The sequence below is a fragment of the Microbacterium sp. SORGH_AS_0862 genome, from assembly GCF_030818795.1.
GTDB lineage: Bacteria > Actinomycetota > Actinomycetes > Actinomycetales > Microbacteriaceae > Microbacterium.
Genome location: NZ_JAUTAY010000001.1, coordinates 3,003,950 through 3,113,831, shown reverse-complemented (window position 1 = coordinate 3,113,831; position 109,882 = coordinate 3,003,950). Strand labels below are relative to the sequence as shown.

Genomic DNA, 109,882 nt, shown 5'->3' with positions numbered 1-109,882 from the left:
CGCGGGAGGTACCCGCTCCGCGTCCTCCTCCACGAAAGACATCAGCGCCTGGGTGACATCCACCTGCACCCTCGTCAGCGATGCACCCTCGGGCGCGACGCTCTACTCCTGCACCGCAGGATGAGCGACCGCGTCAGCCGATCTTCTGCACCAGGGCGTCGAGCCGGCGGATGCTCTCGCTCTTGCCCAGCAGCTCCATCGACTCGAACAACGGCGGCGACACCCGGCGACCGCTGACCGCGACCCGGAGCGGACCGTACGCGACGCGCGGCTTCAGGCCGAGCTCTTCGATCAGCGCCTTCTGCAGCGCCTCCTGCACGGATGCGGCGGCGAACTCCGCGTGCGGAACGAGCTCGAGCGCGTTCACCGAGGCGACGAGCACCTCGCCCGCGTTGGCCGGCAGCGATGCAAGGGCGTCGTCGGCGTATTCCACGTCCTCGCGGAACAGGAAGCCAAGGAGGCCCGGCACATCGCCCAGCAGCTGCACACGCTCCTGCACGAGCGGTGCCGCGGCGGCGATGAGCGCCCGCTCGCGATCGTCGAGCGTCTCGCCGATGATCTCGGCGTCGCGCAGGTACGGCAGGATGCGGGTCGCGAAGTCCTCGGGTGCCAGCATCCGGATGTGATCGCCGTTGATGGACTCGGCCTTCTTCTGATCGAAGCGGGCCGGGTTGGGGTTCACGTCCGCGATGTCGAAGGCCTCGACGAGCTCGTCGAGCGAGAACACGTCGCGATCGGGGGCGAGCGACCAGCCGAGAAGCGAGAGGTAGTTGAGCAGACCCTCGTGGATGAAGCCCTTCTCGCGCTGCAGGAACAGATCGGCCTTGGGGTCGCGCTTGGAGAGCTTCTTGTTGCCCTCCTCCCCCAGCACCAGCGGCATGTGACCGAAGCGCGGCACGAAGTCGGTGACGCCGGCCTCGATGAGCGCACGGTAGAGCGAGAGCTGACGCGCGGTCGAGGGCATGAGGTCCTCGCCGCGGATCACGTGCGTGATGCCCATGAGCGCGTCGTCGACGGGGTTCACGAAGGTGTACAGCGGTACACCGCCCGCGCGCACGATGACGAAGTCGGGGAAGGACCCGGCGGGGAACGTCACCTCGCCCCGGATGAGGTCGACGTAGGTGAGGTCTTCATCCGGCACGCGCAGGCGGTAGGCGGGCTCGCGTCCCTCGGCGCGGAACGCGGCCTTCTGCTCCTCGGTGAGCGTGCGGTCGTAGTTGTCGTACCCGAGCTGCTTGGCACGGCCGTTCGCCTCATTGCGTGCGTCGATCTCCTCGGCCGTCGAGTAGCTCTCGTACACGACGCCCGCGGCGAGCAGCTTGTCGAGCACCTCGCGGTAGAGCTCATGCCGCTGCGACTGCCGGTACGGCGCGTGGGGCCCGCCGACCTCGACGCCCTCGTCCCAGTCGATCTCGAGCCAGCGCAGCGCCTCGAGCAGCTGCTGGTAGCTCTCCTCGCTGTCGCGGGCCGCATCCGTGTCTTCGATGCGGAAGACGAGCTTGCCGCCGTTGTGCCGGGCGTAGGCCCAGTTGAAGAGCGCGGTGCGGATGAGGCCGACGTGCGGCAGGCCCGTGGGCGAGGGGCAGAACCGCACCCGGATGTCGGAGCCGGTTGCGGTCGTGGTGCGGGGATCGGGTGCGGAAACCATAGGCTCCCAGCCTACCCGCGTCGTCCCGTCGCGCCGCGGCCCACCCCGGCGGCCTGTGCCGCCTCGCCGACCGCTGCCAGCGCGAGCCGAAGCGCGGGCACGCGGTGGGCGTCGGCCGCCGTCACCACATGCAGCGTGCGCTGCTCCCCCGGCGGCAGCGGCACCGCCTGCACGCCCGGCAGCAACGGGAACGAATCGAGGGCGAGTCCCGGCAGCGTCGCCACGCCCGTGCCCCGAGCGACGAGGTTCTCGACGGCGACGATGTTGTCGGTCTCAAAGGCGATCCGCGGTGTGAAGCCCGCGCGGGCGCAGAGCTCGAGCAGGTGACCGCGGCACCGCGGACAGCCCGCGATCCAGGATGCGTCGGCGAGCTCGCCGAGCTGGACGACGGAGGCGCCGACCAGCTCATGTCCGTCGGGTACGACGACGAACATGCGGTCCGCGCCGAGCGTGCGCACGACGAGGCCGCGCGCGCTCTCGCCGTGCGGATCGTTCTCATCGCCCGGGTAGCTGAAGGTCAGCGCGATGTCGGCGCGGTCTTCGCGCACCGCGGCCATCGCCTCCGGCGGCTCCGCCTCGACGTAGGTCACCGCGAGCCCGGGAGCTTTGTCGGAGAGCGCAGCGAGCACCCGCGGCACGAGCGTGGGCGACGCCGACGGGAACCCGGTCAGACGTACGCGGCCCGAGGCGAGCCCGCGCAGCTGCGCCAGCTCGTCCGCGGCAGCGTCGATGGAGCGTGCGACCGCATCCGCGTGCCGCGCGAGCACGGCGCCTGCCTCGGTGAGACGCACCCGCCGCCCGACGCGCTCGACCACCGGCATGCCGACACGACTCTCGATGCGGCGCACCTGCTGGCTGACGGCGGGCTGGCTGTAGCCGAGCGACGCGGCGGCCGCGGTGATGGATCCGGTCTCGGCGATCGCGCGCATCACGCGGAACGCCTGAACGGCGAGCTCGCCCTCATCCTGATCGGCCATGCGCCGAATATATAACCTCCGCTTATGGACGCGATGCCCCTTCTGTCGTAGACCTCGAGCTCGCGCATCCCGATGCTGGAGAACATGACCGCACCGCTGGATCTCACCGCCGTCCGCGCGGCCTTCGACGGCGGCCGGGACTACCTCGCCGCGTGCACGGGCGGACTGCCGCCGCGCGCGAGTCGCGACGCCCTGATCGCCGACCTCATGCGTTCGGTCACTCACGGCGCGGATGCGGCGGCCTACTCCGTCGTCGTCGAGCAGACGCGCGCGCACGCCGCGGGTCTTCTGCAGGTCGCACCCGAGCGCGTCGCGATCGGGTCGCAGACCTCGGTTCTGGTGAGCCTCATCGCGGCATCTCTGCCGGAAGGCAGCGAGGTGCTCGTGCCGGACGGCGACTTCTCCTCCCTCGTCCTCCCGTTCGTGCACCGCGGCGGCCTCCGTGTGCGCTGCGCACCGCTGACAGAGCTCGCCGACGCGGTCCGTCCCGACACGGCTCTCGTGGCTTTCTCGCTCGTGCAGTCCGCATCCGGCGAGGTCGCCGATCACGCCGCGATCGCCGCCGCCGCCCGCGCGGTCGGAGCCCGCACGCTGTGCGACGGTACGCAGGCCGTCGGCTGGCTCCCGGTCGACGCTTCGGCCTTCGACGCGTTCGTCGTCCATGCGTACAAGTGGCTGTGCGCCCCGCGAGGAGTCGCCTTCCTCGCCCTCAGCGAGGAGTTCGCCGCCACCCTGACACCGTTGCACGCCGGCTGGTACGCAGGCGCGGACCCCTGGCAGTCCTGCTACGGCGACGCGGCCACGCTGGCCTCAGACGCCCGCCGCTTCGACGTCTCCCCCGCCTGGCAGGCCTTCGTGGGGGCCGAACCCTCACTGGGACTCTTCGCGAGCGCCGACATGGCCGCGATCCACCGGCACACGACGGATCTCGCGAAGCGCTTCCTCACCGGAATGGGCCTTCCCTCACCCGCCACGCCGAGCGCGATCGTGACCTGGCCGGATGCGGACGGCTCGGACCTCGCGCGCCTGAGCGCAGCAGGCGTCACGGCCTCCGGCCGCGCGGGTCGCGCGCGTCTCGCGTTCCACGTCTTCAACGACCAGGACGACGTCGACCGCGCGCTGCGCGCCTTGCGCTAAGCCCCTTCGCGTCCCGAGCGCGCGAGCGGAGACGCCGCCACCACGAGCACGACGAGCGCGAGCGTCACGAACGCCAGGCCCCCGAATCCGATCCAGCCGAGGATGATGCCGGCGAGGATCGCGCCCGCAGCTCCCACGAGGTTCATCGCGAGGTCGCTGCGGCCCTGCCGTCGGGTGCGCATCGTCTCGCTGCTGGTCTCCACGAGCAACGCCGCGCCCGCCACGGTCGAGGCGCTCCAGCCGAGCCCCAACAGCACGAGGCCGATGGTGACCGCGGTGTTCGAGCTCTGGCCCAGTCCCGATACCAGCAGCGACGCGGCGAGCAGTCCCTGTCCGACGAGAACCGTCGTCACCCGGCCGATCCGGTCAGCGAGGATGCCGAACACCGGCGAGAGGGCGTACATCCCGGCGATGTGCAGGCTGATGGTGAGGCCGACGATCGTCAGGCTCGCCCCGTGGTGGACGAGGTGCACGGGCGTCATGGCCATGACCGCGACCATCGTGCCGTGCGAGGCGGCGATCGCGAGGATCGCGTACCGCGCGGCCACGGGCCGATCGGCGCGTGCGATCCGAGGGCCCGAACCCGCCGCATCCCGGGCGACGAGGCGCTGCGCCAGCAGCAGCGGATCCGGGCGCAGAGCAGCGATGTACAGGATGACGGCCAGCACTTGGGCGACGATCGTGAACAGATAGGGGCCGGTCAGCGGCGGCATGCCGACGAGGTCGCCGAGCACCTGCCCCGGTCCGACGAGGTTCGGGCCGAGAACCGCTCCGACCGTCGTCGCCCAGACCACGACCGAGATGTCGCGACCGCGCGACGAATCGGTCGCGAGGTCGGCCGCGGCGAAACGCGACTGCAGGTTCGCCGCCTGCCCGGCACCGATCAGTACGACACCCGCCAGCAACAGCGGGAAGGATGCGGCAGCCACCGCGCCGATGACCAGGAGCACGCCCACAAGCGCCACCGAGAGCCCCGCCGCGAGCGCAGGACGGCGCCCGCTTCGACGCGCGAGCGCCGCGAGGGGGATGGCGAAGGCGGCAGCGCCGAGCGTCACCGCCGCCGTCGCCCAGCCCGAGAACGCCTCGTCACCGGACAGCTCGGTGGCGAGGATCGCGCCGAGCGAGATCGTCGCCCCGAAGGCGATGCCGCCGAGGATCTGTCCGGATGAGAGCAGCCACAGCGTGCGACGCCGGATGCGGGCCAGTTCGGCCGCATCCGGTAGCAGACCAGTAGCTTCAGGCATCGCGCACGGTGTTGCGCAGCACGCCGATCCCCTCGACCTCGACCTCGACCTCGTCGCCGGCCACGAGGGGGCCGACACCGGCGGGGGTTCCGGTCATGATGACGTCGCCCGGAAGCAGCGTGAACACCGACGACGCGTACGCGATCAGCTCGGCGATCGGGAACATCAGATCGGTGAGCGGCGCCGACTGGCGCTCGTCGCCGTTGACGCGGGTCACGACGCGCGCGGCGGATGCGGGATCGAACTCCGTCTCGATGACCGGCCCGAGCGGGCAGAAGGTGTCGAAGCCCTTGGCGCGCGACCACTGCCCGTCGCTGCGCTGGAGGTCGCGGGCGGTGACGTCGTTGCCGACCGTGTAGCCGAACACGACGTCGAGGGCCTTCTCGACCGGCACGTTCTTAGCGATCCGGCCGATCACCACGACCAGCTCGCCCTCGAAATCGACGCGCTCGGACTGCGTGGGACGCACGATGACGTCGCCGGGACCGATCACCGCGGTGTTGGGCTTGAGGAACATCAGCGGCTCGGCGGGGACGTCGTTTCCGAGCTCCTCCGCGTGGGCACGGTAGTTGCGTCCGATCGCCACGACCTTGGATCGCGGGATCACCGGCGCCAGCAGCGCCACATCCGCGATCGGAATGCGCTTGCCCGTGGGCTCGAAGCCGGCGAACATCGGGTCCCCGGCGAGCTGCACGAGTTCGTCGTCGTCGACGATTCCGTAAGCGATGGCGTCCTGGTGGCTGAAACGAGCGATCTTCACCCGTTCAGCCTATCCAGGACGCCTCGCTGCGGGATCAGGCGTCGAGTCGGACGAGCCAGTTGTGCGTGTCTTCGCGGCGGCCGTACTGGATGTCGGTCAGCTCCTCGCGCAGCGACAGCGCGAGCGAGCCGGTCGGCTGCTCGTCGAAGAAGTTCTTGCCCTTGAGCTGCCCGATCGGCGTCACCACCGCGGCTGTGCCGCACGCGAAGACCTCGACGATGTCGCCCGAGGCGACGCCGTCGCGCCACTCGGCGAGCGACACGGCGCGCCCCTCGACCTTGTGGCCGCGGTCGATCGCGAGCTGAAGGATCGAGTCGCGCGTGATGCCCTCGAGGATCGAGTCGGACTGCGGGGTCACGAGCGTGCCGTCCTTCTTGACGAACACGATGTTCATGCCGCCGAGCTCCTCGACGTTGCCGTCCTGGTCGAGGAAGACGACCTGGTCGCACTCGTTCTCGTACGCCTCGGACTGAGGCAGCAGGCTCGCGGCATAGTTGCCGCCGGTCTTCGCCGCGCCCGTGCCGCCCTTGCCGGCGCGCGAGTAGTCCTCGCTCAGCCAGATCGAGACCGGCTTCACGCCGCCCTTGAAGTAGGCGCCCGCGGGGCTCGCGATGAGGTAGTACGCGACCTTCTGCGCCGGACGCACGCCGAGGAAAGCCTCCTTGGCGAACATGAAGGGACGCAGGTACAGGCTCTGGTCTGCGCCGGAGGGCACCCAGGCAGCATCCACCTTGATCAGCTCGCGGAGCGACTGCACGAAGTACGACACCGGCAGTTCCGGCAGCGCGAGCCGCCGCGCCGAGCGCTGCAGACGCCGGCCGTTCTGGTCGGGGCGGAAGGTGTGGATCGAGCCGTCGGCGTGACGGTAGGCCTTGATGCCCTCGAAGATCTCTTGGCCGTAGTGCAGGACGGCTGCGGCCGGGTCCAACGAGATCGGGCCGTAGGGCTGCACACGCGGACGGTGCCAGCCGCCGCGCAACGACCAGCAGATGTCGACCATGTGGTCGGTGAACGCGGGTGCCGAAGCCGGGGTTCTCGAGGATCTGCTCGCGCTCCGCGGCGCCGCGGGCGGCGAGGTTGCGGGTGACGGCGAACTCGAGCGGTGCGAGGCCCTGGTCGGGATCGGTGTCGAGGAGTGTCATGAGGATCTCGCTTCATCTGCGCCTGGCGGCGCGGTCACGGGCGACGGCTGCGGGCTCCAGGTTACGCCTAGAGCCGCGCGATGATCGCGTCGCCGATCTGTGCTGTGGTGCGGACCGAATCGGAACGCTCGGCGATGTCGGCCTCGACCGCGCGGGTGAGGCGGTCGGCGTCATCGCGAAGTCCCAGATGATTCAGCAGGAGAGCCACCGAGAGGATCGCGGCCGTGGGGTCGGCCTTCTGCTGGCCCGCGATGTCGGGAGCCGAACCGTGAACGGGCTCGAACATCGACGGGAAGTCGCCGTCGGGATTGATGTTCCCGGATGCGGCGAGGCCGATGCCACCGGTGACGGCACCTGCCAGGTCGGTCAGGATGTCACCGAAGAGGTTGTCGGTGACGATCACGTCGAAGCGGCTGGGGTTCGTGACCAGGAAGATCGTGGCCGCGTCGACGTGCAGATAGTCTACGGCGACGTCGGGGTGCTCCGTCGCCACCTCGTCGACGATCCGCTTCCAGATGCCCCCGGCGTGGACGAGGACGTTCGTCTTGTGCACGAGGGTGAGCTTCTTACGGCGGCGCTCCGCCTCGGCGAAGGCGAAACGTACGACGCGTTCGACACCGAACGCCGTGTTCACCGAGGTCTCGTTGGCCACCTCGTGCGGGGTGCCCACGCGGATCGCGCCCCCGTTGCCGACATACGGACCCTCGGTCCCCTCGCGCACCACGACGAAGTCGATCTCGCCCGGGTCGGCGAGGGGGCCGCTGGCGCCGGGGTACAGCTTGGACGGGCGCAGGTTCACGTAGTGGTCGAGCGCGAAGCGCAGCTTGAGCAGCAGGCCGCGCTCGATGTTCGCGTTCTTCAGGCGAGGGTCGCCGGGCACTCCCCCGACGGCGCCGAGCAGGATGGCGTCGTGCGCGGCGATCGCCGCCAGATCGTCGTCGGTGAGGGTGTCACCGGTCTCGAGAAAGCGCGCGGCACCGAGCGAGAACCAGGTGCGCTCGAACGTCACGTCGGTGCCGGCGGCAACCGCTTCGAGCACCTTGTCGGCTTCGGCGACGACCTCCGGACCGATTCCGTCACCGGGGATGACGGCGAGCTTCACGACGCGCGACATGGGACTCCTGTCTCAGGATGCCGCGGGCATCACCGCCGCGGCGAGTTGCGGGATGCTCCCAGCGTAGTGGCGGCGATGACCGCTGCCACGACGACCAGACCCGCGCCGATGAGCGAGGTGACGCCGACACCGGCGTCGAAGGCGTGCGCGGCCGCATCCCGGAGCGCGGCTCCCGTCTCGGGAGCGAGCCCGTCCGCCGCGCTCACCGCACCCGCCAGCGTCTCGCGCGCCGCATCCGCGACGTCCGCGGGAACACCCTGCGGCACGACGAGGTTCGCGCGGTAGAGCGCGGTGAGCAGCCCTCCGAGCAGCGACGTTCCCAGCACCGCGCCCACCTCGTACGCCGTCTCGGAGACGGCGCTGGCCGCTCCCGCCTTCGCCGGCGGGGCGCTGGCGAGCACGAGCTCGTTCGAGACGGTCTCGGCCGCGCCGATCCCGATACCCAGCACCATGAAGGCGACCACGAGCAGTGCCACCGAGCCCGGATCCGTGGACAGCGCGACCATCACGTATCCCGCGAACGAGAACACCAGCGCCACCGGGATGACCACCCGCGGCGAGACGCGCTTGGCGACCGGGACGATCGCGAGTCCCGCGACGATCATGAGCGCGAGACCGGGCACGAGCGCCAGGCCCGCAGTCATGGGTGAGAGACCGACGATGAGCTGCAGATGCTGCGAGACGAAGTAGATGAAGCCGACCAGCGCGAGCACGCTCAGCAGATTGACGAGCAGCGCGCCGCTGAAGGCGCCGCGCGCGAACAGGCGGACATCCAGCATCGGGGTCTCGGAGCGACGCTGTCGGCGCACGAACAGCACACCGAACCCGACGCCAGCGACGAGCAGCGCGGCGACGAGCGGGCTCGGGCCGTGTGCGGCGGCCTCCTTGATCGCATAGACGATCGGCACCATGGTCGCCATCGAGAGCACGATGCTCACCGGATCCACGCGACCGGGGTTCGGGTCGCGGCTCTCCGGCACCAGGATCGGCGCGAGCACAAGCAGCGGGATGAGCACGGGCACGGCCATCAGGAACACGGATCCCCACGCGAAGTGCTCGAGGAGGAACCCGCCCACGACGGGACCGAGCGCCGCCCCCGCCGAGAACATGGCCGCCCAGACGGCGATCGCGAGCCTGCGCTGATTGCGGTCGGTGAAGATGCTCCGCAGCAGCGACAACGTCGAGGGCATCAGCATCGCGCCGAAGACGCCCATGACGGCACGTGCGGCGATCAACAGCTCGGCGTTGGGGGCGAACGCGCCGAGGGCGGAGACGGCGGCGAAGCCCGTTGCGCCGATCAGCAGCATCCGACGACGTCCGAAACGGTCGCCGAGCGTGCCCATCGTCACGAGGGATCCCGCAAGCACGAGCGGATACACGTCGATGATCCAGAGCTGCTGCGTGCTGGTGGGCTGCAACTGCAGCGCGATCTCCGGGAGCGCGAAGCTCAGCACCGTGTTGTCGACCGCGACCAGCAGCACGGGGAGCATGAGGACGACGAGCGCCGCCCAGCCGCGCCATCCGACGCGGCGGCCCTCGGCCTCGGCGATGGCGATGTCTTGAGTGAGTGTGTTCATGTGTTTCTATACCGTCCGGCTGGTATAGTAACAGAGATGACACGTCCCTCGTCAGTACCATCGAGACCATGAGTCGCCCCCCGCGCGCCCGTGAGCTGGTGCTCGACGCCTTCGAGAGACTTCTCGTCACCGAGGGCGAGCGCGCGGCGACGATGGATGCCACGGCCCGGGCTGCCGGGGTTTCGAAGGGCGGTCTGCTGTACCACTTCGGGTCGAAGGACGCCCTGGAGACCGGTCTGCTCGAACGTCTCCACGTGCTGGTCGAAGAGGACCTGGATCGCATGTCGGCGTCGGCGGAAGGCCCCGTCGCCTACTTCGTGCGCACGTCCGCGATGAGCGATGACGCGCTGGATCGGGCCCTGGTCGCCGTCTCACGGCTCGCCCAGGGCGGGCACGCCCCCGCGGGCGCCGCCCTGCGCACCATCCGCGACCGCTGGGCCGATGCGCTGCGGTCGCACGTGGCGAGCGAGGCGGCCCTGGACCTCGTGATGCTCGTGAGCGACGGCCTGTACTTCAACAACGCCCTCGAGGGCGACGGCGTCGCCGGCCCCACCCCGACCGGCGCGGCGATGGACGCCCTTATCGAGATCGTCACCCGCGCAGCCCGCGGCTGACCCGCGCCAACGCGAACCTCGAACGCGCATCCGTTCATCGAGCGAGCACCCGATCGGATGCTCATTCGGCGAACCGATGCCCGCTCGGCGTCGAGGCCCTGGGAGGCGCCGCGGCGGCGCCGCGAGTCAGGACTCGGTGATCTCGATCTGGCGGAACAGGTCGGCCTCGATGGCGGAGCCGACCTCGGCGAGCAGCTCGTCGGGCACGGGCGAGTCGACCGTCAGTACCGAGAGGGCCTGTCCCCCTGCCGCACGGCGGGCGATCTGCATCCCGGCGATGTTGATGCCGGCCTCCCCGAACCGCTGGCCGTAGACGGCGACGATTCCGGGACGGTCGGTGTACTGCATCACGATGTGGTGCTTCTCGATCGGAAGCTCGAGAGCGTGACCGTTGATGGCGACGATCTTCTCGATCTGCTTCGTACCGGTCAGCGTGCCCGATACGGAGAGCTGGGAACCGTCGGACAGGGCGCCCGCGACGGTGATGACGTTGCGGTACTCCTCGCTCACGCCGTCGACGATCAGCCGCACCTCGATGCCGCGCTGGTCGGCGAGCAGCGGCGCGTTCACGTAGGACACCGACTCGCTGACGATGTTCGTGAACACCCCCTTGAGGGCTGCGAGCTTCAGCACACTGACGTCGTAGTCCTTGAGCTCGCCGTGCACCTCGACGTCGATGCTCGTGACGGGCGAGACGGCGAGGGCGGAGAAGATCTGGCCGAGCTTCTCGACGAGCGCGATGCCCGGGCGGACGTAGGGGTCGATGACGCCACCGGCGACGTTGACCGCATCCGGGACGAGCTCACCCGACAGCGCCAGGCGCACGGACTTGGCGACCGAGACGCCGGCCTTCTCCTGCGCTTCGTCGGTCGATGCGCCGAGGTGCGGGGTGACGACCACGTTCGGCAGCGACAGCAGTCGGGCGGCGTCGCTGTCGGCGGCGGGCGGCTCGCTCGAGAACACGTCGAGACCCGCGCCGGCGATCTCGCCCGAGATCAGGGCGTCGGCGAGAGCTGCCTCGTCGATCAGCCCGCCGCGGGCGACGTTGACCACGAAGGCGGTCGGCTTCATGCGGCGCAGCTGCTCGGTGCTGATCATGCCCGTCGTCTCGGGCGTCTTGGGCATGTGGATGGTGATGAAGTCGCTCTGCTCGAGCAGCTCGTCGAGAGTGAGGAGCTCGACGCCCAGCTGCTGGGCGCGGGCGCTTGTGACGTAGGGGTCGTAGGCGACGACACGCATGTCGAAGGCCTGCAGCCGGGCGGCGATGAGCGCGCCGATGCGGCCGAGGCCGATGATGCCCACGGTCTTCTCGAAGAGCTCGGTGCCGGTGAACGAGCTGCGCTTCCATGCACCGGAAGAGAGGGATGCGTGCGCGGCCGGGATGCGGCGCGCGAGGCTCAGGATGTGGCCGACGGTGAGCTCCGCCGCAGAGATGATGTTCGAGGTCGGGGCGTTGACGACCATGACGCCGGCGGTCGTCGCGGCCTTGATGTCGACGTTGTCGAGTCCGACGCCGGCGCGGGCGATGACCTTGAGCACAGGCGCGGCGGCGATGGCCTCCGCATCCATCCGCGTCGCCGACCGCACGAGCACCGCGTGCGCGTCCGCGAGGGCGGGCAGCAGTGCGGAGCGATCCGCTCCGTCGACGTGGCGCACGTCGAAATCGGGCCCGAGGGCGTCGATCGTGGCGGGAGAGAGCTCTTCAGCGATGAGGACGACGGGCTTGGTCACAGCGGATGTCCTTTGACACATGCGGGACCGCGTGCAGAGCACGACGGCGCGAGGCGGGTGGAAGCGCGTCGCGGACTGGCCGGCCGCGCACTTGTCAGCCTACTGCCCCGGTCGCGGTGTCCCCGACCGTGTGACGGGACGTTGGGCCTTCGGATCTCAGGCGTTGTAGAGCGCGGGGGTGACCGACGCGTAGGCGAAGATGTCGAGCCAGAAGACGGTGACCAGGCACAGGCCGAGCAGGAGCACAAGCGCGAAGGGCCCCGCCTTGCGCCGCCAGCCGAGGGCGAAGCAGCCGGCGAACACGAGGATCGGGAACAGCACGGGCAGCAGCAGCACGAACCAGCCGTACCCGGTCAGGCCGGCGTCTCCCCCGGCCTGCTGGAACAGGAATCCGAGCGCCGTCCAGAGCGCGAACGCGAAGAAGAGGGCGGCGAAGCCGGCGATCGTGACGATCAGCCAGACCGGCAACGCGACGCGGCGCGCGGGCGTCGTGGCGCTCATGCTCCGACTCCCGTCATGAGGAACGGCCAGGGCAGCAGCACCACCGCGCCGACGACCAGCGCCACGATCCGCAGCCACATGGGCCGGGAGCGGGTCAGCACCATCGTGGTCGTGAACCAGACCGCGGGGGCCGCGATCGCCAGGATCCACGCCGCGATGTGAGCTGCGGGATTGATGAACAGCTGCGCGACGAACTGCAGGCGCGACCCGCCGATGAACCACCCGACGGCGAGCAGCAGATAGATCCCGCCGAACACGCCGAGCGTCACGAGCGCGGCATTGCTCATCGGCGCGGACTCGGCGTCGTCGGAGACGGATGCGGGTGCCGCATCCGTCTCCACGCTCGCCCGGCTCGCGGGAGCATCTTTCGGCGCCGTCTCCGGGACGGACGGGGCCCGGCGGGGCGCCACCTGCGGGGCGAGCGTCGGGTCGTCGTCACCGTCCCAGCTGAGAGCGTCGTCGTCGCGCGAAACCATGCCTCGACCCTACCTCCTGGCACGGCGAAGGCCCCGGGATCACGAGGATCCCGGGGCCCGGACGCCGAGAAGGGGATTCAGGCGTCCTGCGTCGGACGGGCGGGCTCAGTCGCCGCATCCGCCGCAGCTTCGGCGTGCGCACGGGCAGCGCGCACTTCGTCGAACGAGGTGCCGTAGTAGGCCGCCTCCATGAGGGTGCGCATGTCCGCGAGCAGCGGCAGACGTGGGTTGGCCGGAGCGCACTGGTCCCCGTAGGCGGCCATGGCCAGCTCGTCGAGGCGGCCGATGAAGTCGCCCTCCGCAACACCCTGCGCCTGGAACGAGCGCTCGATGCCGACGGCGTCGCGCAGCTTCTCGACGGCGCGGGCGTAGCTCTCGACGCCCTGCTCCGGGGTGTCCGCCTTCAGGCCCAGGTGCTTGGCGATCTCCTGGTAGCGCTCCGGCGCGATGTAGCGCTCGTACTTCGGCCAGCTCGTGACCTTGCTGGGAACGCGGCCGTTGTAGCGGATCGCGTGCGGCAGGTAGATCGCGTTGGTGCGGCCGTGCACGAGGTGGAACTTCGAACCGGTCACGTGTGCCATGGCGTGCACGATCCCGAGGAACGCGTTGCCGAACGCCATGCCGGCGATGGATGCGGCATTGTGCATCTTCTCGCGAGCCTGCAGATCGGCGGCGTCCTTGGACCCCGCGGGTGCCTGCGTGGAACGCACGATGTTCTCGAAGATCAGCTTGATCGCGTGCAGCGCGAGTCCGTCGGTGTAGTCGTTCGCGTAGACGGACACGTACGCCTCGGTCGCGTGGGTGAGGGCGTCGAAGCCCGCATCCGCCACGAGGAAGGCCGGCAGCGCCGCGGTCAGCGTCGGGTCGATGATGGCGACCGACGGGGTGAGCGCGTAGTCCGCGAGCGGGTACTTCATGCCCGTGGTCTCGTCGGTGATCACCGCGAACGGCGTCATCTCGCTTCCGGTGCCCGACGTGGTCGGCACGCACACGAGCTTGGCCTTGGCCCCCAGCTCGGGGAACTTGAAGGCGCGCTTGCGCACATCGAAGAACTTCTCCCGCATGTCGGAGAACTGCACGTCGGGGTTCTCGTACAGAAGCCACATGACCTTCGCCGCATCCATGGGCGAACCGCCGCCGAGCGCGATGATCGTGTCGGGCTGGAACTCACGCATCTGCGCGGCTCCGGCCTGAACGCTCGCCACGGTGGGCTCGGGCAGCACCCGGTCGATGATCTGCAGGTGCACGGGCGTCGCCCGGCGGTGCAGGATGTCGACGACCCGGTCGACGAAGCCCATCTTGGTCATCGTGGCGTCGGTGACGATCGTGACCCGGTCGATGTGCTTCATGTCGATCAGGTACCCGCAGCGCGTTCGGCTCGAAGTACGTCTTCGCGGGGATCTTGAACCACTGCAGGTTGTTGTTGCGCCGACCGACGCGCTTGATGTTCAACAGATTCACCGCCGAGACGTTGTTCGAGACCGAGTTGTGACCGTAGGAGCCGCAGCCGAGGGTCAGCGACGGCATGAACGCGTTGTAGATGTCGCCGATGCCGCCGAGGGCCGACGGGGCGTTCTCGATGATGCGCACGGCCTTCACGCGGTCGGCGAAGTCGGCGATGACCGCGGGATCGTTGCTGTGGATCGCGCCGGAGTGGCCGAGCCCGTCGAAGGCGACCATCTGCTCGGCGAGGTCGATGCCCTCCTGGGGGTTGCGGGCGTGCAGCACGGCCAGCACGGGCGCGAGCTTCTCGCGCGTCAGAGGCTCGTGCGGTCCGACGCCGGAGACCTCGGCGAGGATGATCGACGTGTCCGCGGGGACCTCGAAGCCGGCCTGCTGTGCGATCCAGGCCGGCGACTGTCCGACGACGGATGCGTTGAGCTTCGCGTCGGCGCAGTTGGCGCTGTCGGCGGCCACGCCGAAGATGAACTCTTCCAGCAGGCGCTTCTCGGCCGGCGTCGCCATGTAGGCATGCAGGCGAGCGAACTCCGCGAGGGCCTCCTTCGCGATCGGCGCCTCGAGGATGACGGCCTGCTCCGACGCGCAGACCATGCCGTTGTCGAACGACTTCGAGATCACGATGTCGTTGACCGCGCGACCGACCTTCGCCGTGCGCTCGATGAAGGCGGGCACGTTGCCGGCGCCGACGCCGAGGGCGGGCTTGCCGCAGGAGTACGCCGCTCGCACCATGGCGTTGCCGCCGGTGGCGAGGATGAGCGCGACGCCGGGGTGGTTCATGAGCTCGCCCGACGCCTCCATCGACGGCTCCTCGATCCACTGGATGCAGTCGGCGGGGGCGCCGGCAGCCACGGCCGCATCACGCACGACCGTCGCGGCGGCCACGGACGAGCGCTGAGCGGACGGGTGGAACCCGAAGACGATGGGGTTGCGGGTCTTCAGCGCGATGAGCGACTTGAAGATCGTCGTGGATGTCGGGTTCGTGACCGGCGTGAGGGCGCACACGACGCCGACCGGGTCGGCGATCTCGGTGATGCCGGTGAGCTCGTCGGTCGAGATCACGCCGACCGTGCGCTGGTTGATGATCGAGTTCGTGACGTGTTCGCACGCGAACATGTTCTTCACGGCTTTGTCCTCGAAGGTGCCTCGGCGCGTCTCTTCGACGGCGAGCACGGCGAGGTCGGCGTGGTGGCTGAGCGCAGCGACCGACGCCTTGCGGACGATCTGGTCGATCTGCTCCTGGGTGAAGGATGCGTACGCGGCCAGAGCTTCTTGGGCCCGGTCGACGAGGGCATCGATGACGACAGACATCGGAACACTCCCACTCTGCGCGGTCATTCGCCGCGCGTCATGGGACCAGGTTACGAATTGGTCAGACCACTACCCAGGGCCCAAGGTCCCATGGAAAAGACCCGGCCACCGCATCCTGTGTTCGGGATGCGGTGGCCGGGCCAGGTCCGCCGCGTGGTGCACGGCGAGGTGTTCAGGCGCTCAGGCGCGGATCAACGAGCGGCAGAGCCCTCGGTGTAGTCCGAGTCCTGCTGCTGCCACGAGAAGAGCGAACGCAGCTTCTTGCCGGTCGCCTCGATCGGGTGACCCTGCTCCTTCTCGCGCAGCGCGAGGAACTCGGGCGCACCGGCATCCTGGTCGTCGATGAAGCGCTTGGCGAACGCGCCGGACTGGATGTCGGCGAGAACGGCCTGCATGTGCTCCTTGACCGAGGGGTCGATGACGCGCGGGCCGGAAACGTAGTCGCCGTACTCGGCCGTGTCGGAGATCGACCAGCGCTGCTTGGCGATGCCGCCCTCCCACATGAGGTCGACGATGAGCTTCAGCTCGTGCAGCACCTCGAAGTAGGCGATCTCGGGCTGGTAGCCGGCCTCCGTCAGCGTCTCGAAGCCGTACTGCACGAGGTGGCTCATGCCACCGCAGAGAACGGCCTGCTCGCCGAAGAGGTCGGTCTCGGTCTCCTCGGTGAAGGTCGTCTTGATGACGCCGGCACGGGTACCGCCGATGGCCTTCGCGTACGAGAGCGCGGTGGCCCACGCGGTGCCGGTCTCGTCGCGCTCGACGGCGATGATGTCCGGGATGCCGCGACCCGCGACGAACTCGCGGCGCACGGTGTGGCCGGGCGCCTTGGGGGCGACCAGGATCACGTCGACGCCCTCGGGCGTCTCGATGTAGCCGAAGCGGATGTTGAAGCCGTGCGCGAAGGCGAGGGTCTTGCCCGCGGTCAGCTTGTCCTTGATGCTGTCGGCGTAGATGGAGCGCTGGTGCTGGTCGGGCGCGAGGATCATGATCAGATCCGCCCACTCGGCGGCGTCGGCGACCGACTTGACCTCGAAGCCGTCCTCCTGCGCCTTGGCGGCGGACTTGGAGCCGTCCTTGAGCGCGATGACGACCTCGACGCCGGAGTCGCGCAGGTTCTGCGCGTGGGCGTGACCCTGCGAGCCGTAGCCGACGATCGCGACCTTCTTGCTCTGGATGATCGAGAGGTCGGCGTCGGCGTCGTAGAAGATCTCAGCCATGGTGTGTGTTTCTCCTTCGTGTGTCGGTCGTTGCGTTTCGACTCGCTGCGCTCGCTCAACGACCGGTGAACGGCTTGCGAAAAGGGGTTATCCGCGCAGGACGCGCTCGGTGATGCTCTTGCCGCCGCGACCGATCGCGAGCAGCCCGGACTGCGCCATCTCCTTGACACCGAAGGGCTCGAGGGCGCGCAGGAACGCATCCACCTTGCCCTTGTCGCCGGTGATCTCGACCACGAGCGCGTCGGGCGCGTAGTCGACGACGGAACCGCGGAACAGGTTCACGACCTCGAGCACGTTGGAGCGGCTCGCGTTGTCTGCGCGCACCTTCACCAGCACATGCTGGCGCTGTACGGACGCGGCCGCATCCAGTTCGACGATCTTGATGACGTTGATCAGCTTGTTCAGCTGCTTGGTCACCTGCTCGAGCGGGAGCTGGTCGACGTCGACGACGACCGTGATGCGCGAGAGACCCGGCACCTCGGTCACGCCCACGGCGAGCGACTCGATGTTGAAGCCGCGGCGGGCGAAAAGGCCCGCCACGCGGGTCAGCAGACCCGGCTTGTCCTCGACGAGGAGGCTCAGCACGTGTGAAGTCATGTCAGTCCTCCTTGTCGAACTCGGGTGCGTGGTCGCGGGCGTACTGCACGAAGCTGTTGCTCACTCCCTGCGGGACCATGGGCCACACCATCGCGTCGGCGGACACGACGAAGTCGATCACGACGGGGCGATCGTTCGTCTCGAGGGCGAGCTGGATGGCGGCGTCGATCTCGTCTTCGCGCTCCACGCGGATCGCCAGGCAGCCGTACGCGTCGGCGAGCTTCACGAAGTCCGGGATGCGGGCGGTGCCGTGTCCGGTGTTGAGGTCGGTGTTCGAGTGGCGGCCGTCGAAGAACAGCGTCTGCCACTGGCGCACCATGCCCAGCGACGAGTTGTTGATGATCGCGACCTTGATCGGGATCTCGTTGATCACGCAGGTGGCGAGCTCCTGATTGGTCATCTGGAAGCAGCCGTCGCCGTCGATCGCCCACACCACACGGTCGGGCTCTGCAACCTTCGCGCCCATCGCGGCAGGGACCCCGTAGCCCATGGTGCCGGCGCCGCCGGAGTTGAGCCACGAGTTGGGACGCTCGTACTTGATGAACTGGGCGGCCCACATCTGGTGCTGGCCGACACCGGCGGCGTAGATCGCCTCGGGACCGCTCAGCTCGCCGATGCGCGAGATCACCTGCTGCGGCGAGAGCAGACCGTCGGTCGTGGGTGCGTAGCCCAGCGGGAACTCGTCGCGGAGGCCGTCCAGGTAGCTCCACCACTCGGTGATGTCCGGCTGCTGCTCGCCGATGGTCTGGCGGAATGCGGCGTCCAGGTCGACGAGCACCTCCTTCAGATCTCCCACGATCGGCACATCGGCGAAGCGGATCTTCGAGATCTCCGCGGGGTCGATGTCGACGTGCACGACCTTGGCGCCGGGGGCGAACAGCGAGGCCTTGCCCGTGACGCGGTCGTCGAAGCGGGCGCCGAGCGCCACGATGAGGTCGGCCTCCTGCAGCGCGAGCACCGCGGGCACCGTGCCGTGCATGCCGGGCATCCCGAGGTTCTGCGGGTGCGAGTCGGGGAAGGCGCCCCGGGCCATGAGGGTCGTCACGACCGGCGCGCCGGTCGCCTCGGCCAGCACGCGCAGCTCGTCCGAGGAGTGCGAGCGGATCACACCGCCACCGACGTACAAGACCGGCTTGCGGGCCTCGGACAGCAGCTGGGCCGCGGCCTGGATCTGCTTGCCGTGGGCCTTCGTCACCGGGCGGTAGCCGGGCAGCTCGACCTTGGGCGGCCAGATGAACGGCGCCGTGGCCTGCTGGGCGTCCTTCGTGATGTCCACGAGCACGGGCCCGGGGCGGCCGGTGCTGGCGATCTCGAAAGCGGCCGCGATCGCGCCGGGGATCTCTTCGGCTGTCTTCACCAGGAACGAGTGCTTCGTGATCGGCATCGTGATGCCCACGATGTCGGCTTCCTGGAACGCGTCGGTGCCCATCAGCGTCGAGAAGACCTGACCGGTGATGCACACGAGCGGGACGGAGTCCATGTAGGCGTCCGCGATCGCGGTGACGAGGTTCGTCGCACCGGGGCCCGACGTCGCGATGGCGACTCCGGTACGACCGGATGCGGCGGCGTACCCCTCGGCCGCGTGGCCGGCGCCCTGCTCGTGGCGCACGAGGATGTGGCGCACGGCCTCATCGTCCATGAGCGGGTCGTAGACGGGCATGATCGCGCCACCCGGCAGCCCGAACACGTCGGTGACGCCGACGAGTTCGAGCGAGCGGACGACGGCCTCCGCTCCCGTGATCACGGGTGCGGACTGCGCACGGGCGGGCGGCCGGGGAATGGCCGCAGAGATGTCTGAGGACATGGGAACTACCTCGGGTGTGGATGACGGGATGTCGGAGGCGAAGTCACCCGGTGACGGCGCCTTCGGCAGCCGAACGCACGAGCTTCGAGTACTTGGCCAGGACGCCACGGGTATAGCGCGGGGGAAGCGGCTCCCAGCCAGAGCGGCGGGAGCTCAGCTCGGCCTCATCGACGAGTAGGTCGAGAGAGCGAGCCGCGATATCGACCCGTATCAGATCACCATCGCGCACGAAAGCGATAGGACCTGCGTCCACCGCTTCCGGTGCTACGTGGCCGATGCACAGGCCGGTTGTGCCGCCCGAGAATCGTCCGTCCGTCAAGAGTAGTACATCTTTTCCGAGGCCGGCGCCCTTGATGGCGGCGGTCACCGCGAGCATCTCGCGCATGCCCGGGCCGCCCTTGGGCCCCTCGTACCGGATGACGACGACATCGCCGGCGTGGATCTCCCCCGCCTCCAGCGCGTCCATCGCGGCACGCTCGCGCTCGAACACGCGGGCGGGGCCCTCGAACACGGCGGCGTCGAAGCCGGCCGTCTTGACGACCGCCCCTTCCGGCGCCAGCGAGCCGTGCAGGATCGTGATGCCGCCGGTGGCGTGGATCGGGTTGTCGAAGGTGTGGATCACGGTGCCGTCGATGGGGTCCGGATCGAGCTCGCGCAGGTTCTCGGCGAGCGTCTTGCCGGTGACGGTGAGGGCGTCGCCGTGAAGCAGCCCCTCATCCAGCATCGCCTTCATGATGACCGGGATGCCGCCGTGGCGGTCGACGTCGTTCATGACGTACTGACCGAACGGCTTCATGTCGGCGACGTGGGGCACCTTGTCGCCGATGCGGTTGAAGTCGTGGAGCGAGAGCTCGACGTCGGCCTCGCGGGCGATCGCCAGCAGGTGCAGGACGACGTTGGTGGAGCCGCCGAGCGCCATGGCCAGGGCGATCGCGTTCTCGAACGCCTCCTTGGTGAGGATGTCGCGCGTCGTGATACCGAGCTTGAGCAGGTTGACGACGGCCTCGCCCGAGCGGTGCGCGAAGTAGTCGCGGCGGCGGTCGGCGGAGGGCGGCGCCGCGCTGCCGGGAAGGCTGAGCCCGAGCGCCTCTGCGACGGAGGCCATGGTGTTGGCGGTGTACATGCCGCCGCAGGCGCCCTCGCCCGGGGCGATCGCGCACTCGATGCGCTTGAGGTCGGCCTCGCTCATCTTCCCCGCGAGGCATGCGCCTACGGCCTCGAACGAGTCGATGATGGTGACGTCCTTCTCCGTGCCGTCGCTGAGCTTGACCCAGCCGGGCGCGATCGACCCCGCGTAGAGGAAGACGCTCGACAGGTCGAGGCGGGCCGAGGCCATGAGCATGCCGGGGATGGACTTATCGCAGCCGGCCAGCAGCACGCTGCCGTCGAGGCGCTCGGCCATCATCACCGTCTCGACGGAGTCGGCGATGACCTCGCGGCTCACGAGCGAGAAGTGCATGCCCTCGTGTCCCATGGAGATGCCGTCGGAGACGGAGATCGTGCCGAACTGCAGCGGGTAGCCGCCGCCGGCGTGCACGCCCTCTTTGGCACCCTGCGCGAGCCGATCGAGGCTGAGGTTGCAGGGGGTGATCTCGTTCCAGCTGGAGGCGATGCCGATCTGGGGCTTGTCCCAGTCCTCGTCTCCCATGCCGACGGCACGCAGCATGCCTCGGGAGGTGGTGGCTTCAATGCCGTCCGTCACAGCTCGGCTGCGCGGCTTGATGTCGATCGCTTCGTCGGGGTGGCTCACCCGTGCAGTCTATTGCGGCCGGGCACCTGTCTCGGTCGCCGAGCCGTCAACGCTGAGCCCGCAGCCCGGCCAGCCGGTCGAGGAGCGCGGCCAGTGCTGCGGGGTCTTCGACGGACACGGATGCGGCGCTGTCGCCCGTCCCGACGTGCACGCCGAGGTCGCCCTCTCCGAGCGAACGCAGCGCGTCCTCATCGGTCACATCGTCGCCCGCGAACAGCACAGCCGTCGCACCGAGCCGCTCTCGCAGCGCCGCGACCGCTTGGTCCTTGCCCTCGTGCCGGAACGCGAACTCGAGGATGTCGCGGCCGGTGCGCCGCCGCCAGTTCGGTGCCCGCTCGGCGAGGAGGGCGTCGACCTCGCGCTGGGCCTCCTGCGCCGCATCCGGGCGGGCGAGGCGCGTGTGCAGGCCGAGCCCGAAGGCCTTCGGCTCCACCCACGCCCCGTCGACAGACGCGACGATCCGCTCGACCGCCGCCACGAGCTCGGCCAGGAGCTCCCGATCAACGAGATCGTCGGCGTCGTCCTGTCCCGTTCGCGCACCGGGGTCCCAGGTCTCGGCACCGTGGGAGCCCGCAAGGTGGAAGAGCGAGTCGTCGGCGTGCTCGCTGATCACACGGAGATCGGCCAGCGACCGTCCCGACACGAGCGCCACGTCGGTGGCGGGCAGCGCGGCGAGGGCGTCCAGCGCACGCCGCGCCGCAGGGATCATCCGCGCCGACATCGGCTCGTCCACGAGAGGCGAGAGCGTGCCGTCGAAGTCGAGCGCGACGAGAAGGCGCGGGGTGCGCGCGAGGCTCTCCAGGTCGGTCATACCGTGCCGCTCCCCCGGATCCCCGCGAGAGCGGCGAGGAACTCCCGCGACCAGTCCTCGACGTCGTGCTCGCGCACACGCCGGCGAAGCGCCCGCATCCGGCGCCCCTGCTCACCCGGCGTCATCTCGATCGCCCGGACGATCGTGTCCTTGAGGCCCTGGATGTCGTGGGGGTTCACGAGAAGCGAGCTGCCGAGTTCGTCGGCCGCGCCGGCGAACTCGCTCAGCACGAGCGCGCCGCGGTTGTCGATGCGGCTCGCGACGTACTCCTTGGCGACGAGGTTCATGCCGTCGCGCAGCGCCGTGACGAGCATGACGTCGGCGGCCAGGTACAGGGCCACCATCTCTTCCTTGGGGAACGCCTGGTGGAGGTAGCGGATGGCGGTGTGGCCCATGGTGTCGTAGTCGCCGTTGATGCGCCCCACGGTGAGCTCGATCTCGTCGCGCAGCTGCTGGTAGGTCTCCACGCGCTCGCGACTCGGGCTCGCGACCTGCACGAGGGTGACGTCCTCGACGGAGAGCCGCTCGTCCTGCAGCAGCTCTCCGAAGGCCTTCATCCGGTGGCGGATGCCCTTCGTGTAGTCGAGCCGGTCGACGCCGAGCAGGATGTGGCGCGGATTGCCGAGCTCTTCGCGGATCTCGCGGGCGCGCGCCTGGATCTCCGGCCGCTCGGCCAGCTCGACGTAGGAGGCCACGTCGATCGAGATCGGGAACGCCTTGGCGAGCGCCATGCGCACGGAGCCGTCGGCCTGCGGGACCTTGATCCCCGTCGACTTCGTCTCGTAGCGCAGCTGGCGACGCACCGCGCGGGCGAAGTTGCCCGCATCCGCCACCCGCTGGAAGCCGATGACGTCGGCACCGAGCAGCCCTTCAAGCACCTGACGGCGCCACGGCAGCTGCGAGAACAGGCCGTATGCGGGGAACGGAATGTGATGGAAGTAACCGATCGTGAGGTCGGGTCGCTGCTCGCGGAGGAACTGCGGCACGAGCTGCAGCTGGTAGTCCTGCACCCACACCGTGCCGCCCACGGCCGCGACCTCCGCAGCCGCCTCGGCGAACCGGCGGTTGACGGCGACATACGCGTTCCACCACTCGCGGCGGTACCGGGGAGCGGCGATCACGTCGTGGTAGAGCGGCCAGATCGTGTCGTTCGAGAATCCCTCGTAGTACAGCTCGACCTCTTCGGCGCTGAGAGTGATCGGCACGAGGTGGGTGCCCTCGGCGTCGAACGGCTCGAGCTCGAGGTCGGGCTTTCCGGCCCACCCGACCCAGGCGCCGTCGCTCTTGCGCATCACGGGCTCGAGCGCCGTGACCAGCCCGCCGGGGCTGCGACGCCATCCGCCGTCGGCGTCTCGGTCGACGGGAAGGCGATTGGCGACGACGACGAACTCTGCTTGCGGCACGCGAGCACTCCTGGTCTCTCGGGATGCCACTCAGGCTAACAGCGGCGTGCAGGGCCTCCAGGGGTTCGCGCAAGCCCCGAGCGAGGGGGTATCCTCCCGCGATAGCGTGGGCCCATGCGCTCCTACCTCTTCGGTTCCGGTCTGTTCAGCGCCCTGCTCGGGGGCGCGACCCTCTTTCGAGGGCTGCGCAACAACGAGGAGCCCTTCACCTGGCGGACGGCGCTGGCATGGGTCAGCTGGGGCATCACGCTCGCCCTCGCCATCGGCGCGATCGTCGACACCTTCCGCGCCAAGCGCGGGCACGTGGCCGCCGGCGACTCCCCCGTCTCGGGCGAAGAGACGAAGCTGCTCCGCAAGCGTCTGCGCCGCTGACGCCATCGGCCGCGCGGTCGTCAGCGCACGAGGATGAGCGCGTCGCCCTGACCGCCGCCGCCGCACAGCGCGACCGCTGCGGTACCGGATTCACGGCGCACGAGTTCGTGCACGGCGTGGACGACCAGACGATTGCCCGACGCGCCGATCGGGTGCCCCAGGGCGATGCCGCCGCCCTGCGGGTTCACGACCTCGTCGGAGATCCCGAGCTCGCGCTGCGAGCGGACGACGACGGCGGCGAAGGCCTCGTTGATCTCGACGAGATCCAGATCGGAAGCGGCGAGTCCCTGCCGTTCGAGCGCCTGAGCGATGGCGCGGGCCGGCTGCGCGTGCAGCGAGTTGTCGGGCCCGGCGACCTGGCCGCTCGCGCCGAGCGCCGCAAGCACCTTCCACCCCTGCGCATCGGCGTGGCTGCGCGTGGTGAGCACGACGGCTGATGCGCCGTCGGAGATCTGCGACGAATTGCCCGCGGTGATGGTCCCGCCCTCGGCGAAGGCGGGACGCAACTTTGCGAGCACCTCCTCGGAGGTGTCGGCGCGGATGCCCTCGTCGTGAGTGATGACGATGGGCTCACCCCGGCGCTGCGGAACCTCGACGGGCACGATCTCGGCGTCGAAAAGTCCGGCCTCCGCCGCGGCGGCGGCGCGCTGGTGCGACCGGGCGGCGACCGCATCCTGCTCGGCACGCGTGACCTCGTAGTCGGCGTTGCGACGCTCGGTCGACTCGCCCATGCTCACGCGGTCGAACGCGTCGGTGAGGCCGTCGTAGGCCATGTGGTCGAGCACCTCGACGCTGCCGTACGCGTATCCGTCGCGCGAGCCGGTCAGCAGGTGCGGCGCACGGCTCATCGATTCCATCCCCGCGGCGACCACGACCGATGCATCGCCCACGCGGATCATCCGGGCGGCGTCGATGACGGCGGTGAGTCCGGACAGGCAGACCTTGTTGACGCCCGCGGCGTGCACGTCCCAGCCGAGCCCTGCAGCGATCGCTGCCTGCCTGGCCGGGTTCTGCCCCGTACCGGCCGGGAGCACCTGACCGACGAGGACAGCGTCGACGGCGGATGCGGGGATCTGTCCCTGCGCCAGGGCGCCGCGGATGGCGATCCCACCGAGCTGAGGGGCAGGAATCGAAGAGAGCTGCCCCTTCAGTCTCCCCTGCGGCGTGCGGGCGGCAGCAACGATCACGATATCGTCGGAAGTCATCGTCCCAGCGTACGGCGCCCACGGCGGCGCCGCTCCTGCGCACCGCGATGGCCGCATCCGCGTCATGTATATATCTGAGGTATATACTTATAGCATGCGAAAAGCCGAAGCCATCGAAAGGATCGTCGTCGCCGCACACGCGCTTACCCGCGTCGCCGCCGTCACGACACAGAACGATGCGCCCGCCGCCCAGTGGCGCGCGCTCAGCATCCTGCAGAAGGAAGGCCCGCAGCGCGTGGGCGACCTCGCACGGCTGAGCCGCACCACGCAGCCCGGCATGACGCGTCTGGTCGGCCAGCTCGCCGACCTCCACCTCGTGGACCGCGAGCGCGATGCGGAGGACTCGCGCGTGACGCTCGTCTCGATCACGCCCGCAGGGTCGGAGGCGATGGATGCGTGGCGCACGCAGCTCGGCGAGGCGCTCGAGCCGCTGTTCACAGACCTCGACGACGCGGAGTGGTCCGCCCTCGAGCACGCATCCCGCATCCTGATGTCGCGCACGGACGCTTTCGCGGGGGCGGCACGATGAACGGGGCGACCACCTCCGTCTGGCGTCAGCCCGCACAGGTATGGGCCGTCGCGTTCGCGTGCGTCGTGGCATTCATGGGCATCGGCCTCGTCGACCCGATCCTTCCGGCGATCGCCGAATCGCTCGAGGCTACTCCCGTTGAGACCGAACTCCTCTTCACGAGCTACCTGCTCGTGACGGGCCTCGCGATGCTGGTCACGAGCTGGATCTCGAGCCGCATCGGCGCGAAGGCGACCCTGCTGGCGGGCCTCGCCCTCATCGTGGTCTTCTCGCTCTTCAGCGCGCTGTCGGGCAGTGTCGACGCCATCATCGGCTTCCGCGCCGGGTGGGGTCTGGGCAACGCCCTGTTCATCTCCACGGCGCTCGCGACGATCGTGGGGGCCGCCAGCGGCGGCAGTTCCGCGGCGATCGTGTTGTACGAGGCCGCCCTGGGTGTCGGCATCGCGGTCGGCCCACTCCTGGGAGGCCTGCTCGGTGAGGTCAGTTGGCGCGGACCGTTCTTCGGCGTCGTCGTGCTGATGGCGATCGCCTTCATCGCCGTCGCCGTGCTTCTGCGCGGCCCGAAGGAGACGCGCACGCCCGTGCCGCTCTCAGCTCCGTTCCGCGCGCTCGGCAAACCCGCTCTCGCGGTGCTCGCGGTGGCAGCCCTGTTCTACAACATCGGCTTCTTCACCCTGTTGGCGTTCTCGCCCTTCCCGCTCGGATTCGGCGCGATGGGCATCGGCTTCACCTTCTTCGGGTGGGGCGTCGCACTGGCCGTCACGAGCGTGTGGGTCGCCCCGCTGCTGCTGCGCCGATTCACCCGGTCGGGCGTCATGCTGGTCGTCCTGCCGCTGCTTGCCATCGATCTCGTCGTCGGCGGCATCCTCGTGGCGAACTCCGCCGCGCTGGTGACCTGCATCATCGTGGGGGGCCTGCTTCTCGGCGTCATGAACACCGTGCTGACCGAAGCGGTCATGGAGGCCACGGACCTTCCCCGCGCCGTCGCATCGTCGGCCTATTCGGCGGTCCGCTTCCTCGGCGGAGCGGCCGCTCCCCCGCTCGCCGCATGGCTGTGGCACGCCTCGAACGCGACCGTGCCGTACCTCGTGGCCGCCGCATCGATCGTGATCGCGGCGCTGACGATCGCGCTCGGCCGCCGCGCACTGCGTCGCATCGATCAGCGGCCGGCGGATGCGGCCGAAGAGGGCGTCGCCGTCCTCGTCGGCGACGCGACCTGATACGAGCACACGGAAGAAGGGGTGCCCACCAGACGGTGGTCACCCCTTCTTCGGCGTCGCGCAAGGTCAGTGCTGCACGGGGTGAGCGCGTTCGAGCGCCGCGCCCTCGACGTCCACATCGGGCAGGATGCGGTCGAGCCAGCGCGGCAGCCACCACGCCGCGCGCCCGAACAGATGCATGAGCGCCGGGACGATCACCATGCGCACGACGAATGCATCGAAGAGCACACCGATCGCCATCCCGAAGCCGATCGGCCGCACCATCGCCAGGTGGCTGAAGACGAAGCCGCCGAAGACGGAGATCATGATGATCGCCGCGGCTGTGACCACCGCGCGCCCTCCGCGCAGGCCGGCGACGACGGCGGCGCGCGCCGGCGCACCGTGGACGTACGCCTCGCGCATGCCCGAGACGAGGAAGAGCTGATAGTCCATCGCGAGGCCGAAGAGCACGCCCATCAGGATGATCGGTCCGAAGCTCAGCACCGGGCCGGGATCGTGCACGCCGAAGACATCGCTCAGCCAGCCCCACTGGTAGATCGCGGTGACGGCGCCGAGCGCGGCGAACAGGGACAGCACGTAGCCGGCGGTCGCGATGATGGGCACGAGGATCGACCGGAACACCAGGACCATGATGACGAGCGAGAGGCCCACGACCACGGCGAGGTAAACGGGCAGCGCGTCGGCCAGCTTCTGCGACACGTCGATGTTTGCCGAGGCCTGGCCCGCGACACCGAGTTCGATGTCACCGTCCAGCGGCGAGAGGGCGCGAAGGTCGTGCACGAGCGTCTCTGTCGACTCGCTGGCGGGCCCGTCCTGCGGAACCACCTGGAACGCGAAGGTTCGGCCGTCGTCCGAAACGGCGATCGGTGCAACCGCATCCACGTCGTCCTGCGCCATGAGCGTACGGGCGACATCTGCCTGCGTCGTGACACGGTCGGCCTCCGCCACCGGCTGCGGGGTCTCGGCGACGACGAGCAGCGGGCCGTTGACACCGGCGCCGAAAGCCTCGGTCGCCGCCGTGTAGGCGCGGTACTGGGTCGTGTCGGTGGCCTCCGAGGACCCATCGGGCAGCCCGAGGCGCATCGACAGGGCGGGGATCGCGATGACGAGCAGGGCGATGATCGCCGCCGCGCCTGCGGCCACCACACGACCGGTGCGCATGGGCCGCAGCTCGGCCGGCGCATGATCGGGGTGCCCGACCTTCGCGCGCAGCCCGCGGCGCAGCACCCGCAGCTTCATGAGCCCGAGCAGGGCGGGCGTGACCGTGATCGCCACGAGGACGGCGACGAACACGCACGCCGCGCCCACGACGCCCATCACACCCAGGAACGGCACACCGGTGACGAGTAGGGCGATGAGGGCGATGATGACCGTCGTGCCTGCGAAGACGACGGCGTTGCCGGCCGTTCCGTTGGCGAGACCGATCGACTCGCCGATCTCCATGCCCTCGAGCACCTGCTTGCGGTGACGGTTCACGATGAACAGCGAGTAGTCGATGCCGACGGCGAGGCCCAGCATGACACCGAGGATGGGCGTCACGGACGCCATGTCCACGACGTCGGAGAACGCGAGGGATCCGGCGACGCCGACACCGACACCGATGAGCGAGCCGATGAGGGGTGTGATGGCGGGCAGCAGCGCCCGCATCATGAAGGCGAGCACCAGCGCCGCGATGAGCACACCGACGAGCTCGCCGACTCCGATGAGGCCGTCGGTCGACTGGGCGATCGTCGAGGAGTAGTCGATGCTGACGCCGGGGATGTCAGCGCTCTTGAGGCGGTCGGCGACCGCCGTCTTGGTCTCCTGCGGCAACGAGAACATGTCCTTCGTGAAGGACACATTGCCGAGAGCCGTGGCACCGTCGGTCGAGACCGTGCGGATGTCGGATGCGGCGTCGAGCAGCTCCTGACCCGCCTCGAGCTGCGGCTTCTGCGCTTCGAGCTGAGCGCGTGACGCGTCGATCTGCTCCCGACCCGCGGTGATCTGCGCCTGTTGGGCCGCGAACTGCGCTTCGGCCTGGGCGTAGACGCCCGCCGCCTGCGCCTGGGCGATCGCGGCGTCCAACTGCGTCTGGCCCGCGTCGAGCTGCTGCTTCGCCGCATCCAACTGGCTCTCGCCTTGGGCGAGCTGATCAGCGCCGGACGCCAGCTGTGAGGCCTGGTCGGCGCGCTGCGCCTCCGTCTGGAACGGGTCGACCGTGCCTGCGACGCCGTCGATGCCGGCGACGTCTTTCAGCAGCGAGGAGATGTCGGCCTTCTGCTCGTCGGTGAACGGCTGACCGTCGGTCTGGAACACGACGGGGGCGCTGGCCCCGGTGAGGTCGGGCAGAGCGTCGGCGAGCCGGTCGTTGACACGCTCCGTCTCGGTGCCGGGGATGCTGAACGAGGTGGCGAGTGTGCCGCCGAAAGCGACGAACGAGCCGGCCGCGATGCCCAGGGCGATCACCCAGGCGACGAGGACGATCCAGGCGCGGCGCGCCGAGAAGCGCCCCAGCCGGTAGAGGAGTTGGGCCACGACGTGCCTTTCCGAGGGGTGGGTGGGATGCGGCGCACCATCGAGCCTCGTCGAGGATATCCGACACGTGTTGCAAAACCATCACGTGTGGGAGAACTCTCAGCAGCGAGCCGTCGCTCTGACAAGATGGCGGGATGGATCCCCGCGTGGCGCGCACGAGAGCGAGTCTGCAGAACGCACTGCTGGATCTCGCCCGCGAGCGTCCGCTCGACGCGATCACCGTGGCCGACATCGCGGCCGAGGCGGCGGTGAATCGCAGCAGCTTCTACCAGCACTACGCCGACAAGGACCAGCTTCTCGCCGACGCGCTGGAGTCGGCCGTCGACGACGTATCGAGCCGGATCATCCGTTCCGTGGACCCGCGCGACATCAGCCAGCCGCCCGCCGAGCTCACGACGTATCTGCGACACATCGCCGACAACGCCGACCTCTACCGACTCGTGCTCGGCGAGCACGGTTCGCTCGCCGTCGCGGCGCAGTTGCGCGCGCGCGTCCAAGGCATCGTGGGCGACGCGGTGCGCCAGGGAGCGCCGTCGGTGTTCGACGGACTCCCGGTGGACGTCGTCGCGGCGAGCGTGACCGGCAGCGCCCTCGGCGTCATCACCGCCTGGCTCGCTCGCGACCCGCTGCCCTCGATCGAGGTTGCGACGCAGTGGCTCTGGCAGGCACTCTTCGGCCCCCTCGATCGCCCCTCGACGTGAACTCTTTCGGAGCACCCCAGCTAGGCAGCGCCCGCGGATCCTCAGCCGTGGATGACGACGTAAAGGTCCGGGTCGTCCTGTTGGGCGAGCCACTCGTTCACGATGGCGGTCATCTCCTCGCGTGAGCGCCGGACGGCGTCCGGCGCGGGGCCGGCCCCGTTGACCATCCAGAACGTCGTCGGCATCTCGGCCTCCGCAGTCTCGTAGGCGGTCATCTTCAAGATGAGGATGGGGCGCTTGCCCGTGCCCCCCGACGCGTCCGCCATGACCTTCTCCCGGGCCCGCAGCGAGGCCGACGTCGCGGCCGACTGCGCGTCGCTGCCCCATGCCTCGGAGAACGCGACGGCCTTCGCGTCGATGTCCGCCTGCACCGCCTCCGGCAACGGCTCTCCCCGGTCGACGACGACGAAGCTGCCGTCGGCCATGGGATACGCGCGCTGACTGCCAGCCATGCCGATCTCCTGCGCGGTCGCCGCATCGACGACCGCCCCCACAGCGAACGTCGGTTCAGCCGGAGCAGCCGAGCTCGCAATAGGACTTGCCGTGACGTCGGACGAAGGGGCGGAGCAGGCCGTCAGGCCGAACGATGCAATGAGCACCGCGACGGCTAAGACGTGAGAGGAGGAGCGCATCCCCCGACACTATCGGCGCGGCGGTCACGAGCATCGGTCGGTCGTCCTCACCCGCCCGCGAGCCACACCGTCGTCTCGCCCGGCACGAGGTGCCCGTCGATCGCCGCGCTGGACAACACGACGCGTCGAGCCGAGTCCGGAGCGAGCCCGAAGGGCATCGGCCCGAAGACCGTCACGATCTCCCAGCCGTTGGGGCGACGGAAGTGGAGGACGTCGTCCCGGCCGGTCTCGACCCACTCCAGATCCTCGTCCGCGACGAGCTCGTGACGCAGCGCGATCGCGCGACGATAGAGCGAGAGCGTGGATGACGGGTCCTCCTCTTCCGCTTGGACCGAGGAGTCCGCGAACCACGAGGGCTGCGGGAGGTGCGCACCGCCCGCACCGAAGCCGAACGAGGAACCGCTACGCGTCCAGGGCAGCGGCACGCGGCATCCGTCACGTCCGTACTGCGCCTGGTGTGTGCGGAAGAAGGTCGGGTCCTGACGCTGGTTCGCAGGAATCTCTGCGACCTCGTGCAGACCCAGCTCCTCCCCCTGGTAGAGATACGCCGATCCGGGCAGCCCCAGCAGGAACATCGACGCGGCCCGCGCACGGCGTACGCCGCCGGCGCGGTCGATGACGGTCTCGTCGGCACCGGCCTCGAGCCAGCCGCCGCCGTGCCTGTTCGGCACCGATTCGTCGGTCTCCTCGATCAGCGGCAACGCGTAACGGGTCGCGTGACGGAACACATCGTGGTTCGACAGCACCCACGTGCTCGAAGAACCCGATCGGGCTGCCAAGGACATGTTGTCCGTGACAATCTCGCGGAACTGTGCAGCATCGAACCCCGCTCGCAGCAGGTCGAAGTTGAACGACTGCCCCAGGCTCTCGGGGCTCGCGTACTTCGGCACGCGGTCGGTCGCGACCCACGCTTCGGCGACGGCTGTCCGGGGCGGATCGTACGAGTCGAACAGTCGACGCCATTCGGCGTAGATCTCGTGTACGTCGTCGCGGTCGAGCAACGGATGTGTGCCGTCGATCGGCATCGCGGCGAGCTCTGCGGCCGAAGGGAGCGGGTCGCGGAGATCCTTCGTCAGCATGTGGGCGACGTCGATACGGAAGCCGTCGACACCTCGGTCCGACCAGAACCGCAGCGTCCTGAGGAAGTCCTCGCGCACCTCCGGATGGTTCCAGTCGAGGTCGGGCTGTTCGATCGCGAAGCTGTGCAGGTACCACTGTCCGTCGGCGACGCGCTCCCACGCCGACCCCCCGAAGGCGGCCGTCCAGTCCGTGGGCGGCTCAGAGCCGTCGGGTCCCGTGCCCTCGCGGAAGATGTAGCGCTCTCGGGCGGCGGAGCCGCGGCCGGACGCCAAGGCCTCCTGAAACCACTCGTGCTTGTCGGACGTGTGATTGGGCACGATGTCCACGACGATGCGGATGCCGCGCTCGTGCAGCGCAGCGACCAGCTCGTCGAAGTCGGCCAGGGTGCCCAGACGGGGGTCGACGTCACGGTAATCCGCCACGTCGTATCCCCCGTCTGCCAACTCGGAGGGGTAGAAGGGACTCAGCCACACGGCATCCACTCCGAGCGCGGCCAGATAGTCGGCTCTGGACAGGATGCCTCGAAGGTCGCCGATCCCGTCGCCGTCGGCGTCGGCGAAGCTGCGGGGGTAGACCTGATAGACGACGGCCTGGCGCCACCAGTCGCGGTCGTTCGATCGGGTGAGCTCGCCATGGTCGGAGGCGGACAGTACGGCAGACATGCGGGACCTTTCGCGATTCGGTGGTCGAGCGGTGAAGCGGACGATCAGCCCTTGACAGCACCCTGCGTCACGCCCTCCATAACCCATCGCTGGGTGAAGAGGTAGGCGAGGATCGCGGGCGCCATCGCCATGAGGTAAGAGGCGAACGACACGTTGTAGTTGTTGCTGAATTGCGTCTGGAAGAGGTTCTGACGCACCGGCAGGGTCTGCAGCGCGGGGTCGGAGATGATCAACGACGGCATCATGAAGTCGTTCCACGCGTAGAGGAACGCGAAGATGCCGACCGTTGCGCTCATCGGCGCGAGCAGCGGAAAGATCAGCTTCCAGAAGGTCTGCCATGTCGTCGCACCGTCGATACGCGCACTCTCTTCGAGTTCCAGCGGAATCGAGCGCAGGAAAGCGGTGAACAGCAGCACGCTGAAGCTCAGCTGGAACATCGTCGCCAGGATGATCACACCGAACGGATTGTCGAGGCCGACGCGGCCCGTGAGCTGGATCTGCGGCAGAGCGACCACGGGGAACGGGATGAACATCGCGGCCAGCAGGTAGAAGAACGAGTACCGGAACAGCCTGCGATCCCAGTTGCGGACGATCGCGTACGACGCGAACGCGGCGAGCAGGATCGTCGCCACCACGGTGCCTGCCGTCACTAGGAGCGAGATCCCGGCGCCCACCGGGAACTTTGTGAGGTTCCATGCCTGGATGAAGCCTTCGAGGCTGAAGGGCGCGGGAAGCGAGAACGCATCGCCGTCGACGGCCTGGGCGGTCGTCTTCAAAGACATCGAGATGGTGACATAGAGCGGCAGCAGGACGGTGACGGCGCAGAGGACCAGAATGATCGTCGTCGACCAACTGACGCGTTCGCCGCGCACCGGCGCGTTCTTGCGGACACGATCCGGCGCGAAGGCTGCGGCATCCTCGGAGACGAGGGCGGGTTGCGTGGACATCAGAAGGCGTTCCTTCCGCGAGTCAGCGACAGCTGGAGCAGGGAGATGAGGATGGCGACGACGAAGAAGATGGTCGCGTTCGCCATCTGATACGCGTAGTCGCCGCCGTTGAACCCCGCGATGATCGTCATCGCGACGCTGCGGGTGGCGGTGCCGGGTCCGCCGTTGGTCAAGCCCACGATGATGTCGTAGGCGTTCAGGAAGCCCTTGAAGCCGAGAATCACGTTGATCACGACGTAACCGGCCACGAGAGGCAGAGTGATCCGCACGAGCTGCTGACGCTTGGAGGCGCCGTCCAGCGAGGCAGCCTCGTACACGTCACCGGGAACCGCCAGCAGGCCGGCGATGTAGATGAGCAGTGTGCCCGGAATCGCCTGCCAGGCCGTCACGATCACGATCGCGATCCATGCGAGATCGGGATTCGCGAGGAGGCTCGTGGAGAGCGCGGGGATGCCGACCGCTTCGCCGAGCGCAGGCAGAGAGTTGGAGAAGAGGAAGTTGAAGACGTAGGCGATGATGATGCCCGAGATGACCATCGGGATCACGAAGACTGTGCGCAGAGCGGTCTTCAGGCGGATGCGGGCGGTCAGTCCGACGGCGAGCAGGAATGCCGCCACGTTGACGACGATGACCGTGGCGATCGAGAACCCGATCGTGAACACGTAGCTCTGCAGGATCGCCGGATCGCTGAACATCGCGATGTAGTTGGTGAGTCCGGTGAAGCGCCACTCGCCGATGCCGATCGAGTCCGTGAAGCTGAAGAAGATGCCGACGACACCCGGCACGGTGATCGCGAGAGTGAACAGCACCAGGCTGGGGAGGAGGAAGAGGTAGTAGATCGGCTCGACGCGGCGGGTGCTCCGCCGCGCCCTGCGGTCACCGCCGGTGACGATCGTCGATGTGGTCATTGCCCGGACTCCTCCGTCTCGGTCGTGGGTGCGGGCGCGCGGAAAGCGAGGCGCGCCCAGTCGGCGTCCATCGTTCGCAAGGTGGCTTGCGGGCTCGCCCCCAGCACGACGGCCTGCGCATAGTTGAAGATCGGAATCGTCTTCGGCACGAGCACGGACGGCCCCTGATAGACCTCGCCGGCCGTGTAGAAGGGAATCATGCCGGCGATGCGCGGATCATCCGGCATCGGCGCATCCGTGATGGGGGTGAATCCGAGCTGTGAAGCGTTGTACGCCTCGATCGTCTCGGGTTCGTAGAGGTACTCCAGGAAGTCTCGCGCCGCCTCCTGATGGCGTGACCCCTCAGGGATCATCGCCGCCAAGTCCATGTTGACGCGTACCCGACGATCGGACGGGTCGTCGGTCATCGGCAGGGGGAATGTGCCGAGTTCCAGATCCGGTGCGGTCTTCGCGATCTCGCTGAAGGCCCACGGCCCCTGCAGATACATCGCGGCCTCGCCCTTCGCGAAGGCGCGATTGCCATCGCCGTAGCCACGGCTGGCGGCATCCGGGTTCACGAACTGAGACGTCAGCTGGGTCATCTTCTCGAGCGGCTGAGCGAAGTCCCTCTCGAACGAGGTTGCCGAGTCCGGCCCGACCCCGTCGCCCTCGGCGGCGAGTCGGTTGAAGAAGTCGACGACGTCGACCGACCCGCCGACGGCATAGTCGTACCAACCCTGACCCACCGTCCAGTCATCCTTGAACGTGGCGTAGAACGGCGTGATGCCGGCCGCCTCGAGCTTTTCGCACGCGGCCAAGAGTTCGTCCCAGGTGGTGGGGACGGTGACGCCCGCCTGTGCGAACAGCTCCTTGTTGTAGATGACCGACGCCGCCATCACCGAGTAGGGCAGCGCGCTGACGCGCCCGGAGCAGGAGCCGTACTGGTCCATGAGCGTCTGCAGGTCGTCCCGTGTGGTGGAGGCGGCGGTGGTGCCGCTCAGGTCGGTCAGCGCGCACCGCTGCACGAACCGCGCGGTCTCGTAGTTGTAGTTGGCGAGCATGATGTCAGGCGGATTGCCCCGAACGAAGCTCGCCGAGACGACGTCCACCCCCGATGTGTCCATCTCGACGCGGACGCGATCCTGGGAGGCGTTGTACGCCTCGACGACGCCGTTCATGAAGTCGAGCGCTTCCCGCTTGCTGAACGTGAACCGGATCGTCTCGCGGCCGTCGCTGCTGCAGCCGGCGAGAAAGGTTCCCGCCAAGGCAAGCACAATTCCGGCGGCCGCGGCCCGGAGCGCTCGTGATCGTGCGGTTCTCACAGACACCTTCGTCCTTCCGTCCAGCGGCAGAGCCGCCCGATCTGATCAGCCGATGATTAGATTTAGTCACCGAATCAACTGATCGGCAATACTCTGTCAGGACATCCGCGGAAAGGTCAAGAGTGAATCAGTCGGTCTTCGAGGCGGGCACCGGGCGAGCCAGCCTGGACGCCGTTCTCGACTACGCGTGGAGCGCGGGGGTCTTCACCGCCACCGAGGCAATGCACGCCGCATCCCTCACCCGCTCGACGGCGATCGAGGCGATCGACACGCTCATCGCCGCGGGCGTACTGCACGAGTTACCCAATGCACGGGATGCCGGCGAGTACCGAGCCGGTCGTCCGGCTCGGCGGTTCTCGCTTCGGCCGGATGCCGGGACAGTAGCCGCCCTCGATGCCGGCGACACCCATCTCACCGCCGCCGTAGCGAATCTCTCGGGCGAGACACTGCTGCGGCGACAGATCCCGCTGTCGCCCACGCAGAGCGTCGAAGAACGCCGCGAGACCGTCATCGCCCACCTGCGCCACACACTCGCCGAGGCCGGCGTGGAACGCGACGACGTTCTGGCCCTGTGCGTGGGCGTCGCCGCTCCGGTGACGCTGCAGGGGCAGTCACCGCCACACCCCGAGGGCTTCTGGGAGCGCACCAATCCGGGACTCATCGAGGCTCTCCGCGACGAGGCGGATGTCGTTGAAGTGAAGAACGACGCCCAGCTGGCGGCCGCAGCCGAGGGCAGCGAAGGCGAAGCCATCGGGAGCAGGGACTACGTCGCACTGCTCGCGGGTGAACGGCTCGGTGCCGGAGTCGTCGTCGACGGTCATCTCCTGCACGGCGCGCACGGCGGCGTGGGCGAGATGTTCGCCTTCGACTTCATCCGCGATGTCGATTCCGCATTCGGACTCGGGCCGTCCCTCGAGAGGCTGGCGCGCGAGGTGATGACTCGGGCTGCGGGCGAGGGCAGCAGCGCCGAGGGCCTCGCCGCCATGGACCCTGCCACTGTGCGTGGCCGCGACGTGCTCGAGCTCGCAGCGACCGGCGACCTCCTGGCGCGAGAGGTGACCGATGCCGTCGGGCACATCCTGGCGCGCATCGTCGGAGTGCTGGGCAACATGTTCGATCCCGAAAAGGTCATCGTGTGCGGAGCGATCGCAGACGGCATCCAGCCGGTGCTGGACGCCGCCCAGACGACGCTCGCAACCCAGATCCACCTGCCGGCGCCGACTCTGCTTCGCTCGAGTCTCGGCGGCGACGTCGTCATTCGCGGCGCTCTGGCTCGCGCGCGCGATCGTGCGCGCTCGGACGCCCTCCCCCGCCGCGTGGCGCGCGCCGGACGAGGTCTCTAGGCGATCATCCGGCGAAGCCGACTCTCACGCTCCGAAAAACAGAAAGCCCCGGCAGATGGCGAGATCTGTCGAGGCAATCCGTGCACCCCCAGGGACTTGAACCCTGAACCCACTGATTAAGAGTCAGTTGCTCTGCCGATTGAGCTAGAGGTGCGTGATTCAGAGCGAGAAACTCACTTTCCGAACCGAGGGACAACGCTATCACCCGACGAAGCGGAGCGCCAATCGAGGCGGGGCCGGCCCGGTAGGCTGGCGATCATGTCCCCCACTTCGTCCTCCGGCGCACTCGCGGGCAGCTTCTCCGACGACCTCGCGCTCGCCCTCCGAATGGCGGATGCGGCGGATGCCGTCGCGATGTCGCGCTTCGATGCCGCTGACCTCAGCATCGAGGTCAAGCCCGATGCGTCTTACGTGACCGAGGCCGACATCGCGACCGAGAAGGCGATTCGCGCGACCCTCTCCGCGGAACGACCGGATGACGCGGTGCTGGGCGAGGAGTTCGGATCGGTCGGCGCCAGCGCACGCCAGTGGATCATCGACCCGATCGACGGCACCCACAACTATCTGAAGGGCATCCCGATCTGGGCGACGCTCATCGCTCTCGCCGTCGACGGCGTGCCCCGCGTGGGCGTGGTCAGCCAGCCCTCGATCGGACGCCGGTGGTGGGCCGCGGAGGGTGAGGGCGCGTGGACGAACGGCCCTGCCCAGCCGCGCCGACTCGCCGTCTCCGACGTGAACAGCCTCGACCGCTCCAGCGTCAGCTTCCAAAGCATCGCGCAGTGGGATGATGCGGGTCACCTCGACGGCCTGATCCGGCTCTCGCGCGCCGTCTGGCGCGACCGCGGATACGGCGACGCGTGGCCCTACATGCTCCTTGCGGAGGGTCGACTCGAGATGGTCGCCGAGTTCGATGTCAAAGAGTACGACATCGCCGCCCTCGGACCGATCATCACCGAAGCGGGCGGGCGGATGACGGCTTTCGATGGCACCGACTCGCTCTCGACCCGGTCCGTGCTCGCCACCAACGGCACGCTCCACCAGTCCTTCCTCGAGTTCTTCGCCCGCGCTACCGATTCGGAGGCCACGGCATGACCCGCCGCATCCGCTCCTCGCTCTGCGCCGCCCTGCTCGTCGCCGGCGCGCTCTCGCTCGCCGCATGCTCGAGCCCGGCCGCTCCGGAGCCCGCCGCGTCCACACCTGCGTCGGCGCCGGACGCCTCCACGCCGACCCCCGTCGCCACCAGCGAGCCCACCCCCGGTACGATCGGCAAGCCGACCTGCGAATCGATCCTGCCCGACGACGTGATCGCGGACTTCGCGAAGGCGAAGTGGACCGCGAAAGAGGACGTGTTCCGCGTCGGCAGCCTGACGTTCCCGGAGGGCATTCAATGCGTGTGGGGCGACTACTCGGTCGCCAGCGATCACGTCCAGGTGTTCGGGTGGGCGCCCGTGAGCGACACCGAAGCCCAGACAGCCCGGAGCGAACTGCTCGCAAGCGGCTGGACGAGCGTCGACGACGAGTACATCACCGAGAACAAAGCGAACGTCCTCAACCCGGATGCGGACGGCTACGGCATGACGTACCAGTTCGGAGACGGCTGGATGACACTCGCCGACACCAAGCAGGGCCTGCTGCTGATCGAGCGCCCCGGCTCCTGACGGGCGCGCGAGAACTCCCCCGCCAGGCGGAGGCGCTCGAACTGCACCGTGCATAGCGTGGATGGGATCCCCCACGAAAGGACCCCGCCATGCCCCGCCGGCTGAGCCCGTACTCGTCCCTCGCTCTCGTCGCTGCCGCGGCGCTCGCCCTGACGGCATGCGCGCCCGCCGCAGAGGCACCCGACTCCGCGGCGACGACACCCTCGTCCGTGGAGGTCCCCGACACCCCCGTGGGTGCGAAGACCTCGTGGATCGTCGACGTGCTCGGCGCCGAGGAGGACACCACAGCAGCCGAGTGGGAGCCGCACCTCGACGCCGCCTTCACGGCCGAGGTGTCCGCAGCCGAGGTCGCCGACCTGCTCAATACGCAGATCCGGCCCGCCGCCCCCTTCACCGTCACGGCCTACCGGGGAGACGAACGCTCCGCCGTGACGACGATCAAAGGCACGATCGGTGAAGCGTTCGACATGACCGTCGCCCTCAACGACGATGACAAGATCGTCGCCTTCCTCCTCGGCCCGGCGTCCGAGCCATGAAGAGCATCGTCCTCGCTCGACGAGGTGGCTGATCGCCTCAACCAGTTGCCGGGCGAGGTCGGGGTTCTGATCACTCGCGGCGATGAGGAACTCGTCGAACGCCGTGCGGAGGATGCTGCTCCTCTCGGTTCCGTGTTCAAGCTGTTCGTGCTTCTCGCGACCGCCGAGGCGGTTCGTTCGTCGGAGCTGGCGTGGGATGAGACGCTCGTGCTGACCGACCCGGATCGGAGCCTGCCCTCCGGACGCCTTCAGGATGAGCCCAGCGGCACCGAGGTCTCCGTCCTCGAAGCAGCCCAGGAGATGATCGCGATCAGCGACAACACCGCGACCGACCTGCTCATCCGGCGACTCGGACGAGAGCGTGTCGAGGCCGCATTCGCCAGCGTCGGCGGCGAGGGCAATGCGCCGTGGCTGACGACGAAGGACTTCTTCACTCTCGGCTGGGGCGACTCGGCGCAGTCGACCCGGTGGCGTGACGCCGACGAGGCGGAGCGGAGACGACTCCTCGAGGACATCGACGCCGCTCCGCTGTCGGTGGATGCGGCCGATGTCTCCAGCCCGGTCTGGAACAACGGCGTCGACTGGTTCGCGAGCCCCGCGACCGTGGCCGCCGTGCATGAGGTGCTGCTCAGTACGGGCGACGACACCGTGCGCGCCATCCTCTCGAAGAACCCCGGGGTCGGCGCGGATCTCGACCGCGCACTTCTCCCCTACCTGGGGTTCAAAGGCGGCTCCGCACCAGGGGTCCTCGCCGCATCCTGGGCGGGCGAGACAGCGAAGGGTGAGCGCGTCACCGTGGTGATCCAGCTACGAGACGAGGACCCCGCGGCGGTCGCTGGTGTGCAGCGCGAGGTGTTCGGCCTCGGTGCGGATGCGTTGCGTCTCGCGGCCGAGGAGGGCGGTCACCGGTAGGGGTTCGCGGCGTCGTCACTCTGCGCAGCGTGACCGGCGGCGAAGCCTTCGTCCCAAGCGTCGCCGCGTCCCTCCCGCTCGCGCGACAGGGCGTCGACCTCGAGGATCCGCTGCGCCAGACGCACCCAGTGGCCCCAGTTCGCCTCGGGGCAGCCTTCGTCGGTCCCCGTGAGCAGCCAGCGCTCCGGGGCCTCGGCGGGCTCCAGCGTCAGCGCTCCGGTGCCGAGAGGGCGGCGGCGCGGGTCGGGCATGGCGAGCTCCTTCGGTTCTGCGACGTCGACATGCTCTCACGGCACCCGCGACCCGACATCTACGAGGGGGTGTGTCCCGTCATCAGGTGCTGCACGTCGAGCCCGTCGGGGCTGTTGGCCTCATCCATCAGCGCTTCGACGAGCTCCCGCCTGATCTGGACGGTGCCCCGACGAGAGTAGGTGAACGACAGCGGCACCGCCGGAGACATCCACAGGCTCCGTCGTCCGCCCGTTCCATCGGCGGTGGGCACGGTCAGCATGAAAGCCTCGCCACGACGAAGCTTGTTCATCGTGACGACGCGCAGGTGCGCGATCAGATCGTCCTCGACCACGAAGTACTCCTCGCGCCCGTACCAGAGTCGTCCCATGCTGCTTCCGCACTCCTGCCCGCGGGCCGCTCGGTCACGACCCTGATCCGATGATCGGTCGCCCGAACGCAACGGTGCCGGTCGTCGTCCGCGATGCGCAGGTAAGGCTCCGCAGACGAACGACCGGCACCGGTCGTGGAGGTTCAGAGGGGTTTGCCCCCCGTGACCGGAAGAACGGCAGCACTGACATAGCGCGCCGCATCCGAGGCGAGGTACACATATGCTCCGGCGAGCTCGGCGGGCTGGCCGGCGCGACCCAGGGGTGTGTCGCTGCCGAACGTCTCGATACGCTCCTCGTCCCACCCGGTGCCGGGGATGAGCGGCGTCCACACCGGTCCCGGCGCGACGGCGTTGACCCGGATCCCGCGGGGCCCCGAGCTCCTCGGCCAGGGCCTTCACGAAGGCGACCTGCGCCGCCTTCGTCATGGCGTAGTCGATCAGCGACGGCGAGGGCGAGAACGCCTGCACCGAGCTCGTGACGATGATCGAGGCGCCTTCCTGCAAATGGGGCACCGCAGCGCGCGCACCGGCGATCAGACCGACGAGGTTGGTGTCGAAGACGCGCTTCACGTCGTCGAGCGGGATCGTCTCGATGCTCTCTCGATCGCGCTGGTAGCCGGCGTTCAGCACCAGCAGATCGAGACCTCCCAGCTGCTCATGCGCCTGCTCCACCATCCGCGTGGCCGCGTCCGTGTCGCGGATGTCAGCGGCGAGGGCGAGGCCGCGCCGTCCGGCGTCCTCGATCCATCGCACCGTCTCAGCGGCGTCGTCGGCTTCCTCCGGCAGATGGCCTATCGCGACGTCGGCGCCCTCGCGCGCGAAGGCGATCGCCACCGCTCGCCCGATACCGGAGTCACCACCTGTGATGAGCGCGCGACGCCCGCTCAGCCGGCCGGCTCCGCGATAGCTCTGTTCGCCGTGGTCCGGCTGCGGATCCATCGGCGCGGTCTTGCCGGGCTGCGACTGCTCCTGCCCGGGGAATCCCTCGGCTCCTTCACCCTCACGCGGGTCGGCGGCCGTGTTCATGATCGTCCTCTCGTCGTGGTCGGATACCTGCGGGCTATGCTGCGCGAGACTGTCGGCGACACCGAGGGCCTTGACATCCGACGGGGTGACCGCCGAATCGCGCGAGCCCCGGGCGTCACTCCATGTTGAGCGCGTCCTGGGCGCGGCCGGCGATCTTCTCGACGGCGTTCGGCAGCTCCGTCGTTCCGTAGAAGCGCGCGTCCGGGTGCGTGGGCGGCGGCATCGGCACGCCCGGCTCCGGCTCGGCGAGGTAGGTGAACTCGCCCTTGCCGTCGGGTGTCGGCCCACTCGCCCACGACCCCTCGGCAGCCTGAGAGCCGTCGGAGAAGTTGATGTAGCGATACGACACATCGCGATCCTCCTTCTCGAGGGGGAAGTTGCTCGGCACAGGCAGCTCCTCCACTCCCTCCGCCTGGAGCTCCGCGGCCGCGGCGAGCCACTGGTTCTGGTGCATCGTGTCTCGCGCGAGGAGGAACGCGAGGAGGTCGCGGACCCCGTGATCATCGGTCTGGTGATATAGCCGGGCGACCTGCAGCCGCCCCTGCATCTCCGCGTTGGCATTCGCCTGGAAGTCGGCGAGCAGATTTCCGCTCGCCGTGATGTAGCTGCCCATCCACGGGTTGCCCATGCTGTCGACCGGCCGCGCACCGGCTCCGGCCACAATGCCCTGCTGGATGTCGGTCCCGCCGATCACGGCAGCGATGGCGGGGTCGTTCTGCACCGCATCCTCCGTGATGCCGAGCGGCGCCTTCTCCAGCAGTTGCGCGATCATGATCGCGAGCATCTCCACGTGCCCCATCTCCTCGGCTCCGATACCGAAGACGAGGTCGCGGTACTTGCCAGGGATGTGCATGTTCCACGCCTGGAACTGATACTGCAGCGCGACGGTGATCTCTCCGTACTGGCCGCCCAGGACCTCCTGGAGCTTGCGAGCGTAGACCGCATCGGCCTTCTCGGGCGTGGCCGCGTGCTGCAGCTCCTGTCGGTGAAAGTACATGTCCGTCTCCTCACCGCGCGCCTGCTCAGGGGGATGGCCGGATAGCCGGTGCGGCGCGCGGAGGCCACGAAACTCTTCATGGGAGCAGGCCGGAGGGGGGTTGTCCCGACGCATGCCGTCGGCTATCGCGCGCCCGAGGAACAGACAGGAACAGCGAAGCCCCGAACCGCAGCGACGGCGGTTCGGGGCTTCGCGAGGTGTCGGATCAGGCGACCGAGGCGAGCTTGCGCTCGGTGGTGTTCTTCTGGATCCCGAAGTCGTCCTTCGTCAGATCGACGTGCATGCCTGCGCTCGACGCGGCCTGGTCGGCGAGAGTGCGCAGCATCGATGGGTCGAGCTGTTCGGGCTCGACGGAGTCGAAGACGAACCGCATCGGAATCGAGGGCTGAAGCCAGAGCGTGGAGCGCCCCGCGGGCTCGCCCGGTGCGTGCACCCAGGAGAACGTGAACGACTCGTTGCGGCGAAGCTTGGTCGCCGCCACGACCTTGATGTGGCTCAACAGGCGGTCGGGGATGACGACGGCGTCCGTGTCAGCCCCGTAGTACAGCTTTCCCATGGTGTCCCTTCCCCTGAGTCGGTATGTCAGACGAGCGCGAGCGCACCCAGCGCGACGGATGCGGAGGCGGCGACCACGCACGAGGCGACGAACGCGACCTGCGATGCCGAACGCAACCCCCCGCGAGGAGGCGGCACGAATGTCGAGCGTCTGCGCGAGGCTTCGGAAGCCCACGCGGATGATGCAACAGCCATGTCTCCCCCAAGCCGAAATCTGCGACGATCCGGACTTTCGCCCGGCCCGCGGCCTCCATGTCGTTCTGCAGATGACGCTATCAGGTAGTTCGCGATTTTAGCTACCTATATGAGATATCCCTCATATTAGTTACATGGCTAAATAAACCTGGAGGCCTGGCTAAGCTGTCCAGCGGTACTACCCGACCGACGGAGGACTATGCGGATGTCCAGCGAAGCCGCCTCGACCTCGAAACTCTCGCGCGCCCTGAACGCCTACTCGGCTGCCCGGAACGACGCGCTCGTCGCCGCGCGCAAAGAGCTTCGCATCAGCGAAGTCGACGCTCGCGCACTTCTTTTCGTCGTCGACAACCCCGGTGTTCGCCCCTCCGCTCTGCGGGACTATCTCGGCATCACATCGGCCGGTGTCACGTCCCTCGTCGATCGCCTCGTCGAGCGCGGACTTGCCCGTCGAGACTCGGATGCCGAGGACCGGCGCGGCAACCACATCACCGCCACAGTGGATCTGACGGCCGAGCCCTGGTCCGCCCTGACCGCGTTCGACCGTCGTTTCGAGCGGGCGGTGGAGGCGAACCTCGGCGCGCGCTCCGACGAACTCGCCGCCCTGCTGACCCATCTCACCGAAGAGAGCGTCGCGCAGAGCGCATGAGTCACACAGCGAGGTTCGCCAGGTACGCCTTCGACTTCGTTTGAAGGAACGTGCACAGGGCCGAGACCATGGCGAGTTCCATGGAGAGACGGAAGGCACCGGCCGCATCCAGCTGAAGCTCCGTGTCGCGCGCTTCGAAGGTGACGACCCACGTCGTGGAGCCCGTCTCGTCCGGTTGGATGTAGGTGACCGTCTGCGCATTCATCAGACGAACACCGACGAGGCCGGTATCGCTGCCGAACTCACTGTCCTGAGGGATGACCTTCACCGTGCCTGCGATCGGATATCCGAGTTCACGGAACTCGACGAGCCAGGACTCGAGCATCTCAAGGCTTCGAAACGGCATGGCCTTCCTCCCGCGCATCATCATGCACATCGTGCGTCATCGGGCGGACCCCGAAGCACATGTTCTCACGAATCCGAGCCACCCGATCCCACGACGAAGGCCCCCACAGCCGTGCTGCGGGGGCCTTCTGAGACGACGAGTCGTCAGAGTGCCCGGATGTTCGCGGCCTGCATGCCCTTGGGGCCCTGCTCGGCGTCGAACTCGACCTTCTGGTCTTCGCGGAGCTCCTTGAAGCCGTTGCCAGCGATCGCGCTGAAGTGTGCGAAGAGATCGGCGGAGCCGTCATCGGGAGCGATGAAGCCGTAGCCCTTCTCGGAGTTGAACCATTTCACGGTGCCAGTGGCCATCGTGTCTTTCCTTCTGTTGTTTTGGCCGCCGGGGCGACCGGGTGTGCCGTTCCTATGTCTACGGAACGGACGATGTGGGACGCGGAACTTGTCCGCGTGTTCGCGAGCGTATGCGGAAAACGTCCGTGCCGCTACCACGGCGACGAAAGCGTCCTCCTGCTCCGCGAAGACACCGACGCACTCACCGAGCGCGCTGTGCGCGACATGGACGTCGTCGATGGACTCCACGAAGCCGGCGTACTCGCCGGCGATGGTCGCCACGAAAACGGCGTCGTCGGCCTGGCGCCACACAGGCGCCGTCGCGGTCTCAGGACCGGTGGGGATGGGGATAAACACAAGAACTTTCAGGACTCGCGGACGCTGCACACGAGAAGGATCAGAGGCACCCGAGGTGCGGTTGCTTCGGTAGAGAAGAACGTCGCTCTTCCATGAGCCGACATCTGTTACTCACCTGCTGCCCCGGTTGCGGGGTTGCTTCAGTCTAGCATCCGCCTCGATTGTGCGCATCTGCAGACGATGCACCGGCTACATACAGCGTGCGGCATGCGGCCGCGATTAGCGTGGGCCCCAGGCTTCGGCATTCGTCGAGGGCTCGAATCGACGGCCCACGGCGGCCGCCACAAAGGACGGATGTCCCTCATCTCCGCCACGCTCGCATCCCCCCTCGCTACTCTCGGTCCGGTTCGCCAGACCTACGCCCGAAAAGAAGACTTCCCGCCGATCACCCGGGCATACAGCCAGGTTTCGGAGGTGGTGCGAGAGACCGGACTTCTGCGGCGCGCCGCCTGGTTCTACGCCCTCGTCGGCGTCGCACTCGCCCTCGCCTTCGGTGGGGCCGTCGCCGGCTTCATCCTCTTGGGCGACAGCTGGTTCCAGCTGCTGATCGCAGCGGCCCTCGGCGTGATCTTCACCCAGGTGGCCTTCCTCGGCCACGAGGCAGCACACCGCCAGATCCTGACGACGGGTCCCGCCAACGACCGGCTCGCCCGCGTCCTCATCGGCATCGTCGGCACCAGCTACTCGTGGTGGGACTCCAAGCACAGCCGTCACCACGCGAACCCGAACCGCGTCGGCAAAGACCCCGACATCGAGGTCGACACGATCTCTTTCCTCGATGTGGATGCGGCCGCAGCGCGCGGTCTCCGCCGCGTCATCACGCGCAAACAAGGGTGGTTCTTCTTCCCGCTGCTGACGCTCGAGGGGTTGAACCTGCATTTCCTGAGCGTGAAGCATCTGCTGTCGCGTGGACCGATCAAGGGTCGCGGCACTGAGCTCGCCCTGATCGGTGGACGTTTTGCGATCATCTTGGCTGCTGTCTTCCTGGTGCTCCCCGTGGGGATGGCCTTCGCCTTCCTGGGCGTCATGTTCGCCGTCTTCGGCGTGTACATGGGTGCGTCGTTCGCACCGAACCACAAGGGCATGCCCGTGATCGATCCGGACGCGAAACTCGACTTCTTCTCGAAGCAGGTTCGTACGTCGCGCAACATCCGCGGCGGATGGTGGGCCACCGCCCTCATGGGCGGACTCAATTACCAGGTCGAACACCATCTCTTCCCGAGCATGGCGCGCCCGCACCTGGCGAAGACCCGCGAGATCGTGCGGGACTTCTGCAGCGCGAACGATGTGCCCTATACGGAGACGTCGCTCCTGCGTTCGTACGCGATCGTCATCGAGTACCTCAACCGCGTCGGCCTCGCGGCCGGCGACCCGTTCGACTGCCCCGTGACGGCCCAGTACCGGCGAGTGTGAGGCCTGCCGAGTCCGGGCGCCCCGGCGTCAGCTCCGCACGGGAAGAGCTTCGGCGAGAGCCTGAATCGCCGCGCTCGGATCCTCCCCCACCGGGATGAAGACGACGGTGGTCGCACCGGCATCGTGACGCCGCCGGATGCCCGCGCGCACCTCGTCGACCGTGCCCGACAGGGTGAGCTCCGCCACCCACTCCGCAGGAATGGTCTGGGTGAAGGTATCGACGGGAAGTTCCGCCGCGCGCTGCAGAAGCTCTTCCGCGTACGGCAGAGGGAGAAGGTGGGGCCGCCAGTCGCTCTCGGCCAGGACGGCCAGAGCCGGCCGGACGATCGCCTGCGCCGCATCCGTCGTATCCGCAACGACCGCCAGATCGTATGTGATCACGCGGGCTTCGACGTCGCCGATCTGCGCCAGGGCGTGAGCGATGTACTCAGGCGCAGCGGGTTCGGCGAGCACCACACCATCCGCGATCTCACCGACCGCCGCGAGCGACTTCGGCCCGCGAACGCCGAGCACGAGGGGCGGAAGAATCTCCGGGACCTCACTCAGACGCAGTCCTTCTACATCGACGTACGTGCCGCGCTTCGGCCCCTCCGCACCCTCCAGGAGCGTCCGGAGGGCGACGACGTACTCGCGGAGGAACGTCAGCGGCTTCTGGGGCCACGCACCGACCGACGTCAGCCAGCCCGGCATCCCGTGACCGATGCCGACGACGACGCGTCCCGGGTACAACTGCGCGAGCGTCGCGATCTCCATCGCCGCGAAGGCGACGTTCCGCACGGCGGCGGGCAGGATCCCCACCCCGACCGTCACGTGGGACGTGACCGCGAGCACCGATGCCGCCTGCGCGATCCCGCCGCGGTAGCCGAGATCCTCCACGACCCAGACCTCGTCGAAGCCTGCATCCTCGGCGCTCCGAGCGAAGTCCAGGACCTCCGGGACAGGCAGGTCGCGAGGCAGAATGATCCCGACGTTCTTTGTCGCTGACGGCATGAATCTCTCCAGTCAGACCGCATCTCCCCAGCGGCGCGGTCTCTTCCACCCTAAGACACCCGTCAGTCGAGCATTCCGAGCTCCTGAAGGCTTCGGGCGGTCTCCACGATGGTGTCTCGCACCGGCCGCGGACGCAGACCCAGTTCTGCTTTGGCCAGCTCGTTGTGGATCACCAGCGGCGGCAGCTCCTCCCCGGCTGCTTCGCGCGTCGGGACGAGTGCGGCAGCACGTCCGAGGCTGTCGCGGAGCGTCTCGGCGACCTCGAGGAAGGTCGTCGTCGGCCCGTCGGCGAGGACCAGGTGGCGCTTGCCCGCGGCGCCCGGCTCGACCATGGCCGCTCGATGGGCATCGGCCACGTCGCGGACGTCGGCGATGCCGAAGCGCTGGCGAGGCGTGAACGCCATGTGTCCGCCGAGCATGGCGGTGAACACCTGCAGGAAGGATCGCGCCTTCGCCGTCAGTGTCGGACCGGCGATCCAGGTCGGATTGAGCACCACGAGTTCGGTCGCTGCGGCCTCTCGCTCGATGAAATCCCAGGCCGCGCGCTCCGCAACCACCTTCGAGAGTGGGTAGGCGGGCAGCCCGGGGTGTGGGGATCCGTCCAGTCTTGCTCGGTGAAGTCACGGACGGGCTTCGGCGAGTAGCCCACGGCAGCAAACGACGATGTCAACACGACCCGACGCACACCCTCGTCGCGCGCAGCCCGGAGAACGCGAAGCGCCCCATCCCACGCGGGTCGCACGACCTCGTCGGCATCATCCGTCTGGATCATCGGGGAAGCGAGGTGATAGACGCCATCGACGCCCGACACCGCGTCCGACCAGCCCGCGTTCTCGGTCAGGGATGCCACAGTCAGCTCGAGCCCGGCGTCGTCCGCGCCGCCGCGGCGCACGGCCGCTCGCAGCTCGGTCTCTGCATCCAGTGAGCGGACCGTCGCGCGCACACTGACACCCGAGACCAGCAGGTCGGATATCAGCCGTGCGCCCAGATAGCCGGAGCCGCCGGTCACGAGCACCGTGCTCATCGCAGCGACGCCGCAAGCTTCGGGAGCACCTGTTGCACACGCGAGTTCGCTCGCATCTCGTCATCGGCGTCACCGATCGCTCGCGCGTCCCAAAGAGATGCCTTGGCGCGGAGATACTCGAGATGCACCTTCAGCGTCTCCATCTCGGCCTCGATCCTGACGGCGTGCCTGAGGAGGAGATCCCGCTGCTCTGTCGCAGCGACCGCGCCGCGCGCACGGTTGCTCTGGTAGGTGCGCATGTCTTCGATCCCGACGCCCATCGCTCTGAGACATGCGAGCGCCTGGAGGTCGTCGACGTCGTGCTCTGTGTAGCGGCGGTGGCCGCTGCTGTCGTCACGCGCGATCGAACCGATCAACCCGACCTCCTCGTAGTACCGGAGAGTGGGTCCGCTGAGTCCGGTCCGACGCGACGCTTCTTGCATCGTCATTGTGCTCATGCAGGCATGGGACCACACCTCAAGCGCTTGAGGTCAAGGACTTGCCCCGCATCTTCACTGCGATAGACGAGGAGAACGAAGAGAGGCCGCCCCGAAGGACGGCCTCTCGAACTCGCGTGAGCAACAACGGTTGGTGGAGATGGGGGGAATCGAACCCCCGTCCATCGCTGTGATACGGCGGCTTCTCCGGGCGCAGTCTGTGGAGACGTTCTGCTCGGCTCCGACTTTTAGCACAGACACATAAGTCGACGAACCCAGCCTGGGAAGAGTCCCACGCACCGTCCAGACGCCGGTACGTAGCAAGATCCCTAGATGACGCCAGGGTCCGTGGCGGGATCACACACGGTCTGACGGACTATCGGGCTCGCTTAGGCAGCGAGGGCGAAGTCAGTGCGCTTGGATTCGGCACTTATTGGTTTACAGGGAGCGTTTACGAGATAACCCTGCATCCTCGGCCCGCTTCTCGGCGATTCGCAGGCGATGTCGAAACCGATCATCCCCGTGAACCCTTCGGTGAAGGAACCATTGTCGCTCTGTGGAGTTGTCACCTCACGGGTGGAACCCGGGAGCATCACAGACTACAACGGATGCGGTCCTGTCGCCATTCCCTCGGGCCCTCGGCTGCACCGCCGTGGATAGCATCGAAGGATGACCGCTCCCCGCCGCCCTCCCCGTCCGCAGGTGACGCTCGAGGTCATCCGCACCGTGCTGCTGACTCCGGGGATGGTGCGTGTGACCCTCGGCGGAGGTGGATTCGACGCATTCATCGACCGCGACGAGACCGACAAGTATGTGAAGCTCCACATCCCACCGACAGGCAGCGACCTCGTGCCGCCGTTCGACATGGCGGAGCTGCGTGAGCGCATCCCCTTCGAACAGTTGCCGAGCGTCCGCACCTACACGGTGCGCAGCGTGGACCACGTGGCGCGCACACTCGACATCGATGTGGTCACCCACGGCGACACAGGCGTCGCGGGGCGATGGGCGGCCGCGGCCCGACCCGGCGACCTCCTCACCTTCGCGGGACCCGGCGGCGGATTCCGCCCCGACCCCGCGGCCGACCACGTGTTCCTCGTCGGCGACGAGTCGGCCCTCCCGGCGATCGCCGCCGCGGTGGAAGTCCTGCCTGAAGGCGCACATGCCACGGCCATCGTCGAGACGCGGTCAGCGGCCCACCGCATCCCATTGCCCGACACCGTGGACGTCATTTGGGTCGACGAGGATCACGACTCCCCCGGTTCGCTTCTGGTCGACGCCGTCCTGAATACGACCTGGCCTTCGGGTCGCGTCCAGGTCTTCGCCCATGGAGAGCGGGAGGCGATGAAGAGGCTGCGGGCGGTCTTCGCGGAACGCGGCGTCGACCGCCGCGACCTCTCCCTGTCCGCCTATTGGGCGTACGGGCGCAGCGAAGACACCTTCCAAGCCGAGAAGCGACTCCCCGTCGGCCAGATCTTTCCCGACTGAACCTTCGTAGGCTGTCCGGCATGAGCGAGGACGTCACGATCACGGTCCGCGGATCCCATGAGGACCGCATCCCCGCCGAAGAGGGCGTCGCCCGGGTCGGCGTGCGTGTCGAGCATCCCGACCGCGGCGAGGCGATGGCCCGGCTTGCCGCATCCGGTCAGCGGCTGCGCGACCAGCTCGACGCACAAGAGGGCTCGGGCGGCCTCGTGTCCTGGACCAGCTCCCGCGCTCACGTCTTCACGGATCGCCCGTGGGGAGCCGACGGCAGCCGCCTCGACCCCGTACACCACGCCTCACTGGAGTTCCGCGCCGTGTTCGACGACGCGGACGCCTTGTCCGCGTGGATCGACACCGCCACCGCAGATCCCGCCGTCCAGTTGGACGGCATCGATTGGCGACTGCGCGAGGGCACCGATCGTGAAGCGCGTGATCGGGTCGCGCGTGCCGCGGTGGAGGATGCGGTCGCCCGTGCGCGCTCGTACGCCGCATCCCTCGGCCTGCACCACGTGAGCGCGATCGAGGTCGCGGACGCGGGGCTCCTGTCATCCGACTCGGCGACGGCGGGACCGATGATGATGAAGTCTGCGGCTGCGGACGGCGCCGTCGTGGTGCGCCCGGACGAGGTCGTCGTCTCAGTCGGAGTCGAGGCCCGGTTCAGCGCTCGCTGAGAGGCTCTTCCGAGAGCGGGAGTCGGAGGGCGGCAAGGGTTCCGCCTCCCTCCCCCTCCGACAGCACGATCGCGCCGCCCATCGCGCCCGCCAGCGCCTGAGCCACCGACAGACCGATCCCCGAGCCCGGAACGCCGTCGCTTACGGCTTGCGGGCTGCGGGCTGCGATAGAACCGTTCGAAGACGCGGGCCCTGTCCTGTTCGCTGATGCCGGGCCCGTGGTCTTCGATCTCGAGGAGCGCGGCGTGGCCGATGGGCCCCGCCGTCACACGGATCGCCCCCTGCTCGGGCGAGAACTTGATCGCGTTGGTCAACAGGTTCGTGACGAGGAGGTTCGGACGGGTCATCGGGCGACGCCGCCTACGTGCGTGCGGCGCGGACCCATCGTTCGATCACTCCCCGACGCGGTTGCGCAGGCGCATCGCGCGCTCGGCCTCGCGAGTGTCCTGTCGTTCTCGCAGGGTCTGACGCTTGTCGTACTCCCGCTTGCCCTTCGCGACGCCGAGTTCGATCTTCGCGCGTCCGTCGGAGAAGTACAGGCGCAGCGGTACGAGCGTGTAGCCGCCGGCGGAGACGGCGTGCGACAGCTTCACGATCTCCTCCTTGTGCAGCAGGAGCTTGCGCGTGCGCTTGGCGGCGTGATTGGTCCAGTGCCCCTGCGAGTACTCGGGGATGTGGACGGCGTCGAGAAAGGCCTCGCCGCCCTGGATGTAGGCGTAGCCGTCGGTCAGGTTGGCGCGCCCCTGACGCAACGACTTCACCTCGGTGCCGGTGAGCACGAGGCCGGCCTCGTACGTCTTCTCGACGGTGTAGTCGTGGCGCGCGCGGCGGTTGGTCGCGACGACCTTCTCTCCGCGTTCCCTGGGCATGCTCTCTCCTTCGTGCGGCCGCACGGCGCGCGGCAGCCCGTCAGTCTAGCAAGCCCAGCGCCCCTCGTATCAGGCGCGCAACCACCGGCGTATGGCGAACCCAGCGGACAGCGCCGCCAGCAGCACGCCGATCACCACGATGACCGGGATCACCAGGGCGAGATCGGAGTACCCCACCCAGGTGGTGACGAATCCGATGCGTTGACGCAGGTACCCGTTGATACCGAACTCCACCGTCGCCCAGACTCCGACGCTCGCGAGCGCCGAACCGATCAGCGCGGCGAAGACGCCCTCGAGGATGAACGGTGTCTGGATGAACCTGTTCGAGGCGCCCACCAGACGCATGATCCCCAGCTCTTTGCGTCTCGCGAACGCCGACAGCCGGATGGTGGTCGCGATCAGCAGCACGGCGGCCACCAGCATGAGACCCGCGATCCCGACGGCGATGTACGTCGCGATCGTCAGGGCCGAGAACAGCGGCTCCAGGTACTGCATCTGGTCTTTGACCTCTTCGACGCCCTTGCTGCCGCCGAACGCCTCGGCGATCACATCCGACTGCGATTGGTCGACGAGGTTGATCGAGAACGTCGCGTTGAACTGGTCGGGCGTGACGATGTTCTCGTATTCGGCGCCCAGCTGCTGGATCGCCTTTTCGTACACCTGCTCGTTCGTCTCGAACGTGAATTCCTTGATGAGCGGCGACAGGGCCGGACCGTTGAGCTCCGCGGTGACCTGGTCGATCTCCGCCTGCGTGGCGACGCCGTCCGAGCAGGTGCTCGCGGTGGAGACGCTGGTGCACATGTAGACGGCGACCTGGGCACGATCCACCCAGAAGTCCTTCATCTTGCCGATCTGCATCTGCATGAGCACGGCCGCACCCACGAAGGTCAGCGACACGAAGGTCACGAGCACGACGGAGATCACCATCGATGCGTTCCGGCGGAGGCCGCTGAGGGCCTCCCCCATGATCAGTCCGAATCTCATCGCGTGGGTCCCACCTCGTCGTCGGACGCACCGAGGCCCAGGCGGTCGGCGAGCCCCAGTTCTGCGGGCAGGTCGGCTTCGGGGCGCTTCGCGCGCTCCTCCTCGGCCAGACGAGCCGCCAGCGCTTCTGCCGCTTCCGTCTCGGCCACCGCCGCCGCATGAGCCGGTTCGGCGCGGGCCGCCTGCTCGGTGGCGGCGACGGCCGCATCCAGCGTCAATGGTGCGATCTGACCGGTCTCGGAGATCTCGCGGTGCACGTCGAGCACCGCGGTGAGAGCGGCGACAGCTGCCGCCCCCTTCTCCACCTCGGGCGCGAGGCGCGGGATGGCGGAGGTGTCGCCGTACCCGCCGTGGCGCTCGTCGCGCACCATCTCACCGCTGCGCAGCTCGATGACGCGGCGCTGCATCTGATCGACGAAGCCCGCCTCGTGCGTCGCCATGACGACCGTGGTGCCTCCGGCGTTGATGCGCGCGAGCAGCTGCATGATGTCGACCGACGTCGCGGGGTCGAGGTTTCCGGTGGGCTCGTCGGCGAGGAGGATCTGCGGACGATTGACAAGTGCGCGGGCGATCGCGACGCGCTGCTGCTCACCGCCGGACAGCTCGTGCGGCAGGCGCTTCTCCTTGCCGTCGAGACCGACGAGCGCGAGCGCCTCGGGCACCGCCTGCTGGATGAACCCGCGGGACGATCCGATCACCTGCAGCGTGAACGCGACGTTCTGGAAGACCGTCTTGGTCGGCAGAAGCCGGAAGTCCTGGAACACGGCGCCGATCTGACGGCGGAAGTAGGGAACCTTGCGGTTGGGCACCGAGCGCAGGTCTCGACCGAGCACGACCACACGGCCCTCGCTGGGCGAGTCCTCGCGCAGGATGAGGCGCAGACAAGATGACTTGCCGGAGCCGGACGCCCCCACAAGAAAGACGAACTCTCCGCGTTGCACCTCGAAGTCCACGCTCTGCAGCGCAGGTCGGGAGGTGCCGCGATACCGCTTGGTGACGTTCTCGAACCGGATCATGGCTGTGACAGCCTAAGCGCGCTTCCTACGGATGCCCGCCACGACACCCGGCGCGCCGGATCAGTCCTCGTCTTTGCGCTTGCGCCAGCGGATGCCGGCTGCGATGAAGCCGTCGAGGTCGCCGTCGAACACCGTGGCGGGGTTGCCCACCTCGTGTCCGGTGCGCAGGTCCTTCACCAGCTGCTGACCGTAGAGGAAGTAGGAGCGCATCTGGTCTCCCCAGCTCGCGGTGATGGTGCCGGCGAGCTCTTTCTTCTTCGCGGCCTCTTCCTCGCGCTGCAGCAGCATGAGGCGCGTCTGCAGCACGCGCATGGCCGCGGCGCGGTTCTGGATCTGGGACTTCTCGTTCTGCATCGAGACGACGATGCCGGTGGGGATGTGCGTGATGCGCACCGCCGAGTCGGTCGTGTTGACCGACTGGCCACCCGGCCCCGACGAGCGGAAGACGTCGACGCGGATGTCGTTCTCGGGGACCTCGACCTCCTGCGCCTCTTCCATGACGGGGATGACCTCGACGGCGGCGAAGCTCGTCTGCCGCTTGTCGGCGGAGCCGAACGGGCTGATGCGGGCGAGGCGATGTGTGCCGGCCTCGACGGAGAGGGTTCCGTAGGCGTAGGGGGCGTCGACCTCGAAGGTCGCGGACTTGATGCCCGCCCCCTCGGCGTAGGACGTGTCCATGACCTTGACGGGGTACTTGTGACGCTCGGCCCAGCGCAGGTACATGCGCATGAGCATCTCGGCGAAGTCGGTGGCGTCGTCGCCGCCCGCGCCGGAGCGGATGGTGACGACCGCCGAACGGGAGTCGTACTCGCCGTCGAGGAGGGTCTGCACCTCGAGCTGACCGACGACGTCCTCGAGCTCGGCGATCTCGCGACGCGCCTCCTCCGCGGAGTCCTCGTCGTCCATCTCGTTGGCGAGCTCGACGAGCACATCGAGGTCGTCGAGACGCTGCTCGACCTCGGTGACGCGCTTGAGCTGAGCCTGGCGGTGGCTGAGGGCGCTGGTGACCTTCTGCGCCTTCTCGACGTCGTCCCAGAGGTCGGGAGCGCCGGCCTCCTCGGAGAGCCGATCGATCTCTGCCCGGAGGGCGTCGACGTCGACGACGGCTTTGATGTCGCTGAAGGTGGAGCGGAGGGCCTGGATGTCGGCAGACGGATCGAATTCGAGCATGGCACTCCAGAGTATCGTGGATGCACGTGTCCGACCGCGTCAGCTCTCTGCTCTGGCGGTTCGCGCCGATGATCTACGGCCCCACGATCCTCTTCGCCCTCGGCGAAGGGGCCGTGATCCCCCTCGTCCCGATCCTCGCCGCAGAGCGCGGAGCGGATGTCGCGGAGGCTGCGTTCATCGCCTCCTTCCTCGTCGTGGGACAGCTCTGCGGCAACATCCCGGCGGGCTGGTCCGTGGCGCGGCTCGGCGAGCGCCTCACGATGGCGATCGGGGGCGTCCTCGCGATCGCCGGCTCCGTGACGATGCTGCTCTCACCGAACACGGCCATCCTCGCCGTCGCCGTGTTCGTGATCGGCTTCTGCGCGGCCGCGTTCGGCCTCGCCCGCCATTCGTTCATGACGACACGCGTCCCGATCGCGTTCCGGGCGCGCGCCCTCTCGCTGCTCGGCGGCTCGTTCCGCTTCGGCACGTTCGTCGGCCCTTTCATCGCGGCGGGCCTCCTGTTCGCCGTCGGTGACGAACTGTCGGCGGTCTGGTTCTTCATCGTCTGCCTCGTCGCCACCGTTCTCCTGGTGCTGCTGGGACCCGACCCGGAAAAGACCGCCGAGACTCCCGACCGGGCGCCCGCGTCCGAAGACGACAGCGGCGAGCCCGTCACCGGCTCGATCCCTGTCGACGAGCGCGCGGGCGTGTTCCGCACGATGTGGCAGCACCGGCGCGTGCTGTCCCGCCTCGGTGTCGCCGCAGCATCCCTCTCGGCCGTCCGGTCCGCGCGTCAGGTCGTGCTGCCGCTGTGGGGGCTCTCCCTGGGTCTCGACGCTCCCACCATCGCGCTCGTCGTCGGCGTCTCCGGGGCGATCGACTTCGCGCTCTTCTACGCGAGCGGTCAGGTCATGGATCGCTTCGGCCGGCTCTGGGCGGCCCTTCCCGCCATGATCCTCATGGGCACCGGTTTCCTCGCGCTGTCCCTCACGCACGACCTGACCTCCGCGAACATGTGGTTCGCGATGTTCGCCGCCGTGCTCGGCGTCGGAAACGGCCTCTCCAGCGGCATCCTGCTCACGCTGGGCGCGGACGTGGCGCCGAAGAGCGAGCCCGCCGCATTCCTCGGCTCGTGGCGCACCCTCACGGATGCGGGCGGTGCCGTCGCTCCGCTTCTGCTCACCGCCCTCACGGCCATCACGTCGCTCTCGGTGGCGACCGGTGCGATGGGCGTGGTGGGATTGCTGGGAGCGGCGGCCTTCATCCGATGGGTGCCCCGTTTCGTACCGCGACGACGCGAGGAGCGCTGATGACGCTGCACAACTGGGCCGGCAACCTCACATATGCGGGTGAGCTCGTCTCGCCGACCACCCGGGAGGAGGCGGCCCGCGCGGTGCGGGATGCGGACGCCGTGCGTGCCCTCGGCACCCGGCACTCGTTCTCGGCGATCGCCGACACCCCCGGCATCCTGCTGTCGACGGCGGCGCTGCCGGCACGGGTCGAGATCGATCCGTCGACCCGCATCGCGCGCGTGTCCGGCGGTCTGCGCTACGGCGACGTGGCCGAGCGTCTGCAGGCCGAGGGCTGGGCTCTCGGGAATCTGGCGTCCCTGCCGCACTTCTCGGTCGCCGGCGCCATCGCGACCGGAACGCACGGGTCCGGCGACCACAATCGGTCGCTCGCGGGCTCCGTCGCGGGCGTCGAAATCCTGCTCGCCGACGGCACCATCCGATGGTTCCGTCGCGGCGACGCGGAGTTCCCGGGCGTCGTGGTCTCGCTCGGGGCGCTCGGCGTCGTGCTGGACGTGGAGCTCGACGTCCAGCCGACCTACGACATCGCCCAGACCGTCTACGAGCGCGTGCCGTGGGATGCGGCGCTGGCCGATCTGGCGGCGGTGACCTCGCTCGGCCACAGCGTGAGCCTGTTCAGCACCTGGACGGATCCCGACGTCGCCGATCAGCTCTGGCTCAAGGCTCGCGTGGGAGAGGCTCCCGCACCCGCGTCCGTGCTGGGGGCTGCGCCCGCATCCACAGCCCGCCATCCGCTGCCGGGAGTCTCCGCCGAGAACTGCACCGTTCAGGGCGGGGTCGCGGGCCCGTGGCTCGAGCGCCTGCCGCACTTCCGTCTCGGGTTCACACCGTCGCAGGGTGACGAGCTGCAGAGCGAGTACTTCGTCGACCGCCGTGACGCCCCCGCTGCCATCAGGGCGCTACGCGAGCTGTCGCCGCAGCTCGTCCCGCTCCTCCTCGTGAACGAAGTGCGCACCATCGCCGCCGACGACCTGTGGCTCAGCGGCGCGTACGGTCGCTACTCGATCGGGTTGCACTTCACCTGGCGGCGTGACGAAGACGCTGTGCGCGCCCTGCTCCCCCGCATCGAAGACGCTCTGGCCCCGTATGCAGCCCGCCCCCACTGGGGCAAGGTGTTCACGATGGCGGCGGCCGACATCCGCGCGCGCTACCCGCGCTTCGACGACGCGGTCGCGCTGCGGGAGCGGTTGGATCCGGCCGGGACCTTCCGCAACGCGTTCCTCGCAGCACTCGGATTCTGATCCGGTTTATGCACGGCTGACCGGGCGCGGCTCGCACCCGCATCCGGAGGACGATCGACGCAGGAGGCGGACGCGCCCACCATTCGCGCCCGATCGGACATGCTGACTATCGAACGCGCGCTCGTCGACGTGCAGGCACCGGCGGCGGAGCACAAGGTGCACGGCCTGCGCCACCCCGGACGCTTCCTCGCGTCGGGGATGATGGCCGGCGCCTACATCGGCGTCGGGGTGGTGCTCATGGTCAGCGCTGCGGGGCCGCTCACGGCCGCCGGTAGTGGATGGGGCAAGTTCGTCAGCGGGCTCGTGTTCGGCGTGGCGCTCACGCTCGTCGTGTTCGCGGGCGGGGAACTCGTGACGTCATCGATGATGACCCTCGCACAGGGCACGTACCTGCGCGCCATACGTCCGGGCCCGGCGGTCGGCGCACTGTTCGCCACCTTCGGAGCCAACCTCGTGGGCTCGATCGTCTTCGGCGTGCTCGTGGCGACGTCGGGTGTGCTGCACAGCAACGCCGCGGCCGGAACGATGCTCGCGGACATGCTCGCGGCGAAGGCGCACGAGGGACCCGTGGAACTGTTCGTCCGCGGCGCGCTGTGCAACCTGCTCGTCTGCCTGGCCATCTGGATGTGCGCCCGGCTCAGCTCGGACGGCGTGAAGATCGCGGTCATCTTCTGCGCGATCCTCGCTTTCATCACCTCGGGCTTCGAGCACGTCGTCGCGAACATGACGACCTACACGATCGGCCTCGCCACCGGCATGCCGGGTGCCACGTGGGGGCACTTCGGCACGAACCTGCTGTGGGTCGGACTCGGCAACCTGTTCGGCGGCGCCGTGCTCGTGGGCCTCGTGTACTGGTTCATCGGCGGGTCCCCCCGGCTCGCCGAAGCCACCGTGCCCCAGGAGTCCGCACTCAGCGAGCACTGAACGCGCGCGCGGGTCACACGGACTCGGAGTGCGTGTGGATGCGGTCGCCGTCACCGTGGAAGATGCTGATGACCTGCACGGGCTTACCGCCCGCGGCGGACATCGCGTGCGGTGTGCGCGTATCGAACTCGGCCGCCTCCCCGCGCACGAGCACGAGGTCCTGCTCCCCCAGACGAAGTCGCAGCCGCCCGGAGAGCACGTAGAACCAGGCGAACCCGTCGTGCACCCGCTGCTCGGGCTCGGGGCCGGGGAGGTACGTGATCTTGTATGCGTTCGTCGGCGAGCCCTCCGGCGCGAGCGGAAGGACGAGGTGCCCCTCGCGATGGATGAGGGTGCGCCGCACCCGGGGATCCTGATCCCGCGGCTGCAACAGATCGTCGATGCGGATGCCGAGCTCGCGCACCAGCGGCAGCAGCAGTTCGAGGCTCGCCTGGCGCTTGCCCGACTCGAGCCGTGAGAGCGTGCTCGAGGAGAGTCCCGCGCGCGCGGCGAGGTCGTCGAGCGTCCAGCCCTTGGCGCGACGGACGGTCCGCAGCCGCATCCCGAGGTCGTCGAGTTCTGTACGGATCGAGTTGCTTGCCGTTTCTGCAAACTCGCTTGCCATATTCGCAGAGTACCCGTGTGATGGGCTCATGCAGAACTCCACGGACGTCCTCGTCATCGGCGCCGGTCCCGCCGGCCTGTCCGCAGCCCTCATGCTCGTGCGCGCCCGTCGCGCCGTCACGGTCGTCGACGCCGGCTCCGGCCGTAACCGCTTCGCCGACCACATGCACGGTGTACTCGGGCACGAGGGGCTGGCGCCGGGTGAGCTGCGCTCCCGCGGCCGTGCCGAGGTCGAGGCATACGGCGGCCGCTTCGTCGACGGATCTGTCTCGCGTGTCGAGGCGGACGACGAGGACGGCGTCACCGTGACGCTCGCCGACGGCACCACGCACCGCACTCGCGCGCTCATCGTCGCGACAGGACTGAGCGACGAGCTCCCCGACATCCCCGGTCTCGCCGAGAGGTGGGGGCGGACGGTGCTCCACTGCCCCTACTGCCACGGCTGGGAGGTGCGCGGTGAGACCATCGGCGTGCTGACGACGTCGCCGCTCGGTGCACACCAGGCGCAGCTGCTCACGCAGTGGGGCGACGACGTCGTGGTCTTCACCGCGGGGCTCGGCGAGCTCGATCCCGGGCTCCGTCACCGGCTGCTCGCCCGCGGAGTGCGGCTGGTGAGCTCTCCGGTGGTCGAGGTGCGCGGTGAGGGTGACCGGATCGACGCCGTGCGCACGGCGGACGGGCGCGAGGTCGCCGTGTCGGCGATCTTCACCGCGGGTCGCCCGGTTCCGCAGGACGGCTTCCTCGACGGTCTCGACCTCGTGCGTTCGGAGGGTCCGCTCGGTGCCACGATCCAGGTCGACCGTGTCGGGCGCACGAGCCACCCGCGCGTCTGGGCCGCCGGCAACGTCATCGACCCGAGCGCCAACGTGCCGCTGTCGATGGGGACCGCATCCTTCGTCGGGGCGGCTGTCAATGCTGCGCTCGTCGAGGAGGATCTCGACCGGGCGGCGGCACCTGCCGCGTACTGGGAAGGTCGGTACGCGGGAGACGAGCGGATGTGGTCGGGCCGCGTCAATCGCACGGTCGCCGATGTGGCGGCATCCCTGCCGCCGGGCACGGCGCTCGATCTCGGCTGCGGCGAGGGAGGCGACGCCCTGTGGCTCGCGGAGCAGGGCTGGAAGGTCACGGGAGTGGACATCAGCGCCACGGCCATCGCGCGGGCCACCGCGGCGGCGGCGAGCGCCGACCTCGACGAGCGCGCGCGCTTCGTGCGGGCGGAGCTTCCGGACGGGATGCCGGAGGGCTCCTTCGATCTCGTGACCGCATCCTTCCTGCACTCCCCCGTGACGCTGGACCGCCTCGAGATCCTGCGCGCCGCCGCATCCCGCGTCGCGTCGGGCGGACACCTGCTCGTGGTGTCGCACGCGTCCGTCCCGCCGTGGTCGCACGCCGATGCGCAGCACACGGTGTTCCCCGCCCTGCACGAAGAGCTCGCCGCACTCGCGCTGGATGCGGCCATGTGGGAGACCGTCGTCGCCGAGATCCGCCCACGCCCCGTCACGGCACCCGACGGCACCGCCACCACCATCGACGACGCGGTACTTCTCCTCCGCCGACGGTGACCGGGACGGGGCCCTCCGGGGCTTTCTTCCCGCGAGGGTCACGCCGTTCTGGGCCGGCCAACTCCTCACGCGCGCGTCATCCTTGCCGCTTACAGTGACCGCGCGAACAACAGCTGACCGGCGGCGCCGCGCAACGCGTGGGGACGGTTCGAGGAGGGCAGCGTGGAACGTGCAGCCCTGGTCGCACTCTGCGAGCGCTTCGGGATGAAGGTGTGCGCGCGGCATCGCGGCGTTGGAATCAGTATCGTCGCTCCGTGCTCCCGTTTCTCCTCATCGGCCTGAGTCTGGTTGCGGGCTGGGTCGGCTACCTGTTGATCATCCAGATCGAAGATCGACGCTTGACCGCCCGGGTGATCGCTCCTCGTCACCTCCCCGACGACCTGGAGAGCAACGCGGCCTCGGGGCTCGGCCTCACCTTCGTCAGCACGGTGCTGGCGTCAGGCGCAGCGATCGCCTCAATGACTCTGGACGGCGCAACGGCCGTCTTCGGATTCTGGTGGTATGTCGGATGGATCCCCGCAGTGCTGCAGTTCCTCACGGGCACGTGGGACGGCCTTCGTATCGTGTATCCGCTGAGGCAGGGGCTGCTCTCGTGGAGCATGGTGGCCAGCTACTACGCGTCGTCGGCTCTCTTCGCCTGGTCGACGTTCGTGTCACTGAACTCCTGAGCGACACCCGCAAACAAATGGCCTCAGACTGGCGAAGCTGCTGCGCTCTCCTGCCCGCGCAGGGTGTTGAGCAGGCGGGCGGGGTTGGCGGCATCCGCGAGACTGATCGCGAACTGCGTGCCGTCCACGCTCGTGATGATGAGCCCCGGACCGCTGCGCAGCACGAGCGCAGAGCGCCCCGGCATGATGCGGTAGCCCCATCCTCCCCACTCGCCGGGGTTCAGCTGTGCGGCTTCGGCGCGACGGATGCGGTCCAGCGGGATGCGCTTCAGCGGAATGCGCAGCAGAAGCGACACGACGCGCAGGCCGCGCCAGTCCGCGCTCACGCGGATGCGGATGAAGGAGGCGAGCACCACAGTGGCGACGAGCAGGATGACCGGTGCGAGCCATGCAGAGCCGAGCGATCCCGAGGCCGCGAGCGGGACGATGACGACGACGGCGATCGCCGCGACGACGATCGTGGCGTAGACGAAGATGTTCGCCGTGAAGGTGTGGCTCCATGCGCCGACCTCGCTCGGCGCGAGAGGCATCGTCTGCGCGCCCAGCTCCTCGGTCGCTCCCGTCCGCGGCGCCAAGGCGTAGGGAACGAACCCGTACAGGATGCAGAGCAGCAGCGGGATGATCCAGACGCCGAGCACGGCGTCCTCAGCCGATCCCGCGCGCAGTGTCAGCCACGCGGGCACGAGCCAGCACGCCGCCGCGAGAGCGGCGGGCACGGCGAGCCAGAACATGCTCACCTGCGTGGTGCGTGCGGTCAGCCGGGAAGCGGTGACGAGCACCGTTCCCGTGATCGCCGCCGCCGCAGCGACTCCGAAGACGATGACGAACACGGCGATGGTGGGGGCAGCGCCGTCGGCCGCCCCGAGATCGGACCAGTGCGTGGCGATGCGGTCCGGAAGCGCATCGCGCCACAGGAGCGCCGTGCCGGCGATCGCCAGCGCGGGCAGCGCGAGCGTGGTCAGTGCGAGCGTCCAGCGAAGCCGCGCGCTCACGATGACTCCACGAGCCGCAGGATCTCCTGCGGGCTCAGTCCGATCTTGCGCGCCTCGGCGGCCAGCTGCCCGGCAAGCGCGGTGATCCGCACGAGCGTCGGGTTCGCCTCCGGACGCACCCACGCGCCGCGGCCCTGACGCATCTCGATGATGCCTTCGTCGCGCAGCCGCGCGTAGGCACGGAGGACCGTGTGCATGTTCACGCGCAGCGCGGTCGCCAGGTCGCGCGCAGCCGGAAGGCGCTCCCCCGGCGCCAGCGCACCCGACACGATGCCTGCCCGCACCTGCAAGGCGATCTGGTCGGAGAGCGACAGCGAGGAGGCATGATCGACGCGGAACAACATGTTTGCAATGTTAGTAGAACAATTGGCTAGGCTGAGGGCATGACAGGCGTGATCGTGTTCCCCGCTCTGCTCCTCGTCTCGGCCGTGCTCACCCAGCTCGCCGCGAGTGGCGTGCTGGGCAAGAACAGACTCGCCGGCATCCGCACCCGGTCCACGCTGCGTTCGCCCGCCGCCTGGACCGCTGCGCACCGCGCGGCGGCGCAGTGGGCGTGGGCCGGCTTCGCCGCGAGCGCCGCGGCGAGCGCGGGCGCGCTCCTGCTCAGCGGCGTGGCAGCCGTCGTGTTCGCCGTCATCGTGGTGGTCGTGTTCATCGCGACCATCGTCGTGTCACTGGCGGCGGCGATCCGTGCCGCTCGGGCATCTGCCATCCTCGAGGGATGACGTCCGACGCCTCCTCCCGCGCCGAGTACTGGCGAGGCGCGCTGCAGCTCGAGCCACTCCCCGTCGAGTCCGGATGGTGGGCGCCGCGCTCCCGCTCCGAACTCCCGGTCACCGTGGGCCAGGACACACTCGCGGCACACAACTCGATCTTCTATCTGCTCGACGCCGAGCGCCCCGTCAACTACTGGCACCGGCTCGCATCCGACGATATCCACGTGCTCATCGAGGGCGGACCGGTCGACTACCTCCTGGCCACGGACGCGGGAACCATCGAACGGCACGTGCTCGGCACGGATGTGGATGCGGGTGAGCAGCCGATGGTGGTGTGCCCCGCCGGCACCACGAAGGCGCTCCGACTCATCGATCCGCAGGGCTACGCGCTGATCGGCAGCGTTGTCACACCGGGCTGGGCTCCGGATCGTGTCCGGTTCGTGGCGCCGATGATCCCGGACGAGCACCGCCCGGCATGGCTCGAGCCCGGCATGGTCGCCGCACTCACCTCCCCTGACGCGGTCTGATCCCGCACTACCGCAACGCCGTCCTGCTGGTGGCGGTCGCTTCAAGTGCGACACCCTCGGGGACGAACATCGACACGAGGGGCGGATGCCAGACACCCGCCACCGTGACCTGCGCCGAGACGCCGTCGGGCGTCGTCGCCGACACGAGCGTCGCATCGCCCGAGAACGTCACCAGGGCCTCCGCCTGCTCCCGCACGCCGTCCGCACTCAGCTCGGCACGCGGTGAGCCGTCGACCACCGACAGCGTGAAACCGTCCGCACCGGCGAGAGCAGCCGCATCCGCGACGCCGTCCAGGCGCTTCTGCGCGAGATACAGGCTCGTCGCTGACACGCACACGAAGATCGCGGCGAGCGCGAGCACGGCATAACCGATCACGAGGGGCAGGATGCTGCCCTGGTCGTCGAGCGCGGTGCGCTTCATGGCGTCGCCCCCCAGAGTCGGGACACCTTCTGCGCGGCGCTCGCCTCGACCGGAACGGATGCAACCTGGTCGAGGCCAAGCACCGGCGGCACGAGGGGAAGGGGTACGTCCGTGCTGACGCTCAGAAGCAGCGTCGCGCCCGCGGACGGGCACTCCACGCCGGCGGGCGCGCACTCCCAGCGCAACACGACCGCATCCGGATCGATGCCGTACTCCTCCGCGACGGCCGCCAGCACCAGGTCGGCGCGGGCGGCCGCATCCTCCGTGTTCGCCGCGGTCGAGACAGCGCGCGCGACATGGCGGGCCGCCGCCTCCACTCCGAGCGCCTGCGACTGGATCGCACCGAGCGCGACGATCAGGTAGACGAGCGGCGCGAGGAGGATGAGGCCCGCCACGATGAACTCGAGCGATGCATTGCCCTCGTCGTCGGCGACCACCGACACAGGCTCAGTCGAAGCTCTCGTTCGGCGCATGAGCGGTCACCTCCAACGCCTCGGGCACACCCCACAGGCCGGCGACCGGCAGCGTCGCCCGCACTGTGACCTCGGTGGCCGGATAGCCGAAGCGCTGAGTCTCCGCAGCCTGGACCTCGACAGGATACGCATCCCCTACCACCCGAGAGACGACGCGTTCGGTGCGCGCGACCCCATCCGCGAGGCTCGTGTCGGCGAGTGCGGCGTGATACGCCCCCTCGACCGCTGCATCGTGGACGACGTTGCGGATGTAAACGGCGAAGCCGAGCTGCAGCACGGCGAGGGTCAGAAAGGTCAGGACGGCACCGACCAGCACGAACTCGACCGGGGCGGACCCTTCGTCGTCGAGCAGCGGATGCCGGTCGGCCATCGCTCAGAACCCGCTGACGCGGTCGATCGCCTGGGTGAACAGATCGGCGAGCGCGGGGCCGGCGAGCGCCCAGATCACGACGACGAGCCCGGCGGTCATCAGTGTGATCAGGACCCAGCCGGGAACGTCGCCGCGTTCGTCGGCGAGGAGGTTGCCCCACGCGGTGCGGAGGCGACGTATGGGTGAACGGTCGAACATGGTGCCCTCCTTCACGAGCACGAGGGGCCGCGCCGGGATCATGACAACCCCAGCCGCAGCAGGACGATGCCGGGGAACACAGCGATCAGCACGCTGAGCGGCAGGATGAGGAAGACGAGCGGTGTCAGAGGTTGGTTATAACCTCACTGCATGCGCGCAGGAATCTACGTCCGAATCTCAAAGGACACGGAGGGCACCGAGCTGGGTGTCACCCGACAACGAGAAGACTGCGAACGAGTCGCCGCCACCCGCGGATGGGAAGTGGTGCAGGTCTACTCCGACAACGACGTCAGCGCCACTCGTTCGAAGTCGCGACCCGCCTATGAGCGAATGGTGCGCGACATCCGATCGGGGCACCTTGAGGCAGTGGTGGTGTGGGCCGTCGATCGCCTCACCCGCACGCCGCGCGAGCTCGAGGACATCATCGATCTCGCCGACCGTCACGGACTCACTCTGGCGAACGTCAGCGGCACTATCGATCTCGAGACCCCAGAAGGCCGAGCGATGGCGCGGCAGATGGGCGTGTTCGCTCGCCTCGAAGTGGAGAACCAGGCTCGCCGACTAAAGCGGAAGTTTCAGGAAAAGGCGGAGAAGGGCGAACCGCACGGATATCCGCCCTATGGGTATGTACGCGTCGATGGGCGCGACGTGCCGAACGACTTCCAAGCCAACATCGTCCGCGAGTGCGCCCGCCGAGTCCTGGCGCGAGAGTCGCTCCGCTCGGTCGTGACGGACCTCAACAAGCGTGGCGAACCCGGACCCAAGTCTGACCAGTGGAACACGACGATCCTGCGTCAGATCCTCATGCGTCCTTCGAACGCCGGCCTACGGGTGCACAGGGGGAAGGTCATCGGTAAGGCGACCACTGAGCCGATCATCGACGAGGACACGCACGCGCAGTTGGTCGCGCTGCTCACGGATCCCTCTCGTCGGGACAACCACGACGGCCCGACGCCCAAGTACCTTCTCTCGGGGCTAGCCCTGTGTGGGCGCTGCGGAGGCAGAATGCGGCGCACTGTTGGTCGATACGTAGAGAACCCCAGCACGGGCGCCACCAAGCGCCAGCCGGCGGCGTATCAGTGCTCGAACTGCTTCCGGGTTCGGAGACAGCAAGAGCTCGTCGACCAGGTAGTTGAGGGCGTCATCGTGGCACGGTTGAGCGCGTCTGACGCGGCCGAACTGTTCAGCGCTGGCGATTCGAAGGTCGCGGACGCATGCCGGCAGGAGATCGCTGGGATCGAAGCGAAACTCGATGTCGTCGCTGACCAGTTCGCTGCGGATGAAATCGACGCGAACCAGTTGAAGCGGATCACCGCACGGCTCAGGGATCAGCGTCGCGACGCCGAACGCCGGCGCGAGGCCTCAAAGCCGAGAACCGTGCTCACCGAACTCGCCGGGCCACAGGCAGCTGAACGGTGGAAGCAGATCCCCCTCGGGGCGAAGCGCGAGGCAGTCGAGCTACTGATGACCGTGACGATTCTCCCGAGCGGCCCCGGTAAGAGATTCGACCCTGACCAGATCGTCATCGACTGGAAGACGGGCACATAGAGCTTGGCGGCAGCCGCCGTCATGAAGATGCCCCCGCTCGAGCTGCAACTCGAACGAGGGCGAGGTCAAGAACTTAGGAGTCCTGATGACCGAAATGAACACTACTGTCCGCGCCGGACTTCACGTCGAGGATCCTTACGATCTCGCGTGGTTTCAGACACACCGAGAGGCAATCGACGCGGCTCCCGGGTGGGCAACGGAGGCATCGATCGCGGAGGAGACCCAAGACGGCAAAGTCGGCCTCGGGTACGACGCCAAGTTCGGTTCCGTGGAACTCGGCGCTGCATATGTGTGGCGAGACGGCAGCGTGCGTCATGCGGATGGCGGCAGCGTCTATCTCTACTTCATGGCGAACGAGACGGCCGTCACCGCGGTTGAGCTGCGCGAGTTCGCCCGCGAGTTCATCGCCGCCGCTGAAGCACTCGAAGCCCACACCGAGGAGGCTCGGTGATGGTCAGCATCAAGCCTTCGAAACAGCGCAACGGCACGAAGCGGGTGGTGGTGCACACCGAACCGCGTTTCAAGGCGCTGGGCTATCTCCCCACGATCACATTCGGCGACGAAGAGACGGCGCGTCGGTACGTCGCGTCACTCCCCCGCCCGAAGCGCCGGCAGCCTTCTACGCACGTCGTGGAAGAACTCGAGTTCATGCTCGAGATGGGCCAGCGAATCACTGACGCTGCGGCAGCGCTCAAGCTCAAGCCGGCCTCCGTAGAGAAGGCATGTTACCGAGCCGGCCGCGTCGACCTCATCGCGCGCGACCGCAGCATGGCCGGGGCTGCATGATGGCGCACATCAACTGCCCCGTATACGACTGGTGCGACGCTGACCACGAGGACGAGTTCACGCCCCAGGAATCGCACGAGCAGCACGTCACGATCCGCGTGGAGGATGCGAAGCAGGAGTTCACCCTCACCCTCGAGGATGGGCGACCCGGTATCCACACCACCACGGGCATCGACGAAGTCTGGATCGAACCCGGGGAGGCCACCAACACCTTCCAGAGCATCGCGAAGGTCTGGCTGCTCGCCAGCGAACGCTACGACAAGTTCGTACGCGACCACACCCCCGCGCTTCGCCGACACCACTCCGTCACCGAGCAACTCGCGGAAGTGGAGGGCTGATGTACACCACGAACACACGGGTCATCGATCTCCTTGAGCGACCTCCAGGGCGCATCGATTCAGCCGGCGCGAACATCGAGCGGTACGACTTCAGCAACAGATGGGTCAGAGCAACCGTCGACCGCACCGTCGGCGAACGCGTCTGGCACCTGAACGTGAAAACCGACCCGACCAACCCATCCGCACACACGCAAGACCAAGTCGCCAAGGCCATCGAGGAGGCTGCAGCAGCGGTGCGGATCTTGAACAAGCCGACCCGCTCACGTCTCAGCGACGACGCTCTGTCCCTCGAGGTTCGCACACTCATCACTGACCGTGGATGGACTTTCAAGGAAGCGGCCGCCGAGTTCGGGCTCGAGGTCTCGAGAGTCGGAAACCTCCTCAGCGGTCAGACCCGGTGGGCCGTTGGCGATGTGTTCGCCGTTGCTCGCGCGATCGGCCAGGACGAATGGGAAGAGGTCGACCGCCTCCTCGGAATCGCACGAAACGCTGAAGAATGACCAGACGGGCAGGGGTACTCGCTCAGTGAGTACCCCTGCCTCTTCCCCGAATCTACGGACGGTGCGGATCCCGGTGGGAACTCGACGACAAGGGTATGCACGTTCTGCATACCCCCGGCGGCGTCCAGGACATGTCCGTCATCAACGAGACCGGGCTTCACTCGGCGATCGCGCGGAGCACGATTCCTGCGGCGCGCGAGTCGATGATGTCGGCAATGCCGACTCCATCTTGATCGAGGGGGCTAAGGATTGCTGACACCCCGCGCTTCAGATGAAGGGGCACTACCCCGGCGTAGCTCGGTGGATAGAGCGACAGATTTCTAACCTGAAGGCCGCTGGTTCGAATCCAGCCGCCGGGACATAGTTGAGATGGAGAGAACCAATGGATACTTATCGGATCAAGATCCGCTGTCAACACATCACGACGCACGGCACGCTGAGATCGCCCGTCGTCGCGCTGGCCACTCTCGTCGGTGGTGTCGACGGCGAGGACAGCCCACACTGGGCAATTTCCGCCGCCCACTCGGACGCTTCTGTCCTAGAGTCGCCGACGGCAAAGCGAGCACGCCGATCCGCAATGCACCGACAGGACATCGCGTTCGCCGATGCAGCGGAGATCCAATCACCCGCCAATCCGGCGGTGAGTGACTTCAGGTATGCGATCGCCTGCGCGTACCCGTCCTGCCGGCAGAGGATCACAGCACGCTGGCGCAAACTTGAGGCGTTGCTCGACGAAGCCCGACGCGCTGACATACATACCCTCCGGATGTCCGAGTTGCGCGTTAAGCTGTAACTGTCGCAAGACCCGGAGCTGGCCGGTCATCCCAGCAGATTGAGCCTCCCAGCAGAGGGATACTTCCCCTGCCCGGGAGGCTTCCTTTGTCTAGCCCCGTTGTTTCCGCCCGCGGTCGCCTCGGCCACGCCGTCAAGATCGGCGACGAGGAACGAATCGCCACGGCTGCGCGCGATCTCGCCGCTGCCAAGCTCGAGTCCTACATCCAAAAGACGGTCGCTGCCGCGCCACCGCTGACGGCCCAACAGCATGAACGACTGATCGCGCTCCTCGCCGGAGGTGCGACTCAGTGACCGAAACAGAAAACCGCCCCCTGGGGGCGGCTCTCACGAACTCTGCTGGCAGGCGGGTTCTTGACACCAATTCTATCGTTCTCACCCCCGCGGGAGGTGATTGGCGTGGGCTTCAAGGACGCTGACTTCGCCTACTCGATCGAGGGCATTCCGCAGATGCAGAAGGTAGTCCTCGCGGCCGTGTGTCACCGCACTGATGACAAGACCCACGAGACCTTTGTAGGCCAGCAGACCATCGCATCGATGATCGGCGCATCCGTATCGACGGTCATGCGCGCGTTGTCCGGACTCGAGGAGCTCGGGGTCATCGAGCGACGTCGTCGTGCCGGCCAAGGCGGCTACCGGACATCGGATCTCATCGTCGTGAACCGCGCCTACACGTCACAGCACCTAGAAGGCACAGCGCCTACTAGGCAGAGCTCCTACAAGGACGACAGCACCGACCTAACCGTCACAGCGCCGCAACCTAACCGTCAGAGTGACGGTGCAGAAGAGATCACTCAGATAGATCACTCAGAAGATCACTCAGTCTCTTGTGCGGATGCATTCGATCGAGCATGGAAGCACTGGCCAAGGAAGGTACAGCGGAAGGCTGCGTTCGCTGCTTTCACCAGAGCGGCCAAGAGCCGACCCCTGGCGGATCTTGAAGCCGACGTCACGCGCTTCGGCATCGCCTACGCACGCACGGCCACAGACGCACAGTTCGTCCCACACCTCAGCTCCTGGCTGAACGGAGAGCGATGGACCGACGATCTCCCCGCATCCCGGCTCACACCGATGCATCGCGCCCAACGAACTGTCGCTGCCGGCCGTGCGGTCGTCGCGCTCATGGCGAACATGGACGCGCTGGACGCGGCTGCGAAGACCGCCGGCCACTGCGAGGTCGGCACACATCGCCTGCTGCCCGACGGAACATGCACACGGTGCGAGTACCGCGCTCGCGGCGAGATCTTCGAGGACGGAAGGCCGTTCTGATGGAGAAGCGCCCAGCTCCCAAGCCCCACAACGTCGCAGACATGGTCGACGCGTGGGATAACCCGCAGCGGTTCGCTGAACTCTGCAGGGACTACTACGACTCTCTCCGCACAGATCGACCCGTGGACATCACGGAGCCACGCAGGGGGCTCGAACGATGACCTATATCCCCAGAGAACCCGTGATCGTGCTCACGGCCGGCGACGCACGAATGCTCTGGCAAGCAGCACGCCTGAACGAGCTTCGCCTTAAACACCGCTCCGGCGACTCGCGTCTGTACCACCTGCTCGTGCAGATCTACGAAGTCGGACTGCTCGAACTGCGCACTGCCGGAGCCGGCAACGAGCCGCGGCAATCTGCGGCATCGGAGGAACGTAGTCACTGGACGGTCAAGCAACTCGCCAAGGCCACCGGGAGAGCGGAACGCACAGTGCGACTCGACATCGAGAGCAACACACTTCCTGCCACCAAGGCCGGCGGAGCGTGGCTCGTTCCCGCCGAAGAAGCCATGACATACATCGCCCGCAACTAGAAGAAGGGAGACCCACATGGGACTCGAAACAATCGAGAGCGAGATCGAGGATCTCCGCGACCAGGCCAAGAACCACCAGGAAGGCTATGCCCGAGCCCTCCGCGAGATCGACGCCGACACGTCACTAAGCGACTCGGGCAAGCGCGACCTCAAAACCCAGGAGTTCGAAGCGACCAAGGCAGCGCTCAGCAAGCTCCGCGCGGAGGAACAGCGACTCGTCGACGCCGCGATCTCACGACGCAAAGCTCAGATCGAGGCGCCAGGGCGCCCCGCCGCATCGGAGATCATCTCGTACCGCGACGCCCAAGATCGCGCCGCGCGCCTGAAGGCCGACGAAGCCGTGAGCGTATTGGAACGTGCGCTTCGCCAAAGCGACATGGTTCTCGCACACGCCATCTTCGACAAGGCACTCACCAACCACTGGGGCTCTGTCATCGACACGTTCACCGCAGCGAAGCCCGAACTTCGCGTCGTCGTCCAAGAACTCAAGCAGCTCAACGAGTTCAGCGAAGCCAGCCTCGAGCGAACGATGCGCTACCTCACCCTTCAGCCATGAACACCGACGCGCAAGGACAGCCCGTGACCATCGAAACCAACAGTTCAGACGCGGATCGACCGACACCGACTCTCGTGGCAAAGGCGGTCGCAGCGCGAACCGACCACACGCCCGAGGACACCGTCGACCTTCTCGAGAGCACGGCCGCATCCGACGCTGAAGCGCGCATCGCAGAGCTGCAGAGCCTTCTGGACGCTGAGCGGCTGGAGACGGCACGCATCCGCATCGCGAACGACTTCGGCATCACCCCCGAGGACCGCGACATCCTCCTCACCGGCAAGGACGAGGAGATGCTCGTTATGCAGGCCCGTCGTATGAGTGAGCTGTTCGGCTCTGCCAAACCGGCCGCCCGCCGCCCCACGCGGGAGCGGCAGCACCGAGCGATCGGTTCCATCTTCGGGTCGGGACCGAGCTGGTGAGCCCCATGCCCACCGACAACAGCCACGCCACATTGCGGATCAACGAACACACGCTCGAGCTCTCCGAGGCCGAAGCACAGAAGCTCGTCGCAGGACTGCGTAAAGCGATGCGGAAAGGCGACGTCTTCCCGATCACGACAGACACCGTCATCATCGCCACCGACGCCACCCAAGTCAGCATCAGCGGCGACTTCCAGGAGGCATACACGGCGATGATCGCCGGCACGGAACCCGACTGGAGCCCAACCCGACGCAACGCGGCGGTGCTCCGATGAGCGGCATCACGGTTACAGCCCAGAGGGGTGGGGAGGGACACCCCTGCCGCCCGCTCAGCGGGTCTCCGGGGCTAGCCGTCTTCTCTCCCCGGCATTTTTTCCACACCGCCCTGCGTCACTTAGGAGGCGCCATGTCCCGGGGTCTGGGGGCCGTTCAACGTCTGATCGTGGATGAGCTCGCGCTTTATCCGGCAGGTTCGATCGTGCTGGTCGGCGACGCGGGAGCGAACGGCCGCCGTGCGGCGCACTCCCTGCAGCGACGTGGTCTCGTTCGTTTGGAGACCCGCTTCTACGAGGGACGCCATCGCCTCGCCGCGGCGCTGCAGGGCAGCGAGAACGGAGAACGACCATGAGACGAGTTCCTGGCGACTACGAGGACGTCTTCGGGGAGATCTTCGACCGGCTCAAGACGCTCGAGACCACCGCACCGGTCGGGTTCACGTCCATCACGCGTGGGGCGCTGCGTGTCGCCTCAGCTGAGGGTCTGATCGTGGAGGGTTCCGCGCGAGTGTCGGGCACGCTGATCGTGTCCGGTGAAGAGACCGTGGACGGGCAGTTGACGATCACGGGAACGCTGATCGTGTCGGGCAACACGGAGATCTCCGGTCCCACGACGATCACGGGCACTTTCGGGATCGACGGCAACACGACGCTCACCGGCAATTTCACTGTCTCCGAAGGCGGGGAGATCGTGATCGCCGGCGCGACGCCCATCCGACTCGGGGCCAACACGGCGGGCATCGCAGCGATCGGTCTAGGTGCATCCGAGATCCGTGGCGGTGACAACGGAGTTGTAATCGATCCCGGCTCAGGTGCGGCCATCGCAACAGGGAGCTCCGGGGTGCGCATCTTCTTGCTCCCCGACGCGCCCGCGGGAGCCCAGCCAAACGTCCATATCAGCAGCGCGGGCTATCTGTCCGTCGTCCGGTGAACGGAGACCATCATGCACATCACCGACCTCGAGGCCCTGTTCGGCACCCGCACCGTCACAGCGCGACTCGCCACCGACGCGGATCCGGACTCCGAAGTTCTGGTGCTCGGTGTCGACTACGCGCATCTCGCGATCAGAGAGGGCAGCTACCTCCACACCAGCACGGAAACGACTCCGACGACACCCACCCGAATCGTCATCGACGCTGACAGCTTCCTCTACGGCGAAGCACAGCGCGCGAACCCACCCCACCCCGAATCCCCCGAGGCACAAGTGGGCTGGGCGCTCGGCATTACGACCGACAGCTTACTGATCCAGATCCCCGCCACTACCGCCCTGCCGAGTGAAGAATGCAGCGTGCGGGATCTTCCGGAGAAAGCCGCTCCCCCTCCCAAGGAGGCCTCCGATGTACCCGACCCGGCCGGCTGGGGCGAGCGTATCGCCCGAGCGAAGGCGCGGCCAATGGAGACCATGACCCTCGAGGTCGGATTCGGTGACGCGGTCGCGGACGTCGTACTTACCGAGATCAGCGACGTTGCCGGGGCGACGGAGAGACATACCCGCGATCTCGTTCCACTCGCCGAGATCTCGGATAACGGCGCGGCGGCGGGTCGCGCGGATACAATCGAACAAGGTCAGGCGCAGGTTCACGTGGTTCTTACGGCGAGCACACAGAGCGTGTCGTATGTATGTGCGAATGTTGCTCATCCAGCCACCAATGTGCGCCGGGCCAACGGCGAGTCAGGGGAATGATCATGCGCGAGAACGTCGCACTGCTGGCTCTCCTCTACCCGCCCACTGGTCGGGGGCTATCACCTGCGGATCTCCGCCGACGGTTTGCGGAGGGTGAACTACCTTCGGACGTGCTCCAGCATCCGGCCGAGGGCACGCTGCTCGAAGTCGACGTGACTGAGGCGCTCGATGCTGCGGCGAGAGAGCTCGAGGTGTGGGAGGCGGAGGGAATTATCGTCCTGACCCCATTCGACGACAACTACCCGACACAGATGCGCAGTGTGTTCGACTACCCGCTCGCGATCTACGCGCGCGGAGAAGTTCGCAGCGACCGCCTCTCGGCGGCGATCGTTGGGAGCCGAGAAGTTTCGGACACCGGCCTGAAGTTCGCTTCTGAGCTCGCCAGCCTTCTTTCGGAGGACACCATCACGGTAGTTTCGGGGCTTGCTCGCGGCGTGGACGGTTCTGCCCATCGTGCGGCGCTTGCCGCGGGTGGACGCACTGTGGCCGTTCTGGGGAACGGGCTCCGCCACGTTTACCCCTCAGAGCATCGAGCGCTTCAAGACCAGATTGCCGAGACAGGTCTTGTGATCTCTCAGTTCCGCCCTGAGGCACGCCCGAATCGACAGACGTTTCCGCAGCGAAACATCACCATGAGCGCGTACAGCTCGATCACGGTCATCGCTGAGGCGTCCGAGAAGTCTGGTACTCGAATCCAGGCAAATGCCGCCATTAAACATGCGCGCCCGCTTGTGCTCACCTCCCAGGTCGTCCGAGATACCACCTGGGGTGCGACCTACGCAGGGGGCGGCTACGACGTCACCGTCGTCAACAGTGCCACAGAGGCTCAGCAGGCGGTTCGAGAGATCCTCAGCCGCGCCCAGCACGCAGCCAGGTGGCTTACTCGGGCATGAGCGATCGAAGGCAGGACGAGCGACGGATGCAACACGTAAACCGCATCCTGCCGCAGCTTGCCTTCAACCCAATCCGACATCCGGATGCGTGCGTAGTCTGTACTGGGTCGCGCGATCTTCCAGCTAACCCAGTGTGCAACAGCTGCAGAGAACTCCGAGGAGTCGCCGGCGAGTGGCGCGTCGCGAACCTCGTTGTCCCCCTCAGTTACGCCTGTGAAGTGAACGCTCAGTTTCGACAGGACATTCGTAATTACAAAGACGGCTGGCCGAAGGACGTCCAGGCAGAGCCTCTCTACCGACTGTCAGCACTCACGTGGCACTTCTTCTACAGACACGTGCAGTGTGTGGAGGCGGTCGGTGGGCCAGTTGACCATATTGTGTTGGTCCCCTCGGGGATCCCAGGCAGTCGACCAGACGGGCACCCGCTTGCAGCGCTTGCGAGATTTGCGCCTCGGCACTGGAACGAACTGCGCATCGAGCGGACAGCCAATGCCCGCGAGCGAGTAATTGATACCGGTTCGCTTGAGCTACGACCGCCGGTCGATCTGACTGGCAGACATGTCGTCGTCTTCGACGACACATTCACTACAGGGGCAAAGTCGCAGAGCGTGGCCGCGGTCGTCCGAGATGCGGGCGCGAGATTCGTGACGATCCTGGTAGTGGCAAGAGTCCTCAATCTCGGATGGGCGCCCACCGCCGAGCTGCTCCAGAAGCATCCGAGGCAGCCGTGGGACGGCGAACGATGCCCGGTGACAGGGGGCGCGTGCCCATGATTCGTGGCGCGTGCCTATGATTCATGGACACCCTGCGCTGCTGCGGACTACATTCGCTAGCTGATGACTGCGATGGCTCGACTCAGCCCCAGAATCGCAAGACTGAGCGACTCGAACGCAAGCTCGGTGGCCGCCCCCGGAATGCGGCGTCTTGCACTCATGGCGCTGAGCATACCCGCGGTGTTTCTCCTGCGTCTCTAGCTGGCTTGCAGCGTAGATGGCGGCGGTGTCGAGGGCTAGAGTCACCGGCATGGGGAGCAGTGTCTATCACCCGAGCATGGATCGCCCGGGGGTGTTCGGGGGGAAGCCGCCAAAGAAGAAGCAGAACAGTGCGGCATGGGGCTGTTTCGGATGTCTGGGGCTCGTCGCACTCTTCAGCGCTGTCATTTGGGGTCTTGCGAGCATCGGTTCAGGGGGCGACGGCTACACGATGAACAACAAGTTCGAGGCGATCGCACAATGCGAGGCGCAGATCGAATCGCAACTAAAGGCGCCATCGACGGCGAAGTTCAACTCCGAAGCCACGGGATCAGGAACGTGGACAGTAACCGGAACGGTCGACGCCGAGAACAGCTTCGGTGCCATGATCCGGAGCTCGTACCAATGCACAGTAGTCATGGACGAAGCGAAGGACACCGCGCGGACCCGCATCGACTACTTCGAGTGATGACAGACGAAAATCAGCTCGAAGATTCGCACCGCGATGACGAGAGCACTCTCCGGCCACTCCGCACGGGCGCGAGCGATCTACTCCGATCCAGTCGCGGGTTCGAGTCGATCGCCTCCCAGAACGCCGCGATAGCGGCGCGCCTTCTCGCTTCGCGCGACAACTCTACGCTCGACGCGATCTCGAACCTTGGCCGCCGCATTTTAGTGCCACAGATAGCGCTGCCGGAGGCATTAAGCGCCAGCGTCAATAGCCACTTGTCGGACGTCGTAGAGAGCGCCTTAGCCCCAATGCGCACCCGGCTCAGTCAGCAACTGAGTGCAAGGTTGGATGGGTTCGGAGTCGACTCAGTCATCGCATCCATGTCCCCGGTGTGGGGTTCGATGTTTCCGCGGATCGATTCTCTGATCCAACGCCAGCTTTCGGAACTGTTCGTATCTCTGCGGAAGCCACCATCGCCGAGACACTGGCCCTCCAACTGGCACGGAATCCGACGACCGGCGGCCGACGTGCTGGGCGGGCTCGTCCTAGATGAGGGATTGCCACTTGCCTGGGTACCCCCGCCACAGGTGGTCGAACGCCTTCTTGCAGCGAACAGCCCGGTGGCGCGCCGGGAAGTGATTGGCAGACACTCGCCGCAGATAGTTCGTAGCTGCGAGAGCCAACTAGACAACATCACCTCCAGCACAGGTCGGAAGTATGCACGGTTCACGCGCGCTGCCGCGGAGGCGCTAAGAAGCGGTCACAGAGAAGCGGCGCAGTCGCTAGCGACCAGCACCCTCGACACAATCACTCGCCGTCACGTCGGCTTCTGGAAGGACACGCCGGACAAGAACACGCGGCCAGACATAACTTCGCTTCCGTTTCGAGATGCGCTCGTTCTCGGAGCCCTCTGGCGCGCATATGCCTCGTGGAGGCCCGGTGATCCAGTGCCGCATTCATACGGACGCCATCCCTCGTCGCATGGGGTATCAGCGCGTCAGTACAACCTTAGGAACGCCACATTGGCCGTCATGCACCTGGTGTCCCTCATGCGGTTGCTCGAGCAGGAAGGCTGGGGTGAATGGGTCCCGGACGGGACGAAGAACCGCATGAAGCCCTCCCTACGATCGCGTTGACCGATTCGGGGTGGGGGTTAGCCGTACAGGGGGCCTCCCACGGTTGACCACCGGGGAGGCATCCCTTCTCTCCAACGTGTGTTCCAGTCTGGCGACGTCTCTGAAACCCATCGCGCCGATAGCTGACCGACCGGGAACTCCGCCTCAGACAGTCCGATCCCTGACCGCGGCATCGGTCACATTGAGCGGCTACTTCTTTTCCTTTGGCGGCTCATAGAGAGTACCGACGCCAACCGCTGCGAGCCCGACCGCGAAAACAGCGACTAGAGCTGCGCCAACATATGCCGCGATCGCCCATCCGGTGGGCCCCAGCGAGATTCCGAGCGAGAGAAGCCCATAGACGATGCCGCCCCCTGCGAGTGCCACGAAGATGAGGGCAGCTACGTTCGCGCCGTTCAATTTACGAGTGAGTCTATGTCTTTCGCGCTCTCGGAGACGTCGAACCTCGAGATCGAGAAGAGCGTCGAGATCCTTGAGCGCTGCCGAGTTTTCGGCAAGCTTCTCACGCAGATTCGCATGCTCACTGATGCGCTTCAGCAGTCGACCACTGACCTCGCCACGCAGGAGGGGTCCGATCACCACCGTGAGCAATGCAACTCCGATCGCACTCCAGAGCTGGATCATCTCCTACCTGTCCGCCTGCGCTGCGGCTGCTCGCGCCTTCTCGACTTTCCGCTGGAAGCGTCGGTCCTCTATCAGCGCGTTCTTGATCGCGTTCTTCGTCACGAAGTAGCTCACGACCCAGTTGGCAACGACGATGCTGATTGCGGCAACGATGATGGTGACGGCATCCATCACTTACGCTCCGCTATCGCGTCAAGGAGCGCCCGAGTGCTAAGTCGGATCGCGTGCGACACCCAGCCCGCGAGCAGGCACACGAACCCCAGTGGCAGGAGCAGCCAGGCGAGCAGCGACATGGGTGGTATGAACAGGACGACGAATCCGAGAAGGATCGTCACGCCGGCCCCGATCATGAGTGCGTTCGTCCACTGCGCTATCGGATAAGTCTTGTCCGTTTCGGTGTCGCTCATGCGTCCCCCCTGTCTGCGAGCGATGCTAGCGGGAAAGCCGAGACGAGGGGGGAGCCCGGAAGCCTCGCCGAGAAGCCGGTCGCCTGGGAGGGGAACTTTTGGTCTGCGAGGTCAAAGGTTTCTGTCTCCGCCGCGCGGCGCCTCGCTCACGGCCGATGCCCAAACCCATGTCCGCATCTGCTTTCCCGCCACTTCAAACGAGATCCCGCACGCACGCGACGTCCAGCGATTCACGAGCGCGTCAACAAGAACAGGCGTGCTGCCGAACCGGACCCACGCCTTCGCAGGCTTCGGCTGCGGATCAATGGTGAGCGGCCGGCGGTCGAGCTCGAGCTCCGCGTCGGTGAGATGTTGCAGCGGGCCATCGGCCGCAGCGCGCTCGAGTATTCGTTCACCCACCCGCCGATCGATGGCGTCCGCATAACGCTTGTTCGTGCCCAAAGCCAGGGGTCTCCTTCCCCGGCCGGAACTAGAGGATACGCGAGAGCCACTGACACGCGGGCGACCGAACGGCAACGCGCCGAGCCGCCGAACGCTCGAAGACCCGGACCCACCTTGGTTCAGAAGGGTGGGCGGGGTCCCCCTCGGCTCACTCACCCGGGTCTCCGGGGCTAGCCGATATCTCTCCCCGGCGAAAAAAACGACCGTGAGGGGGTCTGGGGCATCGCGACGCTGCGCGCCACGTCTCTCGCCGAGGCACCTAGCCGACTTTTGACCAGTCGCCGCATCGCTTAGATGTGAAATCCTGCCCCGGTCCGACTGTCACGGAAACGGTCCCGGCGGCGAATCCGTTGTCGACTATGTCGCTGTAGTTCGAACCGGTCGTGTAGATCGCCCAGTAGCAACTCTCCGTGGTGCTGTTTGCCTGGTAGGTGCCGGGCTCCATTGTCGAACCCACCGTGTACGTGAAACCGTCCTTGAGGGTCGTAGCTGCAATGCGGTCCTCGGTGCTCTTCACCGCTGCTTCTCGCGCAGCGACATCGGCTTCGCGTTGGTCAAGGGCCTGTTCGGTACGTTCCAGCTCGGCAGCCTTGTTGTACGCCGGCTCGTACAGCTCAACACGGCCCTCCAGCTCTGCCGTCCTGCTCTCAAGGTCCCGCACCGTCGCGCCGTAGTCGTTGCGCTGCTGCTGCGCCTGTGTGGCTTCTGCGTAGTTAACTGCGTTCAAGATGACCATGGCGACGAGCGCGACGAAGAGCGCGACAACGCCCACACTCAGGCCGAGGGTCAGCCGGTCCCGCCACAGCACCCCAATCTTCAAAGAGGATCGGGCACCATCATCGGCCACGTCACGCACTTCATCATTCAATTGATCCCCCAATGATCCGGCGCAGTCGTCTGACGCGCCACCAACCAGCCTTTGACTCATCGCTCGACCCCAGAAGAGCGATCCTGGAACCGAAGCATAGACCCGCGATCCTGCGGACCAAATGGCGCATTCATCGCGGCACCGGGATTGGTGTGAACCCTGACTGCGGTGAACCGATCTGCAGCTTCACCAGCGTCTCGTTCGCGCGGAACGCGTTCCATGTGCGGAAGAGGTAGAACAGCGCCTGACCGGGCAGGATGCGCCTCGACGCGCCAGCCTGCAGATCACTGGACACGCGCCTCGAGAGGGTGAGGAACGGGTCTCCAGGGCCACTCTGAACTCCGTCACGGATCCGGTTGAAGAACTCAGCAGTGTCGTCGACGTCGATCTCGGAGAACTCGAGGAACGCGAGCCCGAGCGCGCTCACCGGAAGGCGCAGATAGCGGTACATGGCGCGAGCGTGGCGGGCAGCGAAGTCGATGTTCGGGACCGACATGACCGCTTCGGCCATCTCGGTCTTCGTGAGGGTCGCGCTGCCACCGATGTGGGACGCGGCGTGCTTCACGTCGCCGGCCTTCCACGCCACATGCAGACGAGCGATCGCGCCGACATCCTTCGCGTCAGCCTTATCCGCCAGCCCGGTGATGATGAGCATGTCCCCCGTGTTCCGCGCGGAACCCGAGTCGAGCACGACAAGAGCGCTGTCGCTGATCCCCCGCACTACGAGCACCCACGCACCCCGTCCGGCGGTGACGATCGCGTGGCAACGGTTCTGCCCATCGATCAGCTGCCCATGGATGTCGAACTTGATCGCCTCCCCCGTGATCACCCAGTTGTCGTTCTGAATGTCACGGACGTACCCATTGATGCGACTCTTCTTCACGTTGCGGTTGCGGTCGATGTTCTTCGCCAACCACGACACCGCCATCTCCGGCGTCACGAAGACGTACTCCGCCGTCTCTCCGTTCGGACCGGTCGCGATCGACTCAGCCAGCGCGTTCATGTGCGATTCCTTCTTCCGATGGATGATGGAGAAGGTCTATCGCGTACGACGCTGGGAAATCGAGCCGTGCAGAAAGCTCCTGACTTCTAGTTGACAGGCAGAAGCATGTAGATCTCTTTGCGCCCGGCCTTTTCGATGAGAACTCGCTTGGCGTCCTCGCGCGCGTCGGCCGCCTGCGCTTGCAGGACCTGCGCGAGCGGCGCCCCGCGGTCGATGGCCGCGACGATCTGGTCGATGCTGCGGGCGACGGCGGGTGTATCGATCGCCCGACCGACGGAGGCGAGCGCGTCACTCAGTGACGACCCCGTCCCGACATCCAGCACGGCGCGACGCAGCTCCGTCACGATCTCGCCGGAGCCGACGGACGAGACGCGTCGTATCGCATCGAACGCGCTCTCTCCTGCGGCGAGGCACAGGGCGAGGAACTCCAGGATGGTGGGCAGCTCCTCCGCTGCCCGCGCCGAGCGCGCCCGAGCGGCCGCGCCGAGGCGCAGGTCGTAGCCGATCGCCCCGGCCGCGGCTCCGAGCAGAGGAAGGACGCCGACCGCGGGGGCGAAGGAGCCGGCGACGACCAGCGCCACGACCAGGACTGCTCCGGTGACGAGCCCGACGACGGCCCAGGTCAGCTGGCGCGCGCGGAAGGCCGCCGCATCCATCGCCCATCCCGCACGGCGCAGCCTCACCTCGAGATCGGCCGCACCGCCCACGCGAGCACCCAGCCGGCGCACCAGTTTCTCCCCCGCGTCGCGCACGGGCGCATGCAGCGGCGTCAGTCCGCGCGGGTCGGCGATGTCGCGCAGGTACGGTGCGATGCGGCGCCCCAGCGAGACCGCGCGCCACCGCGGCGTCGCCCAGAGGATCAGGGAGATCCCGGCACCCAGCGCTCCGCCGAGGAGCACCGCGAGGGCGACGTGGGTGACGGCGGCAGGGGTCATCCGAACCACCTCCGCGGCTCGGGGAGTCGGCCGACCGCCAGCATTATGCGGAACGCCGCGACGGAGACGACTGCGCCGGCGACGATCAGCACGACCCCTTCCGGGCTCGAATAAGCGGCGGACCCTTCCGGTCGGAGCGCGAGCAGCACAAGGATCACCCACGGTGCAAGCAGACCGAGTACCGCCGCGCCGCGCACCCACGACTGCCGTGCGTCCACTTCGGCACGCACCGCCGCATCCGCCCGTACCGCGCTCGACAATGACCGCAGGACGGGCACCAGCTCGGTTCCGCCCACCTGGCGCGCCATCCGCAAGGTCTCCAGGATGCGGTCGGCCACCGGGTCGGACAACGCGACCTTCAAGCGATCGAGGCTGGTCTCGAAGTGACCGGATGCAGCGAGGTCCCGCGCGAAACCCGCGAAGGCGGGCCGCAGGGGTGTGGGTGCGGAGGTCTGCAGCGATGCGAGGGCATCCGGCAGCGCGAAGCCGGCCCGCACCGATGCGATGAGCAGGTCGCAGACGTCGGGCCAGAGTCCCCGCCGGATCTTGAGGAGCCGACGCGCTCGGCCGCGGAGCCACAACACGGGTGCCGCCGCCCCCGCGAGCGCGGCGAGCAGGGCGAACGCCGGCACCTGTGTCAGCAGCCAGGCGAGCGCCGCGGCAAGGACAGCGACGCCGGCGCAAGCGAGGATCAGCACACTGACAGACAGGTGCGCGAAGCCCGCTTCCGCCAGCACCATCGCGCCCCGAGATCTCCGCGGCGCGGGGCGGCCCGTCCCCGCACTCGCGGGCCACAACCGCGGTGCGAGCATGAGCAGGATTCCGGCGCCGAGGAGCGCACCGAGAAGGATCGTCATCGGGTCACCTCGTAGACGGGGACGACCTCGACCACACCATCGATGACCTCCCCGGTCGTCTGCATCACCTCCACGACGTGCCGTGCGCCGCGCGCATCCTGGGCGCAGTGCACGACGAGGTCGATGCTGGACGCGATGGCGGGCACGACGAAGTCCCGATCGATGTTGCGTCCCGCGAGCAGTGGCAGGGATGCGAGCTTGACGAGCGCGTCGCGTGCCGAGTTCGCATGGATCGTCGCCGCGCCGGGCACGCCTGTGTTGAGCGCGAGAAGCAGATCGAGCGCCTCCGCGTCGCGTACCTCCCCGATGATCAGGCGATCGGGCCGCATCCGGAGGGCTTCTTTCACAAGCCGTCGCAGCGTCACCTCGCCCGTTCCCTCGAGACTGGGCTGGCGACCCTGGAGCGCCACGATGTCGTGCGCGTCGACCGCCAGCTCGAAGGTCTCCTCGACCGTGATGATGCGCTGGTGCGGAGCGCATTCGGCGATCAGCGCGGCGAGCATCGTCGTCTTGCCCGCGTGCGTCGCACCCGACACCAGGATGCTGTCGCCGTGGCGCATCGCCCGACTCAGCCGTTCGGCGACCTGGGGCGACAGCGTGCCGGTGGCGACGAGTTGGGCGAGCCGGCGGTAGCGCGGCAGGAACTTGCGGATGTTGACGGCCCAGTGCTTGCGGGTGATGCCGCCGATGACGACGTGCAGCCGGCTCCCGTCGGGAAGCGACGCATCGACGAACGGCTGACTCAGATCGACACGTCGCCCGGTCGCGTGCAGCATGCGCTCGACGAGCTCCCTTACCTGCGCCTCGGTGAGCACCACGCCGGTCCGCTCAGAGCGGCCCTCGCGAGCCACAAACACCCGGTCGGGCGCGTTGATCCAGACCTCCTCGATTTCCGGATCGTCGAGCAGGGGTTGGAGAGGCCCGTAACCGGCGACGGTCGCGAGCACACCGCGGACGGACGCGTCCTCGTCGTCGAGCGTCGCCGCGCCCCGCGCGAGAGCCGCATCGTTGTGCCGGCGAACCTCTGCCCGAGCCAACCGCTCCCCCGCCTCCGGGTCCCGCGTGGGGTCGATCCCGTCCGCGCGCAGACGCGCCCGCACCCGTTCGGCGAGCGTTGCCTCGGCGAGCATCGCATCGCGAAGAGCAGACGACGGTGACATGCGCAGCATCCTGAAGGCGATCCACCGCCGCGCGCTGGAGTTATCCACAGCCGCCACGCAGGATCGCCTCGCGGACGGCTGGAGCGCCGAGTCAGTCAGGCAGACTCAGCCCGTGCCGACTCGCGACAGTCGCGAACTGCGCGCGAAGGCGGGGCCATCTCTCTTCCTGGCCGAACGTCGCCAACGCCTGCCGGTACTGCGCGGTGCGCTCAGCCTCGTTCCCGGTCACGCACCACCAGGCGAACAGGTCGACGTCGAGCCCGGTGCTCACCGCCAGCTTCGCCGCTGCAAGCTCGTCCGCGGAGCGGATGGCATCGAGATGATCGGCGAGGATCTCCATCGCCTCACGCAGCTGCGGAACCAAGGCATCGTGAGACCACGTTTCGAGGTCGATCCACTGCGCCGGCCAGTCCGCGATGCTCTCGAAGCGCTGACGGTACTGCGGGGTCCCCGCCGTCATCGAGGCCGGCACCGACTTGCCGATCGCCTCGTCGAACGCGGGCACGTACGCCGCTCCCTCGATGTAGATGCGCAGATGATCTCCACCGTTGCCGTGGCTGCGTTGCAGCACGATCTCGTGGGCCGCATCGGGCGTCTCCCTCATCCAGGTGAGACGCTTCTTGCGATAGCCGCGCGGCTTGAGCACAGGCACGACCGCCTCGGCCACCAGCGCCACCAAGCGAGCTTCCAGCTCCATGCTCTCGATACCCCCGTGTGTTGCCCTGGCCGCAGCGTAACGTTCAAGACCGCTGTCTGCCGCAGCACACGGCGAGGGCCGGGCTGATATGCCCCGAAAGGCATGCCGTGTCGGTCCCGGCCGTTTCAGAGGGTGATCAGACCGCCCCGCGACGCGGACGGCGCAGAAACCACACCATTCCGCCGATCACGATCAGCAACACAGCGATCAGCGCAGCAAGAGCGGGGCCGACGCGCCCGTCACAGCGAGTCGACACGGCGGAACGTCGGCGATCAGCTGACGGGCGATCTCCGACCCCGTCGACGCCGACACGGTACGGCGTCGAGGTGGCGAACCGGTAGCCGTCGCCGATGCCATTCGTCGTGTTGCCGAAGTTCCGGAGGAAGTAGTTGCCCGTCTGCTTCGACCGCGACCGCGCGGCTCGTCTCATCGAGCACGTCACGCGCGATCAGACCGGTAGGGGTCGGCGTGAGCGATCGACGGGCTGACCAGTGGTGCGGCGACGATTGCGGCGAGGACGAGGCGGCGGGCCTAAGGGATGTTCGGCGGCGCGCCCGCGCGTGCCGAGTTTGTCGAACGGCATTGCTCGCGCGCGAGCAAGACGGGACGGTCCTGGCGCCGTAGCGTCGGCCGCACCATCCACCCCCAGAAACAAGGAGTTGTCTCGTGGCCAAACCCACCATCGTCCTGGTGCACGGCGCGTTCGCCGACGCCGCCAGCTGGGCGCCCGTCACCCGTGAGCTGCTCGACCGCGGCTACGACGTGCGCGTTCCCCCCGTCTACAACCGCAGCCTCGGCGAGGATGCCGCATCCATCAAGGCGTTCGTCGAGACCATCGACGGCGACGTCGTGCTGGCGGGTCACTCTTACGGCGGAGCGGTCATCACCGTCGCCGGCGAGGCCGCGAACGTCGTCGCGCTCGTCTACGTCTCGGGCTACGTGCTCGAGGTCGGCGAGAGCCTCGGCCAGCTGCAGGGCGGTTTCCCCGACTCCGAGCTCGCCGCCAACCTGGTCTACACGCCGTACCCGGTGCCCGGCAGCGACGAGCCCGGCACCGACGTGTCGGTCGCGATCGCCGCGTTCCCCGAGGTCTTCGCCGCCGGCGTGGACCTCGCGCGCGCCCAGGTGCTCGCCGTCTCGCAGCGACCGCTGTCGGCGGCGGCGTTCTCCGAGCCCGCGACGTTCGCCGCATGGAAGACCAAGCCGGCGTGGGGCATCGTGTCCAGCGAGGACCACACGATCAACCCCGAGGTCGAGCGCTTCGGGTACACGCGTGCCGGCCTTCGCGGCATCGTCGAGCTTCCCGCACCCCACCTCGCGATGCAGAGCCACCCGATGGAGGTGGCCGATCTCATCGAGACGGCGGTCAGCGAGGTCACCGCGTCCTGACGCGACCTGTGCGTCGCCGTCATCCGCGGCGACGCACAGGTGATCCGAAGAGCGCTGGATAGACTGTCCCCACCCGCGGGAGTGGTGAAATTGGCAGACACGCAGGATTTAGGTTCCTGTGCTTTCGAGCGTGTGGGTTCAAGTCCCACCTTCCGCACGGGGACGGGGGCGTGCTACCCGCGCCCCGCATCCTGACATCCGATCGACGGGACGCCCGTGCACTCCATCGCCCTCATCCCCTGGCTCTCCCCCGAGACGATCATCGCGGCGGCCGGCCCCTGGGCTCTCGCCGTGGTCTGCTTCATCGTCTTCGCGGAGACAGGACTGCTCATCGGCTTCCTGCTGCCCGGCGACACGCTGCTCATCATCTCCGGACTGCTCTCGCATTCCTCGGATGTGGCACCCAACGGTGTCTTCGGCGTGAACGTCTGGGTCGTGGCCCTGCTGATCGGTCTCGCCGCCTTCGTCGGTGGCGAAGTCGGCTACCTCATCGGCCACAAGGGCGGGCCGGCGATCTTCGAGCGCAAAGAGTCGGGGCTGTTCAGCAAGAAGAACGTCGAGCGCACGAATGCGTTCTTCGAGCGCTTCGGCGGGCTGACCGTCATCTTCGCCCGGTTCGTCCCGATCGTGCGCACCTTCGCACCCGTCGCGGCCGGTGTCGGCCACATGCCGTGGCGCAAGTACAGCCTGTACAACCTGATCGGCGCCATCCTCTGGGGCTTCGGACTCACGATGATCGGGTTCCTGGTCGGCTACATCCCCTGGGTCGCGCACATCGTCACCGAGTACATCGACATCATCCTCATCGGCGTCGTGGCGATCACCGCAGCCGTCACGCTCTGGCACTACTTCCGCGAGCGCGCGAAGGTCAAGAAGGAGCAGCGCGACGAGGCCGCATCGGGCGAGTAAGCCCACCGCATCCGGTCACGACGCCTTCGAGCTCTTCTTCCGCTTCGCCGCGGGCTTGTCGTCGCTCGTGGATGACGCGTCCTTCTTGGACGCCCGACTGCGCTCGACGCTGGCTCGCAGGGCCGCCATGAGGTCGATGACCTCGCCGCCGTCCTTCCCCTCGTCGTCCTCCTCGCCGAAGGTGGCCGAGGTGTCGACGCTCTCCCCCTTTTCGAGCTTCGCCTCGATCAGCGTGCGCAGCTGCTCCTGATACTCGTCGCGGAACTCGGTGGGATCGAAGTCGGACGAGAAGCTGTCGACGAGCGCCGCCGAGAGCTCGAGCTCCTTGGCGGAGATCTTCACGTCCTCGTCCAGCGACGGGAAGGATGCCTCGCGCACCTCGTCCGCCCAGAGCAGCGTCTGCAGCACGAGCACGTCACCGCGTACGCGCAACGCGGCCAGCCGCGTCTTCTGGCGCAGGGAGAACTGCACGATCGCGGTACGGTCCGTCTGCTCGAGCGTGCGCCGCAGCAGCACGTACGCCTTCGGTGACGACGAATCCGGTTCGAGGTAGTACGCCTTGTCGAGGGTGAGCAGATCGACCTGATCGCTCGGCACGAACTCGACCACCGAGATCTCGCGTGATTTCTCCGCCGGCAGCGACTCCAGGTCCTCCTTCGTGAGCACCACCGTGCGGTCGCCGTCGTCGTATGCGCGGTCGATGTCGGCGTACGGCACGACCTCGCCGTCGAGCTCGCAGACGCGCTGATACCGGATGCGGCCTCCGTCCGCCGCGTGCACCTGGTGCAGCGACACGTCGTGGTCCTCGGTCGCCGAATACACCTTCACCGGCACGTTCACGAGCCCGAACGCGACCGCGCCCTTCCATATCGACCTCATAGGCCTAGTAGACATCCGAGCAGCGCGCCGCGGCTAGGGGTTGCGGTCCTGTTGCATCCGACGTGCGAGGGCGCAACGGGTGCGCGTCGGACGCACCGGACGGCAGGATGGGCGCATGTCCGCACGCGAGCAGACCGTCGACGTCGAGGGCCGCCGCATCCGCGTCAGCCATCTCGACAAGGTGCTCTATCCCGCCACCGGCACGACCAAAGCCGAGGTCATCGACTACTACGCGCGCATCGCGCCGCTGCTGCTCCCCCATCTCGACGGCCGACCCGTGACCCGCAAACGTTGGCCCGACGGCGTGGCATCCGAGCCCTTCTTCGCGAAGAACCTCGAGCGGAGCGCCCCCGAGTGGCTGCGGCGTCAGAGCATCGAGCACTCCACCGGCACGAAGGACTACGTGCTCGTCGACGACGTCCCTACCCTGGTGTGGCTCGCGCAGACCGCCAGCCTCGAGTTGCACACCCCGCAGTGGCGCTTCGGCGCCGACGGGCGCCCCTCGGACCCCGACCGGCTCGTCCTCGACCTCGACCCGGGCGACGACATCGACCTTCCCACGGTGGCCGAAGTCGCGCGATGGGCGCGCGCGATCCTCACGGATGCGGGCCTCACACCTTTCCCCGTCACGAGCGGCAGCAAGGGCATCCACCTGTACTGCGCGCTCCCGGCCGGTCAGACGAGCGAGGCGGCGTCCGCGCTGGCGAAGGAGCTGGCACGGTCGCTCGAGGCCGACCACCCCGATCTCGTCGTCAGCAGCATGTCGCGGGCCCTGCGTCCCGGGAAGGTTTTCGTCGACTGGTCGCAGAACAACGGCAAGAAGACGACCATCGCCCCGTACTCGCTGCGCGGCCGGGCGCGGCCGACGGTGGCGGCGCCGCGCACCTGGGAGGAGCTGAACGACCGCGGGCTCGCGCAGCTCGATCTGACGCAGGTGCTCGCACGCGCCGAGACCGACGGCGACCTCCTCGCACCGCTCCGCCCCCGACGCGGCGCTGCCGACCCCCTCCGCACCTACATCTCCAAGCGATCCGCCGACCGCACGCCCGAGCCGGTTCCCTCCGATCCCGCCGCCGAGCCGCCATCCGCGGGCGCGCTGCGGTTCGTCATCCAGGAGCATCACGCCCGGCGCCTGCACTACGACCTGCGCCTCGAGCACGACGGGGTGTACGTGAGCTGGGCCGTGCCCAAAGGCGTTCCGGAGACGCCGAAGCGCAATCACCTCGCCGTCATGACCGAAGACCACCCACTCTCGTACGGCACTTTCGAGGGCAGGATCCCGGCGGGCGAGTACGGCGCGGGCGAGGTGACGATCTGGGACACCGGCACCTACGAGGCGGAGAAGTGGCGACCGGACGAGGTCATCTTCACCGTCACGGGGCGGGAGGACGGGCCCCTCGGTACCGCCCGGCTCGCTCTCATCCGCACCGACGGCGAGGGCGAGAAATCGACCTGGCTCCTGCACCGGATGAAGGACGACGCGGTGTCGGCCGCATCCACTGCCCCATGGCCCGACGAGCTCTCGCCGTCTCGCCTGCGTCCGATGCTCGCCGAGAACTCGACACCCAGCCTGGCGGCGGCCGCCGCCGGACGATGGGGCGAGCCGTGGGCCGAGATGAAGTGGGACGGCGTGCGCGCCCTCGCGTTCTGGGACGGCGAGCGGATGCTGCTGCGCGCCCGCAGCGGAACCGACATCACCGACCGATACCCCGAACTCACCGCGGACCCGGGTCTCGGGCGCGCCGCCTGCATCCTCGACGGGGAGATCGTCGCGCTGGATGAGCGCGGGCGGCCGAGCTTCCCCCTGCTGCAGTCGCGCATGCACCTCACGAAGGCGGCGGAGATCCGGCGCGAGGCGGAGCGCATCCCCGTGCACCTGCACGTGTTCGACGTCCTCGCTCTCGACAGAGAGGACCTGACCGCCCTCCCGCTGCACGAGCGCCGCAGGCGCCTCGAGGGCCTGTCCCGAGACCTGAATCCCCCGTGGATCATGCCGCCCGTGTTCGACGACCTGGATGCGGCGCTCGAGGCCAGCACCGCGTTCTCGCTCGAGGGCGTCATGGTGAAGAACCCGGCATCCGTGTACCGGCCGGGCAGGCGGAGCGACCAGTGGCTGAAGATCAAGCACGTCGCCGCGCAGGAGGTCGTGATCGGCGCGATCCGGCCCGGTCGCAACGGCCGCGGCGGCATCGGGTCGCTGCTCATGGGCGTGCCCTCACCCGAAGGGCTGCGTTACGTCGGCCGGGTGGGGACAGGCTTCAATGAACGGGAGCTGCGCCGGCTCGACCAGGTGCTGCAGCCGCTGCGCACCGACGCTTCGCCCTTCCTGGACGTGCCGCGCGCCGATGCCTCGGATGCGCTCTGGGTGCGCCCGGAGATCGTGGCGGAAGTCGGCTACGCCGAGGTCACGCCCGACGGCAGGCTGCGACAGGCACGCTGGCGCGGGCTTCGGCCCGACAAGAGCCCCGATCAGGTGCGCAACGAGACGTGATCAGGCGTGCGCCTCGTGCTCGACGTGATCGGCGGGCTCGAGCTGGAAGGTCGAGTGCTCGACGTCGAAGTGTTTCGCGAGGCAGCCCTGCAGATCACTGAGGATGCGGGCGGCGCCGCCGGTGGCGTACGCCTCCTCGTCGACCACGACGTGCGCCGTGAACACGGGCGCGCCGCGGGTGAGCTGCCACACGTGCAGGTCGTGCACGGCGACGACACCGGGGGTACCGAGGATGTGCGCGCGGATCGTGTCGACCTCGACGCCTTTCGGCGTCGCCTCGCTCAGCACCGAGACGACCTCGCGCAGCAGGCCGATGGCGCGCGGCACGATCATCGCCGCGATGAGCAGCGACGCGATGGCGTCGGCCGGCAGCCAGCCGGTCAAGAGGATCACGACGGCGGCGACGATCACCGCGACCGAGCCGAGCAGGTCGCCGAGCACTTCGAGGTACGCGCCGCGCACGTTGATGCTCGTCCGCTGCGCCGCACCCAGCAGCCACATCGCGACGGCGTTCGCGATCAGACCGACCGCGGCGACGCCGAGCATCAGTCCGCCGGCGACCTCCGCCTCGGCCGGGTTGACGAGCCGCGTGATCGCTTCGACGCCGACCCACAGCGAGAGTCCGAGCAGGATCACGCCGTTGGCGAGAGCACCGAACACCTCGGCGCGCTGATAGCCGAAGGTGCGGCGGTCGTTGGCGGGGCGTGCCGCCACGGCACTGGCGATCAGCGCGATGACAAGCGCTGCCGCATCCGTCAGCATGTGCGCGGCGTCCGCGAGCAGCGCCAGCGACCCGGACAGGATCGCACCGACGACCTGCACGACGAACACCGTCGAGGTGATCCCGAGCGAGATCGCGAGCAGGCGGCGGTTGCTGCCGCCGCGGACTCCGGATGCGGGCGCGTGATCGTGCATGGCACCAGGCTAGGCGCCGCGTCCGGGCCACAGACGGTTTGCGCGCAATCGGGAACGAGACTGATTCTCGCTCCCGCGCTCAGAGCTCGCTCAGCAGGGGTCCGAGCTCGGCGAAGGCACGTGCGCGGTGCGACGCGGCGTTCTTCTCGGCGGCCGAGAACTGACCGACCGTGCGCTCCGTGCCGGACTGGCCGTCGGGGATGAAGATCGGGTCGTAGCCGAATCCGCCGGCACCGTCCGCGGCGAGTGCGAGCCGGCCCGGCCAGACGCCCTCGACGACGTGCTCGGCGCCGCCGGGCATCACGAGGGCGATCGTGGAGACGAACTGCGCGGTGCGGTGCGGATCTGCGATGTCGGACAGCTGATCGAGCAGGAGCTCCAGGTTGGCTGCGGCATCCTTACGGTGTCCGGCCCAGTAGGCGGAGAACACCCCCGGCGCCCCGCCGAGCACGTCGACGCAGATGCCGGAGTCGTCGGCCAGCGCGGGAAGCCCGGTGTAGGCGGCCGCCGCGCGGGCCTTGATCAGCGCGTTGGCCGCGAAGGTCACGCCGTCCTCGATCGGCTCCGGCCCGTCGTAGCCGATGACGGTGAGATCGGGACGGGTCGCCTGCACGATGTGGCGGAACTCCTCGACCTTGTGCGGGTTGTGCGTGGCGAGCACCACCCGGTCGGTCATGCCTCGTCCCCCGTTGCGAGTGCCGCCGCCTGCGCCTGAGCGAGTTCGCCGCATCCCGCGACCGCCAGCTCCAGCAGAGCGTCGAGCTCCCGCTTGTCGAACGGCGCCCCCTCGGCGGTTCCCTGCACCTCGACGAAGAGCCCGCGGCCGGTCACGACGACGTTCATGTCGGTCTCGGCGCGCACGTCCTCGACGTACGCGAGGTCGAGCATCGGCTCACCGTCGATGATGCCGACCGAGACGGCCGAGACGGAGTCGAAGAGTACCTGCGCCTTCTGCCCGATGAACTTCTTGCGACGTCCCCATTCGATCGCGTCCGCGAGCGCGACGTAGGCGCCGGTGATCGCTGCCGTGCGCGTGCCGCCGTCGGCCTGCAGCACGTCGCAGTCGATGACGATCGTGTTCTCGCCCAGCGCCTTCGTGTCGACGACCGCGCGAAGCGCCCGGCCGATGAGGCGCGAGATCTCGTGCGTGCGACCGCCGATCTTGCCCTTGACGCTCTCACGGTCGTTGCGATCGTTCGTGGCGCGCGGCAGCATCGCGTACTCGGCGGTGATCCAGCCCTTGCCCTTGCCGGTGAGCCAGCGCGGCACGCCGTTCGTGAACGACGCCGTGCACAGCACCTTGGTGTTGCCGAACGAGATGAGCGCGGAACCTTCGGCCTGGCTCGACCAGCCGCGCTCGATCGTCACGGGACGCAGCTGCGAGACGGTGCGCCCATCGGCGCGGGTGATGTCGGTCATCGTTCTCCTCGGGTAGAGCGGATGCGGAAAGTCGGTGATGCGGCGTCAGGACGCGGTGGTACGGGGCAGATCGATCGTGCCGGTCTGCACGAGCTGCACCTGACGCACCTCGCGTCCCATGAGGCGGTGCGCGAGCTGGATGAAGTCGTCTGCCGACGAACCCGTCGCCTCGTACACATGCTGGGCCACGGCGTCGGGTCCTGCCAGCAGATCACGGGAGACGAGCTGACGGTAGACGTCCTTCGCCGTCTCGGTGTCGCTCGAGACGAGACTCACGCCCTCACCCATGACGTAGCTGATAGCGCCTTCGAGGAAGGGGTAGTGCGTGCAGCCGAGCACGAGGGTGTCGACGCCCGCGTGGCGCAGGGGCGCGAGGTAGTCCTCGGCCACCCGGAGCACCTCGGGCGAGCCGGTGACGCCGGCCTCGACGAAGTCGACGAACCGCGGGCAGGCCTGCGCGAACACGGTCACGTTCGGGTTCACCTCGAGCATGTCCTGGTAGGCCCCGGAACCGATCGTGCCGGTCGTGCCGATGACGCCGATGCGGCTGTTGCGGGTCGTCGCGAGGGCCGTGCGCACGGCGGGCCCGATGACCTCGACCACGGGCACGTCGTAGCGCTCGCGCGCATCGCGGAGCACCGCTGCCGACGCCGTGTTGCAGGCGATGACGAGCATCTTCACGCCCTGCTCGACCAGCGTGTCGAGGATCTCCAGCGAGTACCGACGCACATCCGCGATCGGCTTCGGACCGTAGGGCGAGCGCGCGGTGTCGCCGATGTAGAGCAGCGATTCACGGGGCAGCAGCTGCGAGATCGCACGGGCGACGGTCAGCCCGCCCACTCCGGAGTCGAAGATCCCGATCGGCGCGTCGTCCACCACGATCACCCAGCCTACCCGCGCTCGATAGAGTGACCGCCATGCCCGAGACGACCTCGCTGCTCACCGACCGCTACGAACTGACCATGATCGAGGCGGCGCTGCGCGACGGCACCGCCTCGAAGCGCACGGTCTTCGAGCTGTTCGCCCGGCGTCTGGCGGGAGGACGCCGTTTCGGAGTGGTCGCGGGAACCGGTCGTCTGCTGTCCCTGCTGCGTGAGTTCCGCTTCGGCGACGACGAGCTGCGCTACCTGCGCGACAACCGCGTGGTGGATGCGGACACGCTCGCGACCCTCGCGGATTTCCGCTTCACGGGGTCGATCACCGGCTACCGCGAGGGCGAGCTGTACTTCCCCGGCTCCCCCGTGCTGACCGTCGAGGGCAGCTTCCTCGAGGCGGTGATCCTCGAGACCCTGGCCCTGAGCGTGCTCAACCACGACTCCGCCGTCGCCACGGCGGCCGCGCGGATGTCGCTGGCCGCCGGCGACCGGCCTCTCGCCGAGATGGGCTCGCGGCGAGCCGGAGAGCGCTCGGCCGTCGCCGCCGCGCGAGCCGCCTACGTCGCGGGCTTCGGCGCCACGAGCAACCTGGAGGCGGGCCGCACCTGGGGCATCCCCACGATGGGCACCGCCGCCCACGCCTGGACACTGCTGCACGACCGCGAAGAGGATGCCTTCCGCGCACAGATCGCCGCCCAGGGACTCGGCACGACGCTGCTGGTCGACACCTACGACATCGAGCGGGGCGTCGAGACCGCGATACGCGTGGCGGGAACCGGGCTCGGCGGCGTGCGCATCGACTCGGGCGACCTGCCCGTGGTCGCGGCGCGCGTGCGGGCGCAGCTCGATGCGCTCGGCGCCACGGACACGCGCATCACCGTCACGAGCGACCTGGACGAGTACGCGCTGGCGGCGTTGGCCGCATCCCCCGTCGATGCCTACGGCGTCGGCACCTCCGTCGTGACGGGTTCCGGAACGCCCACGGCAGGCATGGTCTACAAGCTCGTCGCACGTCAGGATCTCGACGGGACATGGGTGAGCGTCGCCAAGGCCTCCGCCGAGAAGACCTCGACGGGCGGGCGGAAGACGGCCTTCCGGGGCCTGCGCGGCGGCGTCGCCGAGGCGGAGCTCATCCGCATCGACGCGGCCGACTCACCGACCGAGCCCACGGATGCCCGCGCGCTGCAGGTGCCGCTCGTCGAGCACGGCGAGATCGACGCCTCTCACGAAGGGCCCGAGGGCGTGCGCGCCGCACGTGCTCACCATTTGACGGTCCGCGGCGAACTCCCCCTCGCGGCGCACGGTCTCAGCCGGTCGGATCCGGCGATTCCCACCCGCTACCTGTGAGCGCGGCGCGTCACTGCTGCAGCGACTCGTAGATCTCCTTGCACGACGGGCAGACCGGGAACTTCTCCGGGTCGCGGCCCGGCGTCCACTTCTTGCCGCACAGTGCGCGCACGGGCTTGCCCGTGATGGCCGACTCGAGGATCTTCTCCTTCTTCACGTAGTGGGAGAAGCGCTCGTGATCGCCGGGCTCGATGGTCTCTTCGCGGATGAGCTCTTCGAGCTCGCGGTCGAGGGTGGCGAGGCCGCCCTGGTCGGGGCTGTCGGCAGGGGTGCTCATGGTCAGCAAGTGTAGCCGCGAGGTGTGTGCGCGGCTCGGGTCAGGAACTGGTGGCGGCGAACTCCATGAGCTCGCTCTCACGCCGCTCGAACACCCGCGCGCCGATGGCGAGCCCGACTCCGAGCACGACGACGCCCGTCACCGTTCCGCCCACGAGCGCGGCGAGCCCGAAGGACTGGTCGTCCGAGACGGCCTGCCACGCCCACCAGAGCGTCGGCACGCTCACAGCGAGCGCACCCAGCATCACGAGCGCCTGCGACAGGATGCCGGCAGATCCCGTGCGCTGAGGCTGCTGGAACGGGCTGTCGCCCGGGCGCGACACCGCATACGGCGCCGCCGCCGAGGCGATGGAGGAGAGTCCCAGTCCGGCGAGGAACAGGCTGATGGTCACGCCCGCGAGAGCCGGCAGGTGCGCCCACCGTCCGTGGATGGCGACGGCGACCGGCACGGCGACGGCGAACGTCGGAACCGCGATGAGGACGATGGGAACGAGGCGACCGACCCGATCGGAGATGCCGCGCACGCCGGAGGCGACGTGCATCCACACCGCGGTGGAGTCGTAGGCGACGTCGTTGTGGGGCAACCAGCCGAAGAAGAGCGCGATGATCGGCACGGGCACCAGCGCCACGTACTCAGCGGGTACGCCCGCGACCAGGAGCGGAATCGTCGTCAGCAACGCCGCGACCGGGACCACGAGCACGTTCACGCCGTAGCGGCGATCGCGCAACCAATAGGTGAGACTGCGGGCGGCGATGGCGCCTCCCGCAGTGCCGGGCAGCACCGAGAACCATCCCATGCCGCCGCGCTCACGTGCGGCGAGGGGGCGCTCGATCGTGGTGAGCGCGCGGCGCACGATCGCGTACCACGCCCACCCGAGAAGAGCGATCGTGACCACCGCGACGATCGCTGCGAGCCAGAGCCCGCCGACATCGCCGATCGCGGCGAGACCCGGCAGCGCCCACGCCGCGCCGATCGGCGTGAACGCGAGCACGTGCGCCGCCGCGTCGAGCTGGCTCGGAACCGCGTCGCCCCAGTCGAGCGAGGCGAAGAACACCCCGACAGGCACGAAGACGACCAGCAACGCGAGGATGAACAAGCCGGTCAGCTCGCGCGACCGACGCGGCAGCGTCCACATCGAGGCGAGGCCCGCGGCGACCCGGGTGAGCAGCACCGCTGTCACCAGACCCAGCAGGGGTCCGATCGCAGCGAGCGCCCCGGCGTCCTGCGAGAGCCACATGACAGCCGTCGCCGCCGCCACCGCTGCCAGCGCCAGGACGGGAACGCTGATGACACTCGCAAGCAGGATCGCGCCGGCCAGCGGCTTGGGGTCCAGGCCGAACGTCTGGAAGCGGCGCGGGTCGAGCTGGTCGGGACTCCCGGAGATGGGGGGCGCGAGCGCGTATCCCACCGCGACCGCGCTGCCTCCGAGCACCGTCACCACGAAAGCCGATTGCGCGGTGACCGCCTGCAGCGCGATCTGGGCGATGCAGGCGGCCACGACGCCGCCCACGACCAGCGCGCTCGCGATGATGGCGCGCCAGCGCTCCGCAGCGTCGCCGCGGAGCGCTCCGATCAGGAGAGCGGCCCTCAGTCGGAGAACGTGTGAAGCCATTCGAGGCCCTCCACCTCGTTCGAGCCGCCGACGAGCTCGAGGAACCGCGCTTCGAGCGTCTGCTCGCCGCGGACCTCCGCCACCGTTCCGTCCACCAGTACCTGACCGGAGACGATCACCGCGACGCGATCACACACGCGCTCGACCAGGTCCATTCCGTGGCTGGAGAGCAGAACGGTCCCGCCCTGCGACACATATGTGCCGAGGATGTCGAGGATCACCGAACTCGAGACGGGGTCGACGGCCTCGAAGGGCTCGTCGAGCACCAGCAGCCGGGGCGAGTGGATGAGGGCAGCGGCCAGCATGACCTTCTTCGTCATGCCCGCCGAGTAGTCCGATACGGACCGTCCCAGCGCGGCGGTCAAGTCGAAGGCTCGACCCAGGTCGGAGGCACGGCGCTCCACCGTGTTCGCATCGAGACCGCGCAGCAGCCCCGCGTAGGAGAGAAGCTGGCGACCGGTCAGGCGATCGAAGGTGCGCAGCCGGTCCGGCAGCACGCCGATCAGCTTCTTCGCCTCTCGTGACCGCGTGCGTGCATCGACGCCCGCCACGCGGATGGTGCCCGCATCCGGCTTCAGCAGCCCGGCGATCATCGACAGCGTGGTCGTCTTGCCCGCGCCGTTGGGTCCGACGAGGCCGTAGAAGGTACCGGCGGGGACGGCGAGGTCGATCCCCGCGACCGCGACGGTCGCGCCGTAGGACTTCGCCAGTCCGCTCACCTCGAGCGCGAGAGGAGGTTCGTCCGCCCTGGCGACGTCGGCGAACAACCGCTCGGCCGCCTCATCCTCCGCACGCTCGGTCACCACGACGACCTCCGCCTCCGCAGGCGTCGGCGCGTCGTCGGGCGTCGGGTCCCCCGCGTCGTCGACGGGAGGAGCCTCTTCGGGCACCTCCTCGACGACCTCGACGACCGTGACCTCTTCGACCGTCTCCACCGGCTCGAGCGACGTCACGTCCGCGGGCTCCGGCGTGGCCTCCTCGATCGCCGCGTCTGTCGCCGCGACGACGGGCACCTCGTCGAGAACCTCCGGCGACGCGGGCTCGACCGGCGCCTGGTCCGGGACGATCACCTCGTCGATCGCCGTGGGCTGATCGGCGTCCGATGGCGCGGGGCGCGGCGGCAGGGGCGGTTTGGGCGGAATGACGAAGTCCACCGGAACCGGCGCGTCGACAGGGGCCACGGGCGGAGTCTTGGCGGCCGTCGTGCGGGACGTCTTCGCTCCCGCCTGCGCCGACTTCGTGCGCGGCGACGCAGTCCGCGGCTTGGCCGCGGTCTCGCCGGTACGGGCCGTCGTCGTCCGTGCGGCGGGCTTCCTGGGCGCCGCCGGCTTCTTCGGGGCGGCCGCTGCCTTCTTCGCTGGGGCCGGCGCCGCTGCATCCTCCGCGGTCGCACCCGCCGGGCGCTTGGCGGCCGTCGGTCGCTTCGTCGCGGGCTTCTTCGGGGCGGCGGGCGCCGCGGGTTCCTTCTCGTCGGGCGCGACCGCCGCCGAGGCCGACGACGCGGCCGGCTTCTTCGCAGCGGGCTTACGAGCCGCTGCCGGCCGGGCCGTGGTCGAGCGCGGGGTGCGCGGCGTCGAGGGTCGCGCGGATGCCGGCTTCTTCGGGGCGGCGGAGACCTCCTCGGCGGAGCCGTCGTCGGGCGTGGGCGCGTCGGAACCGGAAGGAGTGGAGGTCACTTCTCCAACGTATCAATCGCCCCCGACGATCCCATCGGTGGGATGCGGCCCTGTCACCGATTGTCACGAATCCACAACGGCAGCGGGCTCATCTGCGGGCTTTCAGGCGTCCCAGATACCATGGACACGGCACAAAGGAGTGTTTCGTCGGTGAACCGACCGTGAACTTCGACTCCAGGAGCGATGAATCTTATGAGACTTCAGACTGTGATCCTTGCCGCAGGCATGGGCTCGCGCCTCGGCCGCAGCCTACCCAAGCCGCTGACCCAGCTGAACGACGGGCGCAGCATCATGCGCCAGCAGCACGACAACATCCGCGCGGCTTTCGGCACCGACGCCAAGCTCACGACGGTCGTCGGCTACCGCGCGGAGACCATCGTCGAAGCCTTCCCCGAGGCCGACTACATCTACAACGAGCGCTACGACCAGACCAACACCTCGAAGAGCCTGCTGCGCGCACTCTCCGCGACCGGTAAGGCCGGCGTGCTCTGGATGAACGGAGACGTCGTCTTCGATCCCCGGGTGCTGGGCCGTGCCGTCGCGCTCATCGAGCGCGAGCAGTCCTTCGTCACCGTCAACACCGCCAAGGTGAGCGACGAAGAGGTCAAGTACACCGTGACGAGCGAGGGCTTCATCGAGGAGCTGTCCAAGACCGTTCGCGGCGGGATCGGCGAGGCCGTGGGGATCAACTACATCTCGCGGGCCGACAAGCGTTCGTTCATGCACCACCTGGCGCGCGTCGACGATCAGGACTACTTCGAGCGCGGTCTCGAGCTCGCCATCCAGCACGACGGCCTCCTGCTCGAGCCGATGGACATCTCCGACCTGTACGCGGTCGAGGTCGACTTCGCCGAAGACCTCGAACGCGCCAACCAGTTCGTCTGATCCGCAATCCCCCGGCACCGTTCAGCCGGGCCGCTTAGCATCCCAGCATGCCGGAGAAGGTCCACCGCATCCACAGTCTGCCGGACGAGTCGCCGTGGCAGGGAGGGATCCCGCCCGTCGGGTCGACTGAGCACCCGTTCACGGTGCGCGCCCTCGATCGCGTGCTCGCGGTCCAACGCCCCGTCGTTCTGGCCCACCTGCGCAGCATCCGGGTACGCCACCCGCGTGCCACGACGCTCGAGATCGTGCGGATGCTGGAGCGGCGCTACCTCGCGGCGGTGACCACCGGCGGAGCAGCTGTCGGCGCGACGGCCGTGGTCCCCGGCATCGGAACCGGCGTCACGCTGGCGCTGAGTGGCGTGGAGACGCTCGGCTTCCTGGAGACGACGACATTGTTCGCGCAATCGGTCGCCGAGGTGCACGGGCTCCCGGTCGAGAACCCCGACCGGGCCCGCGCGCTCGTTCTCACACTGCTGCTCGGCCAGGAGGGAATCGACCTCGTCACCCAGCTCGCCCGGCAGGCGGGTGGCAAGGGCCCGACGCGCAGCACCTACTGGGGAGAGCTGATCACCACGACGCTGCCCCGCGCGGCGCTCGGTCCGCTCGTCGACCGGCTGAAGACCTCATTCCTGCACCGCTTCGCCGCACGCGGCGGCGCCTCTTTCGTCGGCAAGGCGCTGCCCTTCGGCGTGGGCGCGGCGGTGGGCGGCGCCGGCAACCATCTGCTCGGGCGACGCGTGATCACCACGTCTCGACGGGCGTTCGGGATGCCGCCCATCGATCTGCCCGCGGAGCTCGAGCCGCGCCCGGGCGCCGCGCCGATCGAGCGACTCGCGGGGCGGGGGCTCGCACGGGCCGGTGGGCTCGTCGCCCAGGCCGCGGGATCCGCCACGCGCCGCACGCGCAACGCGACGAAGGCGCTCGGCTCCGTTCGCCGCAAGCAGCGGCCTTCCGACTCGTCCGTCGATCCGTCGACCGAGGAGCTCCCGGACCGCTGAGCGGGAGATCCGTCTCAGGAAGCTTCTTCGCGGCCGGCGTTGGAGTCGAGTTCCGCCTGCGCCGCGGCATCGTTCGCGTCGCCGCCCGCTCGCGCGTGCCACTGGTCCCACTCATCCATCAGGCGCTCGATCGCCGCGTGGAAGCGTGCCGTCGGAGCACCCGGCGAGGTGTCGCCGAAGTAGTGGTCGACCCAGTGCGCCAGGCGCGCGACGGCATCGGGATCGCCGACCAGGCGATCGACCTCGTCCAGGATGCGGGGGGCATCGGCAGCATCCAGCCACTCGCACGCGGAGAGGTAGCCGCTCGTGTCGACGGCGGCGCGCTCATCGACGGGCCGCGTGATGAGCAGCGGCTTGTCGGCGGCGAGGCGGTCGTAGACCATCGCGGAGATGTCGACCACCGCGACGTCGGAGGCGGCCAGCTGCCAGCCGAGTTCCGGCCCGTCGTCGTAGACGTGCAGAGCAGCGGGGTCGGCGGCGTTCGCCGCAGCGATCGCCGCGACGATGCGCCGATGCGCGGCGAGGTACTCATGATCGAGCACGCCGCTGCGCGGGTGCGGCCGGTAGATGAGGCGGTGGCGACCAGAGCCGAGTACGGCTGAGACCAGCGCCTCTCCGTGACTGACGATGGATCCGTAGAACGCCGAGGGGCGATCGCCCTCCCATGTCGGTGCGTAGAGCACGACCGTGCGATCGTCCGGGTTGTACGGCAGCGCCCCGGAGTAGTGGTCCGCCTGCGGTCGACCGATCGCGATCGTGCGGGCATCGAGGTCGTAGTTCCAGAGCACGCGTCCCAGACGCTCGCGAGCGGCGTCCCCCGCGATCAGGGCGTAGTCGTACGCCTTGAACTGGTTCGTCGTCATGTACATCTTGTCGGACTCGCCGTGGTTGATGAACACGTGCCAGCGATGCCCGTATCGGAACATCTGGAAGTTCCGCGTGTTCTGGTTCACGTACAGCACGACGCGCAGCCCCTGCGCGGCCACGACATTCTCGAGGTCGTGCACGCTCGGCACGAAGGCGACGGGCAACTCGCTCTCTGCCATGATCGCCGCGGCCGAGGTCGCGTTGCGACTGAGCACCAGGACCGGCCAGGTTTCGGCGAGCTTCTGGAGCGGCTTGTACCACTGACGCATCTGGTACAGGTTGACGGCACCGTCGGCGAAGTAGACGCCGATGCGGAAGTGACCGACGGGCAACGGGGGGCGCATCGCCCGCACCTCGCGGACGGCGGAACGGTTGTCGAGGACCTTCCGGAGAAGTCCCCGTGCCTTGCGGATGTCTGATGCCAGGCCCATCCTTCCAGCCTAACCAGCGCACGCATGGGATGATCGTCGGATGCACGTCGACGCGGGGGGCCATCGTGACGCCCCGGTTCCCCGCGCCGACGCAGGGGTGTCTTTCGTCATGCCGGTGCTCAACGAGGCGCGGTACCTGGAGCGCGCCGTGCAGAGCGTGCTCGCCCAGCAGACCCCGGGCCCCATGGAGCTCGTGCTCGCGCTGGGCCCCTCCTCCGACGGCACCGACGAGATCGCCGAGCGTCTCGCCGCCGAAGACGACCGCATCCTGCTCGTCCGCAATCCCGACGCCGACATCCCGACAGGCCTGAATCTGGCGATCGCCCGCAGCACGCTGGCGACCATCGTGCGCGTCGACGCCCACTCGGAGCTCGCTCCGGGCTACACGATGCGGGCTCTCGAAACGCTCGCGCGTGTGCGTGCCGCGAACGTGGGCGGGGTGATGCAGGCCGACGGCCGCACGCCGTTCCAGCGCGCTGTCGCCCGCGCGTACAACTCCCCGTTCGGCCTGGGCGGCGGGGCGTATCACGGCGGTCGACGCGAGAGCGCCGCCGAGTCCGCCTACCTCGGTGTCATGCGCCGCGTCGTCGTCGACGAGGTCGGCGGGTTCGACGAGTCGCTGCGCCGCGGCGAGGACTGGGAGCTGAACCTCCGTATCCGCCGGGCGGGCTACCGCGTCTGGTTCGATCCGGCGCTGCGTGTGACGTACTGGCCGCGCGAGAGCTGGCAGCGACTCGTGCGGCAGTTCCGCGCCACCGGCGCGTGGCGCGGCGAGTTGGTGCGCCGCTACGGCCGTCGCAACTCCCTGCGCTTCTTCGCCCCGCCCGTCCTCGTGGTGTGCGTCGCCCTCGCCGTCGTGACCGGTGTGCTGCAACTCACCGGTGTCCTCGCGGGTGCGGCAGCACTCATCGCCAACGCGGTGTACGTACCCGTGGCCGCGTACGCGGTTCTCGTCGTCGGCGTCGCCCTGGGTCCCGGCGGCGGGAGCGGATGGCGCGACAAGCTCTGGACGGCGGGAGTCCTGCCCTCGATGCACCTCGCCTGGGGTGCCGGGTTCATCCAGGGACTCGTGCGCGGCGCGCGCGACACCGTCGACACCTCGCGGCTCGGGTCGCGCAACACGCCGCTGCCGTGAGTCAGCCGCCGATCAGCCCCTGATCGAGGATGCGGGCGACGACGCGCTCCGCCGCGTGACCGTCCTCGCGCGCGTTGAAGGCGCGCCGCCATGCGGCGTAGCGGTCGGCGTAAGCGGCCGAGTCGTGCGCCAGAGCCCGGGTCAGCTCCTCCTGGGTGCGAACGAGCGGCCCGGGCGCGCGCTCTGTGAGATCGAAGTAGAACCCGCGCAGGCGTCCGCGGTAGTCCTCGAGGTCGGGCACGAAGAAGTACACCGGCTTGCCCGTGACGGTGAAGTCGAACATCACCGATGAATAGTCGGTCACGAGCGCATCGGCGGCCAAGAGCAGCTGGGCGGTGTCCGGGAAACCGGTCACATCGACGACGCGCGCACCCTCGGCATCCCTGCCCGGCAGCAGTGTGCGCGAGTGACCGCGCACCAGCACGACAGCGCCGGTGTCTGCCGCGAGCCTCTCCGCATCCAGGAAGTCCACGATCTGCTCACGATCGTCGCGCCAGGTCGGCGCGTAGAGGATGACGCGTTCGTCCTCGCGGATGCCCAGACGCGCGCGCACGGGCGCCGCATCCCCCGTGTGCAGCACGTCGTTGCGCGGGTATCCCTCGACCCAGACCGGACGACGACCGAACGCGTAGGCCCGCCTGAGGATCGATGCCGCGTACGGGTTCTGCGCCAGCAGGACGTTCCAGCGCAGCGATTCGCGCACGACGGCGATGGCTCGTCGAGGATCGAAGCCCGGGCGATGAAGGGCCAGCCTCTTGAGAGGCGTGCCGTGCCAGGTCTGGACCACGTGCTGTCCGGGCCGGCGCACGTAGCGCCGACGCATCCAGTCGTTGACCACGAGCAGGCGTGAGACCGCGCGAGCCCGCCACCAGTCCGGACTCCCCTCGACGACGGGGATGGCCCCCTCGGGGACGTCGACGGAGAGGTCGACGACGCTCCAGTAGCGCACGAGGCCGGGCAGCCGCTCACTGAGCACCCGGTCGATCGCGAGCGGATTGCAGCTGGCATTGCGCCCGTAGAAGCTCTCGAAAAAGACCGACTCCTCCAGCGACTCGCGCCCCGTCGCGTAGCGCCGCTCGAGGGCCCCTTGCGCCTCGCCGACGTCGTAGGCCGGGTCGACGGGCGGCCCGATCTCGAGCTCCCACCCGGTCAGAGCTGCGCGAAGCGGCCCGAGCTGCGCGAGCGCGAGCGGCTCGGGAGCCTCGGGGTGCTCCACGGAATCGGCGGGCTCGACGTGCACCCGGTAGCGCCCGCTCGGCAGCGGGAGAACGGGTCCGCCCCACCGGGAGGCGGAGAGCGGCAGCGTGGCGGTCCAAGTCTTGCCCCTCCCGGTCAGCGTCGCCACCACCCGCGCACGGGCGCCGACCAGCTCGACGCGTTCGGGGCGCGCACCCGCTCCCCGCAGGACCAGCGCCGGAGCGCTCCCGGTGGTCAGCTCCGCCGTTGTCATGCCGTCTCCTCCCGACGGTCGTCGCCGCCGATGGCGGCCGCGATGGCCAGATAGACCCGCTCCGCGTTGCGGCCGTCGCGGTACGCGTGCACGACCGCATCCAGGCGTCTGGCTTGTTCCAGCCGCCTCTGGCGCACATCGTCGTCCGAGAGCACGGCCGCGATCTGCGCGAGAGCCCCCACCCAGTCCACCGCGACGTCCGTGCCCGCGACGTCCGCGTAGGTGCCGTAGAAGCCGCGACGCCGGGCGTAGGCGTCGACATCCGGCGCGAAGTAGACGACCGGCAGCGGCACGAGCGAGGAGTCGTACGCCAGCGAGGAGTAGTCGGTGACGAGCAGATCCAGGCCCGGGAGCACCGGGGTGACATCGCTCAGGCGATCGCTGCCGAGCAGGTGCACACGCTGGGCGCCCTCGGGTGGCGCATACTCTCCGGCGCCCAACGGATGCGGGCGCACGATCAGCCGTGCGTCGTGTGTATCGAGCAGGGCGGTGATCCGATGCCAGTCGGCTTCCGTGGGGATCGCCGGGTCGTCGTCGCCATCGCGCCAGGTCGGTGCGTACAGCACGAGCCGGTCGTCGCCGAGCGGGCCCAGCACCTCTTCGAGCCGGCGGCGGGCGCTCTCCCGTCGTTCGGTCGCACTCCCCCGCGACAGCACATCCACGCGCGGCTCGCCGACGACCGGCACGCGCGAGTCGTCGAGCGAGAACGCCGACTCGAGGCGACCGCGTACGAGGTGGGATGCGGCCGGCAGGAGGCGGATCCGACGGGTGGCGCTGCGGTACATGAACGCGAGCAGACGCCGCACGAGACGGGAGGACGGCAGGAAGGAGCTTCGCACGGTCTCCGGCGAGTCGATGCCGATGCGCTTGAGCGGGATGCCGTGCCACAGCTGCACGAGATACGACCCCGCGACGGCATAACGATTGACGTCGCCGAAGCCGTGCGTCACGACGACCACCTCGGCGCGTGCGGTGAGCCAGAGGCCCCGCAATGAGTCGGCTCGGGCGTACGGGATTCCACGCGATGCCGCATCGCGCGCCTGTGCATCGGTGCGGATCAGCCAGACGGCACGATGACCGCGCGCGGCCGTCTCGTTCCACAGCGCGAGGGCGCCGTCCGCGATCCCCGCCGCGGAGCCGAAGACCCACGTCCCGCGTGCCCGCGGCACGAGCGACGTGAGAGCCCGCCCGGCCGCGTAGAGCGGGATGGCGAGGAGCTTCTTCGCATTGCCGTCGCCGAACGAGAAGGACGCCACCTCGCGAGCCTATCGCGAGGTGGCGTCCGAACCGTCGGAGCGGTGTCGTTACTGCAGCGTGCCCAGCGTCAGCTTCGCCGTCTCGGTCTTGCCGTCGCGGACGTAGCTCAGCGTCGCGTCGGAGCCGCCCGCGGCCGCACGCACCTGAGCGGTGAGGTCGATCGCGTTGGTGACGGGAACACCGTTGAACTCCGTGACGATGTCGCCGGAGCGCAGCCCCGCCCCGGCGGCCGCGCCACCCGAGGACACGTCCTGGATGTAGGCGCCCTGGATGGTGGCGTTCTTCTGCGAGGCAGCGTCGGCGACGGTCGCACCCAGCAGCCCGTGCGTGGCGCTGCCGTCCTTGATGATCTCGTTCGCCACGCGCTGGGCGATATTGGCGGGGATGGAGAAGCCGACACCGATGTTGCCGGACTGACCGCCCGACGAGCTGCCGCCGGAGGACGCGATGGCCACGTTGATGCCGATCAGCTTGCCGTCGGAGTCGACCAGCGCACCGCCCGAGTTGCCGGGGTTGATCGCCGCATCCGTCTGGATGACCGCGATCTTGATCGTGGCGTTCGCGGACTGCTGCTGTTGCTGCTGGCCCTGCCCGAAGTCGAACTGGAACGGGCTCTCCTGCTGTCCCTGACCGCCGTCCTCCTTGGTGGAGGAGTCGTCGGGCGCGGCCGAGGAGGCGATCTCGATGGAGCGGTTCAGAGCGCTGACGATGCCCGTGGTGACCGTGTTGTCCAGGCCCAGGGGAGCGCCGAGCGCGATCGCCTGGTCGCCGACATTGAGCTTGCTCGAGTCGGCGAAGTCGATCGGGGTCAGCCCGGACGCGTCCGTCAGCTTGATGACCGCGAGGTCGTACGTCGGGTCGGTGCCGACGAGCGTGGCCTTGTAGACCTTGCCGTCGGACGTCGTGACCGACAGCGTGGGGTCGGCGGTGGCACCGTCGAGAGTGACGACGTGCGTGTTGGTGAGCACGTATCCGTCCGCGGAGAGGACGACACCGCTGCCGGTGCCGCCGCCGTTGCTCGCGGTGGCCGAGATGGTGACGACACTGGGCAGGACCTTGGCGGCCACAGCGGTGACGTTGTTGACCTTCTGGGTGTCGTTCACGGTCACGACGGTGGGGCTGCTGGCCGCCGTCGTCTGGGTCTGGCCCCACAGGCTGATGCCGGCGTAGGTTCCGCCCACGCCCGCGGCGCCGCCGACGAGGGCTGCGGCGACGAGCAGGCCGACCGTGCGGCCGGCGGTCGACTTCTTGCGCACCGGGGCCGACGGCGCCGGACCGCTCAGCGGCAGGGTCGGCGCGGTCTGGGCGCCGGGGCCGAACGCCTGACCCGTTGCGGCGGCGCCGGCGGCGGGGGCGGGGTAACCCGCGGGCGCCTTCGGGTACGAGGCGGGGTAGGGCGGACGGGGCGGCATCGCCGGGGCGGCCGGTCCGGCTGCCGCCGGGGTCGGCGGCACGTCGGACGAGGGGGCCGGCTGCGGCGATGCGGCGGGCGCGACGGGTTCGGACACAGAGTCTTCGGATTCGGGGCGGGAGCCCTGGTTGTCACTCATGGTTGCTCCTTCTGACTGGCGATCTTCACTGTGACCGCCGTCTCTGTGGTTTTCCTATGCCAGCCGTGGGACAGCCCTATGGGACTAACGTGTGCTGAATGCGAAACCAGAACGCGCCCTGGCAACGGGTGGCCGCGGGCGCCGGACTCCTCGGCTCGGAAGGCACCCCCGCCCCTACGATCTTCGCAGAGATGAGCGCGCTGGCGGCCGAGACCGGCGCCATCAACCTGGGCCAGGGCTTCCCCGACGAGGACGGCCCCGCCGAGCTGCTCGACATCGCACGTGAGGCGATCGCGACGGGGGTCAACCAGTATCCGCCCGGTCGCGGCACGGCCGATCTTCGCCGTGCGATCGCCGAGCACCAGGCGCGGTTCTACGGACTGCAGGTCGACCCCGATCGCGAGGTGCTCGTCACCGCGGGGGCGACGGAAGCTCTCGCGGCGACGCTCCTCGCACTCGTGGGCCCCGGCGACGAGGTCGTCGTCTTCGAACCCCACTACGACGCCTACGCGGCGGATGTGGCGCTGGTCGGCGCCACGCTCGTGACCGTGCCCCTGCGCTGGCCCGACTTCCAGCCGGACCTGGACCGACTCGCCGCCGCGGTCACGGACCGCACCCGCGTCATCCTCCTGAACGATCCGCACAATCCCACCGGCGTCGTGTTCACCGACGACGTGCGTGCCGAGATTGTGCGGCTCGCCCACCGCCATGACGTGATCATCGTGACCGACGAGGTGTACGAGCACCTGGTCTTCGACGGCCGCAGCCACGTCCCCATCGCGACGTTGCCGGGCGCTGCCGAGCGCACGATCTCGATCTCCTCCGCGGGCAAGACGTTCTCGGTGACGGGGTGGAAGATCGGATGGGCGACGGGACCCGCATCCCTCATCGACGCCGTACTCACGGTCAAACAGTTCCTCACGTACGTCAACGGTGCGCCGTTCCAGCCGGCTGTCGCTGCGGGGCTCCGCCTGGACGACGCCTTCTTCGCGGGCGTCGGCGCCGCGCTGCAGCGCAAGCGCGACACACTGCGCGACGGGCTCAGCGCTGCCGGATTCGCGCCGTTCCGCGCCGGGGGTTCTTACTTCACCGTGGCGGATGCGGCGCCGCTCGGCGTGAGCGACGCCCATGAGTTCTGCCGCCGGCTGCCGCGTGCGGCCGGTGTCGTCGCGATCCCGCTGACGGCGTTCGCCGCCGAGGAGCGGCGGCACGAGTACGCGAGCCTCGTGCGGTTCGCGGCCTGCAAGCGGCCCGAGGTCATCGCCGAAGCCGTGCACCGTCTGGCGGCGCTGGCCTGACTCAGCGAGGGACCACGCGGTAGCGCCGAAGTTGCAACGCCGGATTGACGGCGCGGACGCGGGCCAGCTCGTCGAGGTCGATCGGCGCGATCGCGACTCCGTCCCCTGCGGCGAGCCCGGCGAGCACGACGCCCTGCGGGTCGAGGATGACGGAGTGGCCCACGCCGACGGGCGCGGGGTGGTCCGCCGCCGCGACGAACGCCGTGTTCTCGATCGCCCGCGCCGCCAGCAGGGTCTGCCACTGCTGTTCCTTCAGCGGACCGCGCACCCACTCGGCCGGCACGAGGACGACGTGCGCGCCGGCGTCGACGATGCGGCGCGCGGCCTCGGGGAAACGCAGGTCGTAGCAGGTCATGATGCCGAAGACGACGCCGTCCACGGTGAAGGTCTGCGGCTCGTCGAGCTCCCCTGGAGCGACCCAATCCGACTCCTGCTGCCCGAACGCGTCGTAGAGGTGCTGCTTGCGGTAGCTCGCGACGACACCCGAGGCGTCGACCGCGACGACGGTGTTGTGGACGCGGTCCGCATCCGCCGCCTCGACCAGACCCGCCACGAGAGTGAGGTCCTCCCGCTGGGCGATGTCGCGCAGGCCCCGCACGAACGGCCCGTCGAGGCCGGGCTCGGCGTTCTGCCGCAGCGAGGCGTCGAACGGGTCGACGAAGAAGCTGCTGTATTCCGGGAGCACGAGCACTCGGGCTCCGCGAGCGGCGGCCTGCGCGGCGAGGAGACGGATCCGAATCAGGTTGGCGGCGCGGTCGGCGATCGGCGCGAACTGCGCGACGGCGAGGGAGAGAACGGCGGGCACTCCCCCATCCTCCCGGCCCGGAGGGACCTCGGCAACCGCCTCGATTCGCGCACTGCCCGAACGCGTGCTAGTGTTATCTCTTGTGCCGCGGGGTGGAGCAGTTCGGTAGCTCGCTGGGCTCATAACCCAGAGGTCGCAGGTTCAAATCCTGTCCCCGCAACAAAAAGAAGGCCCGGATCCTCGGATCCGGGCCTTCTGCTTTGCCCGAAAAGCCCAGGTCGAACCGACTTCTGGTCTCCTCACGCGTCGGGGTCGATACCGACCGACATCCGTTCGAGGAAGTCCGCGATCACCGCGAGCTCCGTCGGCGAGTAGTCGAACGCGACATCCCGCATCGCGTCGATGCTGCCGCGGAAGTGGCGCGTGAAGTCGGTGCGCGACTTGTCCGTCAACGAGATCAGCCTCGCCCGACGATCGACCGGATGCGGCTTGCGCACGACGTGGCCCGAGTCGGCCAGACGGTCCACCAGCTTCGTCGTGGAGGCGGTGGAGATCCGCAGGTGCCGTGCGATGTCGTGCGGACTGACGTCCTGTCCCCGCTGCTCGCGGATGATGAGCATGCGCAGGGCGGCGAGATCCGTGGCGTTCATGTCCATGTCGCCCTTCATGCCGCTGTACATGCGATCCATGGCGTCGCTGAAGGCGCGCACGGCTGACAGGACGCGCCATACTGCACGATCCTTATCACGCGACGTATCGTCAGAGTCAGCGGGACTCGCCATGTGGACACCTCCTCAGGCCGTATGTATGCTCGATCGAACTCAGTTCGCTAGTAAAGCTAGCAAAATGGAAGGGCGCATGGACGAGATCGAACAGGTCATCCTCGTGGATGACGAGGGCAATCAGATCGGGACTGCGCCCAAGAGCAGTGTCCACGGTACAGACACTGCGCTGCATCTCGCCTTCTCCTGCCACGTTCTGGATGACGAAGGCCGCGTGCTCGTCACTCGCCGAGCTCTGCACAAGCGGACCTGGCCCGGTGTGTGGACCAACTCGTTCTGCGGACATCCTCGACCGGCCGAGCCCGTCCTGAACGCCGTGAAGCGACACGCCGACTCCGAACTCGGACTGCGCCTGAACGACATCGAACTCGCCCTTCCCCTCTTCCGATACCGCGCGACCGATGCGAGCGGGATCGTCGAGAACGAGATCTGCCCGGTCTACATCGCACGCGCCGAGAATCTGCCGCAGCCCAATCCTCTCGAAGTGCTCGAGACGCAATGGGTGCACCCTGCCGACCTCGTCACGGCTCTGGATTCCGCCGAGTGGGCGTTCAGTCCTTGGCTCGTGCTGCAGGCCCGTCAGCTCGATCTGTTCGTCGCCCAGCGGCGGATACAGGCGGGGGCCCGATGATCTCCTGGTTGAGCGCGGACAACCGCGCCGGGATCGAC

The 109,882-nt window shown here is 68.3% G+C and carries 116 protein-coding genes, 4 tRNA genes, 1 other RNA gene and 5 pseudogenes (2 of these 126 cut by a window edge); 52 read left to right on the top strand and 74 right to left on the bottom strand.

What is annotated here, in order from left to right; translation table 11 throughout:
• Positions 1 to 124, top strand: the final stretch of a protein-coding gene (locus QE377_RS15305; RefSeq protein WP_307324900.1) for a glycosyltransferase family 39 protein. 1,784 nt of this gene lie to the left of the window's left edge; only the last 124 of its 1,908 coding nucleotides appear in the window; its start codon lies beyond the left edge, outside the window; it ends in the stop codon at positions 122 to 124.
• A gap of 9 nt (positions 125 to 133) precedes the next feature.
• Here QE377_RS15305 and gltX read toward each other — a convergent pair whose 3' ends face one another.
• Entirely contained in the window at positions 134 to 1,648 is a 1,515-nt protein-coding gene (gltX, locus tag QE377_RS15300) for a glutamate--tRNA ligase (RefSeq protein WP_307324897.1), read from the bottom strand.
• Between the two features lie 11 nt (positions 1,649 to 1,659).
• Positions 1,660 to 2,625, bottom strand: a complete 966-nt coding sequence (locus tag QE377_RS15295) for a LysR family transcriptional regulator (RefSeq protein WP_307324894.1) — start codon at positions 2,623 to 2,625, stop codon at positions 1,660 to 1,662.
• A gap of 84 nt (positions 2,626 to 2,709) precedes the next feature.
• Between QE377_RS15295 and QE377_RS15290 the strand changes: the two genes are divergently transcribed.
• Positions 2,710 to 3,762, top strand: coding sequence for an aminotransferase class V-fold PLP-dependent enzyme (locus tag QE377_RS15290; protein ID WP_307324891.1), 1,053 nt, complete (start codon positions 2,710 to 2,712; stop codon positions 3,760 to 3,762).
• Here the strand turns inward: QE377_RS15290 and QE377_RS15285 are convergent.
• The 5 genes and pseudogenes from QE377_RS15285 to QE377_RS15265 all read right to left on the bottom strand — a co-directional run bounded on the left by QE377_RS15285 (position 3,759) and on the right by QE377_RS15265 (position 9,599).
• Positions 3,759 to 5,006, bottom strand: coding sequence for an MFS transporter (locus tag QE377_RS15285; protein WP_307324889.1), 1,248 nt, complete (start codon positions 5,004 to 5,006; stop codon positions 3,759 to 3,761). The genes QE377_RS15290 and QE377_RS15285 overlap by 4 nt on opposite strands.
• Entirely contained in the window at positions 4,999 to 5,766 is a 768-nt protein-coding gene (locus QE377_RS15280; RefSeq protein WP_274285546.1) for a fumarylacetoacetate hydrolase family protein, read from the bottom strand. Before QE377_RS15280 ends, QE377_RS15285 begins: the two co-directional genes overlap by 8 nt.
• Positions 5,767 to 5,800: 34 nt before the next feature.
• Positions 5,801 to 6,908: pseudogene (locus QE377_RS15275) on the bottom strand (branched-chain amino acid aminotransferase).
• Between the two features lie 67 nt (positions 6,909 to 6,975).
• Positions 6,976 to 8,022 (bottom strand): 3-isopropylmalate dehydrogenase, encoded by a 1,047-nt coding sequence (locus QE377_RS15270; protein WP_307324886.1) that lies wholly within the window; start codon positions 8,020 to 8,022, stop codon positions 6,976 to 6,978.
• 29 nt (positions 8,023 to 8,051) lie between these two features.
• Positions 8,052 to 9,599, bottom strand: coding sequence for an MFS transporter (locus QE377_RS15265; RefSeq protein ID WP_307324884.1), 1,548 nt, complete (start codon positions 9,597 to 9,599; stop codon positions 8,052 to 8,054).
• A 68-nt stretch (positions 9,600 to 9,667) separates the two neighbouring features.
• Between QE377_RS15265 and QE377_RS15260 the strand changes: the two genes are divergently transcribed.
• Entirely contained in the window at positions 9,668 to 10,213 is a 546-nt protein-coding gene (locus tag QE377_RS15260) for a TetR/AcrR family transcriptional regulator (RefSeq protein ID WP_307324882.1), read from the top strand.
• Positions 10,214 to 10,339: 126 nt separating this feature from the next.
• Here the strand turns inward: QE377_RS15260 and serA are convergent, their stop codons facing one another.
• The 10 genes and pseudogenes from serA to QE377_RS15210 form a co-directional block, all read right to left on the bottom strand.
• Positions 10,340 to 11,944 carry a phosphoglycerate dehydrogenase gene (gene serA / locus QE377_RS15255; protein WP_307324881.1) on the bottom strand — a complete coding sequence of 535 codons (1,605 nt, stop codon included), beginning with the start codon at positions 11,942 to 11,944 and terminating at the stop codon, positions 10,340 to 10,342.
• Between the two features lie 156 nt (positions 11,945 to 12,100).
• Positions 12,101 to 12,445: a bacitracin resistance protein gene (locus tag QE377_RS15250; RefSeq protein WP_307324879.1), complete on the bottom strand. Its 345-nt coding sequence runs from the start codon at positions 12,443 to 12,445 to the stop codon at positions 12,101 to 12,103.
• Entirely contained in the window at positions 12,442 to 12,921 is a 480-nt protein-coding gene (locus QE377_RS15245) for a DNA polymerase III subunit gamma/tau (protein ID WP_307324876.1), read from the bottom strand. Before QE377_RS15245 ends, QE377_RS15250 begins: the two co-directional genes overlap by 4 nt.
• Positions 12,922 to 12,998: 77 nt before the next feature.
• Positions 12,999 to 15,690: pseudogene (gene adhE, locus QE377_RS15240) on the bottom strand (bifunctional acetaldehyde-CoA/alcohol dehydrogenase).
• Positions 15,691 to 15,881: 191 nt separating this feature from the next.
• Positions 15,882 to 16,925, bottom strand: a pseudogene (gene ilvC / locus QE377_RS15235) (ketol-acid reductoisomerase); the annotation flags it as partial.
• A gap of 69 nt (positions 16,926 to 16,994) precedes the next feature.
• The gene (gene ilvN / locus QE377_RS15230; protein WP_274285555.1) at positions 16,995 to 17,504 is read right to left on the bottom strand and encodes an acetolactate synthase small subunit; all 510 of its coding nucleotides are present in this window, start codon (positions 17,502 to 17,504) and stop codon (positions 16,995 to 16,997) included.
• A gap of 1 nt (position 17,505) precedes the next feature.
• On the bottom strand, positions 17,506 to 19,308 hold the full coding sequence (locus QE377_RS15225; protein WP_307324872.1) for an acetolactate synthase large subunit: 1,803 nt from the start codon (positions 19,306 to 19,308) through the stop codon (positions 17,506 to 17,508).
• 43 nt (positions 19,309 to 19,351) lie between these two features.
• Entirely contained in the window at positions 19,352 to 21,058 is a 1,707-nt protein-coding gene (ilvD, locus tag QE377_RS15220; RefSeq protein WP_137417270.1) for a dihydroxy-acid dehydratase, read from the bottom strand.
• A 46-nt stretch (positions 21,059 to 21,104) separates the two neighbouring features.
• The gene (otsB, locus tag QE377_RS15215; protein WP_307324866.1) at positions 21,105 to 21,869 is read right to left on the bottom strand and encodes a trehalose-phosphatase; all 765 of its coding nucleotides are present in this window, start codon (positions 21,867 to 21,869) and stop codon (positions 21,105 to 21,107) included.
• Positions 21,866 to 23,272 carry a trehalose-6-phosphate synthase gene (locus QE377_RS15210; RefSeq protein WP_307324863.1) on the bottom strand — a complete coding sequence of 469 codons (1,407 nt, stop codon included), beginning with the start codon at positions 23,270 to 23,272 and terminating at the stop codon, positions 21,866 to 21,868. The genes otsB and QE377_RS15210 overlap by 4 nt, the downstream gene beginning before the upstream one ends.
• 114 nt (positions 23,273 to 23,386) lie before the next feature.
• On the opposite strand from QE377_RS15210, the gene QE377_RS15205 reads away from it, so the two are divergent.
• The gene (locus QE377_RS15205; protein ID WP_307324860.1) at positions 23,387 to 23,644 is read left to right on the top strand and encodes a hypothetical protein; all 258 of its coding nucleotides are present in this window, start codon (positions 23,387 to 23,389) and stop codon (positions 23,642 to 23,644) included.
• A 20-nt stretch (positions 23,645 to 23,664) separates the two neighbouring features.
• Here QE377_RS15205 and QE377_RS15200 read toward each other — a convergent pair whose 3' ends face one another.
• Positions 23,665 to 24,849 (bottom strand): acetyl-CoA C-acetyltransferase, encoded by a 1,185-nt coding sequence (locus QE377_RS15200; protein WP_307324858.1) that lies wholly within the window; start codon positions 24,847 to 24,849, stop codon positions 23,665 to 23,667.
• Positions 24,850 to 24,943: 94 nt separating this feature from the next.
• Here QE377_RS15200 and QE377_RS15195 point away from each other — a divergent pair, with 94 nt between their 5' ends.
• Both QE377_RS15195 and QE377_RS15190 read left to right on the top strand, forming a co-directional pair.
• Complete coding sequence (locus QE377_RS15195) at positions 24,944 to 25,378, top strand: MarR family winged helix-turn-helix transcriptional regulator (RefSeq protein ID WP_307324855.1); 435 nt, start codon at positions 24,944 to 24,946, stop codon at positions 25,376 to 25,378.
• Entirely contained in the window at positions 25,375 to 26,598 is a 1,224-nt protein-coding gene (locus QE377_RS15190) for an MFS transporter (RefSeq protein ID WP_307324852.1), read from the top strand. The genes QE377_RS15195 and QE377_RS15190 overlap by 4 nt, the downstream gene beginning before the upstream one ends.
• Positions 26,599 to 26,664: 66 nt before the next feature.
• Here QE377_RS15190 and QE377_RS15185 read toward each other — a convergent pair whose 3' ends face one another.
• Positions 26,665 to 29,112, bottom strand: a complete 2,448-nt coding sequence (locus tag QE377_RS15185; RefSeq protein ID WP_307324849.1) for an MMPL family transporter — start codon at positions 29,110 to 29,112, stop codon at positions 26,665 to 26,667.
• Between the two features lie 134 nt (positions 29,113 to 29,246).
• Here QE377_RS15185 and QE377_RS15180 point away from each other — a divergent pair, with 134 nt between their 5' ends.
• Entirely contained in the window at positions 29,247 to 29,813 is a 567-nt protein-coding gene (locus QE377_RS15180; RefSeq protein ID WP_307324846.1) for a TetR/AcrR family transcriptional regulator, read from the top strand.
• 41 nt (positions 29,814 to 29,854) lie between these two features.
• Here the strand turns inward: QE377_RS15180 and QE377_RS15175 are convergent, their stop codons facing one another.
• Genes QE377_RS15175 through QE377_RS15155 form a run of 5 tightly spaced genes read right to left on the bottom strand, consistent with a single transcriptional unit; the run spans position 29,855 to position 35,349 of the window.
• Positions 29,855 to 30,445 (bottom strand): hypothetical protein, encoded by a 591-nt coding sequence (locus QE377_RS15175; protein WP_307324843.1) that lies wholly within the window; start codon positions 30,443 to 30,445, stop codon positions 29,855 to 29,857.
• Between the two features lie 47 nt (positions 30,446 to 30,492).
• Positions 30,493 to 32,187: a glycoside hydrolase family 13 protein gene (locus tag QE377_RS15170; RefSeq protein WP_307324839.1), complete on the bottom strand. Its 1,695-nt coding sequence runs from the start codon at positions 32,185 to 32,187 to the stop codon at positions 30,493 to 30,495.
• Positions 32,188 to 32,231: 44 nt separating this feature from the next.
• The gene (locus tag QE377_RS15165; RefSeq protein WP_307324836.1) at positions 32,232 to 33,134 is read right to left on the bottom strand and encodes a carbohydrate ABC transporter permease; all 903 of its coding nucleotides are present in this window, start codon (positions 33,132 to 33,134) and stop codon (positions 32,232 to 32,234) included.
• Positions 33,134 to 34,042 (bottom strand): carbohydrate ABC transporter permease, encoded by a 909-nt coding sequence (locus tag QE377_RS15160; RefSeq protein WP_307324834.1) that lies wholly within the window; start codon positions 34,040 to 34,042, stop codon positions 33,134 to 33,136. Before QE377_RS15160 ends, QE377_RS15165 begins: the two co-directional genes overlap by 1 nt.
• A complete protein-coding gene (locus tag QE377_RS15155) occupies positions 34,039 to 35,349 on the bottom strand; it encodes an ABC transporter substrate-binding protein (RefSeq protein ID WP_373459538.1) in 1,311 nt (436 codons plus the stop codon). The genes QE377_RS15160 and QE377_RS15155 overlap by 4 nt, the downstream gene beginning before the upstream one ends.
• A gap of 116 nt (positions 35,350 to 35,465) precedes the next feature.
• Between QE377_RS15155 and QE377_RS15150 the strand changes: the two genes are divergently transcribed.
• Positions 35,466 to 36,686, top strand: a complete 1,221-nt coding sequence (locus tag QE377_RS15150) for an ROK family protein (RefSeq protein ID WP_307324832.1) — start codon at positions 35,466 to 35,468, stop codon at positions 36,684 to 36,686.
• An 81-nt stretch (positions 36,687 to 36,767) separates the two neighbouring features.
• Here QE377_RS15150 and QE377_RS15145 read toward each other — a convergent pair.
• Positions 36,768 to 36,840: transfer RNA gene (locus QE377_RS15145), tRNA-Lys, on the bottom strand.
• A gap of 104 nt (positions 36,841 to 36,944) precedes the next feature.
• Between QE377_RS15145 and QE377_RS15140 the strand changes: the two genes are divergently transcribed.
• The 4 genes from QE377_RS15140 (at position 36,945) to QE377_RS15125 (ending at position 39,792) form a co-directional block, all read left to right on the top strand.
• Positions 36,945 to 37,778 (top strand): inositol monophosphatase family protein, encoded by an 834-nt coding sequence (locus QE377_RS15140; RefSeq protein ID WP_307324829.1) that lies wholly within the window; start codon positions 36,945 to 36,947, stop codon positions 37,776 to 37,778.
• The gene (locus QE377_RS15135) at positions 37,775 to 38,344 is read left to right on the top strand and encodes a hypothetical protein (RefSeq protein ID WP_307324826.1); all 570 of its coding nucleotides are present in this window, start codon (positions 37,775 to 37,777) and stop codon (positions 38,342 to 38,344) included. The genes QE377_RS15140 and QE377_RS15135 overlap by 4 nt, the downstream gene beginning before the upstream one ends.
• An 89-nt stretch (positions 38,345 to 38,433) precedes the next feature.
• A complete protein-coding gene (locus QE377_RS15130) occupies positions 38,434 to 38,880 on the top strand; it encodes a Cpe/LpqF family protein (RefSeq protein WP_307324823.1) in 447 nt (148 codons plus the stop codon).
• 24 nt (positions 38,881 to 38,904) lie between these two features.
• The gene (locus tag QE377_RS15125; protein ID WP_307324820.1) at positions 38,905 to 39,792 is read left to right on the top strand and encodes a serine hydrolase; all 888 of its coding nucleotides are present in this window, start codon (positions 38,905 to 38,907) and stop codon (positions 39,790 to 39,792) included.
• Here QE377_RS15125 and QE377_RS15120 read toward each other — a convergent pair.
• The 5 genes and pseudogenes from QE377_RS15120 to QE377_RS15100 all read right to left on the bottom strand — a co-directional run bounded on the left by QE377_RS15120 (position 39,783) and on the right by QE377_RS15100 (position 42,990).
• Positions 39,783 to 40,043, bottom strand: a complete 261-nt coding sequence (locus tag QE377_RS15120; RefSeq protein WP_307324817.1) for a hypothetical protein — start codon at positions 40,041 to 40,043, stop codon at positions 39,783 to 39,785. The two genes, QE377_RS15125 and QE377_RS15120, sit on opposite strands and share 10 nt — an antisense overlap.
• 59 nt (positions 40,044 to 40,102) lie before the next feature.
• Positions 40,103 to 40,411, bottom strand: coding sequence for an ATP-dependent DNA ligase (locus QE377_RS15115; protein ID WP_307324814.1), 309 nt, complete (start codon positions 40,409 to 40,411; stop codon positions 40,103 to 40,105).
• Positions 40,412 to 40,554: 143 nt separating this feature from the next.
• Positions 40,555 to 41,437, bottom strand: a pseudogene (locus QE377_RS15110) (SDR family oxidoreductase).
• Positions 41,438 to 41,552: 115 nt separating this feature from the next.
• A complete protein-coding gene (locus QE377_RS15105) occupies positions 41,553 to 42,434 on the bottom strand; it encodes a manganese catalase family protein (RefSeq protein WP_307324811.1) in 882 nt (293 codons plus the stop codon).
• A 205-nt stretch (positions 42,435 to 42,639) separates the two neighbouring features.
• Positions 42,640 to 42,990, bottom strand: a complete 351-nt coding sequence (locus QE377_RS15100; RefSeq protein ID WP_307324808.1) for a hypothetical protein — start codon at positions 42,988 to 42,990, stop codon at positions 42,640 to 42,642.
• A gap of 399 nt (positions 42,991 to 43,389) precedes the next feature.
• Between QE377_RS15100 and QE377_RS15095 the strand changes: the two genes are divergently transcribed.
• Complete coding sequence (locus QE377_RS15095; RefSeq protein ID WP_307324804.1) at positions 43,390 to 43,833, top strand: MarR family winged helix-turn-helix transcriptional regulator; 444 nt, start codon at positions 43,390 to 43,392, stop codon at positions 43,831 to 43,833.
• 1 nt (position 43,834) lies between these two features.
• Here the strand turns inward: QE377_RS15095 and QE377_RS15090 are convergent, their stop codons facing one another.
• Together QE377_RS15090 and QE377_RS15085 are read right to left on the bottom strand one after the other, a co-directional pair.
• The gene (locus QE377_RS15090; RefSeq protein ID WP_307324802.1) at positions 43,835 to 44,179 is read right to left on the bottom strand and encodes a hypothetical protein; all 345 of its coding nucleotides are present in this window, start codon (positions 44,177 to 44,179) and stop codon (positions 43,835 to 43,837) included.
• Between the two features lie 143 nt (positions 44,180 to 44,322).
• The gene (locus tag QE377_RS15085; RefSeq protein ID WP_137417306.1) at positions 44,323 to 44,526 is read right to left on the bottom strand and encodes a cold-shock protein; all 204 of its coding nucleotides are present in this window, start codon (positions 44,524 to 44,526) and stop codon (positions 44,323 to 44,325) included.
• A 630-nt stretch (positions 44,527 to 45,156) separates the two neighbouring features.
• Here QE377_RS15085 and QE377_RS15080 point away from each other — a divergent pair.
• A complete protein-coding gene (locus QE377_RS15080) occupies positions 45,157 to 46,275 on the top strand; it encodes an acyl-CoA desaturase (protein ID WP_307324799.1) in 1,119 nt (372 codons plus the stop codon).
• Positions 46,276 to 46,302: 27 nt separating this feature from the next.
• Here the strand turns inward: QE377_RS15080 and QE377_RS15075 are convergent, their stop codons facing one another.
• The 5 genes from QE377_RS15075 to ssrA all read right to left on the bottom strand — a co-directional run bounded on the left by QE377_RS15075 (position 46,303) and on the right by ssrA (position 49,227).
• On the bottom strand, positions 46,303 to 47,265 hold the full coding sequence (locus QE377_RS15075; protein ID WP_307324797.1) for an LLM class flavin-dependent oxidoreductase: 963 nt from the start codon (positions 47,263 to 47,265) through the stop codon (positions 46,303 to 46,305).
• Positions 47,266 to 47,327: 62 nt separating this feature from the next.
• Complete coding sequence (locus tag QE377_RS15070) at positions 47,328 to 47,822, bottom strand: hypothetical protein (RefSeq protein WP_307326084.1); 495 nt, start codon at positions 47,820 to 47,822, stop codon at positions 47,328 to 47,330.
• On the bottom strand, positions 47,723 to 48,289 hold the full coding sequence (locus tag QE377_RS15065) for an NAD-dependent epimerase/dehydratase family protein (protein WP_307324795.1): 567 nt from the start codon (positions 48,287 to 48,289) through the stop codon (positions 47,723 to 47,725). The genes QE377_RS15070 and QE377_RS15065 overlap by 100 nt, the downstream gene beginning before the upstream one ends.
• Positions 48,286 to 48,726, bottom strand: a complete 441-nt coding sequence (locus QE377_RS15060; protein WP_307324792.1) for a MerR family transcriptional regulator — start codon at positions 48,724 to 48,726, stop codon at positions 48,286 to 48,288. Before QE377_RS15060 ends, QE377_RS15065 begins: the two co-directional genes overlap by 4 nt.
• 131 nt (positions 48,727 to 48,857) lie before the next feature.
• Positions 48,858 to 49,227, bottom strand: a transfer-messenger RNA (tmRNA) gene (gene ssrA, locus QE377_RS15055).
• Positions 49,228 to 49,374: 147 nt separating this feature from the next.
• Here ssrA and QE377_RS15050 point away from each other — a divergent pair.
• Entirely contained in the window at positions 49,375 to 50,190 is an 816-nt protein-coding gene (locus QE377_RS15050; protein WP_307324789.1) for a siderophore-interacting protein, read from the top strand.
• Between the two features lie 20 nt (positions 50,191 to 50,210).
• Positions 50,211 to 50,858: an SIMPL domain-containing protein gene (locus tag QE377_RS15045; protein ID WP_307324786.1), complete on the top strand. Its 648-nt coding sequence runs from the start codon at positions 50,211 to 50,213 to the stop codon at positions 50,856 to 50,858.
• Between the two features lie 131 nt (positions 50,859 to 50,989).
• Here the strand turns inward: QE377_RS15045 and QE377_RS17395 are convergent.
• From QE377_RS17395 to prfB, 5 genes and pseudogenes are all read right to left on the bottom strand, one after another.
• A pseudogene (locus tag QE377_RS17395) lies at positions 50,990 to 51,205 on the bottom strand (sensor histidine kinase); the annotation flags it as partial.
• Positions 51,206 to 51,250: 45 nt separating this feature from the next.
• A complete protein-coding gene (smpB, locus tag QE377_RS15040; protein WP_307324783.1) occupies positions 51,251 to 51,727 on the bottom strand; it encodes an SsrA-binding protein SmpB in 477 nt (158 codons plus the stop codon).
• Between the two features lie 69 nt (positions 51,728 to 51,796).
• Positions 51,797 to 52,711: a permease-like cell division protein FtsX gene (gene ftsX / locus QE377_RS15035; protein WP_307324781.1), complete on the bottom strand. Its 915-nt coding sequence runs from the start codon at positions 52,709 to 52,711 to the stop codon at positions 51,797 to 51,799.
• Entirely contained in the window at positions 52,708 to 53,727 is a 1,020-nt protein-coding gene (gene ftsE, locus QE377_RS15030) for a cell division ATP-binding protein FtsE (protein WP_307324778.1), read from the bottom strand. The genes ftsX and ftsE overlap by 4 nt, the downstream gene beginning before the upstream one ends.
• 60 nt (positions 53,728 to 53,787) lie before the next feature.
• Entirely contained in the window at positions 53,788 to 54,897 is a 1,110-nt protein-coding gene (gene prfB / locus QE377_RS15025; protein ID WP_307324775.1) for a peptide chain release factor 2, read from the bottom strand.
• Between the two features lie 20 nt (positions 54,898 to 54,917).
• Here prfB and QE377_RS15020 point away from each other — a divergent pair, with 20 nt between their 5' ends.
• From QE377_RS15020 to QE377_RS15010, 3 genes are all read left to right on the top strand, one after another.
• On the top strand, positions 54,918 to 56,189 hold the full coding sequence (locus tag QE377_RS15020) for an MFS transporter (RefSeq protein WP_307324774.1): 1,272 nt from the start codon (positions 54,918 to 54,920) through the stop codon (positions 56,187 to 56,189).
• Positions 56,189 to 57,430 (top strand): FAD-binding protein, encoded by a 1,242-nt coding sequence (locus QE377_RS15015; protein ID WP_307324772.1) that lies wholly within the window; start codon positions 56,189 to 56,191, stop codon positions 57,428 to 57,430. The genes QE377_RS15020 and QE377_RS15015 overlap by 1 nt, the downstream gene beginning before the upstream one ends.
• A 99-nt stretch (positions 57,431 to 57,529) precedes the next feature.
• The gene (locus tag QE377_RS15010) at positions 57,530 to 58,354 is read left to right on the top strand and encodes a formate/nitrite transporter family protein (protein ID WP_307324769.1); all 825 of its coding nucleotides are present in this window, start codon (positions 57,530 to 57,532) and stop codon (positions 58,352 to 58,354) included.
• 13 nt (positions 58,355 to 58,367) lie between these two features.
• Here QE377_RS15010 and QE377_RS15005 read toward each other — a convergent pair whose 3' ends face one another.
• On the bottom strand, positions 58,368 to 58,958 hold the full coding sequence (locus tag QE377_RS15005; protein ID WP_307324766.1) for a helix-turn-helix domain-containing protein: 591 nt from the start codon (positions 58,956 to 58,958) through the stop codon (positions 58,368 to 58,370).
• A 28-nt stretch (positions 58,959 to 58,986) separates the two neighbouring features.
• On the opposite strand from QE377_RS15005, the gene QE377_RS15000 reads away from it, so the two are divergent.
• Both QE377_RS15000 and QE377_RS14995 read left to right on the top strand, forming a co-directional pair.
• Complete coding sequence (locus QE377_RS15000; RefSeq protein ID WP_307324763.1) at positions 58,987 to 60,519, top strand: SAM-dependent methyltransferase; 1,533 nt, start codon at positions 58,987 to 58,989, stop codon at positions 60,517 to 60,519.
• Positions 60,520 to 60,773: 254 nt separating this feature from the next.
• Positions 60,774 to 61,187 (top strand): hypothetical protein, encoded by a 414-nt coding sequence (locus QE377_RS14995; protein ID WP_307324761.1) that lies wholly within the window; start codon positions 60,774 to 60,776, stop codon positions 61,185 to 61,187.
• Between the two features lie 23 nt (positions 61,188 to 61,210).
• Here the strand turns inward: QE377_RS14995 and QE377_RS14990 are convergent, their stop codons facing one another.
• A complete protein-coding gene (locus tag QE377_RS14990) occupies positions 61,211 to 62,179 on the bottom strand; it encodes a hypothetical protein (protein ID WP_307324758.1) in 969 nt (322 codons plus the stop codon).
• Positions 62,176 to 62,523: a GntR family transcriptional regulator gene (locus QE377_RS14985; protein ID WP_307324755.1), complete on the bottom strand. Its 348-nt coding sequence runs from the start codon at positions 62,521 to 62,523 to the stop codon at positions 62,176 to 62,178. Before QE377_RS14985 ends, QE377_RS14990 begins: the two co-directional genes overlap by 4 nt.
• Positions 62,524 to 62,562: 39 nt before the next feature.
• Between QE377_RS14985 and QE377_RS14980 the strand changes: the two genes are divergently transcribed.
• Positions 62,563 to 62,904 carry an SdpI family protein gene (locus QE377_RS14980; protein WP_307324752.1) on the top strand — a complete coding sequence of 114 codons (342 nt, stop codon included), beginning with the start codon at positions 62,563 to 62,565 and terminating at the stop codon, positions 62,902 to 62,904.
• Positions 62,901 to 63,422: a cupin domain-containing protein gene (locus QE377_RS14975; protein WP_307324749.1), complete on the top strand. Its 522-nt coding sequence runs from the start codon at positions 62,901 to 62,903 to the stop codon at positions 63,420 to 63,422. Before QE377_RS14980 ends, QE377_RS14975 begins: the two co-directional genes overlap by 4 nt.
• Before the next feature lie 7 nt (positions 63,423 to 63,429).
• Here the strand turns inward: QE377_RS14975 and QE377_RS14970 are convergent, their stop codons facing one another.
• The 4 genes from QE377_RS14970 to QE377_RS14955 are packed head-to-tail and all read right to left on the bottom strand — an operon-like array spanning position 63,430 to position 64,884.
• On the bottom strand, positions 63,430 to 63,843 hold the full coding sequence (locus tag QE377_RS14970; protein ID WP_307324746.1) for a pilus assembly protein TadG-related protein: 414 nt from the start codon (positions 63,841 to 63,843) through the stop codon (positions 63,430 to 63,432).
• Positions 63,840 to 64,286 carry a TadE family protein gene (locus QE377_RS14965; RefSeq protein ID WP_307324743.1) on the bottom strand — a complete coding sequence of 149 codons (447 nt, stop codon included), beginning with the start codon at positions 64,284 to 64,286 and terminating at the stop codon, positions 63,840 to 63,842. Before QE377_RS14965 ends, QE377_RS14970 begins: the two co-directional genes overlap by 4 nt.
• Positions 64,287 to 64,290: 4 nt before the next feature.
• Entirely contained in the window at positions 64,291 to 64,686 is a 396-nt protein-coding gene (locus tag QE377_RS14960; protein WP_307324740.1) for a TadE family protein, read from the bottom strand.
• A gap of 3 nt (positions 64,687 to 64,689) precedes the next feature.
• On the bottom strand, positions 64,690 to 64,884 hold the full coding sequence (locus tag QE377_RS14955) for a hypothetical protein (protein WP_137417346.1): 195 nt from the start codon (positions 64,882 to 64,884) through the stop codon (positions 64,690 to 64,692).
• A gap of 150 nt (positions 64,885 to 65,034) precedes the next feature.
• Here QE377_RS14955 and QE377_RS14950 point away from each other — a divergent pair, with 150 nt between their 5' ends.
• From QE377_RS14950 to QE377_RS14870, 17 genes are all read left to right on the top strand, one after another.
• Positions 65,035 to 66,432, top strand: coding sequence for a recombinase family protein (locus tag QE377_RS14950; protein ID WP_307324738.1), 1,398 nt, complete (start codon positions 65,035 to 65,037; stop codon positions 66,430 to 66,432).
• 85 nt (positions 66,433 to 66,517) lie between these two features.
• Positions 66,518 to 66,883, top strand: coding sequence for a hypothetical protein (locus QE377_RS14945; RefSeq protein ID WP_307324736.1), 366 nt, complete (start codon positions 66,518 to 66,520; stop codon positions 66,881 to 66,883).
• Positions 66,880 to 67,218 (top strand): hypothetical protein, encoded by a 339-nt coding sequence (locus QE377_RS14940; RefSeq protein WP_307324734.1) that lies wholly within the window; start codon positions 66,880 to 66,882, stop codon positions 67,216 to 67,218. The genes QE377_RS14945 and QE377_RS14940 overlap by 4 nt, the downstream gene beginning before the upstream one ends.
• Entirely contained in the window at positions 67,215 to 67,556 is a 342-nt protein-coding gene (locus QE377_RS14935) for a hypothetical protein (RefSeq protein WP_307324732.1), read from the top strand. Before QE377_RS14940 ends, QE377_RS14935 begins: the two co-directional genes overlap by 4 nt.
• Positions 67,556 to 68,056 carry a hypothetical protein gene (locus QE377_RS14930; protein ID WP_307324730.1) on the top strand — a complete coding sequence of 167 codons (501 nt, stop codon included), beginning with the start codon at positions 67,556 to 67,558 and terminating at the stop codon, positions 68,054 to 68,056. The genes QE377_RS14935 and QE377_RS14930 overlap by 1 nt, the downstream gene beginning before the upstream one ends.
• Before the next feature lie 286 nt (positions 68,057 to 68,342).
• Positions 68,343 to 68,415 (top strand) — tRNA-Arg (locus tag QE377_RS14925).
• Between the two features lie 520 nt (positions 68,416 to 68,935).
• Positions 68,936 to 69,142 (top strand): hypothetical protein, encoded by a 207-nt coding sequence (locus QE377_RS14920; protein WP_307324728.1) that lies wholly within the window; start codon positions 68,936 to 68,938, stop codon positions 69,140 to 69,142.
• 105 nt (positions 69,143 to 69,247) lie between these two features.
• Positions 69,248 to 70,117, top strand: a complete 870-nt coding sequence (locus QE377_RS14915) for a helix-turn-helix domain-containing protein (protein WP_307324726.1) — start codon at positions 69,248 to 69,250, stop codon at positions 70,115 to 70,117.
• A gap of 157 nt (positions 70,118 to 70,274) precedes the next feature.
• A complete protein-coding gene (locus QE377_RS14910; RefSeq protein ID WP_307324724.1) occupies positions 70,275 to 70,649 on the top strand; it encodes a helix-turn-helix domain-containing protein in 375 nt (124 codons plus the stop codon).
• Positions 70,650 to 70,665: 16 nt separating this feature from the next.
• Complete coding sequence (locus tag QE377_RS14905; protein ID WP_307324721.1) at positions 70,666 to 71,205, top strand: hypothetical protein; 540 nt, start codon at positions 70,666 to 70,668, stop codon at positions 71,203 to 71,205.
• A gap of 23 nt (positions 71,206 to 71,228) precedes the next feature.
• Positions 71,229 to 71,624 (top strand): hypothetical protein, encoded by a 396-nt coding sequence (locus QE377_RS14900; RefSeq protein ID WP_307324720.1) that lies wholly within the window; start codon positions 71,229 to 71,231, stop codon positions 71,622 to 71,624.
• Positions 71,625 to 71,629: 5 nt separating this feature from the next.
• On the top strand, positions 71,630 to 71,899 hold the full coding sequence (locus tag QE377_RS14895; RefSeq protein ID WP_307324718.1) for a hypothetical protein: 270 nt from the start codon (positions 71,630 to 71,632) through the stop codon (positions 71,897 to 71,899).
• A 167-nt stretch (positions 71,900 to 72,066) separates the two neighbouring features.
• Entirely contained in the window at positions 72,067 to 72,252 is a 186-nt protein-coding gene (locus QE377_RS14890) for a hypothetical protein (RefSeq protein WP_307324715.1), read from the top strand.
• Positions 72,249 to 72,830 (top strand): hypothetical protein, encoded by a 582-nt coding sequence (locus QE377_RS14885; protein WP_307324713.1) that lies wholly within the window; start codon positions 72,249 to 72,251, stop codon positions 72,828 to 72,830. The genes QE377_RS14890 and QE377_RS14885 overlap by 4 nt, the downstream gene beginning before the upstream one ends.
• Positions 72,831 to 72,842: 12 nt before the next feature.
• Positions 72,843 to 73,583, top strand: coding sequence for a hypothetical protein (locus QE377_RS14880; protein WP_307324711.1), 741 nt, complete (start codon positions 72,843 to 72,845; stop codon positions 73,581 to 73,583).
• A 2-nt stretch (positions 73,584 to 73,585) separates the two neighbouring features.
• The gene (locus tag QE377_RS14875; RefSeq protein WP_307324709.1) at positions 73,586 to 74,476 is read left to right on the top strand and encodes a DNA-processing protein DprA; all 891 of its coding nucleotides are present in this window, start codon (positions 73,586 to 73,588) and stop codon (positions 74,474 to 74,476) included.
• A 1,023-nt stretch (positions 74,477 to 75,499) separates the two neighbouring features.
• Positions 75,500 to 75,916, top strand: a complete 417-nt coding sequence (locus QE377_RS14870) for a hypothetical protein (RefSeq protein ID WP_307324707.1) — start codon at positions 75,500 to 75,502, stop codon at positions 75,914 to 75,916.
• A 1,307-nt stretch (positions 75,917 to 77,223) separates the two neighbouring features.
• On the opposite strand, the gene QE377_RS14865 is transcribed toward QE377_RS14870, so the two are convergent.
• The 11 genes from QE377_RS14865 to QE377_RS14815 form a co-directional block, all read right to left on the bottom strand.
• On the bottom strand, positions 77,224 to 77,658 hold the full coding sequence (locus QE377_RS14865; RefSeq protein ID WP_307324705.1) for a hypothetical protein: 435 nt from the start codon (positions 77,656 to 77,658) through the stop codon (positions 77,224 to 77,226).
• A gap of 3 nt (positions 77,659 to 77,661) precedes the next feature.
• The gene (locus QE377_RS14860) at positions 77,662 to 77,832 is read right to left on the bottom strand and encodes a hypothetical protein (RefSeq protein ID WP_307324703.1); all 171 of its coding nucleotides are present in this window, start codon (positions 77,830 to 77,832) and stop codon (positions 77,662 to 77,664) included.
• Positions 77,829 to 78,065: a hypothetical protein gene (locus QE377_RS14855; RefSeq protein ID WP_307324701.1), complete on the bottom strand. Its 237-nt coding sequence runs from the start codon at positions 78,063 to 78,065 to the stop codon at positions 77,829 to 77,831. The genes QE377_RS14860 and QE377_RS14855 overlap by 4 nt, the downstream gene beginning before the upstream one ends.
• A 111-nt stretch (positions 78,066 to 78,176) precedes the next feature.
• Positions 78,177 to 78,506, bottom strand: a complete 330-nt coding sequence (locus tag QE377_RS14850) for a hypothetical protein (protein ID WP_307324699.1) — start codon at positions 78,504 to 78,506, stop codon at positions 78,177 to 78,179.
• A 259-nt stretch (positions 78,507 to 78,765) separates the two neighbouring features.
• On the bottom strand, positions 78,766 to 79,434 hold the full coding sequence (locus QE377_RS14845; protein ID WP_307324698.1) for a hypothetical protein: 669 nt from the start codon (positions 79,432 to 79,434) through the stop codon (positions 78,766 to 78,768).
• A gap of 70 nt (positions 79,435 to 79,504) precedes the next feature.
• A complete protein-coding gene (locus QE377_RS14840) occupies positions 79,505 to 80,377 on the bottom strand; it encodes a hypothetical protein (RefSeq protein ID WP_307324696.1) in 873 nt (290 codons plus the stop codon).
• An 86-nt stretch (positions 80,378 to 80,463) separates the two neighbouring features.
• Positions 80,464 to 81,312 carry a type II secretion system F family protein gene (locus tag QE377_RS14835; RefSeq protein WP_307324694.1) on the bottom strand — a complete coding sequence of 283 codons (849 nt, stop codon included), beginning with the start codon at positions 81,310 to 81,312 and terminating at the stop codon, positions 80,464 to 80,466.
• On the bottom strand, positions 81,309 to 82,169 hold the full coding sequence (locus QE377_RS14830) for a type II secretion system F family protein (protein WP_307324692.1): 861 nt from the start codon (positions 82,167 to 82,169) through the stop codon (positions 81,309 to 81,311). The genes QE377_RS14835 and QE377_RS14830 overlap by 4 nt, the downstream gene beginning before the upstream one ends.
• Positions 82,166 to 83,329 (bottom strand): CpaF family protein, encoded by a 1,164-nt coding sequence (locus tag QE377_RS14825; protein ID WP_307324690.1) that lies wholly within the window; start codon positions 83,327 to 83,329, stop codon positions 82,166 to 82,168. Before QE377_RS14825 ends, QE377_RS14830 begins: the two co-directional genes overlap by 4 nt.
• Before the next feature lie 91 nt (positions 83,330 to 83,420).
• A complete protein-coding gene (locus QE377_RS14820) occupies positions 83,421 to 84,026 on the bottom strand; it encodes a DUF4304 domain-containing protein (RefSeq protein ID WP_307324689.1) in 606 nt (201 codons plus the stop codon).
• 136 nt (positions 84,027 to 84,162) lie between these two features.
• A complete protein-coding gene (locus QE377_RS14815) occupies positions 84,163 to 84,456 on the bottom strand; it encodes a hypothetical protein (protein ID WP_307324687.1) in 294 nt (97 codons plus the stop codon).
• A gap of 236 nt (positions 84,457 to 84,692) precedes the next feature.
• On the opposite strand from QE377_RS14815, the gene QE377_RS14810 reads away from it, so the two are divergent.
• The 3 genes from QE377_RS14810 (at position 84,693) to QE377_RS14800 (ending at position 86,324) form a co-directional block, all read left to right on the top strand.
• Complete coding sequence (locus QE377_RS14810; RefSeq protein ID WP_307324685.1) at positions 84,693 to 85,415, top strand: alpha/beta hydrolase; 723 nt, start codon at positions 84,693 to 84,695, stop codon at positions 85,413 to 85,415.
• 75 nt (positions 85,416 to 85,490) lie between these two features.
• Positions 85,491 to 85,572, top strand: a tRNA-Leu gene (locus QE377_RS14805).
• A gap of 59 nt (positions 85,573 to 85,631) precedes the next feature.
• Positions 85,632 to 86,324: a DedA family protein gene (locus QE377_RS14800; protein WP_307324683.1), complete on the top strand. Its 693-nt coding sequence runs from the start codon at positions 85,632 to 85,634 to the stop codon at positions 86,322 to 86,324.
• A 15-nt stretch (positions 86,325 to 86,339) separates the two neighbouring features.
• Here QE377_RS14800 and QE377_RS14795 read toward each other — a convergent pair whose 3' ends face one another.
• The gene (locus tag QE377_RS14795; RefSeq protein WP_307324681.1) at positions 86,340 to 87,203 is read right to left on the bottom strand and encodes a Ku protein; all 864 of its coding nucleotides are present in this window, start codon (positions 87,201 to 87,203) and stop codon (positions 86,340 to 86,342) included.
• Between the two features lie 115 nt (positions 87,204 to 87,318).
• Between QE377_RS14795 and QE377_RS14790 the strand changes: the two genes are divergently transcribed.
• Positions 87,319 to 89,694, top strand: a complete 2,376-nt coding sequence (locus tag QE377_RS14790; protein ID WP_307324679.1) for an ATP-dependent DNA ligase — start codon at positions 87,319 to 87,321, stop codon at positions 89,692 to 89,694.
• On the opposite strand, the gene QE377_RS14785 is transcribed toward QE377_RS14790, so the two are convergent.
• From QE377_RS14785 to murI, 4 genes are all read right to left on the bottom strand, one after another.
• Complete coding sequence (locus QE377_RS14785; protein WP_307324676.1) at positions 89,695 to 90,609, bottom strand: cation diffusion facilitator family transporter; 915 nt, start codon at positions 90,607 to 90,609, stop codon at positions 89,695 to 89,697.
• Positions 90,610 to 90,688: 79 nt separating this feature from the next.
• Entirely contained in the window at positions 90,689 to 91,285 is a 597-nt protein-coding gene (gene rdgB, locus QE377_RS14780; RefSeq protein WP_307324675.1) for an RdgB/HAM1 family non-canonical purine NTP pyrophosphatase, read from the bottom strand.
• Positions 91,282 to 92,028, bottom strand: a complete 747-nt coding sequence (gene rph / locus QE377_RS14775) for a ribonuclease PH (protein ID WP_307324673.1) — start codon at positions 92,026 to 92,028, stop codon at positions 91,282 to 91,284. Before rph ends, rdgB begins: the two co-directional genes overlap by 4 nt.
• Positions 92,029 to 92,073: 45 nt before the next feature.
• A complete protein-coding gene (gene murI / locus QE377_RS14770) occupies positions 92,074 to 92,904 on the bottom strand; it encodes a glutamate racemase (RefSeq protein WP_307326045.1) in 831 nt (276 codons plus the stop codon).
• 41 nt (positions 92,905 to 92,945) lie between these two features.
• Between murI and QE377_RS14765 the strand changes: the two genes are divergently transcribed.
• Entirely contained in the window at positions 92,946 to 94,250 is a 1,305-nt protein-coding gene (locus tag QE377_RS14765; RefSeq protein ID WP_307324671.1) for a nicotinate phosphoribosyltransferase, read from the top strand.
• Positions 94,251 to 94,260: 10 nt separating this feature from the next.
• On the opposite strand, the gene QE377_RS14760 is transcribed toward QE377_RS14765, so the two are convergent.
• From QE377_RS14760 to QE377_RS14750, 3 genes are read right to left on the bottom strand one after another with little or no spacing between them, the layout of a single operon-like run.
• Positions 94,261 to 94,527 carry a DUF3039 domain-containing protein gene (locus tag QE377_RS14760; RefSeq protein ID WP_137417359.1) on the bottom strand — a complete coding sequence of 89 codons (267 nt, stop codon included), beginning with the start codon at positions 94,525 to 94,527 and terminating at the stop codon, positions 94,261 to 94,263.
• Positions 94,528 to 94,567: 40 nt separating this feature from the next.
• Positions 94,568 to 96,139, bottom strand: a complete 1,572-nt coding sequence (locus tag QE377_RS14755) for a hypothetical protein (protein ID WP_307324669.1) — start codon at positions 96,137 to 96,139, stop codon at positions 94,568 to 94,570.
• On the bottom strand, positions 96,115 to 97,815 hold the full coding sequence (locus tag QE377_RS14750; protein WP_307324667.1) for an ABC transporter ATP-binding protein: 1,701 nt from the start codon (positions 97,813 to 97,815) through the stop codon (positions 96,115 to 96,117). The genes QE377_RS14755 and QE377_RS14750 overlap by 25 nt, the downstream gene beginning before the upstream one ends.
• 192 nt (positions 97,816 to 98,007) lie before the next feature.
• Between QE377_RS14750 and QE377_RS14745 the strand changes: the two genes are divergently transcribed.
• The gene (locus QE377_RS14745; RefSeq protein ID WP_307324665.1) at positions 98,008 to 98,700 is read left to right on the top strand and encodes an NTP transferase domain-containing protein; all 693 of its coding nucleotides are present in this window, start codon (positions 98,008 to 98,010) and stop codon (positions 98,698 to 98,700) included.
• 47 nt (positions 98,701 to 98,747) lie between these two features.
• Positions 98,748 to 99,698, top strand: a complete 951-nt coding sequence (locus tag QE377_RS14740) for a hypothetical protein (protein WP_307324664.1) — start codon at positions 98,748 to 98,750, stop codon at positions 99,696 to 99,698.
• A 14-nt stretch (positions 99,699 to 99,712) separates the two neighbouring features.
• Here QE377_RS14740 and QE377_RS14735 read toward each other — a convergent pair whose 3' ends face one another.
• Positions 99,713 to 100,996, bottom strand: coding sequence for a CDP-glycerol glycerophosphotransferase family protein (locus QE377_RS14735; RefSeq protein WP_307324662.1), 1,284 nt, complete (start codon positions 100,994 to 100,996; stop codon positions 99,713 to 99,715).
• A gap of 40 nt (positions 100,997 to 101,036) precedes the next feature.
• On the opposite strand from QE377_RS14735, the gene QE377_RS14730 reads away from it, so the two are divergent.
• Complete coding sequence (locus tag QE377_RS14730) at positions 101,037 to 102,131, top strand: glycosyltransferase family 2 protein (protein WP_307324659.1); 1,095 nt, start codon at positions 101,037 to 101,039, stop codon at positions 102,129 to 102,131.
• Position 102,132: 1 nt separating this feature from the next.
• Here QE377_RS14730 and QE377_RS14725 read toward each other — a convergent pair whose 3' ends face one another.
• The 3 genes from QE377_RS14725 to QE377_RS14715 are packed head-to-tail and all read right to left on the bottom strand — an operon-like array spanning position 102,133 to position 106,388.
• A complete protein-coding gene (locus QE377_RS14725; RefSeq protein ID WP_307324656.1) occupies positions 102,133 to 103,581 on the bottom strand; it encodes a CDP-glycerol glycerophosphotransferase family protein in 1,449 nt (482 codons plus the stop codon).
• The gene (locus QE377_RS14720; protein WP_307324655.1) at positions 103,578 to 104,837 is read right to left on the bottom strand and encodes a CDP-glycerol glycerophosphotransferase family protein; all 1,260 of its coding nucleotides are present in this window, start codon (positions 104,835 to 104,837) and stop codon (positions 103,578 to 103,580) included. Before QE377_RS14720 ends, QE377_RS14725 begins: the two co-directional genes overlap by 4 nt.
• 48 nt (positions 104,838 to 104,885) lie before the next feature.
• Positions 104,886 to 106,388 carry a S1C family serine protease gene (locus QE377_RS14715; RefSeq protein WP_307324652.1) on the bottom strand — a complete coding sequence of 501 codons (1,503 nt, stop codon included), beginning with the start codon at positions 106,386 to 106,388 and terminating at the stop codon, positions 104,886 to 104,888.
• Between the two features lie 98 nt (positions 106,389 to 106,486).
• Here QE377_RS14715 and QE377_RS14710 point away from each other — a divergent pair, with 98 nt between their 5' ends.
• Positions 106,487 to 107,686, top strand: coding sequence for a pyridoxal phosphate-dependent aminotransferase (locus QE377_RS14710; RefSeq protein WP_307324649.1), 1,200 nt, complete (start codon positions 106,487 to 106,489; stop codon positions 107,684 to 107,686).
• A 1-nt stretch (position 107,687) separates the two neighbouring features.
• On the opposite strand, the gene QE377_RS14705 is transcribed toward QE377_RS14710, so the two are convergent.
• A complete protein-coding gene (locus tag QE377_RS14705) occupies positions 107,688 to 108,491 on the bottom strand; it encodes a carbon-nitrogen hydrolase family protein (protein WP_307324646.1) in 804 nt (267 codons plus the stop codon).
• A gap of 86 nt (positions 108,492 to 108,577) precedes the next feature.
• Here QE377_RS14705 and QE377_RS14700 point away from each other — a divergent pair.
• Positions 108,578 to 108,651: transfer RNA gene (locus QE377_RS14700), tRNA-Met, on the top strand.
• Between the two features lie 79 nt (positions 108,652 to 108,730).
• Here QE377_RS14700 and QE377_RS14695 read toward each other — a convergent pair.
• Entirely contained in the window at positions 108,731 to 109,213 is a 483-nt protein-coding gene (locus QE377_RS14695; RefSeq protein ID WP_307324644.1) for a MarR family winged helix-turn-helix transcriptional regulator, read from the bottom strand.
• Between the two features lie 76 nt (positions 109,214 to 109,289).
• On the opposite strand from QE377_RS14695, the gene idi reads away from it, so the two are divergent.
• Entirely contained in the window at positions 109,290 to 109,844 is a 555-nt protein-coding gene (gene idi / locus QE377_RS14690; protein ID WP_307324642.1) for an isopentenyl-diphosphate Delta-isomerase, read from the top strand.
• Positions 109,841 to 109,882, top strand: the 5' portion of a protein-coding gene (locus QE377_RS14685; RefSeq protein WP_307324639.1) for a polyprenyl synthetase family protein. The gene runs 1,017 nt beyond the window's last position; only the first 42 of its 1,059 coding nucleotides appear in the window; it begins with the start codon at positions 109,841 to 109,843; its stop codon lies off the right edge, out of view. The genes idi and QE377_RS14685 overlap by 4 nt, the downstream gene beginning before the upstream one ends.

What these genes read in the sequence shown, in the direction of transcription:
- smpB (WP_307324783.1), bottom strand. Translation starts at nt 51,727, where the DNA reads ATGCCCAGGGAACGCGGAGAGAAGGTCGTCGCGACCAACCGCCGCGCG.
- QE377_RS14820 (WP_307324689.1), bottom strand. Translation starts at nt 84,026, where the DNA reads ATGGAGCTGGAAGCTCGCTTGGTGGCGCTGGTGGCCGAGGCGGTCGTG.
- QE377_RS15020 (WP_307324774.1), top strand. Translation starts at nt 54,918, where the DNA reads ATGCACGTGTCCGACCGCGTCAGCTCTCTGCTCTGGCGGTTCGCGCCG.
- QE377_RS14930 (WP_307324730.1), top strand. Translation starts at nt 67,556, where the DNA reads ATGTACACCACGAACACACGGGTCATCGATCTCCTTGAGCGACCTCCA.
- QE377_RS15120 (WP_307324817.1), bottom strand. Translation starts at nt 40,043, where the DNA reads ATGCCCGACCCGCGCCGCCGCCCTCTCGGCACCGGAGCGCTGACGCTG.
- QE377_RS14985 (WP_307324755.1), bottom strand. Translation starts at nt 62,523, where the DNA reads ATGTTGTTCCGCGTCGATCATGCCTCCTCGCTGTCGCTCTCCGACCAG.
- QE377_RS15290 (WP_307324891.1), top strand. Translation starts at nt 2,710, where the DNA reads ATGACCGCACCGCTGGATCTCACCGCCGTCCGCGCGGCCTTCGACGGC.
- rdgB (WP_307324675.1), bottom strand. Translation starts at nt 91,285, where the DNA reads ATGACCGACCGGGTGGTGCTCGCCACGCACAACCCGCACAAGGTCGAG.
- QE377_RS15075 (WP_307324797.1), bottom strand. Translation starts at nt 47,265, where the DNA reads ATGCCGTCAGCGACAAAGAACGTCGGGATCATTCTGCCTCGCGACCTG.
- QE377_RS14710 (WP_307324649.1), top strand. Translation starts at nt 106,487, where the DNA reads ATGCGAAACCAGAACGCGCCCTGGCAACGGGTGGCCGCGGGCGCCGGA.
- QE377_RS15015 (WP_307324772.1), top strand. Translation starts at nt 56,189, where the DNA reads ATGACGCTGCACAACTGGGCCGGCAACCTCACATATGCGGGTGAGCTC.
- QE377_RS15010 (WP_307324769.1), top strand. Translation starts at nt 57,530, where the DNA reads ATGCTGACTATCGAACGCGCGCTCGTCGACGTGCAGGCACCGGCGGCG.
- QE377_RS14955 (WP_137417346.1), bottom strand. Translation starts at nt 64,884, where the DNA reads ATGTTCGACCGTTCACCCATACGTCGCCTCCGCACCGCGTGGGGCAAC.
- gltX (WP_307324897.1), bottom strand. Translation starts at nt 1,648, where the DNA reads ATGGTTTCCGCACCCGATCCCCGCACCACGACCGCAACCGGCTCCGAC.
- rph (WP_307324673.1), bottom strand. Translation starts at nt 92,028, where the DNA reads ATGACCGACATCACCCGCGCCGATGGGCGCACCGTCTCGCAGCTGCGT.
- QE377_RS15095 (WP_307324804.1), top strand. Translation starts at nt 43,390, where the DNA reads ATGTCCAGCGAAGCCGCCTCGACCTCGAAACTCTCGCGCGCCCTGAAC.
- ftsE (WP_307324778.1), bottom strand. Translation starts at nt 53,727, where the DNA reads ATGATCCGGTTCGAGAACGTCACCAAGCGGTATCGCGGCACCTCCCGA.
- QE377_RS15270 (WP_307324886.1), bottom strand. Translation starts at nt 8,022, where the DNA reads ATGTCGCGCGTCGTGAAGCTCGCCGTCATCCCCGGTGACGGAATCGGT.
- QE377_RS15140 (WP_307324829.1), top strand. Translation starts at nt 36,945, where the DNA reads ATGTCCCCCACTTCGTCCTCCGGCGCACTCGCGGGCAGCTTCTCCGAC.
- QE377_RS14795 (WP_307324681.1), bottom strand. Translation starts at nt 87,203, where the DNA reads ATGAGGTCGATATGGAAGGGCGCGGTCGCGTTCGGGCTCGTGAACGTG.
- QE377_RS15160 (WP_307324834.1), bottom strand. Translation starts at nt 34,042, where the DNA reads ATGACCACATCGACGATCGTCACCGGCGGTGACCGCAGGGCGCGGCGG.
- QE377_RS14975 (WP_307324749.1), top strand. Translation starts at nt 62,901, where the DNA reads ATGACGTCCGACGCCTCCTCCCGCGCCGAGTACTGGCGAGGCGCGCTG.
- QE377_RS14830 (WP_307324692.1), bottom strand. Translation starts at nt 82,169, where the DNA reads ATGACGATCCTTCTCGGTGCGCTCCTCGGCGCCGGAATCCTGCTCATG.
- QE377_RS14725 (WP_307324656.1), bottom strand. Translation starts at nt 103,581, where the DNA reads ATGACAACGGCGGAGCTGACCACCGGGAGCGCTCCGGCGCTGGTCCTG.
- QE377_RS15250 (WP_307324879.1), bottom strand. Translation starts at nt 12,445, where the DNA reads ATGAGCGCCACGACGCCCGCGCGCCGCGTCGCGTTGCCGGTCTGGCTG.
- QE377_RS15000 (WP_307324763.1), top strand. Translation starts at nt 58,987, where the DNA reads ATGCAGAACTCCACGGACGTCCTCGTCATCGGCGCCGGTCCCGCCGGC.
- QE377_RS15100 (WP_307324808.1), bottom strand. Translation starts at nt 42,990, where the DNA reads ATGGGAAAGCTGTACTACGGGGCTGACACGGACGCCGTCGTCATCCCC.
- ftsX (WP_307324781.1), bottom strand. Translation starts at nt 52,711, where the DNA reads ATGAGATTCGGACTGATCATGGGGGAGGCCCTCAGCGGCCTCCGCCGG.
- QE377_RS15260 (WP_307324882.1), top strand. Translation starts at nt 9,668, where the DNA reads ATGAGTCGCCCCCCGCGCGCCCGTGAGCTGGTGCTCGACGCCTTCGAG.
- QE377_RS15005 (WP_307324766.1), bottom strand. Translation starts at nt 58,958, where the DNA reads ATGGCAAGCGAGTTTGCAGAAACGGCAAGCAACTCGATCCGTACAGAA.
- QE377_RS14980 (WP_307324752.1), top strand. Translation starts at nt 62,563, where the DNA reads ATGACAGGCGTGATCGTGTTCCCCGCTCTGCTCCTCGTCTCGGCCGTG.
- QE377_RS15050 (WP_307324789.1), top strand. Translation starts at nt 49,375, where the DNA reads ATGACCGCTCCCCGCCGCCCTCCCCGTCCGCAGGTGACGCTCGAGGTC.
- QE377_RS15135 (WP_307324826.1), top strand. Translation starts at nt 37,775, where the DNA reads ATGACCCGCCGCATCCGCTCCTCGCTCTGCGCCGCCCTGCTCGTCGCC.
- QE377_RS15060 (WP_307324792.1), bottom strand. Translation starts at nt 48,726, where the DNA reads ATGAGCACAATGACGATGCAAGAAGCGTCGCGTCGGACCGGACTCAGC.
- QE377_RS14945 (WP_307324736.1), top strand. Translation starts at nt 66,518, where the DNA reads ATGACCGAAATGAACACTACTGTCCGCGCCGGACTTCACGTCGAGGAT.
- QE377_RS14695 (WP_307324644.1), bottom strand. Translation starts at nt 109,213, where the DNA reads ATGGCGAGTCCCGCTGACTCTGACGATACGTCGCGTGATAAGGATCGT.
- idi (WP_307324642.1), top strand. Translation starts at nt 109,290, where the DNA reads ATGGACGAGATCGAACAGGTCATCCTCGTGGATGACGAGGGCAATCAG.
- QE377_RS14935 (WP_307324732.1), top strand. Translation starts at nt 67,215, where the DNA reads ATGATGGCGCACATCAACTGCCCCGTATACGACTGGTGCGACGCTGAC.
- QE377_RS15205 (WP_307324860.1), top strand. Translation starts at nt 23,387, where the DNA reads ATGCGCTCCTACCTCTTCGGTTCCGGTCTGTTCAGCGCCCTGCTCGGG.
- QE377_RS15045 (WP_307324786.1), top strand. Translation starts at nt 50,211, where the DNA reads ATGAGCGAGGACGTCACGATCACGGTCCGCGGATCCCATGAGGACCGC.
- QE377_RS14765 (WP_307324671.1), top strand. Translation starts at nt 92,946, where the DNA reads ATGCCCGAGACGACCTCGCTGCTCACCGACCGCTACGAACTGACCATG.
- QE377_RS14960 (WP_307324740.1), bottom strand. Translation starts at nt 64,686, where the DNA reads ATGGCCGACCGGCATCCGCTGCTCGACGACGAAGGGTCCGCCCCGGTC.
- QE377_RS14875 (WP_307324709.1), top strand. Translation starts at nt 73,586, where the DNA reads ATGCGCGAGAACGTCGCACTGCTGGCTCTCCTCTACCCGCCCACTGGT.
- QE377_RS15295 (WP_307324894.1), bottom strand. Translation starts at nt 2,625, where the DNA reads ATGGCCGATCAGGATGAGGGCGAGCTCGCCGTTCAGGCGTTCCGCGTG.
- QE377_RS14885 (WP_307324713.1), top strand. Translation starts at nt 72,249, where the DNA reads ATGAGACGAGTTCCTGGCGACTACGAGGACGTCTTCGGGGAGATCTTC.
- QE377_RS14815 (WP_307324687.1), bottom strand. Translation starts at nt 84,456, where the DNA reads ATGAGACGAGCCGCGCGGTCGCGGTCGAAGCAGACGGGCAACTACTTC.
- QE377_RS14790 (WP_307324679.1), top strand. Translation starts at nt 87,319, where the DNA reads ATGTCCGCACGCGAGCAGACCGTCGACGTCGAGGGCCGCCGCATCCGC.
- QE377_RS15090 (WP_307324802.1), bottom strand. Translation starts at nt 44,179, where the DNA reads ATGCCGTTTCGAAGCCTTGAGATGCTCGAGTCCTGGCTCGTCGAGTTC.
- QE377_RS14870 (WP_307324707.1), top strand. Translation starts at nt 75,500, where the DNA reads ATGGGGAGCAGTGTCTATCACCCGAGCATGGATCGCCCGGGGGTGTTC.
- QE377_RS14835 (WP_307324694.1), bottom strand. Translation starts at nt 81,312, where the DNA reads ATGACCCCTGCCGCCGTCACCCACGTCGCCCTCGCGGTGCTCCTCGGC.
- QE377_RS14880 (WP_307324711.1), top strand. Translation starts at nt 72,843, where the DNA reads ATGCACATCACCGACCTCGAGGCCCTGTTCGGCACCCGCACCGTCACA.
- QE377_RS14840 (WP_307324696.1), bottom strand. Translation starts at nt 80,377, where the DNA reads ATGAACGCGCTGGCTGAGTCGATCGCGACCGGTCCGAACGGAGAGACG.
- QE377_RS15065 (WP_307324795.1), bottom strand. Translation starts at nt 48,289, where the DNA reads ATGAGCACGGTGCTCGTGACCGGCGGCTCCGGCTATCTGGGCGCACGG.
- QE377_RS15105 (WP_307324811.1), bottom strand. Translation starts at nt 42,434, where the DNA reads ATGTACTTTCACCGACAGGAGCTGCAGCACGCGGCCACGCCCGAGAAG.
- QE377_RS14760 (WP_137417359.1), bottom strand. Translation starts at nt 94,527, where the DNA reads ATGAGCACCCCTGCCGACAGCCCCGACCAGGGCGGCCTCGCCACCCTC.
- QE377_RS15180 (WP_307324846.1), top strand. Translation starts at nt 29,247, where the DNA reads ATGGATCCCCGCGTGGCGCGCACGAGAGCGAGTCTGCAGAACGCACTG.
- QE377_RS14735 (WP_307324662.1), bottom strand. Translation starts at nt 100,996, where the DNA reads ATGGGCCTGGCATCAGACATCCGCAAGGCACGGGGACTTCTCCGGAAG.
- QE377_RS14855 (WP_307324701.1), bottom strand. Translation starts at nt 78,065, where the DNA reads ATGAGCGACACCGAAACGGACAAGACTTATCCGATAGCGCAGTGGACG.
- QE377_RS14910 (WP_307324724.1), top strand. Translation starts at nt 70,275, where the DNA reads ATGACCTATATCCCCAGAGAACCCGTGATCGTGCTCACGGCCGGCGAC.
- QE377_RS14865 (WP_307324705.1), bottom strand. Translation starts at nt 77,658, where the DNA reads ATGATCCAGCTCTGGAGTGCGATCGGAGTTGCATTGCTCACGGTGGTG.
- QE377_RS15245 (WP_307324876.1), bottom strand. Translation starts at nt 12,921, where the DNA reads ATGGTTTCGCGCGACGACGACGCTCTCAGCTGGGACGGTGACGACGAC.
- QE377_RS14755 (WP_307324669.1), bottom strand. Translation starts at nt 96,139, where the DNA reads ATGGCTTCACACGTTCTCCGACTGAGGGCCGCTCTCCTGATCGGAGCG.
- otsB (WP_307324866.1), bottom strand. Translation starts at nt 21,869, where the DNA reads ATGACCGACCTGGAGAGCCTCGCGCGCACCCCGCGCCTTCTCGTCGCG.
- QE377_RS14785 (WP_307324676.1), bottom strand. Translation starts at nt 90,609, where the DNA reads ATGCACGATCACGCGCCCGCATCCGGAGTCCGCGGCGGCAGCAACCGC.
- prfB (WP_307324775.1), bottom strand. Translation starts at nt 54,897, where the DNA reads ATGCTCGAATTCGATCCGTCTGCCGACATCCAGGCCCTCCGCTCCACC.
- QE377_RS15190 (WP_307324852.1), top strand. Translation starts at nt 25,375, where the DNA reads ATGAACGGGGCGACCACCTCCGTCTGGCGTCAGCCCGCACAGGTATGG.
- QE377_RS14905 (WP_307324721.1), top strand. Translation starts at nt 70,666, where the DNA reads ATGGGACTCGAAACAATCGAGAGCGAGATCGAGGATCTCCGCGACCAG.
- QE377_RS14950 (WP_307324738.1), top strand. Translation starts at nt 65,035, where the DNA reads ATGCGCGCAGGAATCTACGTCCGAATCTCAAAGGACACGGAGGGCACC.
- QE377_RS14715 (WP_307324652.1), bottom strand. Translation starts at nt 106,388, where the DNA reads ATGAGTGACAACCAGGGCTCCCGCCCCGAATCCGAAGACTCTGTGTCC.
- QE377_RS15200 (WP_307324858.1), bottom strand. Translation starts at nt 24,849, where the DNA reads ATGACTTCCGACGATATCGTGATCGTTGCTGCCGCCCGCACGCCGCAG.
- QE377_RS14825 (WP_307324690.1), bottom strand. Translation starts at nt 83,329, where the DNA reads ATGTCACCGTCGTCTGCTCTTCGCGATGCGATGCTCGCCGAGGCAACG.
- QE377_RS15130 (WP_307324823.1), top strand. Translation starts at nt 38,434, where the DNA reads ATGCCCCGCCGGCTGAGCCCGTACTCGTCCCTCGCTCTCGTCGCTGCC.
- QE377_RS15115 (WP_307324814.1), bottom strand. Translation starts at nt 40,411, where the DNA reads ATGGGACGACTCTGGTACGGGCGCGAGGAGTACTTCGTGGTCGAGGAC.
- QE377_RS15165 (WP_307324836.1), bottom strand. Translation starts at nt 33,134, where the DNA reads ATGTCCACGCAACCCGCCCTCGTCTCCGAGGATGCCGCAGCCTTCGCG.
- QE377_RS14740 (WP_307324664.1), top strand. Translation starts at nt 98,748, where the DNA reads ATGCCGGAGAAGGTCCACCGCATCCACAGTCTGCCGGACGAGTCGCCG.
- QE377_RS14895 (WP_307324718.1), top strand. Translation starts at nt 71,630, where the DNA reads ATGCCCACCGACAACAGCCACGCCACATTGCGGATCAACGAACACACG.
- QE377_RS15225 (WP_307324872.1), bottom strand. Translation starts at nt 19,308, where the DNA reads ATGTCCTCAGACATCTCTGCGGCCATTCCCCGGCCGCCCGCCCGTGCG.
- QE377_RS15265 (WP_307324884.1), bottom strand. Translation starts at nt 9,599, where the DNA reads ATGAACACACTCACTCAAGACATCGCCATCGCCGAGGCCGAGGGCCGC.
- QE377_RS15175 (WP_307324843.1), bottom strand. Translation starts at nt 30,445, where the DNA reads ATGCGCTCCTCCTCTCACGTCTTAGCCGTCGCGGTGCTCATTGCATCG.
- QE377_RS15080 (WP_307324799.1), top strand. Translation starts at nt 45,157, where the DNA reads ATGTCCCTCATCTCCGCCACGCTCGCATCCCCCCTCGCTACTCTCGGT.
- QE377_RS14745 (WP_307324665.1), top strand. Translation starts at nt 98,008, where the DNA reads ATGAGACTTCAGACTGTGATCCTTGCCGCAGGCATGGGCTCGCGCCTC.
- QE377_RS14970 (WP_307324746.1), bottom strand. Translation starts at nt 63,843, where the DNA reads ATGAAGCGCACCGCGCTCGACGACCAGGGCAGCATCCTGCCCCTCGTG.
- QE377_RS15170 (WP_307324839.1), bottom strand. Translation starts at nt 32,187, where the DNA reads ATGTCTGCCGTACTGTCCGCCTCCGACCATGGCGAGCTCACCCGATCG.
- QE377_RS15195 (WP_307324855.1), top strand. Translation starts at nt 24,944, where the DNA reads ATGCGAAAAGCCGAAGCCATCGAAAGGATCGTCGTCGCCGCACACGCG.
- QE377_RS15085 (WP_137417306.1), bottom strand. Translation starts at nt 44,526, where the DNA reads ATGGCCACTGGCACCGTGAAATGGTTCAACTCCGAGAAGGGCTACGGC.
- QE377_RS14730 (WP_307324659.1), top strand. Translation starts at nt 101,037, where the DNA reads ATGCACGTCGACGCGGGGGGCCATCGTGACGCCCCGGTTCCCCGCGCC.
- QE377_RS15285 (WP_307324889.1), bottom strand. Translation starts at nt 5,006, where the DNA reads ATGCCTGAAGCTACTGGTCTGCTACCGGATGCGGCCGAACTGGCCCGC.
- ilvN (WP_274285555.1), bottom strand. Translation starts at nt 17,504, where the DNA reads ATGACTTCACACGTGCTGAGCCTCCTCGTCGAGGACAAGCCGGGTCTG.
- QE377_RS14845 (WP_307324698.1), bottom strand. Translation starts at nt 79,434, where the DNA reads ATGAGTCAAAGGCTGGTTGGTGGCGCGTCAGACGACTGCGCCGGATCA.